Raw genomic sequence first — 111296 nt, 5'->3', positions numbered from 1 at the left:
ATGACCCCTTTGGCAGAAAAGGCGACATATTGGGCTTCATCTACGGTCAACCACTCAAATTAAATAACGGTGTTGCCGTGGCCAACGTAGATACTGGTAATTCTACTCACTACGAAGTGTTTTACCGCTATTTAGTTAACGATAACATCTCCATCACACCAGGCTTCTTTCTCGTTACCGACCCTGGACATATCTCTCGTAACAACGATATCTTCGTCGGTACTATCCGTACCACCTTTAGTTTTTAATACACAAAAACGCCTAGAACTTTACTTATCTAAGCGTTTTTGTATGGATTTATACCCATTCACTTGTTTCATGTTTATCAGGTGAAGTGGTATCACTCCTTGCACTTAATCCCAGAATATCTTTTTCCAGAGAAAAATCAATATTTAGTCAGTGACACTTTACATAGTGTCATAAATCCCCCAAGATACGTCAAATAAAGTATTAAAAGATACTTTATTTAAAAAACATCTGCCATTCCACTAGGCAGATATTCAACCAGCAACTCGCAAGCAAGTTTAGAATGAAAAGTAAAGAAATATTGCAGAAATTACGGTAATGAAACGCATCGTTCTGATTGCTGGATTTGAATCATTTAACGCTGAACTGTACAGAAAAGCCGCATTGCTGGCGAAATCTCGCTGTACAGACTTAGATATTCGAGTATTTAGCGATCGCGATATTACCAGCCAACCCCAAGAAGTAGAAACAGCATTACAAGGCGCGGACGTATTTTTGGTAGCCTCATCTTTGATTATGACCAAGTTTTGTGGTTACGCGATCGCATCAGTCAAATCCCCATCCGCCTAGTATTCGAGTCAGCCTTAGAACTGATGAGTTTAACTAAAATTGGTGCATTCGCCATTGGTGACAAACCCAAAGGAATGCCCAAACCTGTTAAATTTATCCTCGACAAATTCAGCAACGGACGCGAAGAAGACAAACTAGCCGGTTATATTAGCTTCTTAAAAATCGGCCCCAAACTCCTAAAATTCGTCCCAGTCCAGAAAGTCCAAGACTTACGCAACTGGTTAATCATCTACGGTTACTGGAACGCCGGCGGGACAGAAAACGTAGCATCATTATTTTGGACATTAGCAGAAAAATATTTAGACTTAAAAGTCGGCGAAATCCCCCCACCCATAGAAACCCCAACATAGGTTTACTACATCCCGACTATCCAGGATATTTCACATCACCCAAAGCCTACCTAGAATGGTATCAAAAGCAGGGCATAGCAAAAAATCCCCAGTCCCCAGTCACCGCCATCCTCCTCTACCGTAAACACGTCATCACCAAACAACCATACATTCCCCAACTCATTCGCCGCTTTGAACAAGCGGGTTTAATACCCTTACCCATCTTCATCAACGGCGTAGAGGGACACGTAGCAGTTAGAGACTGGATGACCACCGACTACGAACTTCAGCAACGCCAGCAAGGTAATATCGAAACCCCCTCCCTATCTCCAGAAGCCGTCAAAGTAGATGCAATTGTTTCTACAATAGGCTTTCCCCTCGTCGGTGGCCCAGCCGGTTCAATGGAAGCCGGTCGCCAAGTAGAAGTAGCCAAACGCATCCTTACCGCCAAAAACATCCCCTACATCGTCGCCGCACCACTGTTAATTCAAGACATCCACTCCTGGACACGTCAAGGCGTGGGTGGTTTGCAAAGCGTAGTCTTGTACGCCTTACCAGAATTAGACGGCGCAATTGATACCGTTCCCCTCGGTGGGTTAGTGGGTGAAGACATTTATTTAGTCCCCGAACGAGTACAGCGTCTCATTGGGAGAGTCAAAAACTGGGTGAAACTGCGACAAACACCACCCGCAGAACGTAAAATCGCCATCATTTTATATGGCTTCCCCCCTGGTTATGGTGCAGTGGGTACGGCTGCATTATTAAACGTACCCCGCAGTTTAATTAAATTACTCCACGCCCTCAAAGACCAAGGTTACAACGTCGGCGATATTCCCGAAGATGGCGAAGAATTAATTCGCAAAGTCAAAGAAATTGACGAAGAAATGGAAAGATGGGAAATGAATAAACCTTTCCCATCTTCAGCCATCACTGTTAACGCCCGAAAATTAGAAAAATGGTTAGGATATCTCCGCACATCCCGCATTGAAAAACAATGGAAATCCTTAACAGGAAGTGGAATTAAAACCTACGGTGATGAACTTCATGTGGGTGGTGTGCAGTTAGGAAATGTCTGGATAGGTATACAACCGCCACTAGGAATACAAGGCGACCCCATGCGGTTAATGTTTGAACGGGATTTAACACCACATCCGCAATATGCTGCTTTTTATAAATGGTTACAAAATGAACTGCAAGCCGATGCAGTTGTTCACTTTGGAATGCACGGGACTGTAGAATGGTTGCCAGGTTCACCGTTAGGAAATACAGGTTATTCTTGGTCAGATATTTTATTAGGAGATTTACCAAATCTATATATATATGCTGCTAATAATCCTTCCGAATCGATATTAGCTAAACGTCGCGGTTATGGCGTGTTAATTTCTCACAATGTCCCGCCCTATGGTCGGGCTGGGTTGTATAAGGAATTGGTGGCACTGCGAGATTTAATTGCTGAATATCGTGAAGACACGAAAAAGAATTATGTCCTCAAAGAAGGGATTTGTAAAAAGATTGTTGATACTGGGTTAGAAGTAGATTGCCCATTTGAGGATGCGAAAAAATTGGGTATTCCCTTCACTCCAGAAAATATCAGAATGTTTAGCAGTCATGCTTTTGATGATTATTTAGTGAAGTTATACGAATATCTCCAAGTTTTAGAAACTAGATTATTCTCTTCTGGGTTACATACATTAGGCGAACCACCCACTGAAAAAGAATTAGCATCATATCTCGAAGCATATTTTGGCAGTGAACAACCAACAAACCCAGAAACAGCACAGCAAATCACAGATTTGTTGATGCAAACCACAGATGAAATCACCAATTTATTAAGAGGATTAAACGGTGAATTTATCCCCCCCGCGCCTGGTGGCGACTTATTAAGAGATGGCGCAGGAGTATTACCCACAGGCAGAAATATCCACGCATTAGACCCCTACAGAATGCCTTCCCCCGCCGCCTATGAACGGGGACGAGAAATTGCTCAAAAAATCATCAGTCAGCATTTACAAGAACATGGCAAATATCCTGAAACAGTAGCGGTTTTATTGTGGGGATTAGATGCCATTAAAACCAAGGGTGAATCATTAGGAATCCTTTTAGAATTAGTCGGTGCTGAACCTGTGAAAGAAGGGACAGGGCGAATTGTGCGTTATGAATTAAAACCCTTGTCTGAAGTTGGACATCCCCGCATTGATGTGTTAGGAAACCTATCAGGAATCTTCCGCGATAGCTTTGTCAACATCATCGAATTATTAGATGATTTATTCCAAAGGGCGGCGGAAGCTGACGAACCAGAAGACCAGAATTTTATTAAAAAACACGCCTTAACTTTAAAAGCCCAAGGTGTAGAAAATACCTCCGCCAGATTATTTTCTAACCCAGCCGGTGATTTTGGTTCATTAGTAAATGATAGAGTAGTTGATGGTAACTGGGAATCAGGCGATGAATTAGGTAAAACTTGGCAAAGTCGCAACGTCTTTAGCTACGGGAGACAAGATAAAGGCCAAGCTAGACCAGAAGTATTAAATCAGTTATTGCAGACAAGCGATCGCATCGTCCAAGAAATCGATTCTGTAGAATATGGTTTAACCGACATTCAGGAATATTACGCCAACACCGGGGGATTAAAAAAAGCCGCCGAACAGCAAAGTGGGAAGAAAGTTACAGCTAGCTTTGTAGAAAGTTTCTCCAAAGACACCACACCCCGCAACCTAGATGATTTACTCAGAATGGAATACCGCACCAAACTGCTAAATCCTAAATGGGCTGAGGCGATGGCGAATCAAGGTTCAGGCGGTGCATTTGAAATTTCCCAACGTATGACAGCCTTAATTGGTTGGGGTGGTACAGCTGATTTTCAAGATAATTGGGTATACGACCAAGCCGCAGACACTTACGCTTTAGATCCCGAAATGGCAGAAAAATTACGCAAAGCTAACCCCGAAGCTTTTCGCAATATTCTGAGCCGAATGTTAGAAGCCCATGGGCGCGGTTTTTGGCAAGCTGATGCAGATAAATTAGATAAGTTGCGTCAATTGTATGAGTTAACAGATGAACAATTAGAAGGAGTGGCGGTTTAAAAAAGCAAAATTCATCTTACATTATCCTTCCTTGAACAAAAAGCGATCGCTCACATTTGCGACACATTCGAGATTAACCGAACGATTGTGAAGGCACTGTAAATTACATTGCCCCTATTAACATAGGGAGTTTACTATAACTAGTATGCAAGCACAAAAACACTACTCACGCGCCCCAATCACTGAAGCATTGATTGACATACAAGTTCAACTTCCACAAGAAGTTAAACTTGATGTTTTGGCGCAGGTGTACTCAAGCATTCAAGCTGAGTACCCAAAGCGTGAGGAAATACTTGTGTTTCAGGGACAAATGATTGCTGGTGCTAGTGTTGGGGCGACAGCGAGCCAATCTCAAATCGGTTATAGATTCTTCAGTGATGATCAAAAACAAATTATTCAAGTGCGTTTGGATGGATTAACATTCAGTAGACTTGCTCCCTACGACTGCTGGGAAAGATTCCGAGATGAAGCCAAGCGGCTGTGGAGTATCTATCAGTCGTTGACAAATCCAGTCGTAATTACTCGGTTAGCATTGAGGTATATTAACAGGCTAGATATTCCCTTACCTGTTAGCGATTTAAACAATTACTTAAGGACATTTCCCGAAGTTTCCTCTGACTTACCGCAAGGACTAAGTGGCTACTTTATGCAGCTACAAATTCCTCAAGAGCAACTACCAACAATACTTGTTCTCAATCAAGCACTAGTTCCTCCGCCTACACAAAATTTTATTTCTATACTGTTGGATTTAGACCTATTTCTAGAACAGGATATTCCACAAGATGAAATAGAATTTTGGGAAGTTTTGGAAAAAATGCACGAACAAAAGAACAAAGCATTTGAAGCTTGCATTACAGAACACACAAGGGAGTTGATTAACTGATGGCTACAATAACTCCTCTACGGAATAATCATTCCTCAACCCAACCCAAATTAATTGTACTTGAACCAAGAGCTACATCTCAGTTACAAAGTCCCGAAGGACGAAAAATAGCAGAAGTAACTGAAAATGCTTTACAAGTTTTGAGTCAGATTAAAGAATACCTAGAGTATATTAAAAATATTGGTGAAGTAGATTACAATCCAGTTCCACCAAAACGCTCAGAGCAGGTGTTTATGCGTGCCAAGTTCACAGGGCGTAAAAAACCTCTGCCTTATCTTTTAGACGAAGAATGACGATAGATCCTTTCTGGGTGCAGGTAAATGAACCGACTCTCAGGCAAGGTGATTACCTGCCTGGGTGTCTTGTACCAGTACCATTATTTGACCCCACAACTTTCGGAAACAAAGACAATGAAACTCAAGCCGTAGAAGTAGAAGTAAACGAATTAGATTTAATTGTTTTAACTCAAAGTTGTGATCTAGACAACAAAAAGGTTAGTCAAGTAGTTGTGTGTGCGATTTATCCGATTTCAGAATTTGAAGAAGCGAACCCAGCATTTCAAAAAAAGGGCAAATGGAATGAGGTTTTATCGGGGAGGATAGAGGGTTTACATCTACTAGCATCGCCAACTAACCCTGACAATAATAGGGAGGCTTTGGTTGTAAATTTTAGAGAGATATACAGCTTACCTTACGAATATATTTTGAAATACGCTACAAACATAGATTGTCGGTGGCGATTAAAATCTCCTTACTTAGAACACTTTTCTCAAGCATTCGCCAGATTATTTATGCGAGTCGGTTTGCCATCTTCAATTCCACGTTTTTCATAAACCTGAGTTCAGGTTAAATATACGTAGATAAAAGAAATTTCAGTTGACGACTGCATTTGTTAATTTAAGTTTCTTTCCTTAAACATTAAGCCTTTCCAAAAACTGTTTACCACAGTCTTTGCAGAGATAGCGTTGCTTTCCGTGACGATGCCCATTTTTCGATAACCTGGATGAATGACAGTGCGGACATATCATTACTTTCATTACCTGTTTCGCTGTTGGCTGTGCGTGCAGTGTCAAATATGCGACTAATAAAGCCTTAATTTCAGCATAACGAGCTTGTCTTTCGTGTTTATCTTGACGTAAAGCATTGAGAAGTAAAGCGTTGTAGCAAATGTGAACCGTCTCTGCTAAAAATTCGCTTTTTTCGACGGCTAACTCAGGATTCCACCCACAAAAAAAGGCCGCGAGTTGTTGAATTAACTGCTGATTAAAAGTTTCGTCAAATAGCTGAAACATCCCCGGCGCAACAAAATACTGGATGTACACAATACGGTACATGGGATTTTCAAAGTATTCTGCGTAGGTATTCACCATACGTTCAATAAACTCTGACAATGGCCTTTGCTTGTCTGCTGACTGCATCATTTCCGCATTAATCTTTGTCACCTGTTCCATGTGACGCGCTTCTAAAGCATGAAAAATTGCCAATTTATCCGGGAAAAACTGATATAGAGAACCGACAGCCGTTTTAGCCTTAGCTGCAATCATATGAGTAGTTGCAGCTTCATATCCCACCTCTACAAACACTTCTGCGGCTGCTTGCAAAATCTTCTCGACTCGTTCTTGAGAGCGTTTTTGCTGCGGTTGACGGCGCATTGGGGTAGTTTCTGGTTTATTCCTCACCATAGTTGACAAATATGAATAATGTGTCGTATTTTGAAATCAAATATGAAACTTTTGTCACAATTTTACTCTGCTGGTGGCGATATTTGAGCCACTTACATAATTCTTCGGAGAGTCCTATGGAAGCAATTTTGCCTGGCGCACCGTGGTTAATTGCCCATCGTTCCATGTTGGGTATTAACAAACCTTATAAAATTACCTTGAATGGAAAAGACTATGTACTTTGGCAAAATCAACAAGGTGAAGTGTTTGCACTGGATAACATTTGTCCGCATATGCAAGCACCGTTATCAGACGGCTGGATTTGTCAAAACGGAAATGCGATCGCCTGTCCCTTCCATGCACTAGAATTTGATGGGCAAGGAAGACTGCACAATGCAGATAAAGTGGGAAGTCAACCTCTGCTCAATACTTTAGAACTAGTCATTCAAGACGATTGTATTTGGACATACGGCGGTTATACTCCTAAAATTCCCGTTCCAGATTTAATCTCTCAAGTCAGCGCAGGTATGAGCTTTTTGGGAGTAGCCGGAGAAAAAAGTATTAACGGTACTTTTTTGGACAGTATCTCGATTAATTATGACTACAACCACCAAAGCGGTACACATCGCGACCTATTTGGCATTAAAGCTAATCGCATCCCCCTATTTGAGTATGATGGTTATTGGGCAAAGGTTGTGCAGGAATTAGACCGTGAGGATACAACCTGGAATGATATCCTTCGCAACCCCGTAATTTTAACTGCACCTAAGACTTACACAGGTGTATTAGAATATGCCTTCCCGTCCTTGACAACATTCCGTACAGATTTTTCCCTGGGAGAAATTTTGCAAATTCATGCACTGTACCCAGAAACCGCAACTAAAACTAAAACTTTCGTTTTAGTCTACAGCCAACCCAAACACCCAATTTTGCAACCATTAATGGGAAGGTTTGTATTAAGTGCAGTGGAAACAGTGATAGAGCAAGATACACACGCCATCGAAACATCTTACCCTCGTCAGCCAGCCAAGATTCGCCTACCCAACGAAGAAATTATGTTTCTTGCCCAGAAATTGTATCGTGATTGGTGATAGGCAACTCTAATACCAATTCGCAATTCGCAATTCGCAATTCGCAATTCGCAATTGATAAATCCTGATTTGACAAGGGTTTCTGGGTTTGGATCTGTATCAGAATTTTAGTGGATTGGTATAATAAGATGAGTTTTTAATGAATTGCTCAGTAATAACTATTAAGATAACGAGGTGATCAAGAACATAATTTCAGGAGTAGGACTCAGTGTCTTTGCAATATCTTTCCTTTCCACCAGCAAATTCTCAAACTCCCACAGGCTTAGTCGTCACATTGCATGGTTGGGGTGCTAATGCTGAAGATGTCGCATCTTTATTAGATTATTTCCAATTACCTAATTACCAATTTATCTTCCCCAACGCCCCATATCCATTTCCCAATTCTGCTATCGGTAGAGCATGGTACGACTTAAGGGCTGAGAATATGTATCAAGGATTAGAAGAAAGTCGGCAAATATTAACAGACTTTTTGTTGTCCTTAGAAGCTAGCACGGGCGTGTCTTTATCACGTACTGTCTTGAGTGGATTTTCTCAAGGAGGGGCGATGACTTTAGATGTTGGTTCTAAATTGCCCATAGCTGGATTAGTCGTGATGAGTGGGTATTTACATCCTGATGCCATTTCCACAAATAGCGATATCCCACCCACCTTAATTATGCACGGCACACGGGATGAAGTTGTACCATTACAAGCGGCTTTTAGGTCTAGGGAAACATTAAAATCCTTGGGGGTAGGTGTTGAATATCATGAGTTTGAGACAGGACATGAAATTAATTTGGAAATGTTAGATGTGGCACGGAATTTCATCATCAAGACAATTGCTTAGTCTGGGTTACAATCTTTTTACAAAATATGGTACAAATCCTGAAAAATTTTAGGAAATTCATGCCATCTAATGAGTAATATAGATTGGGTGGCACTATTTTGCGTCACTTGACCCGTGCTGGGTGCGAATGCTGCATAAGGGAGGGGCAAGCATGATGACGACTCTGAGCATTTCCAAGAAAGAAATCGCGGCCATGACCGCAGCAGAGGTAGAAGAACTAGCTACTCGTCTGGAAATGGATAATTACAGTAATGCTTTTGAGGGTTTAAATGACTGGCATCTACTGCGAGCGATCGCGTTTCAGCGTCCCGAATTAGTCGAACCCTACATCCATCTCCTAGACCTAGAACCCTATGATGAGGCATAAGTGCGGGGGTTATGTCTAATCTACAGCAATTCTCAACTATTTGCTATCTATCTTGATATAGAAAAAGTCAATAAAACTGGGGGCTAAAATTTAATAACTTCTATTCTACGTCAAGAGTCAGTAGCAATAAGTGAAGCTCAAGATTAGCCAACAACAACTCCCAAGCATATCCCCGTCCAGTACAGTACGCCGCAGTTTAGTGTATGGTCACTTGCTGCGGCTTTGTCATCAATACAGTGGTGAGTGGTGAGTGCTGAGTAATGAGTGCTGAGGATAACCCTGTAGTTAAGACTAGAGAATTGAAACAAGGACGCATTTTTTTCAAAGCTCTACGCGTCTCATCGCCGCAAGGCTTATCCTAGAGTAAAAAAGTATTTTTATTTCTTGGACTTTTACTTATTACTCATTACTCATTACTCATTACTCATTACTCACTACTTATTACTCATTACTCATTACTCATTACTCAGCACTCAGCACTCATTACTCATTACTCCTATGACTAATCCTCAAAATCCCCCACCCAAGGTTCTCATTGGTGTCGGTGGTGGTATTGCAGCTTACAAGGTTTGTGAGGTGGTTTCCACACTGTTTAAAGCAGGGGTAGAAGTGCGCGTTATCCTCACCGATTCTGCACAGGAATTTATTACACCCCTAACCTTATCCACCCTTTCCCGCCATCGCGCATACACAGATAGTGATTTTTGGCAAGCAACTCACGCCCGTCCATTGCATATTGAGTTGGGAGAGTGGGCTGATGTATTGCTGATTGCGCCACTCACAGCTAACACATTAGCTAAATTAACCTATGGGATGGCAGATAATTTACTGACTAATACCGTATTAGCTTCTACCTGTCCCGTATTGTTAGCACCTGCAATGAATACTGATATGTGGGAACAACTAACAGTACAGCGTAATTGGCAACAGTTATTAGGAGATAGTAGATATCATGGCATGAGTACCGCTTCGGGATTATTGGCGTGCGATCGCATCGGTGCTGGTAGAATGGCAGAACCTCCCGAAATTGTGACTTACATTCATTCTCTACTGCATACCCAAGGCCAACGCGATTTAGTCGGGAAGCAAGTTTTAATTAGTGCTGGTGGTACACGAGAATATCTAGACCCCGTCAGATTTATCGGCAACCCCTCGACGGGGAAAATGGGACTAGCATTAGCCCAAGCCGCCTTACATCGAGGCGCAAAAGTGACTTTAGTACATGGCGCAGCTAATTGGGATGTACCTTTAGGAGTACAAGCCATTCCCGTCATTAGTGCAGAAGAAATGCAGCAAGTAATGTTGGAGTATTTACCCACCGCAGATTTAATTGTCATGTCTGCGGCTGTCGCTGATGTCAAGCCCAAAGATTATAGCCCAGAAAAACTACCCAAGCGATCGCTCCCCCAAAGCCTACCGTTAGCACCCGTCCCTGATATTGTCGCCCAGTTAGCCCAACTCAAACAACCCCATCAGCGTTTAATTGGTTTTGCTGCTCAAACTGGCGATATCATTACCCCCGCAATGGAAAAATTACAGCGTAAACAATTAGATGCAATTGTCGCTAATCCTATTGATCAACCTGATAGTGGTTTTGGTAGTAATAACAATCAAGCAGTATTTTTAAATAGTCAAGGGCAGCAAATGAAAATTGCACCCTGTTCTAAATTAAAAATGGCGCATTATTTATTTGATTTTCTCCGTGACTTGGAGAAATAATAGACTGGTTTTTGATTCACCCTCCAGTCCCAAAGCAAAAGAGTTTGAAAGTTCAAATCAATCACTGCATCTGATAATAGTGCAGTAAAGAAATTTGAGTTTATATACCTTGAGCCATAATTAGTAATTATTCCATTGGCAAGAAGTAATAACTATATCAAGAATTTAGATTTAACAAAGATAAAAAGATAAATCTCTTGTTCAAAAAGATAATGTTTGCAGAATCAAAACAGTTCGTAGTCAGGACTTTAGTCCTTTTCTGAAAACTAAAGTTCTCTCTTTTCTACAAGACGCTACGCGTAGCTTGCTTCTTTGCAGGAGTACCCGTAGAGCATTTTGAATTTTGAATTTTGAATTCGGAGTGAAGCGACGTGACTACACAGGAGCAACTACACCAATGGCATGAACTAGCGCAACAATTGCGAATAGATAGTATTCGCGCCACAACCGTCGCTGGTTCAGGCCATCCTACTTCTTCCATGTCGCCAGCAGATATCATGGCGGTCTTGTTATCTAATTATCTCCACTACGATTTTAATAATCCCCACAACCCGAATAACGATCGCTTGATTTTCTCGAAGGGACACGCTGCACCGTTACTTTATTCCATGTATAAGGCGGCGGGAGTCATCACTGATGCAGAATTACTATCGTTACGGAAATTAGGAAGTCGCCTAGAAGGTCATCCCACACCGATTTTACCTTGGGTGGATGTCGCCACAGGTTCATTAGGTCAAGGATTACCCATCGGTGTAGGGTTAGCATTAGCAGGAAAGTATTTAGACCAGTTACCTTATAATGTCTGGGTGTTGCTGGGTGACAGTGAAACGGCAGAAGGTTCTATCTGGGAAGCGTTTGACCATGCGGCTCACTATACTTTAGATAATCTCATCGCCATTATCGATGTCAATCGTCTCGGTCAACGGGGTCAGACAGAATTAGGCTGGAACACCCAAGCCTACGCTAACCGCGCTAGAGCCTTTGGTTGGCAAGCAATTGAGATAGATGGTCATGATTTGACAGCGATTGATCAAGCCTTGAGTGCGGCTGTGAGTATTAACGATCGCCCAACTGTCATTATTGCCCGCACAAAGAAGGGTAGAGGTGTCACTGCTTTAGAAGATTTAGGCGGTTGGCATGGTAAAACCTTAAAACCGGATGCCGAAAAACAAGCGATCACGGAATTGGGTGGTGAACGCCACATTACTATTCATGTCAGTAACCCAGAATCCCAAGCGCAACCCGTCACCATTGCTACACCCCAACCCTTACACCTGCCTACCTATGAAAAAGGTTCAAAGGTCGCCACTCGGCGCGCCTATGGTGATGCCTTAAAAGCCTTGGGCGCAGCACAACCGCAAGTAGTCGCCCTTGATGCTGAAGTCAGCAATTCTACTTACGCTGAAGATTTCGCAGAAGCCTTCCCAGAACGCTACTTTGAGATGTACATTGCCGAACAGCAAATGGTAGCGGCGGCTGTAGGTTTGCAAGTACGCAATTACAAACCCTTTGCTTCTAGTTTTGCCGCTTTTTTAACTCGTGCCTATGATTTCGTGCGGATGGCTGCCGTCTCCCGTGCCAACATCAAATTAGTCGGTTCTCATGCAGGTGTCTCCATCGGTCAAGATGGGGCTTCCCAGATGGGATTAGAAGATTTAGCGGCTTTTCGGGCTGTTTGTGGTAGCACGGTACTTTATCCCAGCGATGCCAATCAGACTGCAAAATTAGTAGAACAAATGAGCGATCGCAATGGTATAGTTTACCTCCGCACCACACGAGAAAGTACACCAGTGATTTACGGTACAGAAGAAGAATTTCCCATTGGTGGGAGTAAAGTTATCCGTAGTTCCGACCAAGACCAAGCAACAGTCATTGGTGCTGGAATTACCCTCCACGAAGCCCTCAAGGCTTATGATCGTCTCAAAACCGAAGGGATCACAGTCCGCATCATCGATGCTTACTCCGTCAAACCGATTGATATCCCAACCCTACATCAAGCCGCCCACGATACCGAAGGTAATTTAATAGTGGTGGAAGACCATTGGAGTGAAGGCGGATTAGGTGCGGCTGTGTTGGATGCCTTTGTAGGTAGTAGTAATATTTCCAACTATGACGGGCCACAACTGCAAGTAATTAAGTTAGCAGTCTATGATCTGCCCACCTCCGGCACTCCCGCCGAGTTACTCCACGCCGCCAAAATCGATGCTGATGCCATTATCCAAGCAGTCAAAGCCCAAATCAGACAACCTGTAGGAATCACTTATTCTATGAATTTGGAGCAATTTTAGGAACCTATGCCAAACTGCTGTAAAGCATAAACTTAATAGCCGTGATAGGCGACGGCATCAATATGGGACAAATTCAATGTTTGGTAGTTTGGAGCCTGAGCATTGGACATTATTGTTAACTAATTTACAAATAGCACAGGCATATAACGGTAAAGAAACGTTCTCAGAATCAGCAACAAGAGTGATTTTTGTAGATCATCCAGAAAAACTTGGTTTGCCAACGACCGATGTTAAAGTCAACCACTCACAAGAACTACCATCTAGGTTAGAGCAAAAACCTCTTTTAATCGCTGCACCTGAGAATTTTAATCCTGGGTTACAAATACCCACACCATTACCAAAGCCCACACCAATTCTTCTTCCACCCCCAACTGCTTCTGAACCAGTGAAGCCATTTGCTGTTTTAGAAAGCATCGAAACTAACTTTCGTAATGATACAGATAACTTCGGTCAACATAATTTGTTCATTGAGCCAAAATTCCAATTTCGTTTACCTAATGGCAATAAAATACTTTTCAGTACAGGTTTTGACTTCTTTGAGCAACGCGGTGTAGAGTCAATTAGCAATATTCCTGTAACAATAGGTTGGCAAGGCAAACTTGAACAAGTAACACTGCAAACAGCAGCAGGTATTGATATCTTCAACCGTTTACCTACTGCTATAAATTTCCATGCTCAAGTTGAATCACCAATTGTCAAGCCGGAAGTTTCTGCTTCAGGAAAATTAGTTTCAGGTTTAATACTATCAGTCAACTTAGACAAAGAACCATATAAATCTAATGCTCAGACTTTAGAAAATCAGATTAGTGCTTGGCGTTTTGGCCCGAATTTATATTGGCAAATAGATGGTAATACTAGTTTGTTCTCATCACTGCGTTTAGGTAATTACAGCGATGGTAATTCTGAAATTCAATCTTTTAGTAGACTAGAACGCAAATTCGGACAATTTTCTGTGGCAGCTAACTTATTCACCTGGAGTTACGATCGCAATGTAGAACGCACAAGTGGCTATTTTTCCCCACCAGATTTTTTGGTATACAACGCTGAAGTGGCTTGGGAGGGAAATATGATCAATTTCCTGCGCTGTCGCCTATCGGCAAACTTGGGACAGCAAAGACTTAATGGAGAATTTGATCACGCTAATAGTTATCAAACTCGATGTACAGTCAAAGTTTCACCGGAAATAGAAGCTGACCTTGGCTATAACTTTAGTAATGTGCGTAAACAAGATACAGGAGGAAGTGCTTACGGTGGTGACTCTTTCACAGGACAGTTACGGGTCAAGTTTTAAGCACGGTTGTTTGTTAGTTAGCTTTGAAAGTTGGGAAAGATAAATTTGTTGAGGATTTTAAAATAAGGCTTTTACCACATGGATTCTGATTTTCAACCACCTCCAAAAAGCTTGTCCCTGTTAGCTTCTGTAGGAGGAGTGGTAACTGCAATCATTGCGATCGCTACTTTAAATTTTTGGTCTAATCAAATCTCTCAGAATCCCCAAACACCAGCAATATCAAAATCTGATTCCCCTAATGCAAAGGTGGAAACTCAAGCGCAGAAGGTAGCAAAACTTGATAATGAATCCGTAATTTTACCAGGGAAAGCCATTCCTGCGAGTGAACTGACAATTAGCAAAGCACCTTATGTTGCCCCTGGAGTCGGAAAACTGGACGCAGTAGAGATGGCAACTGCGCGTCAGGCTTGGTCATATTTCCAACGTAACTGGAATGATCAAACTGGCTTAGTTAATGCTGTTGATGGTTTTGCTTCTGTGACTATGTGGGATCAGGCAGCTGCGATCGCGGCTTTAGTCAGTGCTAGAGAGTTGAATATTATCTCAGAGGCAGAATTTGAAGCAAAGCTGACTAAGATGTTACAAACTCTAGCATCATTACCTTTATACAAAGGGGAACTACCCAACAAAGTCTACAACAGTAAAACCCTGATTCCTGTGAATTACGGACAATTAGATCAACGAGAAGAAATTGGTTGGTCAGCCATTGATTTAGGACGTATGGCATTATGGCTGAAGATTGTCGAGGCCAAGTATCCCAAAATGCGATCGCCTGTGCAGAAGGTTTGGCAGCGTTGGCAAGTCAAACGCCTCACCAAAAACGGACAGATGTACGGTACGGCTGTTGTGCAAGGAAAAGAACAACATAACCAGGAAGGCCGCTTGGGTTATGAGAATTATGCAGCCTACGGTTTAAAACTCTGGGGATTAGATGTCAAGCAAGCCTTAGACTATAAATCTAATACCGCCTTTGTCAATCTTTACGGACAGGGAGTTCCCTATGACCGCCGCGACGCTAAAAACTCAGGTGCAAATAACTACGTCCTCAGCGAACCTTATATTCTTGACGGCATCGAAACAGGGTTTCAGGCATTACCTAAAGCTTATGCAGATAGGATTTTAGCTGCTCAAGCGGCTCGTTATCAAGCAACAAAAGAATTAACTGCGCTAACAGAAGACAATTTAGACCGTCCGCCTTACTTTGTTTATAACAGCTTGTTTGTGAACGGCAAACCTTGGGCAACAATTACCGATACCCAAGAACAGCACAATAATTTACGCTTTCTCAGTGCTAAAGCTGCGGTTGGCTGGCACGTACTCTATAATACTGCTTACACTCGTCAATTATTTGATTTTGTGCAAACTAACCTCAAGTCTAAAGACGGTTGGTTCAACGGCTTTTATGAATCCCTGCGTCAGCCAAATAAGTCTCTGACCGCAAATAATAACGGTGTAATTTTAGAAAGCTTATTGTACAAGCAAGTCGGCAAACCCCTTACTGTTTGGGCAGGAGTTAAGAATTAGCAAATTGATGAAGCGATCGCTTATAAATTTAGTGTATTCGCAGTTAATTTTGTTTGTTATACCGCCTTAACTTTACATCAGTTTTGGCTCTCACAAAGGTAAATATAATACAACTTCCTTCCATTCTGCTTGTTCACTACCATCTATCAGCAATAATAACTCATCAATTGCCTGTCGAATGGGCATTCGATCATTGACTACAAATAATCCTGCCATAGATTCTCCTCTGACCAGGCGTTGGTAAGCAAAATCTGGCATGGTTGCACGATCATGAGTCAGCAAAATACGCTCATTGCTTGCTGCCCAAGCTAAAATTGCAGGGTCATCTACTTCTCTCAAGCCCACATCTTGAACTCGAATTAAGTCAAGATTGGGATGGCGCAAAAATAGCCCACGAATAATGTCACCGTTAAAATTTTCATCGCTTAACAAACTCAACATTACTTTTTTTACTGATTCTGTTGAGATAGTAAACGACTACGAATTAAGCTCATATCAGGTTGAATGCTAGACAAACGCTGTTGTACTAACTCAGCTATCTGCTCTCTCTGATTTAAGTATGCTTCTACAGCATTTTGGTGTCGAAGATAGTAACCAATGGTGTTGTAGACATCAGACAAGGATAGAGTTGAGTATCGATGAACAATAGACTCAGGAGATGCACCATCCTGGAATGCTCGAATTACAGTTTCTAGCAAAACCCTTGAATTTCCTACCCGAATTGCTCCGGTTTCATCTTTCCATAGAGGCGGGGTCTCACGTTCCAAAACAAGGCTCATCGATGAAGCTTCCTAGAGTATTACAAAATTATAATCATATTGTAGTAGCAGAGTAGTAAATATTTTTGTTATTTAAATCCAATACCTCTTGCTGTGACTGGGTTTAGGAGTTGCATGGTTGAGAGTTGATTTATAAGTATTATTATTTGATTTTATTTCTTCCCCCTACACCCCTACCCCCTTACACCCTAAAAGCCAAATATATTAAGGGTTTGTGCTTAACAAGCGTGCTATTTGAGTATATATCATTGTTTCAAAAAACATGAGACAAAATTTCCGTGTAATTCACCCTGATGTTAAGAGTTTTTTCGGATATCATGCACTAGCATCACTCATCTGTGCGATCGCCCAAAGACTTTCTTAACTCTTTCTTTTATGCTATTCAAGCACCATCAAAAAAAGCTGCTGAGATGGATTGCATTGTTCTTAATTGGGACATTACTGCAATTATTGTTTTACATTCCCACACCAGTCTTATCCCAATCTCCTAGTTGTAGTAATATTACTGCTCCTCTTACGCCTGAAGAACAAACTTATGCCCGTGCGGCTTGGCAGTATTTTGTCAAAAATTATCAGCCAGCAACAGGATTTACCAATTCTACCGGCGGTTATCCTTCGGGTACGCTTTGGGATATGGGTAACTACTTGATGGCGTTGAATGCAGCGCGATGGTTGAATCTGACGGATCAAGCAGACTTTGATGCTCGTCTCAATAAGTTCTTGACGACTCTAGGTAGCCTGAAATTGTTTGAGGATGCCTTACCAAATAAAGTCTATAACGCAGCGACCGCACAGATGGTTGATTATGGTAACAATCCGAGTGAAAGAGGGATTGGCTGGTCAGCTTTAGATATAGGGCGCATACTGGCGGCGTTTGATGTAATTCGCACTTGTCACCCACAGTATAATGATTGGCTCAAAGGAATTGTAGCTAAATGGCAGGTGGGGCGATCGCTCAAAGATGAACAGCTTTTTGGTGCTACAGTTCTTCCTGATAACAAAACATTGCTAGTGCAAGAAGGAAGACTCGGTTACGAAGAATATGGGGCTAGAGGTTATCAACTTTGGGGTTTTTCTGCACCAAAAGCTTTGGCTTTAGAACCATATAAAATGGTTGAGATTAACGGTGTGCAAATTCCCGTTGATACCCGCGATTTTCAAACTACTAATGCTAATAATTACATTGTTAGTGAGTCTTACATATTGGATGGTATCGAATTTGGTTTGCAAGGTGAATTAGCAGATTTCGCCTCTAGGGTATTGGATGTGCAGAAACGACGTTACGATACTACAGGTCAATTGACAGCAGTCACAGAAGATAATATTGACCAAGCACCCTATTTTCTCTACAACACTGTTTACGCTAACGGTAACAACTGGGCAACAATTACCGACGAAAACAAGCCTTACCCTCAGTTTCGCAGTATTAGTACAAAAGCGGCTTTTGGTTGGCGTTACCTATTTCCAGATAATGCTTATGCTCAAAAACTTGTTGATGCTGTCAAGGATCTGCGTAGTCCTAATGATGATGGTTACTATGCAGGCATTTATGAGGAATCAAAGCAACCAAATAAAGCTTTAACAGGTAATACCAATGGGCTAATTTTAGAGATTTTATACTACAAAGCGAGAGGAAATCACCCTTTAATTACTTCTGGTTTTCCACAACTAAACCAACTAAACCACCTACTAACAATACTCCGACTACAACACCCACAACTAAACCAACTAAACCACCCACTAACAATACTCCGACTACAACACCCACAACTCCACCAACTTCTAGCACTCCTACTAAAACCCCCACGGATACGGCTGAGGTAGCGATCGCGCCCATTCCCCCAGTTGCTAGTCCAGATTCATCTTCTCACCTCAAACTAACTCGACCCTTAACAGTAGTTGAACGACGTTATGCAGAAGCAGCATGGAGGTATTTTCAAGCGAATTATCATTCTCAGAGTGGACTGATAGACGATCGCAGTGACTTTCAAGGTGCTACTCTTTGGGGATTAGGAGATTATCTAGCAGCATTACACGCCGCGCGATCGCTTGATATTATTTCTGCTCAACAATTCGATCAACGCACTCGCCATTTGTTAGCAGCGTTAGGTAAACTACCGTTATTTGCTGGAGAATTGCCCAATCGGGGTTACAATACGCGATCGCTCCAAGCAATAGATTATGGTGGAAATCCTGTTCCTCAAGGTAACGGTTGGTCTGCCCTTGATTTAGGTAGGCTGCTGGCCGCCTTGTACAACTTAAAAAGCTATCATCCAGAGTACACCAAAGCAGTTGATCAAATTGTCCTAGATTGGTCATATCTGCGGGTAGTACGGGATGGGATTTTATCTAGTGCCACTGTTACCAAAGATCAAGCAGGGCGTACCCTTACCCGTGTAAACCCCGAAACTCGCTTAGGTTATGAAGAATATGCTGCGCGTGCTTTTCAACTGTGGGGCTTTGATGTTGAAGGTTCGGCTGTGGGGGGTGAATATCAAACTGCATTAGTAGAAGGGGTGAAAGTTCCTACCCAGCGTCAGAGAACTGATACCAATTCCCAGGTTAATCAATATACAGTCAGCAATCCTTTCTTACTTTATGGTTTGGAATTTGGCTTAGATCCAAAAATGCGATCGCTCTTTGAACCTGTTTTCCAAGCACAAGCCGAACGTTACCGACGTAGCGGCACTCTCACAGCCTCAGCTACTACCCTCATAGACCGCAAGCCTTACACTATCCACAGTGCCATTACTGGCAAAGGTGAGCCTTGGGTGGCTTTAGGTGATGATGGGCAAGCTGTACCTCAAGCGCGAATCGTCAGTACAGCCGTAGCTTTTGCTTATCATGCCTTGTATCCAGACAATCAATATAGCCAGAAGTTATTCCCAGCCACAACTGATTTATATAACCCCCTGACAGGTTTTTATGAAGGCTTTTATGAAACCACAGGTAAAACAGCCATTGGTTTCACAGGCAGCACCAACAGCATGATATTACAATCTTTGCTGTACACCGTGATGAATCGCCAACCCTTAATTCGTCCTACTGCAATGAAATCTCCTTGGTGGGAAGCTGTGGCACAAGGCGATTCTGGTCGCGGTTTACCAAGAATTCCTAAATCAACAGCCAAGTTAATTACTGACAGTAATGGTAGTTACTGGATTTCTAGTAACGAAAATTTGAGAGTTTCCCAACAATAGCACTTTCGCTGTTGAGGTTGTTAGTGAACAATTGCACTAGGGAATACTAAATTGGAAGTCAACGCCAAGAATGGCGATCGCGATGCCAAAAAATAGTGCAAGGAGGTAAGTAATAGTATCTGTTTACGTTTAATCAGTTAACTGCTCTAGATTTATTTTGATCAGACAATGGCATCTATATCTGTTGATAATTCCCTAAAATTTTCGGGCAATAGCCGTTCTAAATTAAAAAAAAGAACTTTATTATTTCGCTACCTAGCAGAAATCAATTTAATTTTCGGTCTTTGGTATTTGCAATGGCGAATTACTCATTCAATTAATTTTGATGTACTGTGGCTTTCAGTTCCATTATTATTAGCAGAAATATATAGCTATTTCGGTGGTTTAATGTTTGTCATTGGGTTGTGGCGGCCTTTAGTGAGGCAGATTAAGTCACTCGATCAAATGACTCCACCCTTACCTCAAGTTGACTGGCCTAGTGTAGATATATTTATTACTTGTTACAATGAGCCACCGGAAATTGTAGAAAAAACGGCTCAAGCGGCTTTAGCAATAGATTACCCGGCAAATAAATTGCGAGTTTATGTGCTGGATGATGGTAACTCGGCGGCCATGAGAAGCATGACAGAAAGGTTATGTATTGCAGATTTACAATCACCACTATTACAACAAGAAGCTAATAAAATAGATGCAGAACGCTCTGGTTTAGTAGAACGTCTGCAACAATTAGAAAATCTCACATCTCATACTCAAGCTGCTGAACAGTGGTTACAAGAATCAGAACAAGTTGACAATTGGGAAGATCAGACTGTTGGCTCGGTTTTGCGAAGTCTGCGAGAGTTGATTCTTTGGCTACCTCCCACTCATCAAAGTATTGCTGAACGTCTCAAAACTGAAAAACAAGCGTTAGAAGCAGCTATCGCTCACAAAGAACTAGAATTAGTTGAATTGGCTCGATTTCGTTACATTGCTCGACCAAAACCTGCTGGCGTACCTCACCATGCGAAAGCAGGCAATCTTAATTATGCGATTTTCTCTGGAGAAACTTCTGGAGAATTTATTTTAACTTTAGATGCCGACCATATACCCAAACCACAATTTCTGAGACGAGTTTTGCCATATTTTTACACCTATAATCTTTTCACAGGTAAATATGAGCAGAATCGCATTGCTTTTGTACAAACACCACAAGATTTTTATAACATTCCTACAGGCGATCCTTTTGGACATCGAGCAAGTTTATTTTATGGGCCGCTACAACAAGGCAAAGATGGCATGAATGCCGCTTTTTATACAGGGACAAATGCCATTCTGCGCCGGGAAGCATTGATTAATGTTGGACTACAATATTTTGCTGATGATTTTGTCAAAGATGAAAAACGGTTAGATGAATTTCAGTTAGTAGGTGGTGTATCCAGCAATAGTATTACAGAAGATATGAATACAGCCATGCGTCTACATGGTGCTGGGTGGAAATCTGTTTATCACAATGAGTTATTAGCAGAAGGTTTAGCACCAGATGACCTCAGTTCTACTCTGAAACAGCGTTTACGTTGGGCGCAAGGAACTATCCAAGTGCTACTCAGAGAAAATCCTCTAGCAAAGCCAGGGTTAACATTTTGGCAACGTCTGCAATATTTTAAGACGATGTATAGTTATTTTTCTGGTTTTGCGACTTTAATTTTTATTTCTTGCCCAATTATCTATTTTTTCACAGAGCTTGTTCCGGTTAAAAGTTATGGGGCTGATTTTGCTCTACACTTCTTCCCGGCATTTATAATCAATCGCTTGACGTTTTTAGCCGCTACTTGGGGTATTCCTGCTAGTGAGGTTTGGCGTTCTGAACAATATGCGATCGCACTATTTCCCCTGTTAATTCAAGCTGTTTGGAGTGTCTTTACAGGACAAAAAATTAATTTTCAAGTTACACCCAAGCAGAGACAAGCAGGTATCTATCTCCAGTTGGTTTGGCCGCAATTACTTGTATTTACCTTAACTATCTTAGGCATACTTTGGAGCATTTTCCGCTTCGCTACCGGACACCTTAACAATCCTTGGGTTCACGTACTTAATAGTGTGTGGGCTATTTACAACTTGCTACTTCTATGGGCGATTATACGCGCGTCTTTTTGGCAACCTACAAAAGAATAACAGCAAAGTATTTACTTTTAGGTAGAAGCAAAAACCAACTATGAACACATATTTAAACGGTAGTCCGCAAACTGTCTTAACTATTTACGCTCATGCTGATGATGAAGTTTTACCTGCGGCTGGGACTTTACGTTTAATGTCTCAAGCAGGATGGAACATTCGCTGTCTAATTTTAACTGAAGGTCATCTTTCTAGTTCGTCTATTAAAGGTACACGCCATCAAGAGGCAGAAGATGCGGGTAAAATCATCGGAGCAAATTATGAATTTTATGCTCTAGAAGAGTGTGTTTTTTCAACACAAGCGGTTATTAAAGTCACAGAAGATGCTATTAATCGTTGGCAACCTGATTTAATTATTACTCATGCACCACAACCGGAAAAATATGGACACAGAGATCATGAAGTGTGTGCGATCGCGGTTTCTAATGTAGCAACTCGCAGAAACATTCCTCTTTGGTATTCTGCGCCTCCCGTCTTTTTACGTGGATTTGAACCCAACTTTTTTGTAGATATTACTGAAGTTATTGAAGAAAAAATTGCTGCCATTGGTTGTTATGAATCAGAGAGTAGCAAAGCTTTTATGCAGCTTGACGCTATCCTTGTATTATCTAGATTCTGGGCGCGGGAGCTAGGGCAGAAAGATGGTTATTTTGAAGCATTTGAAATTGCTAGACAATGGGTTAATGCCAGCTTTTTCAATGCTCTATCAACTCAGAAAAAATATTTAGCCAATCAAATAAATTCAGATTGATGAGTTTTGATTTGGTTAATTATCTACTTGCCGTTCTAGTAGAATAATGCCAAAATAATGAAATACAAATATTAAATACTGGGTAAATCAAAAATGAGTTTAACAGTGAAAGTAATTGAACCTGCGGGAATTTTAGATGGTATCAGAGGTAATCAGTTACGTCGTGAAATTAGCGATATCTTAGATAGTGGCGTAGAAGTTTTATTGATTGACATGAAACAGGTGAAATTTATAGATAGTTCTGGTTTAGGCTCTTTAGTATCGGCAATGCAACTAGTACGCAATACTAATACTAAACTTTTTCTATGCTCTATTAATGACCAAGTGAGAATGTTATTTGAACTTACTAAAATGGATAGAATTTTTCGCGTTTTTTTAGATCAAGATGATTTTCATAGTCAATTTTTAGCGGTGACAGAATAAGACAGATATTTTAGAATTTGTCTTAACCAAATAAAAATTTTAACAGAGAAAAATCATCCTCCAATTTCTCTTGATGATTTAAATTCATAATGTGTTCTAAAACTTGTTTTAGATAACATTTATTGACATTACTATATTCTATTAGTAGGTTGAGAAAATCATCAAAGCTCCAAATTCTGCCATCTGGTTGATTAATTTCATAAACTCCATCACTAAAGATGTATAAGGTACTATTTTCTGCGACCTCAAACACAGCATCTTCAAAGTGAACATCAGGCAAAAAGCCTATTGGTAAATCGAAAGAGCTGAGTTTTTGAACTTGATGGGTAGTTTTTGATGTACCGGATATGAGTAGAGCTGGAGGATGTCCAGCATTAGCATAAATCAATTGACGTTTGACACGGTGATAAACTCCATACCAAATTGTGAAGTATTTATCACCGTGGTTATTCATTTGAAAAGCTTGATTGAGAGCTTTAAGAACTTCTTTAGGTTGGTAAAAATTAGTATTGCTTAGGGATTGCGATCGCAATATATTCAATACAGACACGGATAATAAGGCAGAACCCACGCCATGTCCTGATACATCCAACAAATAAATTGCTAAATGCTCATCATCAAGCCAATAGTAATCGAAACAATCACCCCCTAACTGGGCTGAAGGGACAAACAATGTTTCTGTAGTTACTGCACCTTCAAGTGGAGATGGTAAGAGCGAACGTACATAATCAGCCGCCTCAGCTAATTCTGTTTCTAAAATTTGCTTTTGGGTTTGTAAATCTTGGTTGAGTATTTCTAGGGCTTGTTTTTGGCTTTGTAAATCTTGATTTAATTGATATAGTCTCAATCCTGCTCTTACCCGCGCCTTTAATTCGCTCATTTCTATTGGTTTAGAAATAAACTCATCGGCTCCAGCATCTAATCCTCTAACTCTATCTTCTTCTTCCCCTGGAGCTGCACCTTTAGCTGTGAGCAAAATAAAAAAAGTAGTAGCTAGTTCTGGATTGGCTTTAATTTGGCGACACACTTCTAAACCATCTAACTGTGACATCATCCAATCACAGATAATTAAGGCTGGGCGCAATAATTTAGCTTGAGCAATTCCTTCCTCTCCGTTACTCGCAACAGTAGTTTCATAACCCTGTTTTTGTAGCGTTCTGTTTAAGGCTGCTCTAACAATTGGGTCATCATCAATAATTAAAATTTTTATCATAAATCAAGAACATTCAACACTACTATAATTAAATATTCCTTTAATTTCAAAGTACATATAATTTGCAGATAAATGTATAGTATATATACGTAAATTAAATTAAATGATTTCAATTATGATGAAAATAAATATTTGAATACATAACCAGTGGATCATAAAATATTCCTAACAATAAATACAGATATTACAGCTTTGTCGTCTGTATTGTCTTGGTTTGAGCAACTTAATCAACCACCCGTAATCACACAAGAAATTTGGTGGCAATGTCAAACTTTACTAATAGAAGGCTTTACTAATATTGTTGAACACGCCCACCAAGGTTTATCCGTAGAAACTCTGATTAATATAGAAGCTTATCGTTCTGAAAAATCTATACAAATACGTATACTATCTCAGGGTCAACCTTTTGATTTAGAACGTCAATTACAAGAGTTATCGGAATTTGAGGAAAATCATCAAGAACGGGGACGTGGGTTAAAAATCATGTCAATTCTGGCTGACAGTTTAGATTATAAACAAATAGCAGAAAATTGCTATTGTTTATCAATAAATAAGTCTTACTAAATTTAATTAATTGCATATTTTAAAGATAATTTCCACTATAAAAATATATTAAAAATGACGGCACCATTACCTGACAACGAAGCGCAAAGAATTGAAGCACTTTTAGAGTATAAAATTCTTGATACTCCATCGGAAGCGGCATTTGATGACCTCACAAGTTTAGCATCATATATTTGTGGAACACCCGTTGCTTTGGTCAGTTTAGTTGATCAAAATCGTCAATGGTTTAAATCAAAAGTTGGAATAGATGCACTAGAAACACCAAGAGATATTGCCTTTTGCGCCCATGCTATTCTCCAATCTGATGTTTTTACTATACCTGATGCTACAGCCGACGAAAGATTTGCCGAAAATCCATTTGTGACTTCTGATCCTCATATTCGCTTTTATGCTGGTGTACCGCTAACCAATCCTGAAGGCTATGCTTTAGGAACACTTTGCGTTGTTGACTATGTACCGAGAAATTTAACTCCGCAACAGGTGGAAGCTTTAAAAATTATCGGTCGCCAAGTCATTAAACAAATGGAGATGCGGCGTAATTTAGCGAATTTAGCACTTGTAAATAATGGACGTAAACAGGTAGAAAAGATACGTAAGCATTTTTTTCAAAGAGTTGCAGGTGGCTTTGGTTTAGCATCGATAATTTTAATTCTGATTGGCTTAGTTCATTATCAGAATACAATAGCTTTAATTAATAGTAGTAACCAAGTTATCACAACTCAAGAGACAATCAATACCTTAGAGGAATTACTATCTAAAATCAAAGATGCTGAAACTGGGCAACGAGGTTATATTCTCACTGGCAAAGAAAGTTATCTGCAATCCTATCAGGAAGCACTTACAGAAGTGCAACCAGAAATGGAAAATCTGAGAAATTTAATATCTGATCAATCGCAACAACAAAACCTCAACTTACTCAGAACCTTAGTATTAGCCAAGCTGAATGAACTCAAACACACTACAGAATTACGCCAAAACAAGGGATTTGATGCTGCATTACAATTTACTTTGACCGATCATGGAAAAAACCTTATGGATGATATTCGTAAGGTTATCCATGATATGAAACAAAAGGAAAAAGCAGAACTACAACGTCAATCACAGATTGTCCAAGATAGTGCATATCAGAAAATATTGCAAATAGCGATCGCCATCGGTGCCAGTTTTTTGATTTTGGCGATCATTTACTATTTGATTTATTGTGAATTTACCCAGCGCAAGACTGTAGAAGATACACTGCATGAAGAGCGAAATTTCATTTCAGCAGTCTTAGATACAGTCAGTGCCTTAGTCATAGTCGTCAATTCACAAGGAAAAATTGTTCGATTTAATCAAGCTTGTGAGCAAATAACTGGTTACTCATTCGATGAAGTTAGGGATAGATATTTCTGGAATTTATTTTTAATTCCTGAAGAAGTAGAGCCAATCAAAGCAATTTTTGAGCAGTTAAGAGTCGGTCATCTTACGCCCAACTATGAAAACTATTGGAGAACTAAAGATGGTAGCCTACGCCTGATTTCTTGGTCGAATACGATTCTTCAAGACAGCGAAGGATCAGTAGAATACATTATTGCTACAGGCATTGATATTACAGAACGTAAGCGCGCAGAACAGCATTTAACCGCACAATACGTCATCAATCGCATCCTAGCAGAGTCTCCTACAGTTGCCGAGGCCACTCCCCAAATTCTGCAAGCTATTGGCCAGAGTTTGGTATGGGATGTGAGTGAAATGTGGCTAGTAAATGAGCAGACTAATATACTGGCCTTTTCCCAGATGTGGCATCAACCAACTTTGGATATCGAAGAGTTCAAAACACTAACTCAGAAAATCACATTTGCCTCCGAGATGGGACTACCCGGCCGAGTTTGGAGTAGTAGGGAACCTATTTGGCTAGTGGATGTTGTTGATGATGACAGCTTTTTGCGACATGAGATGGCGGCACAAGTTGGACTACATGGTGCTTTTGGTTTTCCCATTCGTAATGGGCAGAAGGTTTTGGGTGTGATTACTTGCTTTAGTCACAAAATTCAGCAATATGACCCAGATTTAGTGAAAATCATGAACTCCATCGGTCAACAGGTGGGTCAGTTTATTCAACGTAAGCAATCAGAACAAGAATTACAAAGGCAAGACAGGCGATTGCAATTACTAGGTAATGTAGCACTAAAAATTCGTGAGTCTCTACAAATTGAAGAAATTCTCGAAATTAGCGTTAAAGAGGTGCAACAGGTACTTCAAGCAGACCGAATATTAATTTTGCGTTTAGAAATAGATGGTTCTGTAATTGCAGTTCAAGAAGCCGTACTGCCAGGCTTTCCCATAATTAAAGGACAAAGAATTATTGATTCTTGTTTTGCTGAGAATTATCTCCAAAAATATCGCCAAGGACAAATAAGCACTATTGAAAACATTGAGCAGGCTAATATACGAGCTTGTCACGTTGAATTACTACAAAGATTCGCTGTCAAAGCTAATCTTGTTGTTCCTATTATTTATAAACATGAACTCTGGGGACTGCTAGTTGCTCATCAATGTAGTCAACCACGTCAATGGACTCACTGGGAAATAGAACTTTTGCGAGAGTTAGCCAATCAAATAGGCATAGCCTTGGCTCAAGCTAAACTGCTAGAAGCAGAAGTTATGCAGCGCAAAGAACTAGAACTGGCTCGTAGTCAAGCAGAATTAGCATCGCAAGCTAAAAGTGCATTTTTAGCTAATATGAGTCATGAAATTCGGACTCCCATGAATGCTGTCTTAGGGATGACTGGCCTGATGTTAGAAACGCCTCTCAACCAAATGCAGCAAGATTTCATGGAGACAATTCGGATTAGCGGTGATGCTCTTTTAAGCCTAATTAACGAAATTTTAGATTTATCTAAACTTGAATCAGGAGAAATGGTTTTAGAAAATCTTAATTTTGATGTATCTGTTTGTCTAGAAGAAGTGTTAAATTTATTAGCTCCTCAAGCTCATAAAAAAGGGTTAGAAATTGCTGCTCTGATTGAATCTAACGTTCCTATTTACCTACAAGGAGATGCGGGTCGTCTGCGACAAATTTTAATGAACTTAGTTGGTAACGCGATTAAATTTACTAGCACAGGAGAGGTAATAATCCGCGCACAATTGCGCTCACCTATGGTGCATGAAACTCCATTACAAACAGCTACTAAAGCTAATATTTACTTTACGATTACAGATACTGGTATTGGCATCACCGAAGAAAACCAACGAAAATTGTTTACTCCATTTACTCAAGTTGATGCTTCTAATACTCGTCAGTATGGTGGCACCGGTTTGGGATTAGCTATCTGCAAGCAATTAGTAAACCTGATGGGAGGAGAAATTGGAGTAGAGAGTCAGTTAGGTGAGGGTTCTAAATTTTGGTTTGAGATTCCTTTCACTCAGCAACAAGAGCCTGTTATTAGTATTGATGAATACCCTGTATTGAGCGATCGCTGCTTATTAGTCGTTGATGATAATGCCACCAATCGTAAGATTATTTGCCATCAAGCTATCCGATGGGGAATGCAGGTAGATCAAGCTGAGAGTGCTGATGCTGCCATCAAGGCTATGATAGCAGCTTGTCAACAAAACAAACCTTATGATGTGGTCTTAATTGATATGCAGATGCCATGTATAGATGGTCTGGATTTGGGGAAACAAATTAAGGCCAACTTAGCTATTGCTGAAATACCTTTAATTATGCTCACTTCTACTAATCAACGAGAAGAAGTAAATCAGGCATTAAACATAGGTTTTGCTGCTTATTTAGTTAAACCGGTGAAAGCGTCTCGGCTCTTTGACATCATTATGAAGGTTTTAGGGAATAAAGATGGAGTTTTACGACAAGATTTGAAAGTTATCAACCAGCAGCCAGAAATAAACAACACAGACCAAAAAAACAATCATTGTGCTACAAGTTCCTTGAAAGTGAAAATTTTACTAGCTGAGGATAACTTAGTTAATCAGAAAGTAGCATTAAAACAACTTCAAAGTCTCGGTTACAATGCTGATGTGGCGGCGAATGGGCAAGAAGTTTTACAATTATTAGAAATAATGCCTTATGATTTGATTTTAATGGATTGTCAAATGCCAGTCCTCGACGGTTTAGAAACAACCAGAGAAATTCATCGTCGTCCAGAGAGTGCCTTTGCTAATCATCGTCGTCCTGTAATCATTGCCATGACTGCTAATGCTATGAAAGAAGATAGACAAATGTGTCTAGATGCTGGCATGGATGATTATTTAAGTAAGCCCGTCATGAAAGAAAATTTGGCTTTAGTATTAGAACATTGGAGTCAGGTTGTATTATCCAACACCAAGAAAGAAATATTAGAGCCTACAGATGAAAAAACACCCAAAATTGAGATTGAAAACATCCCAATTGATTGGCAGCAATTGCAGCAAATTTCTGAAAATGATCATGACTTTTCCATGAATCTTCTACAGTTATTTGTTGAAGATACCGAGTCCCGTTTAGAGTTAATAAAACTAGCGATTACTACTAATGATTTTCATCAATTAGCTCAACAAGCTCATCATATTAAAGGTGCCAGTGCCAATGTAGGTGCTACAACTATGTATGCAGCTGTTGACCAAATAGAACAACTAGCTCAAAAGCAAGAACATAGAGGTATTACTGAGTTAATTCTAGAGATAGAAGAGATTTTTCATCGTATTCAGAGTTTTGTAATAGCCAATTAGCAGCTTGAGAGACTAAATGAGTGATGAGTGCTGAGTAATGAGTGCTGAGTGCTGTTAGCGGTAGCGGGGCGTTTAGCCCGTGCTGAGTGCTGAGTGCTGAGTGCTGAGTAATGACTAATGACTAATGACTAATGACTATTGACTATTGACTATTGACTATTGACTAAGACTTGGTCTTACGGACATTTTGTTGTATCTTTGGCAAAAGACTCTAGTAGCATGATGTATCAATGTCCCCAACATTTACAGTATCAGGGTTGACTCTAAGTATCTTGGCATTACTTAGCGGTGTGGATTTACCTGTGATGAAGGCGCAAGCTGTTGAAAATGTACCATCAGCTACGATTCTCCAAAATCATCAGGAAAACAATCTACCTTTGGGACTTCCGCAATCTTTTAGTTATCCGGTTGGGGATGAGTTACTTTTGTCACAGCAGTTACCACCACCACAGGATGTTCAACCACCTGTGTCTCCTAATTTACCTCCTACCCAACCTATACAGCCTTTACCATCACCAGATCAACTACTCCAACCTACCCCCGACACGCAACCACAGCAACCCCCACCAGTAAATACTGTTCAAACCATTACAGTAGAAAGGTTTGAGGTGGTTGGTAGCACTGTGTTTAGTCCAGAAGAGTTAGCCAAGGTGACGGCTGAATTTACCAATAGACCTATTACTTTAGCCGAATTATTTCAGGCACGGACGAAAATCACGGAATTATATGTCAACAACGGTTACATTACCTCTGGTGCTTACATTCCACCCCAAGCCATTAAATCTGGTGTGATTAAAATTCAGGTGGTGGAAGGCAGATTAGAAGATATTCAGGTGACTGGAACCAGACGACTCAATCCTAATTATGTCCGCAGTCGGTTAGCGATCGCCACTCAACCCCCCCTCAATCGAGACAAGTTACTGGAAGCACTGCAAATCCTACAACTCAATCCCTTAATTGCCAATTTGTCGGCAGATTTATCAGCTGGTGCGCGTCCAGGGACGAGTTTATTGCAAGTGCAAATCAAGGAAGCCAGAACTTTTAATACTCAAATCGCCCTAGATAATGGTCGTTCCCCCAGTGTGGGTAGTTTTCGCCGTCGCTTGCAAGTTAACGAAGCGAATCTATTGGGTTTAGGAGATGGTTTAAGTTTAGCTTATGCCAATACCGATGGTAGTGACACTTTTGATTTCAACTACACTTTACCAATCAATCCCCGCAACGGCACTATCAGTTTCAGTGTGGGGACTTCCGCTAGTAATGTGATTGAAGAACCCTTCAATATTCTCGATATTGAATCGGCTTCTCGTTACTATGAATTGACATTCCGTCAGCCCCTGATACAAACTCCTACCCAAGAATTAGCTGTGGGACTGACAGCTTCACGCCGGGAAAGTGAAGCTACCTATATAGATGGTGCTAGAATACCCTTCCCTTCCTTGGGTGCTGATGATAACGGCAGTACGCGCATATCTGCGTTACGCTTTTTCCAAGAATGGACGACTCGCAATAATCGCCAAGTCATTGCTTTGCGATCGCAGTTTAATCTCGGTATAGGTGCATTTAATGCCACCGTTAATCAAGATGCCCCTGATAGCCGATTTTTCTCTTGGCAGGGACAAGCACAATGGGCAAGGTTACTAGCACCAGACACCTTATTAATAGTACGCGCCAATACACAGTTAGCATCTCGCACCTTGTTACCCTTAGAACAGTTTGGTGTCGGTGGACTTGATAGTGTGCGGGGTTATCGTCAAGATTTTCTGCTGTCTGATAATGGTGCTTTTGCCTCCGCAGAAGTGCAAATACCTATTTTACGTTTCTCTCAATCTCGTGGTGGGTTGCAAATCGTACCTTTTGCTGATTTGGGGGTAGCCTGGAATAATTCCCGCAGCAATCCTGACCCTAATACCTTAGCATCAGTTGGGTTGGGCTTGCGTTGGTTTCAAGGCGATCGCTTCACTGCACGTCTAGACTGGGGCATCCCTCTTGTATCCGTTGACTCTCAAACCAACACTTGGCAGGAAAATGGGTTATATTTTTCTGTCCTTTATAGTCCTTTTTAATCGCCAACACAACTGTGCCTATACGTCTACTTACTAATTGCAATTACAGTATTTTTTACTGCATTAATTCTTCATGAACTTCTCAATAAATCTTGCAGTTTTCGCGTCTAAATTAGACAATGACTACTCCAGTTTATGATCTGTTGAAAACTCATGTTTCAGGTTTAATAAGTTAACAGTCAATCAATTTTAGATTTTGGATTTTAGATTGACTGCACCCATAAATGACGGTCTTAGTAGCGGACGCAGCGCAGCGAGTATTTTAGATTTGTTCCATCCACGGTGGGGCTTGTGCCAAAAATAATCCAAAATCCGTCGTGGAAAGTTCTAATCGCAGGAAACCTCCGCACCTTGGGGGAAGCAAGCTACAGACTTTCCGCAAAATTTAAAATCTAAAATTCTGAGGGTCAATATCATCAATACTCAAGTGATATAGGACTTATTCACTCCTTCAGGGTTGATTGTACTCTTTCCCAAAGGATAACGTGGGAGTTTGAATAGTATGAATACGGTTGAGGTGAGGTTACTTACAAATAAACTTTACATTGCAGCTAAAAATAAGGACAAACTACTTAAGTGATAAACTAGTCTAATTGCATTTATCTCAAATGAGATTAATCTGTATATTCATCTGTTTTGAGCTTCTGAAATCTATCTCCAGTAGTATTTACAATAGGCATATTTTATTTATTGTATAGTTGCTATTTAGAGAGCATTTTATCCTAGCAATCATAAGTCGTGAATTATGAAACATTGTCGAAAAATAAAATTCCGTAAAGTTACCATGTATAATTTCAATCTTTTATTTTTATAGTGTATAATCAGGCAAGAATCAAAAAACTAAAGATTATTCAACTGCTAAAGGTAGAGAATTGGTTTGTTCAAGAGTAAGAGATTGACAAAACTAATGATGATAAAACTAGCTAGCCAATGAGTAAATTACTGATACATAATGTCCCATTAGTAAAAACAGCAGTTTCCTCACAGACTGTTGTAACTTCAGGCTGATAGCTTTTCCGATAAGTTGCAGCTAAATACCGATTGAAATCTATATAAGTAATCTATAGAATTCATTTACTTGTTGAATAAAACTCCGTACTGTTCCCTGTTGCCTACTAAAGTCAGTATATTCAGTAGTCAAATAAGATTTATATATAGTTTTGTAATTTAAAAATTTAAAGACATGAGCGTGTGAGGCAGGGTGATGTCTGGTAACGAGAGAGAAAAAATACGTCATCTATTAGTTGTCCAAGACTTACAAGGGCAACGTACCATTATCCTGCACGAAGCTACATACTCTATAGGAAGGCATAGCAGTAACGCCATTATCCTTTACTCTCGTTCAGTTTCTAGGCAACACGCAATTTTACTGCGCGTCACCGTACCAGGAACTGAACAATATGGTTTCCGAATTATTGATGGTAACTTCAAAGGACAAGGCAGTACCAATGGTTTAATCGTCAATGGGGAAAGATGCGTCTCTCATAATCTTAGACACGGAGACATTATCCACTTTGGCAGTAATCAGGCTCAAGCTAAGTATTATGCGATTTCTAATCTTTCCGAAGAAGCCTTAAATGAATCAGTTAATGCAGACAATTTATCTGATTTCCTCACCGAACAGTCCCAACCCGTCACACCTTTTCATACCCTAGTAGTAGATCCAAACTTTGAAGGGGCGAGTGATGCAGCGTTGGCGCGTTTGGCTTCTTTTCCAGAGATGATTCCCAATCCCATTATTGAAACTGATTTAGAAGGGAACCTAACCTATCTAAATCCGGCGGCGACAGTTAAATTTCCGCGACTCCGGGAGATGGGAAAAGAACACCCCATTCTGGAAGGGATATTAACGGAGGTACAGAACCGCAAAGTTAACTCCTTTGTGCGAGAAGTGCAATTTGGACAGGAAGTATTTGAACAATCAGTACATTTTTTGGCGGAAAGTGATTTAATTAGAACTTACATTATTAGAGATATTACAGAGCAGAAACAAGCCGAACTGGAACTTTACCAACGCGATCGCTTGTTAGAAGCTGTCGCTAGGGCAGCTAATTACTTGCTGGGAGAAATGGATTATGAAACTGGGGTAGACAAAGCCTTAGCTGTCTTAGGTGAAGCAGCAAAAGTGGATCGGGCTTATCTGTTTAAAAACCATTTTCATCCCCTCACTGGGGAAATAGCCGTCAGCCTGCAATGTGAATGGACGCGTTTCCCTCTGCCCACTTCCCGACACCACTGGCAAAATCAACTTTATGAGTTACCTGCCCTATCACGTTGGTATACAGTCCTATCTAACGGACAACTAATTAACGGGATTACCAAAAACTTCCCCGCTAACGAACAGGAAATACTGCTGCGAGACGGAATTCAATCCTTATTGTTAGTACCCCTGCGCCTAGATGAGCAGTTTTGTGGTTTCTTGGGATTAGCAGATTGTACCCAAGAAAGAATTTGGTCTCAACATGAAGAATCTGCACTGTTAACAATGGCAGCTAGTATTAGCGGTGCATGGCAACGTCAGCAGGTAGAAGAAAAAATCCGCTATCAAGCCCTCCATGACTTATTGACTGGATTACCCAACCGCTTGCTATTTGATGAACTACTAGGAAAAGCCCTTGCCAATGCCACACGCTCTAACGAAAGTTTAGCCGTAATTTTCTTAGACTTAGACCGCTTTAAAATTATTAATGATACTTTAGGACATACTTTAGGCGATCGCTTGTTGCAAAGTGTCGCCCAAAGATTACAAACCTCCCTCAGAAGTGGCGACACCGTTGCCCGTTGGGGAGGAGATGAATTTACGATTCTGCTGCCTCGAATTCACTTTTTAGAAGAAGTCACCCAGGTAGCCTGGAGAATTTTAAAAGCCTTTGAGAATGTATTTTATTTAGAAGGCCATGAACTTTACGTCAGTGCTAGCTTGGGCATTGCTTTATTAGATGAACATAGCCCTGATGCAGAAACTTTAATTCAGCACGCCGATACCGCCTTATATCATGCCAAAGATGAAGGGCGAAATAACTATCAGTTTTACACCACATCCCTCAGTGCCAAAACTCCCGATATTTTAAATCTGGATAAAAATTTACGCTATGCCCTAGAACGAGGAGAATTCACAGTTTACTATCAACCCCAAATTAATCTCCGCAGCGAACGAATTACCGGCATGGAAGCACTGTTACGCTGGCAACATTCAGAAATGGGCATAGTAGCACCCAGTGTCTTTATTCCCCTAGCAGAAGAAAGCGGATTAATTGTCACGATTGGGGAATGGGTACTGAGAACAGCTTGCCAACAAAATCGCGCTTGGCAAGATGCCGGATTTAATCCTTTAATTATTGCTGTTAACCTATCGCCTAAACAGTTTCGCCAACCCAACTTAGTGGAAACAGTCGCCCAAATCTTAGCAGAAACAGGACTAGAACCACAATATCTAGAGTTGGAAATCACTGAATCAACCGCAATTGAGGATATAGAATTTACCAAAAAGGTACTCTACGATTTAGAAGCAATGGGGGTACATCTATCAATTGATGATTTTGGTACTGGTCATTCTTCCCTCTCCAGACTACAACTATTACCACTGCATAACCTCAAAATTGACAGTTCTTTTATTCGCGAGTTAACAACAGATACTAGAGTTGCCCATATTGTCAAAGCTATTGTGACTTTGGGTAGAAGTTTGGGCTTAAAACTCACCGCCGAAGGAGTGGAAAAACAAGAGGAAATAGACTTTTTAAAATCTATTCATTGTGAAGATGTCCAAGGTTTCTATTTTCATAGGCCACTATCTGCGGAGAAAGCAACAGAAGTTCTCCAGCGTAAAAGCGGAATGAGTACATAAATTGTTGACTGTACCGATTTTGGATTTTGGATTATTTTCTTGTTCAATCTTCGTCTCTAATGGGTGGAAAAAGGTGAAACCCAACATGGATATCGGTGTTGGGTTTCCTTAAGTCAACCCAGCCTTGTAGATTGAGGGCTTGACACGCCACTAGGCTTTTAATTCAAAATCCAGAATTAGTAATACCATTTCACGAAAAACCTGATACAGATGTAAACCCTGAAAGTTTTGCTGCATCTAAGTTTTTTAATTGCGAATTGCGAATGGCGAATTGCGAATTGTGAATTGGTATAAGACTTCTACCTATTCTTCCGTCCTCTTCCTACCTCCTGTTTTACCGACGGTAAAATTTCAAATTCAAAATTACCCACAAGACGGTTATCAACATATACGTGTATTGTATGTTTACCTGGGGGATCTCCAGGTGCGATCGTCCAAAAATTTTCAATCACTCCGTTTTTAGCTAACTGGGTACGATGGGAAATCGCCTCAGTACCATCAGGTGATAATTTAAAGTTTTCGCCGTTATCTGTAGCCCAAGTTTCTGGCGGTTTGGGTAATCGGATAACTTCTCGCCATGTGACTTCACCCTGAACATTTTGCAATTGAATTCGCCAGCCATATTTACTACCTTCCTCTAGCACCACTTTTGTGGTAGGAGTAAAGTGAAATGTGCCTTGGGAGTCAATTTTGGCAACGCCAAATTCAGCTTTACTAACTTCAATCTGTGGAATTTTGTTTAACTGCGACTGAGAAGGTGTTTTGGTGTTGTTGGCGAAAACTGAGGGATGATCAACTATCCCAGACATCAGCAAAGAAGAAGTAAATAAAAATGTTGCAGCCCAAATTCTCATGAGCAAAATTTTTTTTGGTGAGTTACTGGTACTTATTCAACTACTTTTTGTCCCCTTCCGGTAGGGCATTTATTGATTTTGATCATTCTTTGCTTATCCGAAAATTAAGTGAGTGTGCTTGATGTTAATAGATAATACTTACGTGCTTGAATTATATGAGTCAACGCATAGCCTTAATTGTGGCGATCGCTACTTTAGTGATTTTAGGATTACTGTCATTATTTCCTTACATTGCCTGGTCTTGGCCACTAGAGTTAATTAGCCATTTTCGCTACCAATATTTTATTTTATCATTGTTAGCCAGTATTATTTTATTTATTTTGTGGCGAATTAGATATCTGAAGCACAAAATATTATTTCTGACTGCCATATTATTACTAGGCATTAATTTAGTTGAAGTATTGCCTTGGTATTTACCCCACAATCAACAAATCACTACTCATACAGCTAAACCGTTACGGATTTTATCTTTTAATTTAAATATTCAAAATCAAGCCCAAGATAAAATTGTCGATTTAGTTACAGATAGCCAAGCTGACATAGCCTTATTGTTAGAGATTGATCAACAAGCTTTTACCATAATTCAGCCCCAGTTAAAGCCCAGTTTTCCCTATAGTTTTAGAAGTCCAGGCGGCGGGTTGGCTCTTTTTAGTAAGTTTCCGATTCAAGATGCTAGGGCTGATAACTTCAATAAAAAAGCCAAACATAATTTAGTAGCAAACTTAGCAATAGATAACAAATTAATTACATTTATTGGTACTCATCCATTAGTTCCAGTCAAACCGGCAACTTTTCATAGTCGCAATCTCCAATTAGCTGCTATCGCTGAATATATTCAAAATATAAATCAGCCCTTGATTTTAGCAGGAGATTTTAATTTAACACCTTGGTCGCCTTATTACCGTAGATTTGTCCATAAAACTAAGTTACATAACACTCGCTTAGGTTTTGGTATTTTACCTAGCTGGCCTAGACCGGCAACTCATGTTAATTTACCCTATTGGTTAATTCCATTAATGAATATTCCAATTGACCACTGCTTTGTGAGTAAACACTTTCAGGTGGTAAGAACATATACAGGAGGTAATGCCAATTCTGATCATGCAGCTTTAATTACAGAATTAGTTTTACCTTAGAAAAGGCTGACATATTTGCTTGGGAATTCTCAGGAAAATTATATGTAGTTGCGTTAAGTTAATAATGGAGACTATCACAAATATTTCTGTTATAACTATACTGAATCAAAGTTGGGAATTTGGGTTTTGTAATTTTTGGTAGCTGAGGTTATTTATGAAATACTTTTATATCAGCTTAGTCTGTCTTGTAAGTGCGATCGCAGTTAGCCCCAGTGCCTATGCTAATGAAGAAAATCCCCAAGAAGTTGTGAGCGAACGTCATGAAGCCGCGACTTTGTTAACAGAACCAGTCAGCATCAATAGTCAGTGGAATCATGGCAATAATCTGCAAAATACTGCCACTTCCATTTCAGTCGCACAAGACCCACAATGTCAATCCTTAAACCCCTTGGAATTTCTCGAAAATCCTGATGCGATTGTGAAAAAATGCCAAGAATTACGCAACAATCAAATTCCACAACGAACTGAACCTGTTGACTATCTTAAGGTTCCTCGTTTAGATTCTGGCTTAAAACTGACTGTGACTAAATTTTAAATATCAGGTAGACAAAATAAAAATAGGTTTCACGGATTAAAAAAGGTATTTGACTTTGTAAACTACGATAACGGGTAGTAGGTGTAGGTGATGGATAGGCATCTATACCTAAATCTCTAGCCATTAAGACAGCTCGCTTGAGATGTAAAGGGTCACTCACAATGAGACACTTAGTAAATTGATGATGGGAGACTATTTCCCCTGCATTTTTGAGATTTTGGTAAGTTGTGCGTGAGAGTGTTTCTGTGAAAATATCTTTTACTTTTACACCTTGTTTAACAGCGTAGTTTCTACCAACTACCGCTTCAGGAAGTTCATTTTTATCTCCCACTCCTCCCGTGAAAATAATCTTACTAACATCACCTTTGTTATATAGATTAGTGGCGTGATGAATACGTTCTCGAAACACTGGTGAAGGTGCTGTTTGCCAAACCGCCGCACCCAAAACAATTGCTGTATCTGCCTTCAGATTTGGAGTATGATTGCCATACAAATAAATGCTCATGGCTGTAGATGCGATCGCCACCAATAACGCAGACAGTAAAGATAGTAAAATAAAAATTAACTTTCTTTTCGTCATTGCTTAATTGCTGACTATTTTAGCCTTCCACTAAATTCCAGAAATAACCATCGGGCGCGACAAAGGAAAAACTTTTCTCCCTAAACTCATTTTCCACAATACTAGTAAATTTTGGCACAGGACTAGCTTTGATGCGATCGCAATAGGTTTCAATTCCACGCACCCGATAGGTATAGAGTGACATCCCCAAACTACCAGGCTGTGCGGCTTCAAAGCGTGATTGTAAATTCATGGCATTGGGAAATCGAATCACATATAACCTGCCACTCCGCGCCGCCATTAAGTCAGATTTAGAGGAACGAGGATCATCAAAGGCGGTGACAATAAACTTTTCCCCTGGCTGTAAATCAAAAAGATCCCTCCCAGCTAAAGAAGATTCATAGCTAGTTTCCACATCATCACGCACCCGCAGTAACCCCAAAACATCTTCGTAAAATTTTAGGCTTTCCTTGCTGTCATCTTGAATAATCATCCCCATGTGGGTAAACTGGCTAGTCTGAAAAGCACAAGCGGGGTGAATTGTGCCGTAATTGGGTACGTTGTAACCAAACCTTTGAAACAATACCTGTCTTGTCAATGGTTGCAATAACAACATTTCTCGCACCCCAACCGCAGGATCAATAAAAGGACGGCTTTTTCTCTCTTTCTGGTAAATTACTTCCCAGTATGGAGGAGTGTAGCGGATAGCCCGACCTGCGGCTTTAGCTTCCTCAGCATGATTTAAAATAGTTAATACATCAGCCGTTAAACTAGTAGCCCAACGATTCCCTTTAATTTTCATTGAGGCTAACCCCAAACCTGGATTTGTGGGGTTTTGCCACACCATCAAGCGAATCAAACCATGATCTGCATTCTGATGGTACAGGCGAATTGAGCGTAAAGCCGAATTTACCCCATATAATTGATACGCTGCACCAGGGGATAGTTCACCCATTTGCCCAATGCGATAGCCAAACTGTTCCCAGTATTGAATAGCAAAAATCGCATCGGGAACGCCAATACAGACTTCATAGATTCCTTCAATCGCAGTTGTTTGCCCCTGAATCATGCCAAAATTTGAGTTGTAACTGACATATTTTAGAATATTTCCCAGAGATTTTTTACCGTTCTTTATAGACCAATACAGTTCAGTTAAGAAAACAGTTTGTAGTGAGGACTTTAGTCCTCATCTAAGGACTGAAGTCCTTACTACGAACTTTTCCTTACTTCACAAACCCCAAATTTTAGGTTTAACTAAACCGTATTGCTTTATAGACTAGCTTTATTAGCAGTTTTTGTGGTGTTTGAAGATTATCTGCTGTAATTGAGCCAGATTCTATGAAGAAAATATGGCTGAAACCATCAGGTATTTCTGTAATTTTTGAACTATTGATAAATTGGTATTTAGTATCTGCCTTAAGTCGATACTCTTGTTGTGTGAAGCAGCATTAAATGTACAATTTTTTCCCGCCAAGCTATACGCAGAGATTTTTCTCGGATAATTTGCTATGTCCGAAAAATAATTAGGCTCATTTTTAGTGAGAATAGGCTGAGGTAGAGATTAAATTAGCAATGTGATTTAAATCTTGGAGAACAGCATGGGCTGATTGATAGCGATCGCCAAAATGATAACACACCATTTTATCTAAAATTGCTGCTAACTCTGCGCTTACTTGTGCAGACTCTCTCCACATCACATTACCTGTATCGGGGTCTAGTTGGAGTTCTTGGGGAGATATCCCTGTTAAAGCTTGAATCCCCATCATCCCCACAGCATAGATATCACTAGCTAAACGGGGATGTCCGGCCAATTGTTCTGGTGGTGCATATCCCTTCGTCCCGATGGCGACTGTTGCTAATTCTGTTTCTTCACTGCTTGGTGGCTGCATTAATTTCACTGCACCAAAATCAATTAACACTAATTTATTATCATTGGCGGATCTAATAATATTGGCTGGTTTGATATCTCGATGAATTACCCGATGCTCATGTACAAAAGCCAAAACTTCTAAAACTTCTTTGAGCATTGCAATTACAAATGCTTCACTTTTGAGATTCTCTGTGGGTGGTAATTCTTCATGTAAAGTATGTCCAGGAATATATTCTTCAATTAAATAGAATTCCTCATCTGTTTCAAAGTAAGCAAACAATGTGGGAATTTGTTGATGTTTACCCAACACTTCTAAAATTTCTGCTTCCGTATTAAATAAGCGACGTGCAACTTGCAAAAATTTAGTGTCTCGACGGGCGGGCATTAATTTTTTCACAACGCAACTAGGGTTTCCTGGTCTTTGAGTATCTTGTGCTAAATAAGTGCGCCCAAATCCACCCGCCGCAATTACAGAAGTAATTTGATAGCGACCACCTAATAAAAAATCACCAGTATTTTTTTCGGCATTACTAATAGCTGAATTACTATGAGAATGGAGGTCATAAAGGGCTGTGGTTGCTGTGGTTGCTTGGGTTTCTTGTAATAGAATATTTAATTGTTCAATAGCTTCTTGTTGTTTTTCTACTTGCAGCATCATTACCTTAGTTTGCTGCTGTGTTTTGTAGGTTGTGTAAGCCATGACACTCACACTACTCATAATTAAAGCTAAAGCCGGAGGAATTAAAGGCAGCCATCCAGCTTGGAGAAACAATCCTGCACATATCCCTACTAAACCCGCTAAGGTCGCACCACCTACAACTACTAACAATAAAGGATGTCGCAGCCGCCAGCCTAAAACACTCCCGACACCTGACCAAGTAGCAATCCAAATTAATTCCACCCAGTCAGGCCAATACCAAATTAATGGTCTTTTATCTAAAACTGTACTGAGGAGTTGACTAGCTATTTGTGCATGAATAAAAACAGCAGGTGTTCTAGTGGGTTGCTGTGAAGCAGCACTGTAGGGTGTATATAATCCAGGGTGAACACTGCTAGCTGTTGTCCCAATAATTACTAGTTTATCTTTGACCCAATTGGGATTAACTTGATTTTTGAGGACTTGTGTTAAGGTGACAGTCTGCGCTAAGTGGTCGGGGTGGCGATAATTTAGTAAAATTTGATATCCACGAGCATTAATATCTTGGTAACTACCAGCATTGGCGGAGAGAATAGGGAAGATGGTTTTGCCGAGGTGAAAGTTGTGTTTGGCAAAATCGACATGAATATCCGCTTGTTCGAGATAGTTAATTGCGACTAAAGCAGCAAAGGAATAGGGTGTGGCACATTTTTGGTCTGTTGGTTCAGCAAATACCAACGCCCGACGAATAATTTGATCTGCTTCACTGTCGGGAACTAAATCACTGTAACCAATATTTTCTGGTGGAAAGTTGGGAGGGGGTGGAATTTCCGACCTTCCCATACTGCTTAATACACAAGTGCTAATAATATTAGAGGGATTTTCTAACCCTTGAGCTAAATTTTGCTGTTGTGGTCGGTAAATATTTAGACCAATGACACGGGGTTGATAGGTTTCTAATTTAGCTAAGAGTTGGTTAATAGTGGTATCAGGAAGCGGCCATTTTGTTTGAGCTAAGTCTTCCTCGGTAATGGTTACTACTAAAATGCGCGGATCTGGTGATTCTACAGGACGCGATCGCAACATCTGATCATAGGCTTTTAACTCCCAAGATTGCAACCATTTCAACTCCCGACTACCCCAAACTACAGCCGTTACCCCCAAACTTGTCACTAAAATTATCCGCCACCAGTGCTGACGAAAACTGCTGTCTCGGTAACTTCTATCCTTAATCAAGACACTTTGGAGTCTGTTAAAAATGCGACTAATCACAGCGTTGAAAAAGTAGCCTGAATTGGGAATGGGGCATAGGGCATTGGGCATTGGGTATGAATTTCTTGCCTATGCTAGCTGTATTTAATTTAGCAAGTTATGGGACGTGAGGGATTGGGGATTGGGGATTGGGGACTGGGGACTGGGGACAAAGTAGACAAGGTAGAGTTTATTTCTCAACCCACCACTGACTACTCATTACTCATTACTCATTACTCACCACTCAGCACTCACCACTCTCCTCTTGTTGAGAATCTTTCACCTGATTGACTACCGTAGGAGGAAGTTCACTAGAAGGTGTAAATGAGTTTATCTGAGACTGTTCACCACCATCACTAAAATATGTACCAATCATCTTGTCGTAGTTGGAAGCAACCGCAAGAAAAGCCCCACCCAATATATAGATAGGTAAGGGGAAAGAAAATCCCTTTAACCAGTCAAACAATTCTGCTAGGGCGAACAACACCAAAAAGCAAGCTAACCAAACCCTCATATTTTTATCCCCTCTGTTTTCGTCACTTCATTTCTAGGGTAAACAGCTTGCATAATACCTGATGTATAGTCTAACTACAATTTAGACATTAAGTATTCGTCAACGATTCAACTAAAGTTATTCTCTTCGAGCCTGTTCTCTCAAAAACGATCAACTAACTCTAGTAATCCCAAAACCTTACCCCTTCTTACATTTGTTTGCTAAATTATTCACGGTACTGGAGCTACAAGCAACCGGGTAAGTCATTAATTTCAAGTAAATATTCGCAATTATGACTATGATGATGTATATTTGTTTAATGTAATAGCTTTTCCTTCTGGAAAGCAAGCCACCGATCTAATTCATCGGTATTGGTCGCTGGTCATCTTATGAAACACGACCGTGCAATTTTTATATCATCAGGCGCATCTGACGTATTCGACACACCATTTGCTATTTTAATCATCAAGGACAAGATATCATTCTTGTCCTTTATTTTTGATGGTGGTTTTTAGTCATCAACAGGAGATTTTTAGTAAATTTACTCACTGAGACTAGTTGAGGTTTTGTTGTTAGATATTCCAATAATACACTAATTTTGTCGATTTAGTGTATTATTAATTTATGTCTGCCTCTTAAACTGTAGTTATTATAGAATTAATCATATAAATTAATTACTCACGATTCAAAACATATTGAGCCAGTAAACACTAAATAAACTATAGAAATCATATGTGATTTCTGAAATATACGTAGTGGACTGTCTAGCCTTAAATGTTGTATTAAAATTCTCTTGTGGGATGGGCATCTTGCCTGCACTGGACGGGCAAGATGCCCATCCCACAAGAACTATATCTTTGCACTACTTTCGGCTTGCCACGCCACTACATATAATAAAATATGTGCTTTCATAATACAGATAGTTGAGTTAGTAATTTCCTGTCTTTTGCTGTTTATATAATTAAATAATTTATGGCAAGTCAAGAGGATTGCTATATTAATGCTATAAAGACAATAGTAAACTAGTTATACAAATAATAACTTTCTTTTTTTGTATTCTGTTTAGCAAAATTAATGCTATTTTGGTAATATTCTTGCTGCACAGTAAATTAACTAAATATTAAAATTTTTTGTAATTATGATCACAATTTGTAGAAAAAGTTCATCATTATTTCTTCATGGAGATTATACCTATGTTCTTTGGACAAATTGAAAGAGAAATGTTATCCGCAGAAATATATTCCCTGTGGCATAATCCGCAATTATCAGATAATTTACATTTACACATCAATCAAGAACTAGGAAAGCAAGATATCTGGGAATTACATACCCCCGATAGTCAAATCACACCACAGACCTCTAAAAAATTAATAAACGGTAAAAGAAATTCAGGCGTAGAGTTTTGAGTTGTTGATCCCTTACCCCTCTTCATCTTTAGTGTTTCTTAACGCCAATTTTATTCCTAATTTTTTACTAAACCAGATAAGGAATTAGTATTAATGGCACACCTATTTGAACCGTTCAAGCTTCGTGAAGTCACCTTTCGTAACCGTATTGCCATGTCGCCCATGTGCCAATATTCCAGCACTAATGGATTTGCTAACGACTGGCACTTGGTTCATTTAGCCTCTCGTGCAGTAGGTGGTGCGGGTTTAATTATTACAGAGGCGGCGGCTGTAGAACCTCGCGGCCGAATCACCCCCCAAGATTTGGGAATATGGTCAGATGACCACATTGAATATTTAGCAAAAATTGTCGGATTAATACATAACTTTGGGGCTGTAGCTGGAATTCAATTAGCTCATGCGGGGAGAAAAGCCAGCACAGCTAAACCTAGTCGTGGTGGTAAGGTATTAGATGAATCTCAAGAAGGTTGGCGGCCGATTGTTTCTAGTAGTGCGATCGCCTTTAGTAAAGATAGTCCCATACCAGAAGCCCTGAGTCTAGCAGGCATTCAACAAGTTATTCAAGCCTTTGTCGAAGCCACGCAACGTTCCCTACAAGCAGGCTTCAAAGTCATAGAAATTCATGCAGCCCACGGCTATTTATTACATCAGTTCCTTTCACCCCTAGTCAACCAACGCCAAGATAATTACGGCGGTAGTTTTGAAAATCGTACTCGCCTCCTGCGTGAAGTCGTCACCGCCGTGCGAGAAGTATGGCCGCAGACACATCCCCTATTTGTTCGCATTTCCGCTACAGACTGGATAGATAAAGGGTGGGATATTGAACAGAGTGTGATTTTGAGTCGAGAATTAAAATCTTTGGGTGTGGATTTAATAGATTGTTCCTCTGGTGCAATTATCCCTGGGATTAATATTCCCGTTAAACCTGGATATCAAACCCAATTTGCTCAACGCATTCGTCAAGACAGCGATATCGCCACGGGTGCAGTCGGCTTAATTACTTCCCCTGAACAAGCAGATAAAATCATTCGCAATGGTGTAGCAGACATAGTGCTTTTAGGAAGGGAACTCCTCCGCAATCCCTACTGGCCTCATGTAGCCGCTAAACAGCTAGGCTATGAAAAACATTGGCCAGTGCAGTATGACCGAGCCTGGTTATGATTTTCTACCGACTTTTAGAGACGCGATTTATCGCGTCTCCCAGAGCAAGTGTTGCGGCAATTAGCTAGATGTTAGGATAAGAGAAAACATTGTAGATATCTCAATAGTATGGATAATGCACTTTTACAACGTATTACTCTGAATCCTTATATCTGTCATGGAAAACCCTGCATTAGAGGACTGCGTTATCCAGTTGAGTTTATTTTAGAATTGCTCAGTTCTGGTATGACTACAGAGCAAATATTAGCAGATTATGATGATTTAGAATCTGAAGATATACTAGCTGTTTTGTTATTTGCAGCTCGACTTAGTCAAGTCAAAAGTATTCATAAAATCGCCTCATGAAATTTCTTGTTGATGCTCAATTACCAGTGCGGCTGGCAAATTTTCTTAAATCATTAAATATGAGTTAGCAAAAAGATAGAGCGATCGCCTACACTGAAGTATCATCGCACGCCAGTAGTTTAGTAGGGTGCGTCAGTATGAATAATTTTTCAAGGGCTAAACTACAATGGATGCGATCGCACACAACACAAGAAACACAGACAGGTATGGCTAATTGCGATCTTACCCCCAACCAATATTTATAGTCTATTAGGGTGCGTCAGCACTGGCGCACCTTAGATTTTGAAAGGCGATCGCACTAATTAAGAGACAGCGATCTCACCTACCAAACGAAACCCGATAGTATAATAGCGATATTGAGGAACATTGCTAAATCTACACGCGGAACGACAATACCAAGAATATCCATTCCATGATCCACCACGCAGAACTTTATATTGATTATTACTTGCCCACACATTACCATTGACTGGTGCTTGATTATAATTTTCGTGCCATTCATCTTGACACCATTCCCATGTGTTACCACACATATCGAATAAGCCAAAATTGTTCGCTGGGAATGTTCCTACATCTGTTGTTTGGTTGAAATTCCCATTGTAATTAGCTACATCAGTGGCGATAGTGTCGCCAACATAAAACGGTGTTTTTGTCCCTGCTCGACAAGCATATTCCCATTCTGCTTCACTGGGTAAGCGATATATTTTTCCGGTCTTCTGGGATAGTCTAGTGCAAAATTCAACCGCATCATCCCAAGAAACAGTTTCTACTGGTCGGTTAGCACCTTTAAAATGGGATGGATCAGGATTTAAATCAATCTTTACCTTACTAAGAGAGGCAACAGCCTTCCATTGAGCCTGGGTGACGGGAAATTTACCCATAAAGAAGGGTTTTACAGTAACATTATGCTGTGGACTTTCAGACTTAGATCGTTCTGGCTCATCTTCTGGCGAACCCATCAAGAACTTACCGCCAGGAATCGCCACCATATCTAAAACAACGCCATTAACTAAGGTTTCTCTATAAAACAGGTTCTGTTTTCTAATACGTTGAATTTCATGTTCTTTTGTTCTTGAACCTAAAAATCCTATCGATTTTAAGGTAACGATAGCGGTATCAAATTCAAAAGTCTGAGTTGGAATACCAAGGTTAGATATAGGCTGAGAAGCTTTCTTTTGTTGCTGTTGTTGTTGACGTAACCTTTCTGCTTCTCGTTGCTGACGCTGTAATTCGGCTTGTCGTTGTTGTTCCTGACGTAACCTTTCCGCTTCCTGCTGCTGACGCTGTAATTCTGATTGCTGAGGCGGAAACACCCGTGCTTCTATTGCTGCAATATCCTCATCCTTGAGTCCCAAATATTGTTTATAGTCTTGTAAATCCTTTTGCGTTCCCTGACTAAAAGGATATTGTTGTGTTACCGCATCAATTAACGCCTGTTCATACTCTTGTAACTTCCGTTCATATTCCCGATAGGGTTGCAGAACTTGTGCTTGAATTTCTCTCGCTTCTTCCTCCGATAACCCCAACTCAACGCGCCTTGATTCTAATATTCTCAAAGCAAACACAGAAAAATTACCTTGACTTTGCTGGGCGCGACTCCTAGCTTCTTGCAGATATAATTCCTTATTAACCTCAGATACAACCGTCGGTGGTAATGACGCTGAGACTGAGATTAACGCTTGCAGTGCTTCTGTGGCGTTAGCGTAACGCATACTGAAGTGATGACGCACCATTTTAGTTAACACTTCAGCCAAATGATTACTCACCTGGACTCGATTTTGCCAGATAATCTCACCTGTTTGGCTATCTTCTTCTAATTCTGAAGGCAAAACACCAGTTAAAGCCTGAATAGCCGTCATCCCTAACGCGTAAATATCACTACCACAACAAGGCTTACCCCGATACTGTTCATAGGACATATAACCAGGCGTGCCAATCACTACGCTAGAATTGACTTCACCTTGGCTATTAATCATTAACGTTCCCAGTTCTTTGACTGCGCCAAAGTCAATCAAGATAATTTTGCCATCCTGTTGGCGCATCAAGTTTTGGGGTTTGATATCTCGATGAATCACTCCTTGTTGATGAACAAAAGACAAGACTTCTAAAGCATCTTGCAAAAGTCTAGTCACATAACTTTCACTCAGTCGCTTACCAGGGACAATTTCTCGACTTAAATCTTGTCCTTCGACAAACTCCTGCACTATATATAAATTTTGGTCTTGGTTAAAGTGCGCTAAGAGTTGGGGAATTTGAGGATGTTTTCCCAACCTTTCGAGGATGGCGGCCTCTTTCTCAAAGAATTCTATAACACGAGTTGCAGTTTGGTTAGGACGTAGTTGTTTAACAACACACAAAGGTTTGCTGGGTTGGAAGTTATCCCTAGCCAGATATGTGACGGCGAAACCACCGCCGCCCAATAACCTAATGATTTCGTAGCGTCCCGCCAGTGTGTTCAAGATGAGTGTAAACCCTGAGAAGCTGAATAAAGTTTAGTGTAATTGTTTAGGGTTTAATCTGGCAAGATTGGGGACTGGGGACTGGGGATTGGGCATAATTTATTGTCTACCTTGTCCCCCAGGGTTAAAATTGCAAGATTCAAAGAGGTAAAAATTGAGGGTAAGCGCACAACTTTAGTCAAAAATCTTTGCGCCTTTGCGCCTTTGCGTGAGATTTCCTCTTGAAAAATCTCCGACACCAGCGAATGAAACAGCCCTACCTTGTCTCCCTAAATTAAATTCCTGAACTCAAACCCACCCGAAAAGTAAACCCAGGGCTATAAATGCGGTTCACCCGTTCGTATTGTTCGCCGAGTAAATTTTCTAAATAAAATGTCAATCCCAAACCTTGAGTTAAAGGGATGCGTCCACTTAAATCAAAGTTGACGTAAGAAGGTGAAAAATCCGTATTCTTATCACCTGGATTATTAAACAAAGACCGGCGAGAACCACTATTATAATTAGCGTATAAATTGGCTTGCCAACCATTCTTTTGATAACCAATGCCAGCTTGCAAATTAGAATAGGGAATCAAACCTAACTGTAAACCCCTCTCTGTTCCCGTTTTAATTTGGGCATCGGTGTAAGTATAGTTAAAAAACGTTGACCAATTTTTAGTCATCCGCCAACGCAACGCCGCTTCAAAGCCATTAGTGTCAACTAAACCAATGTTTTGCCACTGTCCTTGAATAATTCCCAGACGATTATCTAAACTGCTACCAAAGTAGGTAAATTGTCCGCTTAAATCCTCAGAAAAATTTACATCTACACCCGCAGTCCAAGACGAACCTGTTTCTGGTTCTAAGTCTGGATTAGATAACCAACCATGCACCGTATCATATAAATAAAGTTGGTCTAATCCTGGGTTACGTTGTCCCCCCGCCCAGCTACCACGTAAAGCTAAATTCGGAGACATCGCATAACGCATACCCACGCTGGGATTGAGATAATTACCAAATTGGGAATCAAAGCTTTGTCTTAAACCTAAATCAACTTGAAAACTATTGGTAATATCCCAAGTGTTGACTGCAAATAAAGCTGTATTTAAAACACTGCGGTTTTCTACTTCATTCAAGGCGATACGGTTGGGACTGGTACTATTAGTAATCCCTTCTAAATCAGTGTTCTTTAAATCTAAACCCCAGCGTAACCGATTATTAGCTGTTAATTGCCATTCATGATCTACTCTGGCGGTGAGGTTTTGTGTGTCTAACGTACCGGTGCGGTAGAATGTGTTGCCTTGAAAGGCTGTAGGCCCGTAGGTATTAAAATAGTCTTGGTTATAACCCAGTGTAGTAGTCAGTTTAGAACCTTGGGCAAATTGCGATCGCCACGATAAACCAATATTTAATCCATCATGGTCTAGTCTATCCCTTTGCAACGGAAAACCAAAATAAATTAACCCCCGCCGACTACTCAGCGTTTTAATATCTAAACTCAAAGTATTCTGCGGATTTAAATCTACAGCCAAGCTACCAAAATAAGTGCTAGTCGCCGTATCTGCATTGAATAAATTACCGCTAGCATCGCGGTTAGCTGCACCTTGCGGAACTTTATAGCGGTTATCAATAAACAGTCTTTCAAAACTCAAATTATATCTGACATTATCAAACCCACCACTAAAACTGGTTTGTTGATTATTTAAATTCAAAGAACCAAATTCGGCTGAACCATGAAACTTTGGTGTCGTGCTACCTTGTTTAGTGATAATATTCACCACGCCACCAAAAGCCGAAGAACCATATAAAGCCGTAGATGCACCACTAGACAACTCAATTCTTTCAATCGATTCCACTGGAATACTGTTTAAATCCGTCGCCCCATGATAAGTATTGACATCATTATTAATCGGTCTACCATTAATCAAAAATACCGACTGATTGATTGAATGTCCCCGATAATATGTACCTGTATGAATATCTGCACCATGTCCAACATCATTGATAGCAAATCCTGGCATTCTTTTTAAAACATCAGCAACACTAGTTGCACCTTGTTTTTCAATCTCTTCTTTTTCAATAATGTAAGTTGGTGTAGACTGAGGCAGAGAATTCTGCTCACCGACCACTTCTAAATTAATATCAGATTCCTGTTCAGGAACATTATTATTATCATCAACCTCATCTTCTACTGGAATATCTGTTTGGGCAATTTCTTTTGTATTTAAGGACTGGATTTCTAATGGCTGAGTTAATAATTTAGCTTCTCTTAAAGGTGTACTGATTTCACTTAATTGCAGAATGTTTGTATTTGAATTTGAGTTAATATCTGATTGTTTAACAGTAATTTCTGATGCTAAGACACGCGAACTTAAGAATGCACCCAATAAACTAAAAGGTAGCACCCATAACTCATACTTCATTGAGTTACTCCAAAAATTAAAATGATTATTTTTATTTGTTATTCTTAAGAAGAGACTATCGATAAAGTCTAATAGATGTCAAGTATTTTTGTCTGACTTTTGATTTTAGATATGAATTTATTCGTGTATATTTATTTTTTAAAAGTTCGACATTTTGTCATATATAAATATCCTGACAAATCAAGTTTAATTGAACTTGATATTATTCAGCCAACTGCAAATTAAGTTAGTTATAAAAGCCTTAAAATTCAGTTCGTAGTAAGGACTTTAGTCCTGATCAAGTCTCTTCCAAAGGACTGTTCGCGGAGCGTTCGCGTAGCGTCCCGCAGGGAAGGAGAAGGGTAGTCCTTACTACTAACCTTGCAATAATTTTCCATAACTTGCTTTGCAAGCATGAAACTCAAATGCTCAAAGATGCTACAAACATAAAAAAGTCCGCGTATATAATCTACGCGAACCTTGTACTGTTTCAAACTTCTAATTTGAAAAAAACTATCTATTTACGGTAAGAAGTGTAATAAACTTTACCACCAGTATCTGGTACAAAGTGACAGCTAACGCAAGAACGCCATAAAGCTTTCCAAATGGGTTCTTCAGACTTGTGGTAATATTCACCCATTACAGGTTTAATCGCTTCAGTCGCCTTGATTAAATTGTAGTGAGGGATATTCAAGAAAATGTGGTGAGCCACATGAGTACCGATATCGTGATGAATATGATTGACCAAACCATAATTGCGATCAATACTAGAGATTGCACCCTTGAGGAATGTCCAATCATCGCCACGATACCAAGGAAGATCCGGTTCGGTATGATGCAGGAATGTCACCAAATCCAACCAAATCACAAACACAATATAAGGTGCAGCATAGTATTTTAACAGCCACATCCAACCCCATTGATAGGTTAAAAAGCCTAATAAACCTACCATACCAATCCACAGGACAGTGCTAGTAATTACGTCCCATTTTTCCGAAGGTTTAAATAGGGGACTGTTAGGGGAAAAGTGAGAGCCTTCTTTATTAGGAGAACGCTTAAACAAATACACCGGATAAGCCAATAAAAATACATAATATCGGCCTATTTTTTGCAATAAAGGCATCTCCTTATACTGCGATTCCGTCACAGGATACCAGCTTTCATCATTATCGATGTTGCCAGTATTTTTATGATGGGTTCTGTGACTAATCCGCCAACCATGATAGGGAACTAAGATTGGTGTGTGAGACAAATGACCAATTAAATCATTTAGCCATTTGTGTTTAGAAAAAGATTGATGTCCGCAATCATGTCCGACTACAAATAAAGCCCAAAACATTGTTCCTTGCATTAGCCAAAAAATCGGCCAGAAAAACCAAGAATCAAGATAATGAGCTACAGCATACAGTAATCCAATAATCAGGATGTCACGGAAAAAATAAAACAGTGACTTACTAACATTAGGTTGAAAGCATTCTGCGGGAATAGCAGCTTTCAAATCTTGGAGAGTAAAGGGAAGCGAATTTTGATTCTGAGATGCTTCCTGAATATGGGAATTATCGAAGTTAACAGTCGTTGATTGCACTCTTTTTTTCGGTGGTGATGTAAATGCGGACTAGATTTGAGGAAGAATTAAAATTCACCTCGTTGATGTTTGCAATGTCAATGTACACGCAAAAAATAATTCTGGCAATTCATTGAGCAATCATATAATCAGAAAATTGCCAGAATATTGACTACCTTATAGCATCATAATCGCACTATATACAGCAGTAAATAGCGCAATTTATTTTCCTGCGTAATGTTCATCAAAAGTCTGATAACCAACATCGGTGACATAAAGTTGACATTGGTTAGTAATTTGCTTCATTAATGGCCAAGAAAATTTAAATTCCTCATGTAAATAAGCACCCCAATTTTCTTTAATGCTGCTGTAAGCTAGCCGCAAATTGTATGAGGGAATGGCTGTAGAGATATGATGAGGAACGTGGACATTAATGTCATGACAGAGGAATTCTACCCAACGAGGGTAATCACAATGAATGGTACCAAATAACTGTGCCATTGCCTCATTCCACTTGTGGGCGACCTTAAAAGGTACATCTGCATAGGTGTGGTGAACAATGGTGAAGGTACTCATCCAAAAATGATAAACCAACCAAGGGATGAACCAGAATTTAATAAAGCCCCAAACACCAGTAGTAGCAATCAGAGTGGGGAAAACCACTGCTGCAAAGATGACGACTACCGCAACGGAAAGTTTAACACCTGCGCGCTCTTGAGGTTTAAAATTTTGCGGATTAAAATGCACAACCGCCCAATGTCCAATTGAACCAACCCACCAGAGTTTTTTCCGCATAAAAAACTCAAAAGCAAATTGTCTATTTTTATCCCAACTACTAAATACTTCTGGTCTTATAGGATGCCAAGCATTATCTTCGTCTAATTTGTTGGTGTGTTTATGATGATGATTATGTTTAATGCGCCAACTGTGAAAAGGATATATTAAAGGCATCATGAATATATGCCCCACCAGGTCATTTACCCAACGACGTTTAGCAAATGAACGGTGTCCACAATCATGACCGATAACAAAAAAACCTGTTAAAGCTGTTCCTGTAAAAATCCAAGCGAATGGTAATAAAAACCAGGGAGAAATTGTCAAAAAGTAGTAGCCTAAACCCACCATCAAAACATTGATGATTACTTGTGTCCAAGCCTTGCGACTATTTAACTGGAAACACTCCTTGGGTAAGGTTTTGATAATGTCTCTTAGCCTTAGTTCGGAATTACCAAGGTCATTCCCTATTTCTTGTGTCTTGATGATTGATGTAGTCATGAAAACCTGAAAAACGAACAGAACCCTCTACAAAGTTACTGAAAATGTAACTGGCCGCAAAGTTTCTTTACACTAGTCGTTCTGGATTATAGCAATCTCAGTTACGCGATCGCAGCTGGAATTGCATTTTGTTAACTATTTCTGAAGCAATTCCCAAAATTACTAGTCATTAGTTTATAGATAAAAACTAATGACTAATAATCAATGACTATTGTTTTTTGTCTGCAAGTTTGATATTGGTAGCTAAACCAAACACTTGCAACAATTGAATTGTCATCCAAGTTAAGTCAATTTCCCACCATTCCAAACCATGACGAGCTGAATATTGGAAAGCATGGTGATTATTGTGCCAACCTTCACCGAAGACTAACACGGCTACCCACCAACAATTAGTAGAGTTATCGCCAGAATCATGAGTGCGATAACCAAATTTGTGAGTAGCACTGTTCACCAACCAAGTGCAGTGGTAAACCCAAACAATGCGAACAAAAATCCCCCAAACCACGAAAGACCAGCCGCCCAGATACAACAGCAATAAGCCCAGAGCCACCTGAATAAGAATAAAATATTTCTGTAAAAACTGATAAACTGGGTCTTCGGCAATATCTTTGGTAAAACGAGGAACATCAACGTGGGCAGGACAGTGATAAATCAGCCAACCAATATGACTCCACCAGAAACCTTTGTTGGAATCATGGGGATCTGGGTCAGTATCGGAATGTAAGTGATGAATACGATGTGTCCCCACCCACTCGATAGGCCCTCCTTGACAGGCAAGAGTTCCAAACAACACCAGGATGTATTCCAACCACTTGGGAGTCTGGAAACTGCGGTGAGTAACAAGGCGATGAAAGCCTAAAGTAATACCCAAACCACCAGTAATCCAGTACAGCAAGAAAGCTACACCAACAGCCGCCCAGTTAGTGTTACCAGGGACAAAGGCAAACAACGCGCCGATGTGTAGCCCAAGGAAAAATAGGGTATTTACCCAATTGATTTGAGGTTTAGTTGAAGTAGCAATTGTCATGCAATAACCTGTATTGAAATTGTTCAGCCTAATCTGCGCGAACCCAAAATCCGCAATCTATAAATTTTTTGTTAACGAGGAAGCAATGAACAGCTTAGAACAGCTGCGGCAAGCAGAACACGCACTGTTAGAGATTTTTTCTGGTATTGACGCTCAGGTCAAGCATAATTTGAAAAGAGTGCTAGAGGCCTTTCGGAATCAGCGTGTAGGGGCGCACCATTTTGCAGGTGTGAGTGGTTACGGTCACGATGATTTAGGTAGAGAAACTTTAGATAAAGTTTTTGCGGAGGTAATGGGGGCTGAGGCGGCAGCTGTGCGAGTGCAGTTTGTTTCGGGAACTCATGCGATCGCTTGCGCTTTATTTGGTGTCCTCCGTCCTGGGGATGAAATGCTAGCAGTGGTCGGTTCTCCCTACGATACGCTTGAAGAAGTCATTGGTTTACGTGGCCAAGGTCAAGGCTCTCTTATTGAGTTTGGCATAAAATATCGCCAACTGGAGCTAACACAACAAGGAACTGTAGATTGGGAAGCTTTAAGCACTAGCGTTACTGATAACACGCGTTTAGTGTTAATTCAGCGTTCCTGTGGCTATTCTTGGCGACCAAGTTTATTAATTAACGATATAGAAAAGATTGTACATCTAGTTAAGCAACAAAATCCTCACACCGTTTGTTTTGTCGATAACTGTTATGGGGAATTTATCGACATCCAAGAACCCACCCATGTCGGGGCTGATTTAATGGCGGGGTCATTAATTAAAAATCCTGGTGGTACTATCGTCACGGCTGGGGGTTATGTTGCTGGGCGTGCCGATTTAGTAGAAGCCGCCGCCTGTCGCCTAACTGCACCAGGGATTGGCAGTTATGGCGGTGCGACCTTCGACCAAAATCGGCTACTGTTCCAAGGGTTATTTTTATCGCCGCAGATGGTAGGGGAGGCGATGAAAGGGACGTATCTGACTGGTTATGTATTTGACAAGTTGGGATATCCAGTGAATCCTGCCCCCCTTGCGCCCCGTGGGGATGTGATTCAGGCAATTAAATTGGGTTCAGCGAAAAAATTAATTGCTTTTTGCAAGGCGATCCAACAGCATTCTCCCGTTGGTTCTTACCTTGACCCTGTACCCGATGCCATGCCGGGGTATGAGAGTCAGGTGGTGATGGCTGGGGGAACGTTTATTGAGGGGAGTACGTTGGAGTTTTCGGCGGATGGGCCTTTGCGTGAACCTTATGTGGTGTATTGCCAGGGTGGGACTCACTGGACTCATGTGGCGATCGCACTTGAGGCGGCGATTGACGCGGTGGGGGGTGCTTGAGTACATGAGTTAAGATTGTCTCACGCAGAGGCGCAGAGGCAAGCCAGTGCGTTGGGCGGCTCTGCCGACTTGAAGCAACTGGCGCGCAGAGAGTGAGGTGCAAGAGGTTTTATGGTTGAGAATGAGATTTCGGGTGTGGTGGTGGATGCTGCTTACAAGGTTCTCACAAAGTTGGGGCCTGGTTTGTTGGAGTCGGTTTATGAATCGGTGATGGATTTTGAGTTACGGAGGCGGAAGTTAAAGGTTGATAGACAGGTAGTGATTCCTGTGTTTTATGAAGGTATACGTTTGGATGAAGGTTTCCGTGCTGATTTAGTCGTCGAAAATCAAGTAATTATCGAACTCAAATCAGTGGAAACTATTCATCCAGTACATAAAAAGCAACTACTAACCTACCTCCGCCTTGCTGATAAACGAGTCGGATTACTCATCAACTTCAACGTCACACTCATCAAAGACGGCATCTCCCGCGTAGTCAATAACCTCTAAAAACTCTCCGCGCCTCTGCGTCTCTGCGTGATCACTCCGGCAACCTATACTGCCCAATGATCCGCTTGGCAAACTCCGGCACATGATCTTCCAACTTCTCAGGATGATTCCGCTTCACATACAAATAATTTCGTGTGAAGTGCGAATCCATCGAGAACCGCGCATACTCCAAACCTTTAGGGCCAATTTTATCAATCACCACCCCCATCAGTTTTGCTACCCACATCGGCAAAGTTACAGCTTTGTCATAAGCAGTTATCCCCTGCTGTACAGCCTCTTTCCGATTCCCTTCAGACATCACAGGCTGAGTGTCTAACTGGTCTTTGACTAACTCCAGCATTTCTTTCCCTGTATCATTGCGTACAAGAATCCATTGCCAGCCAAAGGGCGCGCCCATATAACCGACGACTAAATCCGCTAAAGAGTTGACGTAATCAAAACAACTCATGCAGGAAGGCGCAAAGATATCTTTAAGTTGGTTAGTTTTTAAGCCAAAGAAGGGGACTTTCTCAATTGAGCCGTCTTCATGCTTGAAGTGAATGCGGAAGTCTTGCATGAATTCGTAATGTACTACTGTCTGTGGCGATCGGCTGGTGGTTTCTAAGAATTTTTGCAGTCCGGCACGGGTAACGTTATCTACGCACGGTGTACCTAAAACATAGAGTTTCTCTAAACCTAGTTTTTTTTCTACCGCCCTGAGTGCTTGGATTTGGCAACCCACACCAATTACCAATAATCGCTTCATCCCCGATTGTTCTACCTGTTCCAATATGGAAAGGTTGGGGGAAAGGGTAGGTTTATTTACCCTCGCTGCTAGTATTTCTTCTGGGGTACGGGCAATTACAGGTACGGGTTGGAAGCGGTCTTCTTTACTGTTTTGGACACAGACAACACCTTCGACTAGTCCACGGTTGAGCATTTCTATGGCTATGCTGCTAACAATCCCTGTCCATTGTGCGCCTTCGATGGGTTGTTGTTTTCGCGCCGCCATCATCTCTTGATGTACGCCAAAGTATAGTTCATCGGGGTTATCGAGATGGCGAGAACGGGTGTGTGCTTGTGCTTCTAAGGTATCTATCTGTTGGGTGATAAAAGCACAGGCTTCCTTGACATAGTGAATGTAATATGTATCGCACAGTCCGCACTCGCTGCATAGTTCTTTAGCAGGACGACGGCTACCAGGTTTGAGGGCTTTAGCTTTTTTGTGCTTCTGAGAATCAACCAAGGTCATATATATGTTTGTCTTATCAAGGCTTCGCTTTTATCTAGCATAAGCCAGAAGACTCCCCCTAACTGCAAGGCAGTGTAGCGGGAGATGAATGTCGATTAAAAACGAGACACCCCTAAAACGGAATCGAGCATAGCGAGATAAGTGTGAGTGGTAGTTGAGTTTTTAATCGTAAATATGGTAATCTAATTGATAGTAATTCCGTCAATACATGATAGTCTACGAAGCCAAAGCAGAGGCAACAAAAGAGCAGTTACTTAAGATAAATGAACTCTTAAGAACTGCTCTTTTTGTGCGTAATTCTTGCTTGCGCCATTGGTTAGATGGTCATGCAAAGAACGGTTACGACTTAAACAAATACACAAAAGTTCTATCAGATAATCCTGCCTTTCCTTGGGTGTCAAAGCTAAACTCAACGGCAAGACAGGCAATGGCAGAACGAGCATGGGCAGCAATTGCAAGATTTTTTGACAATTGCCAGAAAAAGATTCCGGGCAAGAAAGGATTTCCAAAATTTCGGAGATTTCAAACTAGATTATCTGTTGAGTATAAGCAATCAGGCTGGACTCTTTCAGAGTGTCGTCAATTCATTACATTCACAGATAAATTTGGTGTCGGAACAATGAAGTTAATGGGAACCCGTGACCTTAATTACTATCAAATAAGTCAGATAAAACGGGTCAGAATAGTTCGTCGTGTCGATGGAATATATATTCAATTCTGCGTTGACCACGACAGGAAAGAAGAATTAGAACCCACAGGTAAATTTTTGGGTATTGATTTAGGCTTATCCAGTTTTTACACCGATTCTGATGGTAATAAGGTAGAAAATCCTCGGTATCTGAGAAAATCCGAAAAAGCATTAAAAAAAGCACAACGAAAGCTATCTCGTTGTGCCAAAGGGTCGAAAAATCGTGTCAAAGCACGAAATCGACTGGGAATCAAACATCTGAAAGTTACTCGCCAGCGCAAGGATTGGGCAGTGAAATTAGCTCAATGCGTAGTGAAGTCGGCAGACATCGTGGCATATGAGAACTTGCAGGTAAGGAATATGATGAAAAATCACCACCTTGCAAAAAGTATTTCCGATGCAAGTTGGTCAATTTTTACACATTGGTTGGAATATTTTGGCAAAGTGTATGGGCGAATTGTCATAGCTGTGCCTCCCCACAATACGACCATTAATTGTAGTAATTGTGGGCATCCGGTACACAAAACTTTGAGTACAAGAACCCATCAGTGTCCACATTGTCTCTATACTGATTGTCGCGACAAAAACGCTGCAATTAATATCCTCAATAAAGGATTAGAACTGATTAAAAATACCGATGGACTGTCGGGAATTCACGCTTCTGGAGAGTTTGCTCCCTGCTCAAAGAAGGTAACTTCTGTGAGTAAATCATCTCGTGGAAAGAGGAAGATTCAACAGTAATGTTGGAATCTCCCGCTAATTGCAAGCAATGTAGCGGGAGAGGAGGTCAATACCATACCTTTAGACGTTGTGAACTTGGCGATGGAGATGGAAAAAGCAATGCTACAGAAACGCTCTATATGAAGTAATTAACTGAATCTATTGTTTTGTCTAATGATGAGATTAAGGAATATCTTATAAATCAAGTTAAAGTTGTTGCTTGGTGTGTGCTAAGAGATCATCTCTGAAAAATGTTGATGTTGCAGAGGCGATCGCCTACATTCCTTCTATCGTGTTAACCCCATACTAGCTTGATTGTCTATGACAAGCTAGTGGCTGCACTCCAGTAATCACACTAGTTTATATTCCTATTGGGTAAAATATATAATCCCTTATAGGTATTGACATCTGCCAAATTGTAATTAATCTTATTGCCAATTTTCACAAAAAGTTATAAGTTATTAATTTGTAGGGGAAAAATAATCTTGAAAAATAGATCCTAACTGAGTAAAGATTACCCGAAGTCACAAAGACTTCACTTCATACAACCCTTATACAGTTTGAGAGATATGTTTTTGTTTGGTAAAGGAAAGCTCTACACACACACAAGAGCATTGGTTAAGCTAAAAATATATCTGTCATGACTGTATCTATTAATCATGATGATTACTTGTGTATGGAATCACAGCTAGTTGTAGACTACCACAAGGATAATTGATTAGTAGTGAATTAATTCACCATCAAACATTATACACACACACTATGAACAGCTTGAGATATTCAGCTTAAGCTGCTTATTTTGGGAGATTTTTGCAATAGCAAAACCTGCTCTCTGTTATGCTGAACCCAAGTAAAAACCCTCACAAAAGTAAGCGCATCTACCATCAATTTACACCCTCAATGGAGTTAGTCTGGCGATGCAAAAGGTAAATGAATTACTAACAGAAGAAAGTATAGAAGCCTCGGCGTGGGAAGCAATAGAGAAATCCATCATATATTATAAAGGTCGTCCCGTCGGTACAGTCGCCGCTTATGATGTTTCTGTAGAAGCATTGAATTACGACCAATGTTTTGTGCGAGATTTTGTTTCGTCAGCTTTACTTTTTCTCATCAAGGGTAGGACAGAGATTGTTCGCAACTTTTTAGAAGAAACTTTAAAGTTACAACCCAAAGAAAGACAATTAGACGCGTATAAGCCTGGTAGGGGTTTAATCCCAGCCAGTTTTAAAGTAGTATCAGATAACGGCGAAGAGTATTTAGAAGCTGATTTTGGTGAACACGCGATCGCTAGAGTCACACCTGTAGACTCCTGTTTATGGTGGATTATTTTATTGCACTCCTATGTAGTCGCCACCAAAGATTTTTCTTTAGCCTATCAGCCTGAATTCCAAACAGGTATTAGGCTAATTATGGAAATCTGTCTGGCGAATCGCTTTGATATGTATCCCACGCTGTTAGTTCCAGATGGTGCTTGTATGATTGACCGCCGTTTGGGGATTTATGGTCATCCTCTGGAATTGCAAGTTCTATTTTATGCGGCTTTGCGTGCGGCGCGGGAGATGTTAATCTGTCAAGGTAATCAAGATGTTGTCGAAGCCATTGATAACCGTCTTCCACTTTTATGCGCCCATATTCGCCAACATTATTGGATAGATATCAATCGCCTCAATGCTATTTATCGCTTTAAAAGTGAGGAATACGGTAAAACAGCCGTCAATCTTTTTAACATCTATGTAGACTCTATTCCCTATTATGAATTAGATAAATGGCTACCCAAAAAAGGTGGTTATTTAGCTGGAAATGTGGGGCCATCCCAGTTAGATACAAGATTTTTCGCACTAGGTAATTTGATGGCGGTCATTTCTGACCTCGCTACAGAAGAACAAGCCCAATCAATTATGAGTTTGATTGAAGAAAGATGGGAAGATTTAGTGGGAGATATGCCCATGAAAATCTGTTACCCAGCTTTAGAAGATGAAGAGTATAGAATCGTCACAGGATGCGACCCGAAAAATATACCTTGGTCATATCATAATGCAGGTAGCTGGCCTGTTTTGATGTGGATGTTAACAGCAGCAGCAATTAAAACTAATAAACCTTATCTAGCAAGTAAAGCAATTGAAATTGCCCAAGCTAGACTATTAGAAGATGAATGGCCAGAATATTATGATGGCAAGAAAGGCAGATTGATTGGTAAGCAATCGAGAAAATATCAAACCTGGACGATCGCAGGTTTTTTACTTGCTAAAGAATTGATGAAAGACCAATCTTATTTATCCTTGGTGAGATTTGATCAATTACCGTCAGAATTAGTCTCTAGAGCCTGTGAATTTGAAATTAACAGCGTAGATACTTCTATATCTATCTAATTAGATTTCTCATACAAATTAAAAACCCCGCTTTTTTGAAGAAAGTGGGGTTTTTAATCAAATATGCATTTGACCTAATACAATAGTTCAGATAAGTGGATTTTGGCTGCTGCTGTTCCCTTACCTCCACAGAAGAACAATTGAGCAAATTGATCACCCAGTTGCGCCGCACGGTGATACAAATCTACAGCCTGTGCGGCATCTTACTCAACCCCTTCTCCCTGTTCGTAACAATATCCCAGCAAGCGCGTAGCTTCTGGGTGTTCTTGGGCGGTGGCGAGTTGTAGCCAATTTATCGCCTGTGGGTAGTTACCATACATGGTATAGTAGATTGCTCCTAACAAAGCTTGAGCTTCAGCCGCACCCCCGCGCCCTAATTCTTCCAAGGTGGGTAATAAATTATTTAAGTAGATTTCTGCTTGATCATGACCTGCATTCCAAGCTTTCAGATACCAGTAGGCGGCGGTGGCTGGGTTGCGTTCCCTTCCATCGCCATTGTTATACAAATGACCGATGTAGAAGGAGGCGATCGCATGATTTTGGGCGGCGGCTTTTAGCCACCACTTTTGGGCTGTCTCAAAATCTTGTTTGACACCTTCACCATTGGCGTACATTGTCCCCATCACAAACATTGCTTCTAAAACCCCTGCCTCCGCCGCCCGACGATACCAAGACAAAGATGTTGTATAATTTTGCTCAACGCCACGACCAAGGGCTGCTAAATCATAGGCGGCTTGGGGATGTCCGGCTGTGTCCGCAGTGTGATCATAGTTAGCGGCTGCGGTTGGATCAGGAGCGTCAGCATTGCGATTGAGGGTAGCCAATCTGGTAAAAATCTTTTTAGCTGTGTGGTAGTCTCCCTTTTTATAGGCAATTAAACCCTGCTCAAGATAAATCATAGAATTTAGCTCTATTTTTATGACATTATTGCGGTTTTTTCTAGTCTAAATACCCTTGCTATTTAAATAATTACCGGTTTTCCATGACCAATTCCCGTCAAATCGCCTTCATTGCGCTCAAAGATGTCCATAAGGGGGCTTATACTGATGTTGCGCTAGATAGAGTGTTACGAAAATCTCATTTATCTGATCTTGACCGTCGCTTAGTCACAGAATTAGTTTATGGCAGTGTCAGAAGACAACGTACCCTAGACGCAATCATTGACCAACTAGCTACTAAAAAATCTCATCAACAGCCTAGCGAACTCCGCAGCATTTTACATTTAGGCTTTTATCAACTGCGTTATCAAGAACGCATTCCTGTATCGGCGGCTGTCAATACTACAGTTCAACTAGCAAAGGAAAATGGTTTTGCGGGACTAGCAGGGTTTGTTAACGGTTTATTACGTCAGTATGTACGTTTAGCCGAAAACCAGTCAGAACCATTGAAATTACCAGAAAATCCCAGAGAAAGATTAGGAATTTTGCACAGTTTTCCTGACTGGATCATCGAAGTTTGGTTAGAACAGTTGGGTGTGGAGGAGACGGAAAGACTCTGTGAATGGATGAACCAAACACCCACCATCGATTTCAGAATTAATCCGCTACGGACTACGATCGCAGAAGTGGAAACAGCGTTAAACTCGGCCGGGATTTTAGCCAGACGCATACCCAATTTACCCCAAGCTTTAAGGTTAATCGGCAACACGGGAGCAATTCAAAATCTCCCAGGCTTTGAGCAAGGCTGGTGGGTGGTTCAAGACGCTAGCGCGCAATTAGTCAGCCATATCCTTGACCCCCAACCAGGGGAGACGATTATTGATGCTTGTGCTGCGCCTGGGGGTAAAACAACTCACATTGCTGAGTTAATGGGAGACAAAGGCAAAATTTGGGCAGGCGATCGCACTGCTTCCCGTTTGCGTAAACTCAAGGAAAATGCCCAACGCTTGGGTCTAAAATCAATTGAGATTTGCACTGGTGACAGTCGGAATTTACCCCAGTTTCACAATATAGCTGACCGCGTTTTGTTAGATGCGCCTTGCTCCGGTTTAGGGACTTTACACCGTCATGCAGATGCGCGTTGGCGACAAACACCCGCATCTGTAGCAGAACTGGCGACACTGCAAAAAGAACTCATATCACAAACATCGAAATTTGTCAAAGTCGGTGGTGTGCTAGTTTACGCAACTTGCACGTTACATCCCGCCGAAAATGAAGGTGTCATTGCAGAGTTTCTGGGAGAACATCCTGAATGGCGAATTGAGGCTTTAAACAGTGATTTACCTTACTTGATTGACACTACATCCCCTGGTTGGTTAAAAGTCTGGCCTCATCGTCAGGATATGGACGGGTTTTTCATGGTGCGCTTAAGAAAAACCAACGATTCGGGGTGAATACGATCAAGGATTGTACCATTTGATGGAAGCCTGAATCTCTCAGAGGAGGCAGCAATGATAACAGATGCCAACGTTAAGAATTTAGTTAAGATTCTGATTGGAGCTGCATGGATTGATGGCAGAATTCAACCAGAAGAACGGCAATATTTACGTGAAATCGCGCAAGCAAAAGGTTTAGCCACAGATCCAGAGATTAAGCCTTGGCTGTATGAATTAGTTCCTGTGCAACCGAATGAATGTTACACATGGGTGAAAGAATATTTAGGCGATCGCCCAACTGCTGAAGACTGCGAAAATTTGATTGAGGCAATTAGTGGTTTAATTTACAGTGATGGCGAAGTAGCGATCGAAGAAGCCAGACTCTTGACCAAATTACAGGAGTTAAGCCAAAACCCTGAATCCCATCACTTAGAACACACAACACTACTCAAACAAATTCAACAACTTTATCGTCGTTGGGTTGAAGTTCAAAATTAACTATAGTCAAACTATGCCAAGGTTTTAGAGAAAACAATTTCAGATTGACTACACCCAAAAGTGGATGCAAATAAAATATGTGATATTTGTTCCACTCATTAGAGTTTAGGGCTTGTACCGCAAGACTAATCCCAAATCTAAAATTGGTACTGTCAAAAGTCTTTAGTCTAGGTTTTATGGACTAATGACTAATGACCCTTCGGGTTCGCTAGTTGCTCATGAGGGAAACCCTCAAAACCGCCCTAGCTCACTAATGACTAATGACTAATGACTAATTATGACTTCGGTTCACCCAGACCCGGAGTTTCTTCTTTTTCAACTTTGGGGACAAAATCTGGGCGTTCTTTGCTTTCCCAACCCACAGGACGTTTAGAGTTGTACCAAGCAATAGAACCAATGGTCACAGCTGCAATAAAACCTACTACGTACACTAAAGTAAACGCTAAGGGAAAATGATTTCCACCTGTAGCTACAGCATCTGGTACTTGCAACAATAATTGCATAAGTTATAGACTCCTGGTTTACGCAACACTTCTTAATACAGTATAGAAATAGAGTATCATTTACATCTACTATCAGTGGGAAATATCTGATACGGCATAGGAGAGAGCAGCAATCAGCCTCAAGTCTGAGATATATCGCCGGAGGTGGTGTATTTTCTAAAACCGTCCATTACCTTGAATGATATGCTTGACGGTAGTCAGGGTTTCTAAACTAATAAATCCCCGGCGATGGCCTTTTTGATTGGACATCCCTAAAAATACCGTGTCTCCCCGTGACGGGTTACGAGAAAAGCGGGGGGATGTATTAATGTAAGTAGAAGCACTGTTCACACCTAAAGCAAACTGACGGCTTTCTTGATAGGATTCCGTGGCTATCGAGTCAGCATGACCGCTACTGTATTGATTAATCCAAGCGATCGCTCCCTCTAGACTATCGACTAATTTAAATGCTACCGTCTTAGTTAAATAGGCACATCCCCATTCACCGTCTTTTGCTAGTTGTAACTGGGGAAAGGCTTCTACTAATTCTGCGTCGCCTTTGAGTTCAAAGCCTTTTTCTTTTAAACTATTCCACAATACAGCCAAAGATGAAGGCATAGCTTGACGATGAATTAGCACCTTTTCTATGGCATTGACGGGGTCTGGTTCGCTTTCGTGGCTATCAATAATCATCCAGCGTACCATTTCTAAACTGCCATTCAGTGACCAATAAAGGTAACAGTTACCCATTGCTGACTTTAACACTGGACAAGTAGCTTGTCGCATCACCTGCTGTACCAAGCTAGAACGTCCGTAGGGAATGGCTAGATTGACATATTGGTCTTGGGTGACTAAATCGCGGACGGAAGCACCGTGTTCTGCGGTAATCAGTTCTATACAACCTGATGGTAAGCCAACTTCCGCAATGGCGTGTTGTAACACTTCTGTAATGGCGGCGTTGGAGTGACTAGCTTCTGTGCCGCCTTTGAGAATAATACTATTACCTGTTTTAATACATAAACCTGCGGCGATCGCACCAATATCAGGGAAGGCTTCATAAATAAATCCTATAACGCCCAAAGGCATTAATTGGGAGTAACTTTGCGAGTCTTCCGGTTGATAGTCGGCGTTTCTTACCCGCCGCAAAGGGTCTGAAAGTTCTCCTAACCTTTGCAGAATTTCTACTGTGGTTTCTAATCTGGTAGGAGTTAGTTTCAGCCAATCTAAAATCACTTCTGGCACTGCCATTTCCCGACTAGCTTCTAAATCCAAGGTGTTAGCTTCTAGAATGTCGTCAAATGCGTTTTCCAGTGCTTGTGCCATTGCCAAAACAGCCCGACTGCGGTCTGTTCCCTTGGTAGTGCTTAACTTCAGGGAAGCTTGATAAGCGCGTTTGGCAATGTTAATGGGTTCGGGGAATTCGTCCACAGCTGCAACGGTCATTGAATTATCGTCGGTAGGTAAGCCAGACCATGAGTGCTGGCAAAATTGCCAACAATACTGCCACCATAGCCCATTTAATCAGGCCAGAACCATTGGCGAATTTGAGTGCTAATGGTAGCCATATAATCACTAGCACGAAAATAATCCCTAGTGCTATGGGTAAATAGCTTTCTCCTAATTTGGGGTGAACAACTCGCCAACTTCCCCCTGTCCACAGCCAAGCACGTTTGTAGGGGTAGGTGGTGGAAAGCTGTTCTAGTACATGGCCATTCTCTTCCACAACAAAGATTTGTTGACAGCGATCGCATCCAAATGCTTCTGTCAGAGTAATCGGGACTAACCGTCCCTTGCGGCGACAGGGACAGGGATATTCGGTATTAAAGTCTATTTTTTCTGGTTTTTGGGATTGCACAAGCGTTATCAGCAATTCAAAATTCAAAATTCAAAGTTCAAAATGAACAATCCAGTATTTATCAGTATCCTAGCTATCAAATCAGGAATTTCTTTATCTGTATTCTTAAACATTGCATTGATAGTTTTAATATATCTGGTACTTTTTTAAGCTTACGTGGCGAACACTCTCAAGACAACCCATTAACTAAACCTGCACTTAAGAATAAATTATTTATTCAGCTTTCGGCTGTATCGTCGGTAGCTTCTTCTGATTTTTTAGGCAGTTTTATCAAGATAGTAAGTTCTATGGGTTCAGGATTAAAGCAAATTACATCGCTGAAAAAGTGTTACACTTAATCTTAAGCCTGAGCAACCACTCTGCTTTGTATCGCATATTTTAAAAGCGGGTAACGCGATTCGAACGCGCGACATTCACCTTGGCAAGGTGACGCTCTACCACTGAGCTATACCCGCAAACCTTACTTTATTAATATGACAGGTTTATTTTGATTTGTCAACTAGTTTTGTGAAAATGGGGATTGGGGACTAGGGATTGGGCATTGGGCATTGGGCATTGTATTTTTCTTCCCATGCTTCCCCTGCTTCCCCTGCTTCCCCTGCCCCCTGCCTCCTTCACCCCACGCCTTCAGATTCGGCGGTGAGGTTGCCGATGGTGTGACCAGAAATAGAGGCTGGTAAGGATTGGGGATTGTGAGCGTAAGCATCTTTTAAGTTAGAGCGTAACTGCCGCATGAGGCTGGCCATTTCCAGCGCGTTCATTGCATAGTCCCAACCATGATTACTCTTAATCCCCGCCCTTTCTAGGGCTTGCTGCATGGTATCTACTGTCAAAATGCCAAAAATCACTGGTACTCCTGTTTGAAAGCTAGCAGCAGCAATTCCCTTGGCTACTTCTGAAGATACATAGTCAAAATGGGGGGTTTGACCGCGAATGACTGCACCTAGACAAATTACTGCGTCATAGCGGTGCGAAAGAGCTAACTGACGCGCTACCAGTGGTACTTCAAAACTACCAGGAACCCAAATATAATCTACTTGATCGCCTTCTGGGTCAGGATCAACACCGTGGCGTTTTAAACAATCTTGACATCCTGCTAGCAGTTTTGTGGTTACAAGGTCATTGAATCGAGCAATCACCAATGCTAAACGCAAAGGTTCTGTTTGAGCGAAAGTTCCCTCAAAAACTGCCATGACTGCCTCTTACTTTCACTATACTTTTGTCAATATACATTTCTTCTGTAAATGTGGAAGAGCAGGAAAGCACAATTAGGTGTGAAGAACAGAGTCAATTTGTTCTTTTACCTTGGGTGTTGGCTTTCCTGCTCCTTGAGTTTTGTTGCTATTTAACTGTATTCTGTGGCTTAGACTACGAAAAAGTTTAATAGCCCAACTAAAAGCACTAAAGCGATCCAAACTCCTGAACCAAGCCATAGTAGCTTTTTAGATTCAACCCAACTTTGGGGTGTAGCATAGGCTACAGGCACACCAACTACAAGCACAAAAGACAACAACACTAGGGAAACTAGAGCAAATTGGAATATTATGGTCATTTTGACTTCTCCCAAGACAGCGAAATACTAAAGTTAGAATATCGTAAAGGGCGACACTGACACTTTCCGTTTCTTACCCCTATTTGTAACCTAGCAGAAATTGTCACAATTTAGTTAATAGTCCAAAGTCAATAGTTGATTGTTGACTGTTGACTATTGACCATTGACTTTTGACTCTCGACTATGGACTTAATTCTTTGTCATACTACGGCGGATTTTGACGCTTTAGGCGCAGCAGTCGGATTAACTTGCTTGATGCCTGGCAGTAAAATTGTGTTGACTGGCGGCGCACATCCGCCTGTACGGGATTTTTTAGCACTGCATCGCGATGAGTATGCACTGATTGAAAGGCGTTCGGTCAATCCTGAGAAAATTCGGTCTGTAACGGTGGTGGATACACAACAGCGCGATCGCTTGGGTAAGGCTGCTGAGTGGTTAAATTTACCACAACTTCATCATATTACAGTCTACGATCATCACTTGGGGCAAGATTCAGATATTCCGGCGACGCAATTTCACATTTCTTCAGTCGGGGCTACCACAACTTTAATTGTGGAACAATTGCAACAACAAAATATCTCTCTCACTTCGTCCCAAGCTACAGCAATGGCTTTAGGAATTCATGTAGATACTGGTTCTCTGACTTACGACCAATCTACACCACGGGATGCCCTAGCGTTGGCTTGGTTAATGCAACAGGGTGCTAGTTTAAGTATAATTGCTAACTATCGTGAGCCTGGTTTATCACCGCAATTACAACGGTTACTCAAAGAAGCTTTAGAAAACTTAGAATATTTGTGTTTACGGGGTTATACTATCGCCTGGGTAATTTTAAATACAGAAAGCTTTGTACCTGGGTTGTCTAGTTTAGCATCGCAATTAATTGAGTTAACAGAAATCGATGCTTTGTTATTAGCTGGTGAGTATCCCCTCAATAAAGATGAATCTCGATTGACAATTATCGGGCGATCGCAAATTCCGGGTGTGCATCTTGACCAATTATTTCAAACTTTGGGCGGTGGTGGTCATTCTCAAGCGGCATCTTTGAATTTACGCGGTGTCGATGCCCAAAATACCTTGCAACAACTCCTCAATGGGATTAAAACCTCAATTCCCCATCCCCCACCGCCAGAGATTTAATGTCCTCCCCAGTCCGCACCATTCGCCCAGAAACCACAATTGCAGAAGCCCAGCGCATCTTATTACGCTATGGACACTCTGGTTTATCTGTGGTGGATACTGAAGGGCAATTAGTGGGAATTATTTCTCGTCGGGATTTAGATATTGCTTTTCACCACGGCTTTAGTCATGCACCAGTCAAGGGTTACATGACGATTAATTTAAAAACGATTACCCCAGAAACGACATTGCCTCAAATCGAGTCGTTAATGGTGACGTATGATATTGGTCGTTTACCTGTATTAGATAATGGACAATTAGTTGGGATTGTCACCCGTACTGATGTTTTGAGGGAATTACATCAAAGTTCTGAGTACCAAATCATCAATGCTGATTCCCAACCCGCACTCAGCACCCAGCACCCAGCACCAGGCACTCAATTACAGTCCCGTCTCACTCCCCAACTCTGGGAATTACTGACTAAAGCGTCTCAAGCCGCAGAACAACGGGGTTGGCATCTTTATTTAGTCGGCGGTGCAGTGCGGGACTTGCTACTAGCGGAAGCTGCATCTGGAACTTTGATGATTACAGATATTGACCTAGTGGTTGACGGCTTCCATAAAACTACCGATGTGGGTGCAGGGGTAGAATTAGCCAAAGCACTGCAAGAAATTTATCCCGCCGCTAGGTTAGAAATTCATGGTGCTTTTCAAACTGCGGCTTTGTTATGGCACAAAGACCCCGAATTAGATTCTTTATGGGTGGATATCGCCACCGCTAGAACAGAATTTTATCCTTACCCCGCCGCCAATCCTGAAGTTGAAGCGAGTTCTATACGTCAAGACTTATACCGCCGCGACTTTACTATTAATGCCTTGGCTTTGCGTTTAACTTCTCCCCGTGAAGGCGAATTACTGGATTTCTTCGGTGGGTTACTAGATTTAGCCGCCAAACAAATTCGCGTGTTACACGCCAATAGCTTTATTGAAGACCCTACCCGCATTTATCGCGGTGTCCGTTTTGCAGTGCGGTTTGGATTTGCCATTGAACCACGCACAGAAGAATATATCCGCTATGCCATTAATAGTGGCGTGTATGACCGCACAGCCCAAACTAACAGCAAAACTCCCGCTTTGCAAACTCGACTCAAAGCCGAATTAAAATATATCCTCTCCGCCCCCTACTGGGAATCAGCTTTAGAGTTACTCAACGATTTAGGGGCGTTACAGTGCATCCATCCTACTCTGAAATTAGATCATGAACTTCTACGCCAATTACGTTTATTAGAACGCTGTTGGCGCAGATTTGATACCCAACAAAAATTAATTCCTTGGCAAATGCGCCTAGAAGTTTTAATTGCTCATCTTGCGCCCAAATATCGGCATAAAGTCGCGAAAAATCTGCAATTGCCAGAAGATATGTTGGCAAGATTACATAAACTAGCCACTGCCAAATCTGAGGTTACAGACTTTTTAGCTACATCAAAACAACCTAGTCAAATAGTGCAATTTCTACGTAAATATGATGTAGAAATGTTAATTTTAATTGCTATAGCTAGTCATAGAATTATTAGACAAAAAATTTGGCATTATTTAACAGTTTTATCTCATATTCAACCAATATTAAATGGTAACGATTTAAAAAAAATAGGCTATAAACCTAGTCCACAGTTTCGCCAAATACTAGATGAAATACTTGCTGCAACTATAGATGGAGTGATTAAGAATAAAGTAGAAGCAGAAGATTTTCTAGCTAAAAATTATTCTGTGTAACTGAAGAGGAAGAATAATGATTGTCTAAATAAGAGGCGATCGCATATTTTTAAGTGAGCGATCGCCTCTTATCTATTATCGAACAAATATCAATTCAAATTGCATCTGGATCGATATTTAATTCCCGCAATTTTGCGGCTAACCGTGCTACTTGTTGTTGTGCTTGTTCAGCTTGTTGTTGTGCCTGTTCAGCTTGTTGTTGTGCTTGTTCAGCCGTTTCTTCAGGTGTGGGAACTAGTTCTCCATCTTGCGTAAAAAACCGCAATAGACCATCATAAACTCCCAAATACAACCCTAACTGATGACTCCATAAATATCCTTGTGCATTTGCTTGTAGAGGGTGATATTCTCCATCTACTAAATGAAATCCTGCAAACTCTAATGTATGGGGGTCGAACCAAAAATAATCAGGGGTACGGAAGGTATCTTGATATATTTCTTTTTTTAACCCTTTGTCTGTTTTTGCTGTTGAGTCCGAGAGAATTTCTAAGATAACATTGGGATATTTACCTTCTTCTTCCCAAACCACCCAACTCTTTCGGGTTTTGCGTTCAGTTCCCAACACCACAAAAAAATCTGGGCCTCGGAAATATTCTGATTTTTTCTGGCGGGGACTGTAGTAAATTGTCAGGTTTCCCACCGCATAAAAATCATTTCTATCTCGCCATAACCATTCGAGACATTGTAAAAGTAGGATGATTTGTCTTAGATGTAGTTCTGTTTCCAAGGGAGGCTCATCACTATATAAGTCACCAGGGGGAAATATGACATCTTGCGAGATGTCTGCTTGCAATTCTAATTCTTGGGCAATGGTCATAGAATCAATACTGCATCAATTATTTCTGCATTCATTTTATCATTGAGAATATTGCAATAAATGAAGGGATTGAAAAAGGTGATCTGAATTCTTACACCCATGATCAGAGGAGCGACTTCTTTAAGAAGTCGCTCCTCTGTTTTGACTATGGTTCAATTAAAGATTTTTCAGACTGGCGATATTGAGCTATTAATCTGCGTCTTTTGAAGGCGGGATAAAGCAACATACTTATCAAGGGCAATCCTGTTCCTGCTAGTGCTAATAGAATGTAGGGATTGAAAAAGTTAATTATACAAATAATTCCGAAGCTTGTTCCTAATATTGCTGTAAGGAAAGACAGCAATATATCAATCCATTTATTATAGAGGTATCTAGGATTTGTATGATCGTAGTGTCTATCTTTGCCAACAATACTAGCCCATAATACAGCCCAAAATATAAATAGAATCCAAATTCCAATTCCAATGCCAATTCCAATTTTAATTCCAATTCCAATGCCAATTCCAATGCTATTGTAACTACTTAATAATGCCTGAACAGAACCGAGTGGTAGCCCAAGAACAGTTCCAATCGCAGTTATAATCAGTGTTCTTGGTATTCCCTGGAAATCAAGGAAATAGAGTATGCAATCAATTATCGCCCCAATGGTCATCCCTACCAAACCACCAATTACTGCACCAAACATAGCAGCTATAATTGCCTCCTTGACTGCCGATAAACCGACAACAGTTATAAACCAAGTCATAGATGCTGATGCAATAATACAAATTAGCAACACACCAACAAGCCAAGCATAAGGTATTGCTAGCTTTTCAATGGGTAAAGTAGCAGTTTGCACCTTCACTGTTAAAGTGTGATTCTCTGGGTAAGCATTACTGTGCAGTATTAGTTGACGTTTATACTGCTTATCTGCCATTAATTTACTCGTATCTACCTGAACCTGACAGCGAGTATGATTCCCTTTAAACTCAGCAGGTGTCACCAAAATCCAAGCATGGGAATCTGGTGTATGTGGTGGATCATGAGGATGGGGTGCAACTTCCCATCTACCTTGTAATAAAGTCTCTGGAATTGTATTTTCAACTGTGAAGCTTTGCGTTAGCTTTTCTCCTAATCGGTTAGCTTTAAATTTCAGCACTGTTTCACTGAAATCAACTCCTGGTACGCGCATCACATCCAGTGCTTGGAGTGCTGCTAAAGCTGCTTGTGCATTAGCAAAGCGTTTGTCCTGTTCTGGTTGTACCATGTTTTCCAACCAACTCAGAAACCGTAGACTTAATTTAGGTAGAAGATGACTAAATTTAATTAAATATGGATTATTGCGATCGCACAACTCCCTTATTTCTGGTGACTTGATTTGTGTCAACAAGCAAATCAAAGTTGTACCCAAAGCATACAAATCCGTAGCTTTTGTTGGTTTAAACATTTGTTCTGGTGGAATAAAACCGGGAGTACCCTTAAATACACTACTCCCCGCAACTTCCCCGCTATCTATACGCGCAAAGCCAAAGTCAATTAAATAAACGTTGAGTGCTTCATCTACCAAAATATTTTCCGGTTTAATATCCCGATGAATAACTGGCGGTTGTAGATTTTGCAGATATACGAGAATTTTTAAAGCATTAATAGCAATTTGTTTGATTTCTGCTGGTGTAAATTTCCGAGCTTCTGCCAAAGATGGCGCGTTAATATATTCTTGCACCAAACAAAAACCATCGGATGTGGCGAAAGAACCCATGTATTTGGGAATACCAGGATGAGCAAGTCCTTGTAGTATCTGAATTTCCCGTTGATGCGCCTCAAACCCAGACCAACTAGAACCAAATTGAGCAAAGCAAAACTGCTTTAATACTACTTGTTGTGTTGTCTTTACATCTGATGCTAGCCAAGTAATCCTTCCTCCTTCTCGGTTGCGTCCCAATTCTTGCAAAATTTGATAGCCATGTTGATCGAAATCAGGATAGATAGTCATAATTCCAGCACGATAAGTGTAATAGGGTAGGTTTGTTGTGTATTGCGTAAATACACTTAAGCTAGTAAAGGCGGTTGCATTTGAATCACATTGTTGACAATGTTGATGATCCACCAAGACGCAAAAAAGTAAGTTTAGACTTCTCTTCCTACATTTTCGAGATGTTTTTGTGTTACACTGTAGTCCGTACTCAAACCTCCAGTGAAATAGCTGCAATGAAGTAGTAACTAATTACTGTTGCTTATCGCCAACAAGCGTCAAAAACTAATCAACACGACATAATTTGACAAGTTACTTCACAATAATCATGAGCTAACAAGATTTTTTGCCGTTCGTAGTAAGGACTTTAGTCCTGATTTTGCAGATGACTAAAGTCCTTACTACAAACTTGATGCAATTCTAGATTCAGTCGCATGGTAAGTTTTTGCGGCTCGGTTTTTTGTTCGTATTATCTGCCCGTGATTACTTGCACAAACGGGTGGAAGCTTGCATATTGAGGTTTGATCAGAATGCAGAAAAAATCAATATTATTAGCTGAGAATTTAGCTTATGAACTCAGCTTAGAGAGGACTTTGTTTGCAGGTATTCATCTCAGCATTGAACAAGGTCAACGCATTGCTTTAGTTGGTAAAAATGGTGTTGGTAAGTCTACTCTCCTCAAAATCATGGCTGGTCAAATTTATCCCAGCTTAGGTTCAGTAGTAAGAAGTGGTTCTATATATTATTTGCCCCAAATCAGCACTATTAAACCAGAAATCAACAAAGATACAGTCCTAGATTTCTTAAGTTATATCGCTGATGAATGGTGGATAATTACGGAAATTATCCAGACACAATTACACACAGCTATTGATTTGAATTTACCCATCAATAATTTGAGTGGTGGTGAATTGACGAAGCTCTTTTTAGCCATTGGTTTATCTCAACAGCCAGATTTACTCTTGCTGGATGAACCGACAAATCATCTAGACTTACACACTTTAGAAAGCTTAAGACAGTTTCTTTTAGATTTTTCTGGTGCGTTTGTGATTGTCTCCCACAAACCATTTTTCTTAGATCAAGTAACAGATGTAACTTGGGAACTTACACCTATTGGTTTAAAAGTCTATGGCGGAAATTTTTCGTATTATCGGGAGCAAAAACAAATAGAATTAGATGCAGCAGTGCGATCGCACGAAGTAGCCAGAAAAGAACTCAAGCGTGTCCAAACTGCGGCGATGCAAGAACAGCAACGCGCGGCGCAGGCTCAACGCAATGGGAGAAATAAGTTTTTAAGTGGTAGTGTTGATAGAATGTCAGCTGGACTGATTAAAACCAAAGCTGAATCCTCTACTGGGAATACGAAAAAGAAACATGATTTAGCTGTAGCAAAAGCTACCCAAAACTTTGTTGATACTAAGGTCAAGACTTCAAAAGTTACCAGTATTCAGCTAGAAGAGAAAAGCCACAAGCACAAAAATCTGATCAATATCGAGGGTGCAAATCTTTGGGTATCGGAACGGTTGCTGATTCAAAATATTCAACTGCACATATCATCTGGTGATCGCTTTTCTATTATCGGTGCAAATGGCTCTGGTAAATCTAGTCTAGTCAAAGCAATTCTAGAACCGGAAGCAGCAACAGCAGTTTTTCAGTCTGGTGAGGTTTCCCTAGCAATGGGAATGAAAGCTGTATATCTCGACCAAACATATCAAATAGTCAATCGACAACAGACGATTTTAGAAAATATGCAGACTGCTAACCCTAGTCTGAACTATCAGCAATTACGTCAGCAACTAGGACATTTCTTGTTTAAATATGATGATGTCAATAAATCTGCTTCTGTGTTGAGTGGAGGTGAATTAGCGAGGTTGGCGATCGCAATTATCAGTATCTCAGAAATTGACCTCTTAATTCTGGATGAACCAACCAATAATTTAGATATTGAAACTGTCGAACAAATGATTTCAGCTATCAATGAATATCACGGTGCGCTTTGGGTAATTTCCCACGATATCGATTTTCTCAGTCAGATTAATATTACTCACAGTTTCCTACTGCAAAACCAAACATTACACAGGACAGTTTCTCTACCTAGTACACCAGAACAATATTATCAAGAATTACTGTCTAATTCTTGAGCAATGGTCATAGAATCAATGACACCATTAGTATAGGTTCTGAGTTTATCTTAACAATCATGTGATTGGCTAATGAGCGATCGCCTCTCATACAAATTTTGGATTTTGGATTTTGGATTTTGGATTTTGGATTGAAAATCCCAATTCAGTATCACTCAATGTAATCAATCACCCACAGAAGTCGCTGACTTTAATCCCCAATCCCCAATCCCCAATCCCCAGTCCCCAGTCCCCAATCCCCAGTCCCCAGTCCCCAATCCCCAATCCCCAGTCCCCAATCCCCAAATTAACCAACAGCAAACGCTCAGAGAGAAGCCGTAAAGCATACGGGCAAGTTATAATCTTCTTGCGGACGAGCGTAACAAAAATTTATGAGTAATCCACTTGTACAAGCCTTTTTTGTTGGTAGAGCCTTAGCTGAGGTCGTTAATGAACGCCTAGAAGTTGCCTTTACCGACGCTTTGAGTGAAATCGGTAAATTCGATGCTGAAGCCAGAGAACAACTACGCCAATTTACAGAAGAAGTAATTGAACGTGCCAATCGTGCGGCGGCGGCTGCTGAAACTGGTCAAACAACTACTGGTACTACCCCAAGTGGTACTGATGGCGTTGACTTGCAAGCCACAATTGATGAACTGCGTGCCGAAATTGCCTTACTGCGAAATGAGTTACAACGTTATCGCAGCAGTTCTGTCTAAATTAATCATTAGTCAAGAATTATTGACAACTAAACTTTTCGTGACAACTGTTTAGAAATCAGAGTGTCTTTTCTTCCAGGTGATTCAGTAACAAAACAACGGTACGCACAACCTATGGAAAATAGCTATTCAGACAAAGCATACCGTTGGAATCGGGAAAACTACTCTAGTAAGCGGCGATTCGTGGACATTTGGGGTTTTGTCTTGACCCTCATGTTCAAAATTTGGCGGTACAACAAAGCTTGGAGTTATCCTGGCGGTGTGACGGAAGCGAAACAAGCAGCACGGCGAAAAGCTCAGGCTATTTGGATTCGCAACACCCTGCTAGATTTAGGGCCTACCTTTATTAAAGTCGGTCAGTTATTTTCCACTCGTGCTGACATATTCCCTGGTGAATATGTCGAAGAGTTGGCAAAACTCCAAGATAGGGTACCCGCTTTTAGCTACGAGCAAGTAGAAAAAATTGTTGAGCAAGAACTAGGTAAAAAAATTCCTGAACTTTTTCAAAGTTTTGAACCGATTCCTTTAGCAGCTGCTAGTTTAGGGCAGGTACACAAAGCTGTACTCCATAGCGGTGAAGCAGTTGTTGTCAAGGTGCAGCGTCCAGGATTAAAAACATTATTTGAGATTGATTTACAAATTCTCAAGGGTATTGCTCGTTATTTCCAAAACCATCCTAAATGGGGACGGGGACGGGATTGGATGGGTATTTACGAAGAATGTTGTCGCATTCTGTGGGAGGAAATTGATTACCTCAATGAAGGTAGAAATGCTGATGCTTTTCGGCGGAACTTTCGCGGTTACGACTGGGTAAAGGTGCCGAAGGTCTATTGGCGTTACACTTCCCCAAGGGTGGTAACTTTGGAGTATTTACCTGGAATTAAAATTAGCCAATATGAAGCTTTAGAAGCCGCAGGTATAGACAGAAAATCTGTCGCGCGTCAAGGCGCACAAGCGTATTTGATGCAACTACTCAATGATGGCTTTTTCCATGCTGATCCCCACCCTGGTAACATTGCTGTCAGTCCTGATGGTGCGCTGATTTTCTACGACTTTGGCATGATGGGGCGAATTAAATCCAATGTCCGGGAAGGACTGATGGAAACCCTATTCGGTATTGCCCAAAAAGATGGCGATCGCGTCGTCCAGTCTCTCGTAAATTTAGGTGCGATCGCTCCCGTAGATGACATGGGGCCAGTGCGGCGTTCTGTGCAGTATATGCTAGATAACTTCATGGATAAGCCCTTTGAAGCTCAATCTGTGTCCGCGATCAGTGATGATTTATACGAAATAGCATATAATCAGCCATTTAGATTCCCAGCAACTTTTACTTTCGTGATGCGGGCTTTTTCCACCCTCGAAGGCGTAGGCAAAGGCTTAGATCCAGAGTTTAACTTTATGGAAGTTGCCCAACCATACGCAATGCAGCTTATGACCAACATGAATGGTGCAGATAGCAATAGTTTCTTGAATGAATTAAGCCGCCAGGCTGTGCAAGTTAGTACCACCGCATTTGGATTACCACGTAGATTAGAAGATACATTAGAAAAACTAGAGCGCGGAGATATGCGCCTGCGGGTACGCTCCATAGAAACAGAGCGACTTTTACGGCGGCAAAGTAGTATTCAACTAGGGATGAGCTATGCTTTGATAATCAGTGGATTTACCCTTTCAGCCACAATCTTATTAGTTAATCATTATGTATGGTTAGCACTGCTGGCTGGTTTAATTGCCGCAGCAGTCTCGGTAATACTGATCCGACTGCTTCTCCGCCTCGACCGTTATGACCGTATGTATTAATTGGTGCAGTGAAACGCTATGAAACTTAACTTCACGGGTCTTAGCGATCCGGGACTTGTTCGTTCTAACAATCAGGATCATTACCACATCGACCAAGAAGGGCGATTTTTTATTGTTGCTGATGGTATGGGTGGCCATGCAGGCGGGGAAGAAGCAAGTCGTATCGCTACGAAGGAAATTCAAGAATATTTAACTAGCAATTGGGACTCGCCTGAACCATCTACCCGTTTGTTAGAGCAGTCCTTATGGCAAGCTAATGAGGCGATTCTTCAGGATCAGCAAAATCATCCTGAACGGGCTGACATGGGTACAACTGTAGTAGTCGTCATCTTTCGGGACGCGCCTTGGTACACCCATGTTGGGGATTCTCGGCTGTATCGTCTCCGGGAATCTCAACTAGAACAAGTGACAGAGGATCATACCTGGGTAGCTAGAGCCATCAAAGTGGGCGATATCACCGCCGATGAAGCGCGTATTCATCCCTTTCGTCATGTACTATCCCGTTGTTTGGGTAGAGAAGACCTACACCAAGTTGATGTGCAACCATTGGACGTGAAACCAAGCGATCGCTTGCTACTATGCAGTGATGGTCTCACCGAAGAACTGGTTGATGAAAAAATAGCGGATTGCCTCCACGATATCAGCGATTTAGATAAAGCTGCCAAATCTCTAGTAGAAGCCGCTAAAGAACAAGGTGGACACGATAATATTACTGTCGTGATTGTAGCAAGTAGTTGAAGGTGACAGGTGACAGGTGACAGGTGACAGGTAGCAAGTAATAACTCTTTTACTCACTACTCACCACTCACCACTCATTACTCATTACTCATTACTCAGCACGGGCTAAACGCCCCGCTTCCGCTAACAGCACTCATTACTCAGCACTTTTTGAAGATTTCCAGACTTTTGCAGTACATATACTCAGCATTTTGTTCAGTCTGAGCATTTTTCCTATTTACAACTTGATACAAATACTCTTAGCCAGCAAACTGTCTTGATTGGAGACCGAAATTACACAATTTAGTTGATTGACATGTTGCACATCATAATGTAAGCAGCATATAATGCGATCTTAATACCCTTCATTTTTTTACTGCTGCAAAAATCTGCCCTTGAGGCATATTTATTGCTCAAAAATAGGAAATGCAAGGGTAAATTACTACCTATAGCGATTGTTCTCAAATCTGCAAATGCAGACTTGAGTTATATTTCCGTAGGTTCTTATCCCAAAAAACCAAAGCAGAAATTTATCCTCTAAGGATATGGGCAAACTTTTAAATAGTTGTTATCTTTCTTAATACAGAGAATTGATAGCAAATGCAAAGCTAGCCCTATATTTATAGGGGTTCTGTTAACTAAACCCAAATTTTCGCGTTGTCTTTTAGGAGTTTATTATGAGCCAACCCATCCAACTTTCCTTGGAACAACAATTCAGCATCCGTTCTTTTGCCACTCAAGTACAAAACATGAGCCATGATCAGGCTAAAGACTTCTTAGTCAAGCTTTATGAACAAATGATTGTACGTGAAGCAACATACCAAGAACTCCTCAAGCATCAGTGGGGACTAGATTCTGGTTCCACTCTGGCATAGAAGTAGGTTTTTGTGTCGCAGTGGGCGACCTCCTTCTCTTGCTCAGTTCCAGGGAGGAAAAGAGCTGGGGATGCTGGGGCGTCAACTTTAAACTCAGCTAACTCAAATAGCTAACTCAAAGACCCAAAGCACGTTGTTCAAAATCGGCACATATTATTTTTTCCTGGTTCTTTGCTTACTGCATAAAGTTTCGGCTGACTTGTCAAGCCAAAAAACCATATTTTCGTAAACACACTCTGTAGCTAGATTACCTATTTAACTTTACCTATCTAAAACTACATTGCTCATGTAACAGGCGAAGTACCAAACTTACTTACATTTAACTAAGCACTCGCTTGTTTGGTATCCAGCACTGAGGATTATTATATTGATTCCCAATACCAGTTACAACTAAGATATATATATTCTTTATAAAAGTTTACATATTTTGATATAAGTGAGATTAAATTTGTAGAAACTCACTCTAGCCAGAGATATCAAATGCAGAATCAGTATCAATTGTGTCTAACTTGGCTAAAATCTGAGGTTTAATCTTTTCATATTCTTGTTTAAGCAGATTTTTGCTAATTTGGGGATCAGTTACGGACACAAAGCTTTTCGCGGACATCATCCACTGTTGTAGCCTTTGACATTGAGCAGAGGCAATACTAGCAACTAGAACATGAGAACAGCTATTTGGTGATTCTCGTGCAAATAATAGCAGACGATAGTAACCTGTTTTGACCATTAAGTTAACCATGTCTTGACCCAGATTGGTTTTGAGGTCAAGGTAGTAAGGCAACCATTTCGCCCCATATTTACGGTTATAGAGAACGGTAATCCATAACATCATAGGATGGGGAGCAGTAATGAACAGAAATTGATTGTAACGGCTACAAACTAGACGCTGCATAATTTCCCGTTGTGGTAACATCACCCACAAAGCTGGTACTACCTCATGATTGATAGAGACAGGTTGAGGAAAAACAATGTCAGCTATGGGTTTATTTTTGGGCCAAGAAGTGGAGAAAGTAATTTCATTCTTAATGGGGGCTAATTGTAAAGGACTATTGCTGTTGGTTTTCTGTTCAGTTGTCGTTTTTGACGTGACAGTTTTGTTGTGAGATTGAGTAGGTGGTTCAGGTTCTGGTGGAGTGGCGAGGCGTGCATTTTGATGCTGTTCGATGGACTCTAAAGATTGGAGTATTTCACCGATATTTTGTGGACGATCCTTGACAATTTTGGCTAAACAACTCATTACTAAATTTTCTAATTCTTTAGGAATGAGCAAATTAGGTGCAACTTGAGCAAAAGTGCGTGGTGCGAGATGGTGATGTGCTTTATACCATGCGCCAAAGGAATGACTTGATGCGATCACAGGCATTTTGCCTGTTAACATTTCAAACATCATCACACCCAAACTATAAATATCCGAACGATTATCAAGTTCTTTACCTTCCATTTGTTCGGGAGACGAATAGGCGAGTGTGCCTAAATAATATTTAGTGTGATCACCATTACCTTGTAGTAGTTTAGCTATGCCAAAATCTAAAATTTTTACTAACTCTCCAAAACTAGCGTCTTGAATCACCAGAACATTGCTAGGTTTAATATCACGATGAATGATTGGGTAGATCGCACCATCTACCGGAATACCATCATGAGCGCATTTTAACCCCAGACAAATTTGACGCGTCATGCTCAAAAAGCGAGGTAAAGTTAGATGCTGTTGGCGAATAATTTGGTTGAGGCTTTGTCCTTGTAGATATTCCATAACATAGTAAGGAGTGTTATGTTCATCTACGCCATAATCCATAACTCTGACAACATGAATACTTTTTTGTCCTAATAAAGCACAGGTTTTCGCTTCTCGCTCAAATCTGTCTTGTAGTCGCATCTTTTCGTTGTGCATTGACAACGAAAGAAACTTTACAGCAATGGGTACGCCTCCCAACAAAACATCCTTAGCACGATATACTCTACCCATTGCGCCAGTACCAATTAGTTCTTGTAATTGGTAGCGTTTACCAAGAAAACGGCCAATGTTGGGGTCTGACATAGAAATTTCGACTCCAATTTTTAACAATTGTGGATAACACCAGACTCATAATCAATTCAAAATTCACACATACCCTGTGGGAAGATTTGCACCTATAAGATTTAAAGTTAAGAAGGCTTGATTTTACAAGACTTTGAGGGCGTTAATCTATGGCTAAATTTTGATAACTGGTATGAGTGCTGGGTTGTAAAGTGTAATCTAATCACGAAATGGGTAGATGTATCCTAACTGGGTTTTGATGTAGTGTTAGTTTGCCCAGTTTTAATCAGCTAGATAACTCTAACAACTAAAACTCAGACATTAAATCAGTGTTGTGTAATTATATTGAATAAAAAAACAACTTTTTATACGATGATGCTAGTTAGCTAAGGATTCGTGGGTTGGAGTTCTAATTTAGCTTCCATTGTATTGATGAGAAAATGACCAGCCATAATCCCACTGCTGAGATAGTATGTACTCTCAGAAAGGCGATGTATGGTTTCAAAGCCACTGCGACGCTGCCGATCGCTAATCGCCCAATAACGCTGTACAATTCCCTCTAGTCCGATCCAGCCTTCACCTTCTACCTGACCGAGTACACTGTGCTGGAGTAAAAAAGTATATTGACGTTCTCCATCATGCAAACGCCCCTTGTATTGTAAAGATATGTCAGGGCGATCGCTACCGGGAAAGATCAATTTGGTCGCCATTGTAAACCAATTATCTCGATTCCATGCTACCAAAGTCATACCCTTAATACTGATGGGCATTCCATCCCGTTCTAACCAACTACCTTGAATGAGCCAGCGTCCTGGTTCTAATAAAAAAGAGTGAGCCACCTGTGTTTTCCTTGTGTTAATTGAGTAGTCCTCAGATTACAAAGATATATTTGGATTTTTCAAAACGTCAGGTGGAAAATAGGGATAATATCAATTTTGGATTTTGGATTTGGGATTTTGGATTAAAAGCCTAGATTCTTAGCCTATTCCAGAATCTCGACACAATACTACCTATCCCAATTCGGTATAATATCAGTCCAAAATGTAAAATTCACGCATACCTTACGTGTTCGTGTAGCGTCTTCCAAAGAAGAACTGCACCTACAAAATTCAAATTTAGGCTGACTGTCGGCTTGGGGGTTGATGAACCTCTCCTAATGGGACTTCGTAGGGTGCGCCTGTAGCAGTCGGTAAGTTACCGGGGAGATGTAATTGTTTCCAGTAGGCTAAGACAGCAAAAGCGATCGCTTCTTTAAAATTGGCATTCAAACCGACATCATCAGTGGTTAAAACTGGTATATCTCCCAATAATACTTGTAATCTCTGCCGTAAATAAAAATTTCGACTACCGCCGCCACATAAAAAGACGCGGTTGGGCATTTCTGGTAAAAAGGTACGATAACTATGAGCAATGGAAGCGGCTGTGAGTTCTGTGAGTGTTGCTAACATATCAGCCGGAGTCAGTTGATATGGTTGAGCATCTTGGAAACATTGATTTAGGTAATCTACACCAAATAACTCTCGCCCAGTGGATTTGGGGGGATGAAGATGGAAATATTCTTGAGTTAGCCATTGTTCCACTAGGGGATAGCAGGGATGACCACTAGCAGCCCATGCACCACCATCATCGTAGGTTTTAGCCCCATCTGTTAATCGCTCTACTGCTAAATCAAGCAAACTATTACCGGGGCCTGTATCCCAACCACGAATTTTCTGTAACCAATCATGGTGACGGGGAGGAATATACGCAACGTTACCAATTCCCCCCACATTTTGAATGCAACGCCCTTCTTGGGGATGACTGAGTAAAAAAGCATCAACTCTGGGTACTAGGGGCGCACCGTGGCCACCAATAGCAATATCAGCAACACGAAAATTGCTCACAGTAGTGATGTTTGTGAGGTGAGCAATTAAATCACCGCGTCCGAGTTGTAGAGTATACCCCAGTCTCTTGTTCTCAGGCGGTCTATGATATACAGTTTGACCGTGAGAACCGATTAAAGTCGCTGGCTGGTGGCTTTGTTGAATATTTTGGGCTGCTTGGGCAAAATTTTTAGCGATCGCATCATCTAACTCTGCTAATTCTGCCATTGAAATAGCTGCACCGGCACAAACTGCCAAGATTTTTTCTCTCAGTTCTCTGGGGTAGGGATAGGTTTCTCCTGCTAGTAACTCAAATTGCAAATCTAAATCTGTACCAGAAATTTCTACTAAAGCGGCATCTATACCATCTACAGATGTACCACTGATGAGACCAATCACTCGCTGAGGTGCAGTAGTTTCCATAAAGAACCACAAGATAAAATACTGAGACTGTGGACTCGGTGCTGATTGAACCAGTTACCCTGTGCCATCGTGTAGTAGTTTAGTTGATGCTATTGCCCATGTCAAAAAGCAGGTTGGCAAGAATTTTTATTTGTTCTTCATTTTATTGCTATCTAAAACACAAGACTTTAATCACTGCTGGGGATTTCATCGGGACTTTACAATTGTCTCCAAAATGAAGATTAATTTCATATTATTTTTAAGTAATCACACTATTCTATTTTTTTGACTTAGGTATAATAAATTACAAAAATAGAAGTTTGAGAAATTGCAGAAAATTTAGTAATTGCATCCTGTGTTTTGCTGAGTTTTAGTCACAGAATTGACTTAACAAACACCAGTGATGGAAAACAAAAGAAATGTCCTTCAAAAAACTCGCTTGTCTCGCTGCTCTTTCTGCTTCTGCGATCGCTTCTATTGCATATGCAGGTTCTGCTCAAGCTATTAGCTTTAAGATTACCACAGGTGTTAACGGCCCCAACGGTGTAACTAATCAAGGTGCTTATTCTGACTTTTGGCAAGATCCTACTGTCACCACCATTGATTTTAACAACGGTGTAGCACCTACTACTGGTTTTGCTAAGTACTCATTTCAAAAAAATGATGGTAGCAGCAGCGTTCGCTCTGATACCTGGGCCCCAGCAGGTGCAGCAGGTCAAGTCAATAATTCTAAATATTTAGCAGTTTTCCAAGGTAACGCGGTTACGATTAATCTTGCTAGCACTTTGAATTATTTCGGTATTGACTGGGGTGCGATTAGCCCAGGTAACGTCTTCTCTTTCTACAAAGACAACACATTGATTAAATCATTCACCACCGCAGATGTTAATCCTGTTGCACCTATTAAAGCCTCTCAGCATGGTGGTGAAGGGAATGGTTATCTTCACTTTTACTCAGATAGCTTACTAGATAACTTCAACAAGATTGTGATCACTCAAACAGGTGGCGGTGGTTTTGAAAGTGATAACCACTCTTTCAATGCTGGAACTGGTAGATTTACAGGCTTTGATCCTAAAACTACTCCTGAACCCGGCATGATCTTGGGAATGCTGGCTGTTGGTGGTATGTTCGTGAACCAACGTCGTAAACAAAAGCTACAAGATGCTAAATAATCTGCACTTGAGTTGGGTAAAATGAGGCTCAGACTTTGACTGAGAGATTCGTTAATTCACCATAATTATTTATCTCTCCATGATACGGTTGATGTATCTGGAGATAATTTTTATTTTTACGGATAGGTATTGGGGACTAGGAATTTTAGATTTTAGATTTTAGATTTTAGATTGAATCCAATCCAAAAGACGCTCCTGCGTCGCTAACGCTACGCTATCATCAATCCAAAATCCAAAATTGAAAGGCTGGGGATTGGGAAAGAAACACCAATCCCCATAAATCTTGCCCTAATTATTGTTTCTTTTGGCGGGTAATATCTTGTAGGTCGAGGTTGTAATTCAACCTTAAAATATTAACTCCTGGTTCACCAAAAATTCCGAGAAATCTGCCTTCGGTGTATTGATTAATCAGAGGTAGAATCTCATCTTCTTGAATATCACGTGCGCGGGCTACTCTTTCTACTTGTTGTCTAGCAGCATTAATCGAAATATGGGGATCTAATCCAGAACCAGAGGTATAAATTAAATCAGCTATGGGTTGAATATTTTCGTCTCGGAGTTCATTGGCTTTTTCGACGATGCGGCTGATTAATTCTGGATTTCCTGGAGCGAGATTGCTAGCACCAGAGATACCTGTGGGCTTGGCTCTTCTTCCTTGAGAGTATCTGACGGCACTAGGACGACCGTGAAAGTATTTATCAGAAGCAAATACCTGACCAATTAATTCTGAGCCGATAGCTTGAGCCTCAAGATTTTGTCTGATGCTACCGTTAGCTTGAAAGGGAAATAAACCTTGACCAATAACTAAAATAGCGAGGGGATAAATAATACCTGTGACTAACCATAAAACCAGGGTAATCCGAATTATTTTGATGATTTCTCGAATAAAAGGCATATATAGGGATTAGGGATTAGGGATTGGGGATTGGGATTAATCTAAGATGCTGTAATTACTGCTGAATTTTCAGGGCAAAGATTCACTTTGTTATAGTTAATTTTCTTATTCATACTTTCTGACTGTATAACCGCCTAACCAAATAAAAATTATTTTTTCTTTTACCTTGTGAAGTTTGAATTTCGCCTTTTTAAGCTAGCCCTACTAAAGTAATCACTACATCTAGTAGTTTAATGGCGATAAATGGGGCAATTACTCCACCTAAGCCATAAATTAATATATTGCGTTGCAAGAGTTGATTAGCTGTCAAAGGTCTAAATTTGACACCTGTTAGAGCTAAGGGAATTAAAGCAGGAATGATCAAGGCGTTATAAATTAGGGCTGATAGAATCGCTGATTTAGTGCTAGTTAAATTCATCACATTGAGGCTTTGCAAATTAGCTCCCGCAAAGATGACAGGGAGAATGGCAAAGTATTTAGCAATATCATTGGCAATGGAAAAGGTGGTTAATGCTCCCCGTGTAATGAGCAGTTGTTTACCAATACTGACGATATCAATTAATTTGGTGGGGTCGGAGTCCAAATCTACCATGTTGGCGGCTTCTTTGGCGGCTTGTGTACCTGTATTCATAGCTACACCGACATTAGCTTGAGCTAGGGCTGGTGCGTCGTTCGTACCGTCCCCTGTCATGGCGACGAGTTTACCTTTGGCTTGTTCTCGTTGAATGACGTTGATTTTATCTTCTGGTGTGGCTTCAGCAATATATTCATCTACCCCTGCTTCTTGGGCTATGACGGAGGCGGTGATGTGGTTATCACCTGTGAGCATGATGGTACGTACACCCATGCGGCGTAACTGGTCAAAGCGATCGCGGATACCTGGTTTTACAATATCTTTGAGATAGACCACGCCATAAATTTCACCATCTAAGCACACTGCTAAAGGTGTCCCTCCCTGCTGGGAAACTCTTTCATAAGCAGTATCTAGTTCTGGGGAAATTTGACCGTTGCGAGAACGGACAAAGCCTTTAATCGCTCCTACTGCACCTTTACGCGCTTCTCTTCCCCCTGGTAAGTTCGTCCCACTCATGCGGGTTTTCGCGGAAAATTCTACTCCTTGGGCTTGGTTGAAGTCGAAGTCAAATCTGGCACCCAATTTTTCAGCTAGGCGAACAATAGATTTACCTTCGGGGGTGTCATCAAAAACGCTAGTTACCCAGGCGACACTAGCTATTTCCTCCATTGTGTGATTGTTAATGGGGATAAACTCTTCCGCCAAGCGATTTCCTAAAGTAATTGTGCCGGTTTTATCGAGGACTAGGGTATTAATATCACCGCAAGCTTCCACAGCTTTACCTGATGTGGCGATGACGTTAAATTGGGCGACTCTATCCATCCCAGCGATCCCAATGGCACTGAGTAAACCACCAATGGTGGTAGGAATTAAAGCGACAAATAAGGCGACTAAAATCGGCACACTCACGGGACTATCGGCATAGTAAGCAAAGGCGGGTAAGGTAGCGATGACGAATAAAAACACCAAACTCAAAACAGCTAGTAATACTGTCAGAGCGATTTCATTGGGGGTTTTGCTGCGTTCTGCCCCTTCTACTAGGGCAATCATGCGGTCAATAAAGCCTTTACCTGGGTCGGCAGTAACGCGGACAATTAATTCATCAGAAAGGATACGAGTCCCCCCAGTTACGGAACTGGCGATATCTGAGCCGGATTCTTTGAGGACTGGTGCAGATTCCCCAGTAATGGCAGACTCATCTACAGAAGCCACCCCCATCATTACTTCCCCATCGACGGGAATGATATCTCCAGCTACTAGATAAATCGTGTCCCCTTGTCTGAGGCTAGTAGATGGAACTTCGCTAATTGTGCCATCGGGGGAGAGTTTTTTGGCTGGGGTTTCGGATTTTGTGGAGCGCAAAGCATCAGCTTGAGCTTTCCCACGCCCTTCCGCTATGGCTTCAGCGAAGTTAGCAAACCAAACTGTAAAGAATAAGATCCCCGTTAAGATGCCGTTAAAGAGTTGGGGGTTTTGTAGTTGGGTTTGTCCAAATAGATTGGGATCAATGGTGCTAGCCAAGGTGATGAGGGTTCCCACCCAAACCAAAAACATCACCGGATTTCGGATAGCGGATTTGGGATTGAGCTTAATAAAAGCATCCGCAATGGCTCTAAGGTAAATCCCTCTAGTTTTAACTTTGCCTTTCTTGCGGGCTTGACGACGAGATTTAGTTTTAGGGGTAGGTGCAGCTGGAATCATAATCAGGGATTGGGGATTGGGGATTGGGTATGGGGCATGGGGCATGGGGCATTGGCGAAAATTCTACCTTGTCTACCTTGTCTCCCCTGCCCCCCTGCCTGTCTTTTAACTGCCGGATGCAAGTTTAATGCCTTCGGCGATGGGGCCTAGTGCTAAGACTGGGAAGAATGTTAACACTCCTAAAATCAAGACGATGCCGGCTGTAACTGTTGTAAATATTAAGGAGTCTGTTTTGAGTGTGCCAGGGGTTTCGGGTACTGTTTGTTTGCGAGACATACTATCGGCTAATAGTAAGACGGCAACTATGGGAATATATCTGCCGGCGACGATGCTGACGCTGGTGGTTAAGTTCCACCATAGGGTGTTATCGGCGAGTCCTTCTAAGCCAGAACCGTTGTTAGCACTGGCTGAGGCGTATTCGTACACTACTTGGGAAATGCCATGAAAACCGGTGTTGGTGATGCCGGAGAGGGTGAAGGGATAGGCGAGGGCGATCGCACTGGGAATTAGGACTAAGATGGGATGAATTAGTAAAATGACGCTGGCGAGGACGATTTCGCGTTTTTCGATTTTGCGCCCAAAAATTTCTGGGGTACGTCCCACCATTAAGCCCGTTAAAAAGACGGTGAGAATGAGATAAATAAAGAGATATGTTGTACCTGTGCCTTGTCCACCCCAGATAATTTGCAGGAATAAGCTAAATAATGTCACTAATATTCCTGATGGCATGAGAGAATCGTGCATTCCGTTGACTGCACCTGTCATGGTGGTGGTGGTTGTGACTGCCCATAGGGCTGTCTGTGCTGCACCAAATCTGACTTCTTTTCCTTCTAAGTTGGGTTGTTCTACACCCAAGGCGTTGTTCACTAGGGGATTGCCTTGTAGTTCGCCACCGACGGCTACCCAAATCAAGATGACAAATACAATAAATATCATCCAAAACAGTAGCCAGGCCTGTTTCATGTTTTTGGCAAATATGCCATAGGCATAAATCATGGCGGCGGGGATCGCCAGCATAGCGATGAGTTCAATGAAATTTGAGGCTCCGTTGGGATTTTCAAAGGGATGGGCGGAGTTAGCAGTAAAGAAACCACCACCGTTTTCACCCAACATTTTGATCATTTCCCAGGAAGCTACAGGGCCTCTGGCGATGTATTGCGTTCCCCCTTCTAGGGTGGTGACAGTTACAGGTGGAGCTATTGTTTGTGGTACACCTGAGCGTACTAAGGCGATCGCACCAATCACGGACAGAGGCAATAATATTCTGGTAATGGCACGGATGAGATCAACGTAAAAGTTGCCTAATGTTTTACCCGTGAGTCCCCGAATGAAAGCGATACTCACCGCTATTCCTGTACCTGCTGAGGTAAACATCAAAAATCCTAAAGCAGCAACTTGGGAAAAGTAACTCAGGGTTGTTTCTGGTGTATAGTGTTGCTGGTCAGTATTAGTGACAAATGAAACTACTGTATGTAGTAAAATATCCCAGTTGGGTGCGGCGAAGCCATTGGGATTCCAAGGCAATAATCTTTGATAATATATAAGTAAGTATACGAAAATACCCATGCACAGGTTAGTGTAGAGAATGGCTCTAGCGTACTGCCAACCAGTCATTTCATCTTTGGGGCGAATACCTGTAATCACGTAGAAACTGCGTTCTATCGGATTCATTAACCTATCTAATAATGTCCTTTCACCAAGAAACACACGGGCTATGTATCTTCCTAACAGGGGTGTGATTGCTATCACAATACATAGCGTTAAGCCAATTTGTAATAAACTTTGTCCCATTTATTTTGTACTCAATTTTCGGCTACTACTGTTTAGCTAATTCTTAAAGATAAAAAATAACTTACCTATTGACGGTGGTGTGAGCAATTTGGCAATCTTTCACACCATTAAGAGGAAGGCAAAAGTAAAAAGAAAGAACGCTTATTTTGTAAGCTTTCTGTCTATTGATGTCATTTGGTACTAGTTCATTTAGCTGTATTTACGGTTTGCTGTCTTGATAATTTTCTACCTGATGTGTAAAGTTTGCATCAAGAACAATTAAATTTTAGGGCAGGGGTAATCAATTCAAAATTCAAAATACCCTACGGGTAGACTTACGCCATCGTAAGAGAAGCAAGCTACAAAATTCAAAATTAAATGCCCTATGCCCCATGCCCCATGCCCAATTCCCAATGCCCCATGCCCAATTACATGATATTTAAGGGATCTACATCTATTGTCAAGCTAACGCTATCACAACAGAGCGATCGCACTGCATCCCAGTCTGGTAATTGTGGCAGGGTTTCTGACTCAAATTTCAGCAATATCTGCCATCGGTAACGGTTGGCGACTCGCATCACACTAGCTGGTGCTGGCCCTAATATTTCAAATTCCTCATTGGTACTTAAAGCTGTAGCAATAATTTGGGCTGTATTTTGTACTTGGATGGGGTCAAGACTACTCAAGCGTAATAAAATTAACCTGCCTGTGGGCGGATAATTGAGGGCTTGTCTTTGTTCTAATTCAGTCTGTACGAAGGAGTGATAATCGTGATTTCTCACTCCTTCGATAACTGGATGTTCTGGGGTATAAGTTTGCATAATGACTCTACCAGGATCATCACCTCTGCCTGCACGTCCGGCTACTTGGGTGAGGGTTTGAAAGGCGCGTTCATTGGCGCGATAATCTGACAAATGCAGTAAGCCGTCAGCCGCCACTACTCCCACGAGTGTGACTTGGGGTAAGTCTAACCCTTTGGTAAGCATTTGTGTACCTACTAGTAAATTTGCTTCGCCGTTGGCAAATTTAGTGAGTAAGGTACGATGCGCGCCTTTGTTGCGGGTGGTATCGCTATCAAAGCGGATATAGGTTAATTCTGGAAACTCTCGGCTTAATTCTTGGGCGACTCGCTGAGTCCCGCTACCAAAAAATTTCAGGTAAGGGGACATACATTCAGGGCAGTTTTGGGGATGCGATCGCACATAATTACAATAATGACAGCGCAGTAGTTGGGGCGCGCCGACTTCGGTTTGATGATAAGACAAGGAAACATCACAGTGGGGACATTCCAAGACATAACCACAGCTACGACAAGAGACAAAGGTGCTGTGTCCCCGACGATGGATAAATAAAATCCCCTGTTGCTTTTTCTCTTGTAGCTGTATTAAAGCTTGTTGCAGTGATCTACTAAATATAGACCGATTCCCGTCTTGCAGTTCTTGCCGCATATCCACGATTTCTATCGGTGGTAAGGGGCGGGAATTAATGCGTTCGGGGAGGGAGAGGTAATAACTGGGAATTGGGCATTGGGCATTGGGAATTGGGCATTGGGCATTGGGGAAAAACTCTCCCCCTGCCCCCTGCCCCCTGCCCTCTACCTCTTGCCCTGCCACATTCACCCAAGTCTCCAATGAGGGTGTCGCGGAACCCAGAAGTAGGGGACAGTTTTCTAATTCGGCGCGCCACTGGGCGACTGTGCGGGCGTGGTAGGTGGGAATGGGGGTGTCTTGTTTAAAACTGGAGTCGTGTTCTTCGTCGAGGATGATTAACCCTATGTTGGGTAAGGGGGCGAAGATGGCACTACGTGTGCCGATGATGATTTGGGGATCGCCTGTGAGCATTTGTCGCCAGGTGTCGTAGCGTTCGCCTTCGGATAGTGCGCTGTGATAGACGCTGATTTTATTACCAAAGCGGGCGCGAAATCTATCTGTGAGTTGGGGTGTGAGTCCAATTTCTGGGACTAAAACTAAGGCTGATTTACCTTGGGCAATGATGGGAGCGATCGCTTGTAAATATACTTCTGTTTTTCCCGAACCTGTAATGCCATGCAACAATATTTGATGAAATCCATCTAACTTTTGAATGTTTTCTAAAGCATGAGCTTGGGCTGAATTTAATAATTTCGGTTTGTCTAAATCAATGGCTTGACCTTGTTCTGTACGTAATATTTCTCGTTCTTCTATGGCTATGTAACCTTTCTGCTCTATTGTCTTGAGAATAGAAGCACTAGCATTAGTTATTTGCAGTAATTCACTTTGCCATAATTCACCACCACGTCTGCGTAATACTTCGATAATTTCTCTTTGACGTGTGGTTAAATCTCTCTCTATGGCATCTATTAATATGACTGCTTTTTGTCTTTTTGGTTTTGTGGTGCGGGGCGGTTCTAAGTAACTTTCTACTAAGCCCATTCGCAATAACTCCCGCACTCCCCGATAAGCAGATTTGACTTTTTGTTGTAAATACGCGAAACTATAGTCCCCTGCTGTTTGATTTTGCAAAAGATGCAGAATTTGCTGTGCTGTCGGACTTAAAAAAGTGGTTACGGTTGATAACTCTTTTTGGGTCATGATTAACCGGATACGACGTTGCGATCGCCCTAATAATCCTGGTGGTAAAGCTACTCGTATCACTTGTATGAGAGGCGTATAGTAATATGATGCAACTCTATTTAACAATTCCCAATAAGCACTACTAAAAAAGCCAGAACTAACTACATCTTCTACTGCTCGAATTTTCTCTGCTGGTAAGTCAATGCTGGGCTGACTCAACAGCCGCACAGCTATTCCTCCTACTTGTTGTGCGCCAAAAGGTACACTTAATATGTCTCCTGGTTGTATTTCTAATTGTGGAGGTAAACGGTAAGTAAATAGTCCTGAATTGCCTGGAAAGTCTACCAAAACCTCAACGTAGCGATTCCCATTTGTCGATGATTTATAAATTTCTGTATCCTCATTAACCACTAAATTCTGTGATTTCACGTTAGTAATATACATAGCAACTCAATTCTCAAGATAAATATACTGCTGCATCTAAACTTAGTCGGCAAAATCTGCCAAAATCTCTAAATTTAAAATTTTTCCTCCTGTGGAAGTAAATTGTATTTCACAATACTTTTATCACTTATAATACTTGATAAGTTTCCTCTTATGTAATCCACTAGACAAATTGATTTCACCCATGCGTGCAATAAATATTTGAGTCTACCATCATCAATCAAACTATCTTCCTGAAGTTTTCTGAAAGTAGTTATCCATTTACTAAATAGGGTATAGGCTTTTTCACTCTCTTGATAGATATTCAATCCTTTATGTATATGAGATGCTTTTATACAAACATTTTTTTTGGAATAGTAAATTGCCTGATTATTAACATTAATAATTTTTATAAACACTTGATCACTCCAGTCCGATAAATAGACAAATTCCTTTCACAAATCTCAACCAATTAACTCAAAAATTTACAAAACCACCTGTCTGGTTTTAGATTCTGGGAGATGCCACCATATTTGATCTACGTGTTGAGTATGAAAAAAATAGAAAGGATTTGACAGATTTAAGAATTAGCCAAACAATAAACATAATATCTGTTGTGACTGGAAAAATAAAATTTGGGTGCCAAAACCAATATTGTAGAGAAGTTTAAGTTATTGGCAAGTAATAATTGTCAAGCAAAAAGCAATTTCAACTTCTATAAGTTAATTCAAACAAATTGAACAGGTGCATTCTTGCTTAGGGAAACTGTCAATTATTAGTAGCGAACAGATGCCATTAAATTATGTACCAAACCAAGCAACAATCCATCCAGGAAAACATGAATATTGCTGAATTGGGAACGATGGAAATACTGGAACATGAAGAAGAATCTTTCGACAGTTTAGAAATAGTGATAGAAGAAGCCCCTCATGTAGATCATTTAGAAACAGATGAACGTGATGGGGATCAAATGGCTGCGGCTCGTCCTTCTGGGTATAACAAAACCGAGCATGATGATGCTGTTGGGGCATTTTTTAAGGAAATGGCACGTTATCCACTACTCAAACCTGATGAAGAGGTAGAGTTAGCAAAACGCGTCAGATTTTTAGAAGATGTCAAAGATTTACAAGAGGCTTTGCAAGCAGAACTCGGAAAGCAACCAACTAAAGCTCAAATCGCAGCCCGCTTAGAAGTCACAGAAAAGCAACTAGAAAATCGCTTATATCAAGGTAGAGTAGCCAAGCGCAAAATGATTCGCTCTAACTTGAGATTAGTAGTGTCAATTGCCAAAAGATATTTAAATCGTGGAGTGCCTTTTCTAGATTTAATTCAGGAAGGGGCGATGGGTTTAAACCGCGCCACAGAAAAATTTGATCCCGATAAAGGATATAAGTTTTCTACCTACGCTTATTGGTGGATCAGACAGGCAATTACCAGAGCGATCGCAAATGATGCCAGAACTATCCGCCTACCCATTCACATTGTCGAAAAACTTAACAAACTCAAAAAAGCCCAAAGAGAACTCAAGCAAAAACTCCGCCGCAACCCCTCAGAAGCAGAAATGGCGGAAGCTTTAGAAGTTAGTGTGCAGCAACTGCGCCAACTGCAACAACTCAGAAGACAAGCCCTATCTCTTAACCATCGTGTCGGTAAAGAAGAAGATACCGAACTGATGGACTTATTAGAAGATGAAGATAACCTGTCTCCTGAAGCCAAAATGAACGAAAACATGATGCGTCAGGAGATTTGGGAAGTTTTAGGCGATGTCCTCACCCCACGGGAAAAAGACGTAATTTCGCTGCGCTATGGCTTGACAACCAGCGAACCCTGCACCCTAGAAGAAGTGGGTAATATGTTTAATCTCTCCCGTGAACGAGTCAGACAAATTCAAAGTAAAGCCATGCGAAAACTACGCCGTCCCCATATAGCGAAACGGCTCAAAGGGTGGTTGGTTTAGGAGGGGTGTAAGGGTGTGAGGGTATAAGTGAGAAGAACTAAAAAACTCTTGACTATGGACTAATGACTATGGACTATGGACTATGGACTAATGACTAATGACTAAGTGACTAATAACTAATGACTAATAATTTAATCGTGCGTTGTGCTGAACCTGATGATAGTCAAGCATTATTTGAGTTAATTCAGGGGTTAGCAGAGTATGAAAAACTCTCTCATGCTGTCACCGGCAACGCTTTGGCTTTACATGAGCATTTATTTGGCTCAAAAAGATATATAGAGGCTCTATTGGCAGAATACTCAGGTAAAGCCGTGGGTTTTGCCTTATTTTTCCATAATTATTCAACCTTTCTCACCAAACCTGGGCTTTATCTCGAAGATTTATTTGTTTTACCGGAGTATCGACGGCAAGGTATCGGTAAAGCACTCCTCATTAAATTGGCTCAAATTGCCGTTGAAAGGGAATGTGGGCGGTTAGAGTGGACTGTTCTCGACTGGAATGAGTCAGCACAGGCATTTTACCGTAGTATGGGCGCGTCAATTTTAGATGACTGGCGCATTTGTAGAGTGACAGAAGAGGCAATTGGCCAGTTAGCAGCTAAAGAATCATGAAGTTTGACAGCCTGTCGTTTGACTCAAGGAATTTAGTCCCCTGACAATTGTAAAGGAAGATATTGGGCTGAATGAGCCTTTGTTGCAGAGAGAACACAAAATGAAGAAAATCTTTTCAATTCTACTGGTAGGCATTGCAATCTTCACTTTTGCCTTCAGTAATTCCGCCTTGGCTGCTGACAGCGCAAATGGAGCAACAATCTTTAATGCTAACTGTGCGGCTTGTCATGCAGGTGGTAAAAATTTAGTGCAAGCTAACAAAACCCTGAAGATAGATGCCTTGAAAGAGTACGGTATGGACTCGGCAGAGGCTATTATCACTCAAGTTACAAATGGTAAAAATGCTATGCCTGCTTTTAAAGGTCGTTTAAACGATGCTCAAATTGAAGATGTAGCAGCTTACGTCCTCGACCAAGCAGATAAATGGTAATCAATTAGGCAGGAATTTTCTCATCTTTTTAAACTGAGAAGTTGTTTCTGCTGACCTGTGCTAACTACGATTTTAATCTACAAGAATCTCTCTATATTAAGATAGAGGGATTCTTTTTTATATCTAAACTGATATCTTAATCCGAACTTTAGTGTAAGAGGATGTTTGAAAAGTCCTTAATAATGTATCAAATCAGTTTAGATCCCCCTAAATCCCCCTTAAAAAGGGGAGCCACTACGTTGGGTGGCTCTGCCGACTTGTAGCAAGTGACGTTCCCACTACAAAACTCTAATGATTTACCTTGTTTTACTTAGTTAAGTTGATTTGCTTCTTCCTATTTACAAACTCAAGACTTAAGTTAGATATTTTCGTCTAATTATTTGATTTTTGATATTAGATTCATTAGATAAAATCAGAATTAGCTTAGACAAAACATCACACATATTGCTCAGATATTTGTCAACTATAAAAATGGCTTCACAAGTTTATTTTTAGCGGATTGATTCGCGCCTACCATCATTTATATACATTTTATTCAGCCATTGCCAGATATTGATGCAATTAATCTCCACATTCAATTATTGTCTAACTAATTTTGTTGTCAAACATTACTTAGGAGCAAATTAAATGGCTAATATCACAATTGATGAAATCTATTCTACAGGTCATGATTTATTTCAAGACACTGAAAGTTTTCTAAATGAATTAACTCATCAGACAATAGAATTTATCAGAGGCAGTGGTTATAGTGGCTTCTGGGGATTTGGTTCTTACGGTAATTCCTATTCCCAATACTCCTACAATTCTTTTCCTAGAAGTGGGTATTCAGGAGGGTATGGTTATGATTATGGCTATGGTTATGGGAAATGGTGTTAATTGATAGCTGATAAATATTATGCTGTAAATCGGAAAAGTAAGTTAATGTACTTTTCCGATTTTGGTGTGATCATATTTTACTTTCTGCATCAAGTCGGGACTAATTCGCCTGGGCGTAATTTCGACCATTTACCTGTTTCTTGCTTAAAGCTGAGACAACCGACTACATCCCATTCCATTTCAATCACATCTTCTTGGGTACGGATGTTAACGTTAATAGATGGTTCGTTGGGATCAAAAGTGGGATTTTCTGTTAAATGGGGCTGTTGGTGCTGCGTTTCGACGGCGTGATAGGTCACACAGCGATCTACATAGTGGCAGTTTACGCAAATACACATAATAGAACCAACTCCAGAAGGCCTTGATTATTGTTAATCTAACTTAAGCCCAAGCTTTATTCACCAGTTGTTGGGTTGATTTTTATTACAATGTCCTCTGATGTATTTTTGCGTCTAGCTCCTGAAAATTGGCCTTTTAGTCTGGAATGCTTGCCACAACCAGCTTACATGGTGGGTGGTGCAGTGCGGGATGCGCTTTTGGGGAGGAGTCGGGAGTATTGGGATCTTGACTTTATTATCCCATCGGATGCGGTGAAGGTAGCTAGAGCGATCGCTCGTCGTTACCAAGCTGGTTTTGTGTTACTAGACTCAGAACGGCAAATTGCGCGGGTGGTATTTCCCAATGCGACGGCTGATTTTGCCCAACAGGAAGGCGAAAGTTTAGAGACTGACTTACACAGGAGAGATTTTACTGTAAATGCGATCGCCTATAATCCCCATAGCCAATCTATCATTGACCCTTTAGGCGGCTGTGATGATATAAAGTTGGGTCTAATGCGGATGATATCACCCCGCAATTTAACAGATGATCCTCTACGCCTGTTGCGTGCTTATCGTCAAGCTGCTCAACTAGGCTTTACGATTGAAACCAATACCCAAAATACTATCCGTAATTTAGCATCGCATATATCCCAGATCGCCGCCGAACGAGTCCGCGTCGAAATTGGTTATTTGTTAGCAAGTCCCCAAGGAACACCTTGGATAACCAAAGCTGGGGAAGATGGGTTACTTGCACCGTTCTTTAAAAATGCTAGTCACAACAGCTTTACTAAACTCGCAGCCGTTGACACTGTGGCGACGAAATTAACAGAACATTGGCCACAACTGGGTGTAGAACTACAAAATTGTGTGCGTGATACCGTCAAAACTACATGGCTGGGCATTGCTAAACTCGCTTGTCTTGTACAGCAACAACCAGCCATAGCCGAATTAGAACTACAGGAACTTACCTATAGCCGCGCAGAAGTTCGCGCTGTTGCCACTGCCTTGAAATTGTTCCCTCAGCTAAAATTTGCTGATTCCGTGCGAGAACAGTATTTTCTCTTCCAAGAAGCAGGAATTGTATTTACGGCTACAATTTTGTTAGCCTTAGTGGACGATAATCTGGTAGAGCCGATGTCTGGCACTCATCCATTGCAGGTATACGCACCATTGATCAGCCGCTACCTTAACCCTGATGATCTGGTCGCTCATCCCACTCAGCTAGTAAGTGGTAAAAATCTAATGATAGCACTAAATATTCCCGCATCGCCACTGGTAGGAGAACTGCTGACGGAAATAGCTGTGGCACAAGCTGAAGGGAAGATTTCTACTCAGCAAGAGGCGATAGAGTTGGCGAAAAGAATTATTCAGCAATGAGGTTGGGATTGGGGATTGGGGATTGGGAAGTTATTCTTCCTCTGTCTCCCCTGCCCCCTGCCCCCCTGCCTTTCTACCTCGGCGGATCTTGGTGCATCAGGGGACGTAACCCATTTAAGCCGGCAGCAATGGCTGAACCGTTGTGAACGACGGTGGCGGCTAGGGGATGTATGCCTACGGTGGTGGCTAGTCCTAAAGCGGCTAGGTTGGGGACTACGGCTAGGCTGATGTTTTGTTTAATGACGGCTTGGGTTTGGTGGGCGATCGCGATCGCATCTAAAAAGCTGCTGAGGTTATCATCCATCAGGACGATATCGGCTGTTTCTCTAGCGACTTCGGAACCGCCACCAAAGGAAATGGATACATCTGCATAGGCGAGGGCAATGGAATCATTTAAGCCATCACCAGTAAAGGCAACTGTTTTACCGGAATTATGTAATTTTTGGATGATTTCGGCTTTTTGTTCAGGAAAGGCTTCCGCGTGGACTTGGGACAGAGGTAAATTTAGTTCTGCTGCTACAGCTACAGCCCGTTGGTGATTATCCCCTGTCAATAGATGTACTTCCATGCCGTATTCTGTTTGTAATTTCTCGATGATGCTGGCACTTTCTGGGCGCAGGGGGTCTGTGTAATAAATCACGCCTTGAAATTCCTGATTGACGCTGATATACAGTAAGGAATCATGGGCGGAAATGCGGCAATTGAGGTGATGGGGACAATCTGCATGGTTGCAGTGATGGGGTTCATAGAGACAATCAAGGGGAACGCCACACTGACGCAAAAAGCGATCGCTACCTACAATCACTTGTTCTCCGTCAATTTCAGCACGGACTCCTAAACCAATTTCATAGGTAAATTCTTGGCGGGGGAGAATCTCAATCCCCTGTTTTTCGGCATAGCGGACTACGGCTTGGGCGACTGGGTGAGTCAGGCGTTGTTCGGCGGCGGCGGCTAGGCTTAAGAGTCTGCGGCTAGACATTCTGCCATTGACAGTTTCCACTTCCATGACTTCAATATCACCCTTGGTGAGAGTGCCTGTTTTATCAAAAACTAATGTGTCCACCTGTGCCAATTTTTCTAAAGCGCGACCACTACGGATAAGTACACCGTGTCTGGTAGCGTGGTGTAAGGCAGCTAGAAAGCTTGTAGGGAGGGAAACACGAATCCCGGTTACAAAATCTAAGGTAAGAATAGATGCTGCCCTCGCTGGGTTACGAGTAGCGGCTAATACTAGCCCAGCAAAAATTAAGGCTGGTAGTACCGCTTTGTCAGCGATCGCAGCTGCATAGTTACCCATGCGGGTATCATGTACGGGGGCTTGTTGGACTAATTCTATACTTGCACCAGCACGGGTGGCACTGCCTACCCGTTCCGTTTGGATGTAAATTTCACCTTCTCGTACCAAGGTGGAGGCGTAAACAGTCTGCCCTACTTGACGCAAAACGGGCATTGATTCCCCTGTCAATTTTTGCGGGTCAATTAACGCTTGACCACGCAAGATTTGCCCATCAACGGGGATTTGTTCGCCTGGATAGACGATTACTGTGTCTTGTGGCTGGACTTGGGTGGCGAGGATATGTTTTCTTTCGCCGTCTGGTTGGATCACCCAAGCATAATGTCCCAGAGAATCGAGTAAATCGGCGGCGTGATGTTCGGTAACTCTGGCGGTGCGATCGCGAATTAAATCACCAATTTCGTGGAGTGTCATCACCAAAGCGGGAGTAAGGAGATTTCCTTGGGCAGAAGTTAAGGCGATCGCCAGCAAATCCAGACAATCTATATTTAATTTTCGGCTTTGGGTAATACTGGTATAGGCACGTTTGGCAATGGGTAAAGCCGCTAGTGCTACAGTTGTGCCAATGATGACTCTAGGAATGGGAAATCCTAACCCCAGTAAAGCTAAAACTGTAGCTAAAGCCGGTAACTTCACCCCAGCCTCATCACTGGCTAAGACTGTTTCTTGTGGCTTGTGAGTTTTGCGAATTTGGGCTTCTTGTAGCAAATCTATTAAGTAATGGGGCAATAAATCATGTTTGCTATCAGCTAATTGGTAGCTAATGGCAATAGAACTCGCCCAAATATTAATGCGAAATTCTAAAACTCGACTATCAGATTTTAGTAACTCCCTGAGAGTTTGAGTGTAATCAGGATCATGGGCTAAAAGAGGGATGCGAAATCTAATTCTACCGGGAATTTTATGTACTACATGATAGTCAATTCCAGGGACGATTTTTGACTCTTCAATCAATCGCTGATTAATGTTTGGTTTAGTGGCGATCGTCATGATTTCCCCCTCATGATGTTGTGGCGAAATAATGGGTGGGAACTCATTCTGATAGTGATTTCAGCATCCCACAGAAAATATATGTCCTGTTTTAACACGTAATTTAACTATGGACATAAGTCTATTTAATACTGTTGTTGATGATTTTCCGAACAATGCAATTATTTTTAAAGATTAATATGTGAAAGCCAAGGCTATACCTGCGAACATATTTTTAGTATTTACTGGCAATTTTAATAACTACTTAATATACGATTTATCTTAAGGAAAAATTTATGTTTTTCTATATGTTATTCAATTGTATTTTTTCTCAAAACTAGGATGGAGTTTGTAGTAAGGACTTTAGTCCTTATTTGAGAACTAAAGTTCTCACTACAAACATTTAACTGTTTACCCTGTATTACCGATGTTATTCTTTACACTGTGTCCAGAAAAACGGATTTAATTTAGGGTGTGGGTGATCAAGGTGTAATGTCATAACATTCTCAGAACTTATGAATAAACAGAATCTAAATCCATTGTTCATTCGTCAGAGTATGTGATGTAAATTGAAAAATAGCTAATATATTTAACCTGCATGAGTAAAAACGCAAAGGACAGAAGCACATAAACAGATTTAAGAGGTTTTTGTTATTTATTTGGAATTTTTGTAGATACAAGCCTTCCCGTAGGCTATTTTGAATTCGGAGCGAAGTGAAGTGACATCCATTCTGCTAAACAATCGCTATCAGGTTATTCAGGTACTCGGTGCTGGTGGGTTTGGGGAAACCTTTTTGGCAGAAGATACTCATATGCCTTCTCGTCGTCGTTGCGTAATTAAGCAACTCAAACCCATTACTAACGATCCTCAAGCCTACCAAATAACGCAACAGCGATTTGAGAGGGAAGCGGCGACTTTAGAGTATTTAGGTGAACACAGTGACCAAATACCTAAACTCTATGCTTATTTTTTAGAGAATGGCCAGTTTTACTTAGTCCAAGAATGGATTCATGGTCAAACTCTCAGGAATTTGTTGGAAACACAAGGATGTCAGAATGAAACTACTGTCCGAGCGATTGTCTTGAGTCTGCTAGCAATTTTAAATTATGTGCATAGCAGAGGGATTATCCATCGAGACATTAAGCCAGATAATATTATTCTGCGTGCTGTTGACCAAAAACCATTTTTAATTGATTTTGGTGCAGTCAAAGAAACAATTCGTTCTGTAGGGGGTTCTCATCCTACACGTTCGATGGTCATAGGTACACCAGGATATATGCCTAGTGAACAGGCGGTGGGTAGACCAGTTTACGCTACTGATATTTATAGTTTAGGTTTGACAGCGATTTATTTATTAACTGGCAAAAGTCCCGAAGAATTGCCGACAAATCCCCAAACGGGTGAAATTCTTTGGCAACAATACGCGCCGCAGATTTCCCCAGATTTGGCGGCGGTGTTAAATCAGGCAATTAAACCACAGGCGAGCGATCGCTTCACCACTGCTAGTAAAATGCTCTATGCTTTATCTGCGGTGAATAATATACCTGTACAGTCTGTTGTCCAAACGGCTCAAACTCAACAAACTCAAGCTATACCCATAGTCAAACCCATCCCTTCCCCCAAAAAACAACAGCCTGTTTGGATATTAGGCGGTTTGATTATAGGCGGTTTACTTAGTGGCGTAGCACTATCTACACTAACTCGTCCATCCCCAACGGACACCATTTCTAGTGATCCCATACCCTCATCATCGTCGCCCAGTCCCGATACTGTAGTTTCTACCCCTCCTATCCCTGAAACTTCCTCTCCACCTCCAGAAATTTCCCCATCTACTCCTGCACCATTCATTCCTGCACCAATTACACCCAAAGCTGAAATACCTCCTACGATAGTTAACACTCCGCCTGCACCTGAAGTTACAGCCATACCAACACCAACCATCGAGAATAATGATCCTGTTATAGAACCACAACCCACAGAATCATTACCCCCAAGTCCACCCCCCAAGAGAAGAAAGCAAAATACTACTAGACAAAGCATCCCAGCTTTCCCCACAGGGACAGCCAGAAGCACCGTAGAAGCCAAACTCGGAAAACCCAATAGAGATTTAAAAGGTGCTTGGGGTAGAACCCGTGCTGTTGTGTACAATTTAATACCCAATCAAGTTGACTTGGGTTATTTATTTGACCGCGAAACCGGAGAACTCAGGCAAACTGAAGTAGCTTTCGCCCAATCTGTAGATCCTCAAGTGATGCAAAATACCCTCAACGGAATGCTGAACGGTCAAACTACAGCCAAAATTCAACAGGGATTAGAAAAAGTTCAACAACGCCAGAAAGATGACTTTAGTTTTTCAGTCGGTGCAGTCAAAGGTCAAATCATCCGCCAGAACTGCGATTTAATTTACATTAGTGTCTGGGATGCAGATTTACATGACTTTGTGAATCCTGCATCAGCGAAACAGTGCTAATAACAATTCAAAATTCAAAATTAAGAAAGCGAGACTCAGCAAACCTTTTGTCTCCCTTGTCTCCCTTCCCTCCTTTGTCCTGAAACAATGGATATGTTTTGAATAACTACCATTAACAATACTCAGCACTCAAGACTCATTTTTGACTTTATGCCACAATGGGCGAAAGATAGGAATCTTTAAGACCCATTTCTAAATCTGAAAAACTAGACAGTAGATTTGAGGGGAATCTGATGAAAGCAGGTATAAAACGCATTGAAGCAACTTTACATGATTTGGGAAGTCGTGACAATACTGTTACGGAAACGAGTGAAAATATCAAGCGTCCTGTATCTTTTAGAATTAGTGTAGGAGCTAAGGAAAGTACAGAACCCCAAACACAAGAAGCCATAGAAGAAATAAATACAGAATCCCCTAACGTAAATACTATTAACGAAAATTTATTTCCTCATCACAGTTCTGTACAAACTTTCCCCACGCAAGAAGATGGGGTGAATGCACCCAGTCTACCTAAATTCAAAACCCAAAGTTTCAGTAATCATCGTCATGTTGCTAACCCAGCATTAGCCGCGAATATCCTGCAAGAAATTCAAGCACACGTAGCAGGTTGGCAAAAAGAGCTACACAGCATTGTGCAGCAAATTCAAGATTTATATTTAGAAGGGCCGATTGTTAACGGTTGGTTAGAATCAAACCCTTGGGAAACAGAACATGGCGGAAAAGCTACACTCCGTCACGGCGAAGTAGAACGTCTCATGGACTACGTGGAAGAAATTTGCGCTCCCGACGGAACTAAAATACCCCATCCCGCCCTCAAAACTGGTTATCGGCTTTGTGGTGTCGATGCGTCAGGTAAAGTTTGGTCACGTCCTTGTCCACCCAATCAACTAGCAGAGGTGAGCATGGCGATCGCACGTTATCAAAAACTACGCCAATTACTAGGCCGCAAGCAATACCTAGAAACCCGTCTCAGCCAACTAGCAGAAACCTTAATAGTATTACACAGCCACATTCAGCAAGTTTAAATTCTAATGACTAATGACTAATGACTAACAACTAATTATGCAAATCTCTGCAATTATCTGTACTCACAATCGGGATAATTATCTCGGTGCGGCGATTGATAGCCTTTTGGGACAGGATTTCCCTGGGGAATTTGAGGTCATAGTGGTGGATAATGGGTCAAGCGATCGCACCCGTGAAGTTACGGAAGAAAGAGCCAATGACCCCAGATTAAAGTATGTTTTTGAACCAATTCTTGGTTTATCTGTCGCCCGAAATACTGGGGCAAAAACGGCAAAAGCCGAAATTATAGCCTACTTAGATGATGATGCTGTAGCTAGTCCTGGTTGGTTACGAGTATTATATGATGCTTATCAAAATAATCATCAATTAGCGATCGCTGGTGGGAAAGTTACTCTGCTTTGGCCTCCCAATATAGAACCCCCGAAATGGCTATCTCCTGGTTTAGCAGGTAATTTAGGAGCTTATGATTTGGGTGATAGTGTAGTTTACATCGATCAACCAGGTTTAACACCCAGGGGTTTAAATTATTCCATCCGCCGCCAATTTCTCACAGAAATCGGTGGTTTTGACCCCCAATTAGGTAGAGTCGGCAAAAACCTCCTCTCCAACGAGGAACTACAAATGACAGAACTGGCTCTAAAAAAGGGTTGGCAAGTCGCCTACCTTCCCGCCGCCTTAGTGGCTCATAACGTTGCACCAGAACGCATTAATCGTTCTTGGTTTCTCAATCGCGGTTGGTGGCAAGGGATTAGTGAATGTTATCGCGAACAACTAGCAGGTAAAGCCGGAGTCGCACAGTTTGGCCGAGGCGGGGAAAGATTTGTGAGAGGATTGTATAAAACAGTACAATACTCCGTCAATGATCCAGCCCAAAGCTTTGATAATTTAGTTTATACTTACGGACAAATAGGTTATTTAAACGCCGTCATTCAAGGAATTTTATTTAAAAAGTGATGAGTGCTGAGTGCTGAGTGCTGAGTGCTGAGTGCTGAGTGCTGAGTAGTGACTAATGACTAATGACTAATGACTAATGACTAATGACTATTGACTATTGACTAATAACTAATGACTAATGACTAATGACTCCTTTGTAGATTTACGCAAATATGACCAATCATGGTTTGATCGCGGACGGCCTAGTTGGTACATTTTACTGTGGTGGCTAGTGCAGGCGATCGCTTTTCCTCTGACACTGCATCCTTTTAATGGTTTGCGCTGTGCTTTGCTACGCTTGTTTGGTGCGCGTATTGGCCAAAGCGTAATTATTCGTCCTACTGCCCGCTTTACCTATCCTTGGAAAGTGGAGATTGGTGACTATACTTGGATTGGTGATGATGTGGTTTTGTATAGCTTAGATGCGATTCAGATTGGTCAACACTGCGTCATTTCTCAAAAAAGTTATTTATGCACTGGTAGTCATGATATCAAAGACCCCACCTTTGGCTTGAAAACCGCAAGTATTACCATTGGTGATGGAGTCTGGGTAGCTACAGATTGTTTTGTTGCGCCAGGAGTGCAAATTGGTGCTAACGCTGTCATTGGCGCACGTAGCAGCGTTTTTGCTGATATACCCTCTGGACAAGTATGCTGGGGTAGTCCTTGCCGTCCCCAATATCCGAGAGTTATGGGTGAATCATAGGGTGGGGAATGGGGAATGGGGAATAGGGAATGGGGAATAGGGAACAGAATTCTGAATTGTTATTTTAAATATTGAAATCTCCCATTTAAACCATTAGCATCCATCTTTAACTGAGCTACGTAAAACTGTTTTTGGATGACATCTCCTACTGGTGTAAAAGCAATTTCACCAAGGGGAGTATCATATTTTTTTGCTAGTAGTTCTTGGTTTAAGGCTGTCCTTAATTCTGATAAATTCAATTGCTCGATGGGACGCTTTTGATTTAAAGATTGTAAAGCTTCTACATATACCTGAACTGCGGTAAATGCTTGAGCAGTCACTTGTGATGGTTGTTTTTTATATTGTTGAAGATAAGCTTGACGAAATGCAGTATTAATTTTATTGGAATGTTCAGGACTGTAAGCTTGAGCAATAATTATACCATCACATAAAGCCTGACATACAGAAAATATATGTGATGTATTAAAACCGTTACCACCAATAATTAATCCTTGATAACCTAATTCTCTTAATTGTTTAACTAAATTACCACCATCCACAGCTAAACCAGAAATAATCACTAAATCTGATTTTAAGTTAATAGCATTAGTAGCTTGGGTTTGGAAGTCGGTATCAGTAGTTTGAAATTTTTGGACTGTGACTAAATCTAAACCTTTCGCCTTGACGGTATTCTGAAATATTTCCGTTTCTGATTTATTAAAGGCATCATTTTGAGCATAGAAGACTGCTACACGTTTAATTTTTGGGTTTAGTTTGAGAGCAGCTTGCACAGCATTAGGTGCAACTATTGCCACAGAAGAAGATACACGCGCTATATAATCTCCAATTTCTGGAATTCCTTTAGCAGTATTAGAAGCCCCAATCACAGGAACTTTAGCGCGTTCAGCGATGGGATTAGCACTAAAGGCTTGTTGTGATAATGTAGGCCCAACAATACCAACTACCTTATCTTTATTAATTAAATTTTGGAAAGCGTTAATTGCTCCGACTTCATCACCACCAGCATCTTGAAACACCAATTTAATTGGTTTACCGTTGATACCGCCTTGACTATTAAAATACTGCTGGGCAATTTTTACGCCGTCAATTCCTTCTTGACCGAGTAAGGCAATGTTGCTAGTCTGGGCAAAAGCCACACCTATCGGAATAGTATTACTATTATTGGTATTATCGGAAGATTCACTACGAAGATTACTAATTTTGTTGTGATTATCACTATTACTACAGGCAAATAAGAGCAAATTAAAAGTAATTAATAGGATAAATTTATTCATAATTGATGATAAAAATAATATGCGATCGCCTCGTTAACCACAGAACAGGGAAAAGGGAAACAATCCCTATTCATTCCCTTTAACCCAATACAGTTCAGTTAAGAAAATAGTTTGTAGTAAGGACTACCCTTCTCCTTTGGAGACGCTAACGCGAACGGGAACGCTCCGCGAACAGTCCTTATTAGAGGACTAAAGTCCTCACTACAAACCTTGAATTATCTACACCGTTCTACTTATCCGAAAATTAAGGTTGATTGGGACGTAAAGATTGAGATGCAATGTCATCTAAGCGCACACTAGCAAGCAAACTTTGCCATTTTTCGGCAATCACTAGGTCTTTAGGGTTTTCTTGACGTAATTGCGATATGGTTTTTAATGCCTCATGCCAAATACCATTTTGAAGATATATCTCAAAACGTTGCAATGGTGTGGCTTTTGCTAATTTTTGGGTAACTTTGACATCGAGAGTGACTCGTTTCATCACACCTTCTACATAAGTCGGGGATGACTCTTTTTGGGGGTCACAGTCTACAGTCAAAAACCAACGATATCGTTTGTTAACTTCCAAGGTAATGTTATCAGGTACAGAGATGCTGATAATTCCTGGTTTTTCTGGGAGAGCGATCGCTTTTTGATAAATTGTATTTGATTGCTGATCTTGCAAGACAAATTCTGTGGGATAAGTAGCAGGTCGAGAGTAAGGTACATAAAACATTAGCGTGGGATGGGCTTCTGTGGTTAATCCCCAGACATTCATCACTGTGGGAGGGCCTTCTGTATAAGGAGCTAAAGCTGTAAGTGGTGGTTTTACTGAAGGACACAAACCGCGTCTCGCCCCTCCACGGACACGACCCCCAGGCGCAGGTTCACCTGCGGGGGGTTGTGGTGGGTTAAAGCTGACTTTCTTGGACTGGTTGGCGGTGGTGTTCGCGGGTACTGGTTTAGCTTGTACTAAACTTTGACCAGCCAGAAAACTAATGTAGCCTAGAAGTAATGAAAGCAGTATTTTCATAGATTTTATGTTAATTAACTCAAGTTACTGATACTAGTGACTTTGCGGGGATTCGGTGTGTTTCTGGCGAGAGTAAAATTAACGTATACCCTACGGGAAGCTAAAAAGCTCACCAGTAAATTATTTCAAAATCCGAAATAGTATAAGGACTAATACCATTTCATGACAATCCTGATCCAGATGTAAATCCTGAAAGCTTTGCTAATCCTCGTTTTTTAATTGCGTAAAGCCTGCGGCATAGCTGCGCTTAGAGCGTAGCAGGACGTTAGCCCATTGCGAATTGCGAATTGCGAATTGTATAAAGTCCTAACTACAAACTATTTAGTGTACTTAGAATTCTGTATTGATACTACAGTTACCGTCGCTACCAACGAAATCGCTGACGGGACAAAGGGGAGCCAAACACCAGCAATCAATAGAGTTAGGCAAACAGCGTATAAAATACCGGAACTAATGCCAACTGCTAAGGCTAACTTAGGTAATACACGCCATTGCCAAGCTAATACACCTCCAGTCACAGCCCAACCCCAAATCCAAATTACTTCTAACCAAGGCGGCAAAGCCGACAATAGGGGACGACCATCTAAAACCGCGCTGATAATTTGGCTAACCATATGGGCTTGTACCATCACTCCAGGCATTGGTTCATTGACTAGGCTGCCATAGGGGGTACCCCAATAGTCAGCGATATCTCCCCTAGTGACGACACCAATCAAAACAATCCGGTCTTTGATGGCATTGGGATTAATCGGATTAGATAACAATTGGGTAAGTGTCACTTGTTCTGCGATTTGCTTAGAAGCGCGGTAGTTGAGTAATATTTGACCACCGTTGGCATCAATGCCTTGATAACCGCCAGTGCGAGATGAAAGACGGCGCAAAACTGTTTTTCCTAATTGCAAAGAAGGGGAAGGGTCAGATGTAAATTTTGGTTGAATGCCAGAGGCTGAGAGATAGAGAAATGCTAGTTGGGTACTAAAAGCGTAGGGAGTAGAACATAGAGAAGTAGTTTCTTGGGTCATGAATAGAAGATGGCGACGTACCACACGATCTTGATCATCTATGAAGTCGCTAAAACCTAATCTTTCCTTGGGAATTTCTGGTGGTGGTGCAGTTGATTTGATCTTGACTGTAGCGTCACTGCCTTTACAGACCCCGATTAAATTATCAGTTTGTTGGAGTTGTGATTTTAAGTTTAATTGTTCTGCTGGGAAGTCGCGGTAGACATCTAAACCAATAGCTTTCGGTTGGTATTGATTGAGTTTTGTGAGTAACTGGTTGAGGTATTTGTCGGAGATGGAAGTCCCTTTCAACACTTGGCCATCACGACGCTGATTTTCTATGTCTTCATCATCAATAGTCACTATTAGTAATCGCCGATCTGGCCCCTCCTCTGGACGCGATCGCATCATTTGGTCAAAGGCTTGCAGTTCAAAATTCTGTAATCCTCCCAGCAAACGCAAACCACAAACTACGGCTGTCACCGCCAAGGTAGATAAAGCTAACTTTTTCCAGCCCCGTTTTTTGTTAACAATGGGAGTAAAAGGTATTTCCTGTGTGGGAGACTGAATTAATTCATCCCAAGTTAAGGGTATCTGGGCAGGATTTTGACAGATAACAGGAAGCCAAGTGGCACAGGGAAATCTATCTTCTAAGCCCTGTAGTCGTTCTCGTGCGTGTCGGACTGCTTGGTATAAAGATTTACCGTTAGCAAAACTTTGCAGAAAATATTTTAAGAACTCCTGCGCCACTTGGTCGGGAACAGGTTCACGCATCACAATAATTTGGGGAATGTGTAAATCAGCCAGTTCCCGTGCTAAACCCAAGCCATCACAGGAGTTAAAAATTGCCAGTTGTAGACCCCGTTCTATAGCTTGTTTAAGCGCATATTTAAATTCCCCAATGGTGAGACTATCGGTTTTATTTAGGTAAATTCTGCCGATATTGCCATTTCCCTGACTAGAACTGTGTCCCGCGAAAAATAAGATATCCCAGTTTTTCCCCCATAGATAATCGTTCAATTCCTTACGTTGTGGTTCTACTAAAAAACTCACATCGGCATAGGGCAATGTTTGTAAAACAGCTTGATCTGACTGGGTATCAATGCCTTGACTATTGCCGACGATCGCTAAAATATTTACTTGGGAATTGGGAGTGGGTGGTTTATAAACCCGGTCATAACTAGGTGAAGAAAGAGCAATTTCTGCTGTGGGATAGCGTTCGAGTAAGTCCCAGACGTGCCAAGGGAGTCTTTGCAATTGACTATTTTCTGATTGCAGGATGACTCTAATTTCGTCTGAAGGCATTAATTTTTCTAGCCATTTTTCCCGCAGGGGTCGAAAATCTTCCGCCTGTAGCCAAGCATTAAAGCGGGCGCGTAAAATATGGGCTAGTTCGTGACAATCTTCAGTCACAGACACATTTGTCACTTGGATTTTATCGGCATCTAAGCGATAAGCGTTACCTAACTGGAGATAGCTAGCTTGCCAACGTGTGTAGTAAAGGGTGATTTCAGGACATGGTGGTAGTTTACCTGTAATTTCCGTAGCTGGGCGATCGCGTTCTTCCCCTATTTGCAAAGTGACGGTAAAACCTTGTTCAAAACCGCCGTCACTAAATTTCAGCACCACTAACTTAGCCATGATGTCAGCCCTTTCGGGAAATTCAAAATAGCCTACCGCAAGGCTTACGCCTTAACAATTCAAAATTCAAAATCAACAAATTACTGACTTAGAAATCTAT

Annotated in this window: 84 protein-coding genes, 1 tRNA gene and 2 pseudogenes; 50 read left to right on the top strand and 37 right to left on the bottom strand. The window is 41.1% G+C overall.

What is annotated here, in order from left to right; all coding sequences use genetic code 11:
• The 6 genes and pseudogenes from CV014_RS05580 to CV014_RS05560 form a co-directional block, all read left to right on the top strand.
• On the top strand, positions 1–248 hold a 248-nt coding region (locus CV014_RS05580; protein WP_236141117.1), incomplete at its 5' end, for a carbohydrate porin.
• Positions 249–564: 316 nt separating this feature from the next.
• Positions 565–1166, top strand: a pseudogene (locus tag CV014_RS30570) (DUF3479 domain-containing protein).
• The gene (locus tag CV014_RS05575; protein WP_442946886.1) at positions 1094–4228 is read left to right on the top strand and encodes a cobaltochelatase subunit CobN; all 3135 of its coding nucleotides are present in this window, start codon (positions 1094–1096) and stop codon (positions 4226–4228) included. The pseudogene CV014_RS30570 and the gene CV014_RS05575 overlap by 73 nt, the downstream one beginning before the upstream one ends.
• Positions 4229–4373: 145 nt before the next feature.
• A complete protein-coding gene (locus CV014_RS05570) occupies positions 4374–5111 on the top strand; it encodes a TIGR04255 family protein (RefSeq protein WP_236141116.1) in 738 nt (245 codons plus the stop codon).
• Positions 5111–5404, top strand: a complete 294-nt coding sequence (locus tag CV014_RS05565) for a hypothetical protein (protein WP_236141115.1) — start codon at positions 5111–5113, stop codon at positions 5402–5404. The genes CV014_RS05570 and CV014_RS05565 overlap by 1 nt, the downstream gene beginning before the upstream one ends.
• Entirely contained in the window at positions 5401–5943 is a 543-nt protein-coding gene (locus CV014_RS05560) for a hypothetical protein (RefSeq protein WP_236141114.1), read from the top strand. Before CV014_RS05565 ends, CV014_RS05560 begins: the two co-directional genes overlap by 4 nt.
• Before the next feature lie 78 nt (positions 5944–6021).
• On the opposite strand, the gene CV014_RS05550 is transcribed toward CV014_RS05560, so the two are convergent.
• Positions 6022–6792, bottom strand: coding sequence for an IS1/IS1595 family N-terminal zinc-binding domain-containing protein (locus tag CV014_RS05550; RefSeq protein WP_442946885.1), 771 nt, complete (start codon positions 6790–6792; stop codon positions 6022–6024).
• Positions 6793–6908: 116 nt separating this feature from the next.
• Here CV014_RS05550 and CV014_RS05545 point away from each other — a divergent pair, with 116 nt between their 5' ends.
• The 7 genes from CV014_RS05545 (at position 6909) to CV014_RS05515 (ending at position 15877) form a co-directional block, all read left to right on the top strand.
• Positions 6909–7862 carry a Rieske (2Fe-2S) protein gene (locus CV014_RS05545; protein WP_236141113.1) on the top strand — a complete coding sequence of 318 codons (954 nt, stop codon included), beginning with the start codon at positions 6909–6911 and terminating at the stop codon, positions 7860–7862.
• Positions 7863–8070: 208 nt separating this feature from the next.
• Positions 8071–8688: an alpha/beta hydrolase gene (locus CV014_RS05540; protein WP_236141112.1), complete on the top strand. Its 618-nt coding sequence runs from the start codon at positions 8071–8073 to the stop codon at positions 8686–8688.
• Positions 8689–8842: 154 nt separating this feature from the next.
• A complete protein-coding gene (isiD, locus tag CV014_RS05535; protein WP_103136895.1) occupies positions 8843–9055 on the top strand; it encodes a protein IsiD in 213 nt (70 codons plus the stop codon).
• 498 nt (positions 9056–9553) lie between these two features.
• A complete protein-coding gene (gene coaBC / locus CV014_RS05530; RefSeq protein WP_236141121.1) occupies positions 9554–10774 on the top strand; it encodes a bifunctional phosphopantothenoylcysteine decarboxylase/phosphopantothenate--cysteine ligase CoaBC in 1221 nt (406 codons plus the stop codon).
• Between the two features lie 371 nt (positions 10775–11145).
• The gene (locus tag CV014_RS05525) at positions 11146–13062 is read left to right on the top strand and encodes a transketolase (protein WP_236141111.1); all 1917 of its coding nucleotides are present in this window, start codon (positions 11146–11148) and stop codon (positions 13060–13062) included.
• A 76-nt stretch (positions 13063–13138) separates the two neighbouring features.
• On the top strand, positions 13139–14353 hold the full coding sequence (locus CV014_RS05520) for a hypothetical protein (RefSeq protein WP_236141110.1): 1215 nt from the start codon (positions 13139–13141) through the stop codon (positions 14351–14353).
• Positions 14354–14431: 78 nt separating this feature from the next.
• Positions 14432–15877: a DUF3131 domain-containing protein gene (locus CV014_RS05515; RefSeq protein ID WP_236141109.1), complete on the top strand. Its 1446-nt coding sequence runs from the start codon at positions 14432–14434 to the stop codon at positions 15875–15877.
• Between the two features lie 90 nt (positions 15878–15967).
• Here the strand turns inward: CV014_RS05515 and CV014_RS05510 are convergent, their stop codons facing one another.
• Together CV014_RS05510 and CV014_RS05505 are read right to left on the bottom strand one after the other, a co-directional pair.
• Positions 15968–16318 carry a DUF5615 family PIN-like protein gene (locus CV014_RS05510; protein ID WP_236141108.1) on the bottom strand — a complete coding sequence of 117 codons (351 nt, stop codon included), beginning with the start codon at positions 16316–16318 and terminating at the stop codon, positions 15968–15970.
• 8 nt (positions 16319–16326) lie between these two features.
• A complete protein-coding gene (locus CV014_RS05505; protein ID WP_236141107.1) occupies positions 16327–16644 on the bottom strand; it encodes a DUF433 domain-containing protein in 318 nt (105 codons plus the stop codon).
• A gap of 432 nt (positions 16645–17076) precedes the next feature.
• Here CV014_RS05505 and CV014_RS05500 point away from each other — a divergent pair, with 432 nt between their 5' ends.
• The 5 genes from CV014_RS05500 to CV014_RS05480 all read left to right on the top strand — a co-directional run bounded on the left by CV014_RS05500 (position 17077) and on the right by CV014_RS05480 (position 23181).
• Entirely contained in the window at positions 17077–18480 is a 1404-nt protein-coding gene (locus tag CV014_RS05500; RefSeq protein WP_236141106.1) for a DUF3131 domain-containing protein, read from the top strand.
• Positions 18481–18482: 2 nt separating this feature from the next.
• On the top strand, positions 18483–19856 hold the full coding sequence (locus CV014_RS05495; RefSeq protein ID WP_329608335.1) for a DUF3131 domain-containing protein: 1374 nt from the start codon (positions 18483–18485) through the stop codon (positions 19854–19856).
• A gap of 168 nt (positions 19857–20024) precedes the next feature.
• Positions 20025–22007, top strand: coding sequence for a glycosyltransferase family 2 protein (locus CV014_RS05490; protein WP_236141105.1), 1983 nt, complete (start codon positions 20025–20027; stop codon positions 22005–22007).
• Positions 22008–22047: 40 nt separating this feature from the next.
• The gene (locus tag CV014_RS05485) at positions 22048–22758 is read left to right on the top strand and encodes a PIG-L deacetylase family protein (protein ID WP_236141104.1); all 711 of its coding nucleotides are present in this window, start codon (positions 22048–22050) and stop codon (positions 22756–22758) included.
• Positions 22759–22851: 93 nt separating this feature from the next.
• A complete protein-coding gene (locus CV014_RS05480) occupies positions 22852–23181 on the top strand; it encodes an STAS domain-containing protein (RefSeq protein ID WP_236141103.1) in 330 nt (109 codons plus the stop codon).
• Between the two features lie 22 nt (positions 23182–23203).
• Here the strand turns inward: CV014_RS05480 and CV014_RS05475 are convergent, their stop codons facing one another.
• On the bottom strand, positions 23204–24394 hold the full coding sequence (locus tag CV014_RS05475; protein ID WP_236141102.1) for a PP2C family protein-serine/threonine phosphatase: 1191 nt from the start codon (positions 24392–24394) through the stop codon (positions 23204–23206).
• A 147-nt stretch (positions 24395–24541) separates the two neighbouring features.
• Between CV014_RS05475 and CV014_RS05470 the strand changes: the two genes are divergently transcribed.
• The 4 genes from CV014_RS05470 to CV014_RS05455 all read left to right on the top strand — a co-directional run bounded on the left by CV014_RS05470 (position 24542) and on the right by CV014_RS05455 (position 35575).
• Positions 24542–24958 (top strand): ATP-binding protein, encoded by a 417-nt coding sequence (locus CV014_RS05470; protein ID WP_236141101.1) that lies wholly within the window; start codon positions 24542–24544, stop codon positions 24956–24958.
• 54 nt (positions 24959–25012) lie between these two features.
• On the top strand, positions 25013–29665 hold the full coding sequence (locus CV014_RS05465; protein WP_236141100.1) for a GAF domain-containing protein: 4653 nt from the start codon (positions 25013–25015) through the stop codon (positions 29663–29665).
• A gap of 230 nt (positions 29666–29895) precedes the next feature.
• Complete coding sequence (locus CV014_RS05460) at positions 29896–31731, top strand: ShlB/FhaC/HecB family hemolysin secretion/activation protein (RefSeq protein ID WP_236141099.1); 1836 nt, start codon at positions 29896–29898, stop codon at positions 31729–31731.
• A 1204-nt stretch (positions 31732–32935) separates the two neighbouring features.
• On the top strand, positions 32936–35575 hold the full coding sequence (locus tag CV014_RS05455) for an EAL domain-containing protein (RefSeq protein WP_236141098.1): 2640 nt from the start codon (positions 32936–32938) through the stop codon (positions 35573–35575).
• A gap of 299 nt (positions 35576–35874) precedes the next feature.
• Here the strand turns inward: CV014_RS05455 and CV014_RS05450 are convergent, their stop codons facing one another.
• Entirely contained in the window at positions 35875–36429 is a 555-nt protein-coding gene (locus CV014_RS05450) for a hypothetical protein (RefSeq protein ID WP_236141097.1), read from the bottom strand.
• Positions 36430–36584: 155 nt separating this feature from the next.
• Between CV014_RS05450 and CV014_RS05445 the strand changes: the two genes are divergently transcribed.
• Positions 36585–37565 (top strand): endonuclease/exonuclease/phosphatase family protein, encoded by a 981-nt coding sequence (locus CV014_RS05445; protein ID WP_236141096.1) that lies wholly within the window; start codon positions 36585–36587, stop codon positions 37563–37565.
• A 154-nt stretch (positions 37566–37719) separates the two neighbouring features.
• Positions 37720–38100 (top strand): hypothetical protein, encoded by a 381-nt coding sequence (locus CV014_RS05440; RefSeq protein WP_236141095.1) that lies wholly within the window; start codon positions 37720–37722, stop codon positions 38098–38100.
• On the opposite strand, the gene CV014_RS05435 is transcribed toward CV014_RS05440, so the two are convergent.
• The 3 genes from CV014_RS05435 to CV014_RS05425 form a co-directional block, all read right to left on the bottom strand.
• Positions 38090–38680, bottom strand: coding sequence for a YdcF family protein (locus CV014_RS05435; RefSeq protein ID WP_236141094.1), 591 nt, complete (start codon positions 38678–38680; stop codon positions 38090–38092). The genes CV014_RS05440 and CV014_RS05435 overlap by 11 nt on opposite strands.
• A gap of 19 nt (positions 38681–38699) precedes the next feature.
• Positions 38700–39728, bottom strand: a complete 1029-nt coding sequence (locus tag CV014_RS05430; RefSeq protein WP_236141093.1) for a VOC family protein — start codon at positions 39726–39728, stop codon at positions 38700–38702.
• Positions 39729–40194: 466 nt separating this feature from the next.
• Positions 40195–42438 (bottom strand): CHASE2 domain-containing serine/threonine-protein kinase, encoded by a 2244-nt coding sequence (locus CV014_RS05425; RefSeq protein WP_236141119.1) that lies wholly within the window; start codon positions 42436–42438, stop codon positions 40195–40197.
• Between the two features lie 114 nt (positions 42439–42552).
• On the opposite strand from CV014_RS05425, the gene CV014_RS05420 reads away from it, so the two are divergent.
• Positions 42553–42708 carry a hypothetical protein gene (locus CV014_RS05420; RefSeq protein ID WP_236141092.1) on the top strand — a complete coding sequence of 52 codons (156 nt, stop codon included), beginning with the start codon at positions 42553–42555 and terminating at the stop codon, positions 42706–42708.
• Here the strand turns inward: CV014_RS05420 and CV014_RS05415 are convergent.
• Entirely contained in the window at positions 42662–42931 is a 270-nt protein-coding gene (locus tag CV014_RS05415; RefSeq protein WP_236141091.1) for a hypothetical protein, read from the bottom strand. The genes CV014_RS05420 and CV014_RS05415 overlap by 47 nt on opposite strands.
• Before the next feature lie 1172 nt (positions 42932–44103).
• Between CV014_RS05415 and CV014_RS05410 the strand changes: the two genes are divergently transcribed.
• From CV014_RS05410 to CV014_RS05400, 3 genes are all read left to right on the top strand, one after another.
• Positions 44104–44316 carry a hypothetical protein gene (locus tag CV014_RS05410; RefSeq protein WP_236141090.1) on the top strand — a complete coding sequence of 71 codons (213 nt, stop codon included), beginning with the start codon at positions 44104–44106 and terminating at the stop codon, positions 44314–44316.
• 93 nt (positions 44317–44409) lie between these two features.
• Positions 44410–45477, top strand: coding sequence for an NADPH dehydrogenase NamA (gene namA / locus CV014_RS05405; RefSeq protein ID WP_236141089.1), 1068 nt, complete (start codon positions 44410–44412; stop codon positions 45475–45477).
• A gap of 108 nt (positions 45478–45585) precedes the next feature.
• Entirely contained in the window at positions 45586–45822 is a 237-nt protein-coding gene (locus CV014_RS05400; protein WP_103136763.1) for a DUF433 domain-containing protein, read from the top strand.
• Positions 45823–46124: 302 nt separating this feature from the next.
• Here CV014_RS05400 and CV014_RS05395 read toward each other — a convergent pair whose 3' ends face one another.
• From CV014_RS05395 to CV014_RS05375, 5 genes are all read right to left on the bottom strand, one after another.
• Positions 46125–48281, bottom strand: coding sequence for a bifunctional serine/threonine-protein kinase/formylglycine-generating enzyme family protein (locus CV014_RS05395; protein ID WP_236141088.1), 2157 nt, complete (start codon positions 48279–48281; stop codon positions 46125–46127).
• A 274-nt stretch (positions 48282–48555) separates the two neighbouring features.
• On the bottom strand, positions 48556–50682 hold the full coding sequence (locus tag CV014_RS05390; RefSeq protein ID WP_236141087.1) for a TonB-dependent receptor plug domain-containing protein: 2127 nt from the start codon (positions 50680–50682) through the stop codon (positions 48556–48558).
• A 496-nt stretch (positions 50683–51178) separates the two neighbouring features.
• Positions 51179–52246, bottom strand: a complete 1068-nt coding sequence (locus CV014_RS05385) for a fatty acid desaturase (protein WP_236141086.1) — start codon at positions 52244–52246, stop codon at positions 51179–51181.
• Positions 52247–52447: 201 nt separating this feature from the next.
• Positions 52448–53500: a fatty acid desaturase gene (locus CV014_RS05380; RefSeq protein WP_236141085.1), complete on the bottom strand. Its 1053-nt coding sequence runs from the start codon at positions 53498–53500 to the stop codon at positions 52448–52450.
• Between the two features lie 208 nt (positions 53501–53708).
• Positions 53709–54527 carry an acyl-CoA desaturase gene (locus CV014_RS05375; RefSeq protein WP_236141084.1) on the bottom strand — a complete coding sequence of 273 codons (819 nt, stop codon included), beginning with the start codon at positions 54525–54527 and terminating at the stop codon, positions 53709–53711.
• Positions 54528–54612: 85 nt separating this feature from the next.
• On the opposite strand from CV014_RS05375, the gene CV014_RS05370 reads away from it, so the two are divergent.
• Both CV014_RS05370 and CV014_RS05365 read left to right on the top strand, forming a co-directional pair.
• Entirely contained in the window at positions 54613–55842 is a 1230-nt protein-coding gene (locus tag CV014_RS05370; RefSeq protein ID WP_236141083.1) for a methionine gamma-lyase family protein, read from the top strand.
• Between the two features lie 111 nt (positions 55843–55953).
• Positions 55954–56331, top strand: coding sequence for a GxxExxY protein (locus CV014_RS05365; protein ID WP_236141082.1), 378 nt, complete (start codon positions 55954–55956; stop codon positions 56329–56331).
• A 31-nt stretch (positions 56332–56362) separates the two neighbouring features.
• On the opposite strand, the gene CV014_RS05360 is transcribed toward CV014_RS05365, so the two are convergent.
• Positions 56363–57562, bottom strand: coding sequence for a Coenzyme F420 hydrogenase/dehydrogenase, beta subunit C-terminal domain (locus tag CV014_RS05360; protein WP_236141081.1), 1200 nt, complete (start codon positions 57560–57562; stop codon positions 56363–56365).
• Positions 57563–57770: 208 nt separating this feature from the next.
• Between CV014_RS05360 and CV014_RS05355 the strand changes: the two genes are divergently transcribed.
• Positions 57771–58991 carry an RNA-guided endonuclease InsQ/TnpB family protein gene (locus tag CV014_RS05355; protein WP_236141080.1) on the top strand — a complete coding sequence of 407 codons (1221 nt, stop codon included), beginning with the start codon at positions 57771–57773 and terminating at the stop codon, positions 58989–58991.
• A gap of 896 nt (positions 58992–59887) precedes the next feature.
• Positions 59888–61339 carry a glycoside hydrolase 100 family protein gene (locus CV014_RS05350; RefSeq protein ID WP_236141079.1) on the top strand — a complete coding sequence of 484 codons (1452 nt, stop codon included), beginning with the start codon at positions 59888–59890 and terminating at the stop codon, positions 61337–61339.
• Between the two features lie 203 nt (positions 61340–61542).
• On the opposite strand, the gene CV014_RS05345 is transcribed toward CV014_RS05350, so the two are convergent.
• Positions 61543–62238 (bottom strand): tetratricopeptide repeat protein, encoded by a 696-nt coding sequence (locus CV014_RS05345; RefSeq protein ID WP_236141078.1) that lies wholly within the window; start codon positions 62236–62238, stop codon positions 61543–61545.
• Positions 62239–62321: 83 nt separating this feature from the next.
• Between CV014_RS05345 and CV014_RS05340 the strand changes: the two genes are divergently transcribed.
• Positions 62322–63671: a 16S rRNA (cytosine(967)-C(5))-methyltransferase gene (locus CV014_RS05340; protein WP_236141077.1), complete on the top strand. Its 1350-nt coding sequence runs from the start codon at positions 62322–62324 to the stop codon at positions 63669–63671.
• 57 nt (positions 63672–63728) lie between these two features.
• On the top strand, positions 63729–64151 hold the full coding sequence (locus tag CV014_RS05335) for a tellurite resistance TerB family protein (RefSeq protein ID WP_236141076.1): 423 nt from the start codon (positions 63729–63731) through the stop codon (positions 64149–64151).
• Between the two features lie 275 nt (positions 64152–64426).
• Here the strand turns inward: CV014_RS05335 and psb35 are convergent, their stop codons facing one another.
• The 6 genes from psb35 to psbZ form a co-directional block, all read right to left on the bottom strand.
• Complete coding sequence (gene psb35, locus CV014_RS05330) at positions 64427–64654, bottom strand: photosystem II assembly protein Psb35 (RefSeq protein WP_236141075.1); 228 nt, start codon at positions 64652–64654, stop codon at positions 64427–64429.
• A gap of 156 nt (positions 64655–64810) precedes the next feature.
• Positions 64811–66076: a glutamate-5-semialdehyde dehydrogenase gene (locus CV014_RS05325; protein WP_236141074.1), complete on the bottom strand. Its 1266-nt coding sequence runs from the start codon at positions 66074–66076 to the stop codon at positions 64811–64813.
• Positions 66077–66080: 4 nt separating this feature from the next.
• A complete protein-coding gene (locus CV014_RS05320; protein ID WP_236141073.1) occupies positions 66081–66488 on the bottom strand; it encodes a hypothetical protein in 408 nt (135 codons plus the stop codon).
• Positions 66489–66871: 383 nt separating this feature from the next.
• A tRNA-Gly gene (locus CV014_RS05315) sits at positions 66872–66943 on the bottom strand.
• Between the two features lie 159 nt (positions 66944–67102).
• Entirely contained in the window at positions 67103–67681 is a 579-nt protein-coding gene (gene ribH, locus CV014_RS05310) for a 6,7-dimethyl-8-ribityllumazine synthase (RefSeq protein ID WP_236141072.1), read from the bottom strand.
• 170 nt (positions 67682–67851) lie between these two features.
• A complete protein-coding gene (psbZ, locus tag CV014_RS05305; RefSeq protein WP_236141071.1) occupies positions 67852–68040 on the bottom strand; it encodes a photosystem II reaction center protein PsbZ in 189 nt (62 codons plus the stop codon).
• Between the two features lie 183 nt (positions 68041–68223).
• Between psbZ and CV014_RS05300 the strand changes: the two are divergent.
• Positions 68224–70931, top strand: a pseudogene (locus CV014_RS05300) (CBS domain-containing protein).
• A 94-nt stretch (positions 70932–71025) separates the two neighbouring features.
• On the opposite strand, the gene CV014_RS05295 reads toward CV014_RS05300, so the two are convergent.
• Positions 71026–71748 (bottom strand): Uma2 family endonuclease, encoded by a 723-nt coding sequence (locus tag CV014_RS05295; protein WP_236141070.1) that lies wholly within the window; start codon positions 71746–71748, stop codon positions 71026–71028.
• A 145-nt stretch (positions 71749–71893) separates the two neighbouring features.
• A complete protein-coding gene (locus tag CV014_RS05290; RefSeq protein ID WP_236141069.1) occupies positions 71894–73720 on the bottom strand; it encodes a serine/threonine protein kinase in 1827 nt (608 codons plus the stop codon).
• Positions 73721–74229: 509 nt separating this feature from the next.
• Between CV014_RS05290 and abc-f the strand changes: the two genes are divergently transcribed.
• The gene (gene abc-f / locus CV014_RS05285) at positions 74230–75840 is read left to right on the top strand and encodes a ribosomal protection-like ABC-F family protein (protein ID WP_236141068.1); all 1611 of its coding nucleotides are present in this window, start codon (positions 74230–74232) and stop codon (positions 75838–75840) included.
• A gap of 164 nt (positions 75841–76004) precedes the next feature.
• Here abc-f and CV014_RS05280 read toward each other — a convergent pair whose 3' ends face one another.
• Complete coding sequence (locus tag CV014_RS05280; protein WP_236141067.1) at positions 76005–76166, bottom strand: hypothetical protein; 162 nt, start codon at positions 76164–76166, stop codon at positions 76005–76007.
• Between the two features lie 45 nt (positions 76167–76211).
• Between CV014_RS05280 and CV014_RS05275 the strand changes: the two genes are divergently transcribed.
• From CV014_RS05275 to CV014_RS05260, 4 genes are all read left to right on the top strand, one after another.
• Positions 76212–76538 carry a DUF6825 family protein gene (locus CV014_RS05275; RefSeq protein ID WP_236141066.1) on the top strand — a complete coding sequence of 109 codons (327 nt, stop codon included), beginning with the start codon at positions 76212–76214 and terminating at the stop codon, positions 76536–76538.
• A 114-nt stretch (positions 76539–76652) separates the two neighbouring features.
• The gene (locus tag CV014_RS05270) at positions 76653–78338 is read left to right on the top strand and encodes an ABC1 kinase family protein (RefSeq protein ID WP_236141065.1); all 1686 of its coding nucleotides are present in this window, start codon (positions 76653–76655) and stop codon (positions 78336–78338) included.
• 18 nt (positions 78339–78356) lie between these two features.
• On the top strand, positions 78357–79076 hold the full coding sequence (locus tag CV014_RS05265; protein ID WP_236141064.1) for a Stp1/IreP family PP2C-type Ser/Thr phosphatase: 720 nt from the start codon (positions 78357–78359) through the stop codon (positions 79074–79076).
• Positions 79077–79732: 656 nt separating this feature from the next.
• Entirely contained in the window at positions 79733–79930 is a 198-nt protein-coding gene (locus CV014_RS05260) for an NblA/ycf18 family protein (RefSeq protein WP_103136790.1), read from the top strand.
• Between the two features lie 463 nt (positions 79931–80393).
• Here CV014_RS05260 and CV014_RS05255 read toward each other — a convergent pair whose 3' ends face one another.
• The 3 genes from CV014_RS05255 to CV014_RS05245 form a co-directional block, all read right to left on the bottom strand.
• Positions 80394–81968, bottom strand: coding sequence for a serine/threonine-protein kinase (locus CV014_RS05255; RefSeq protein ID WP_236141063.1), 1575 nt, complete (start codon positions 81966–81968; stop codon positions 80394–80396).
• A 365-nt stretch (positions 81969–82333) separates the two neighbouring features.
• Entirely contained in the window at positions 82334–82786 is a 453-nt protein-coding gene (locus CV014_RS05250) for a hypothetical protein (RefSeq protein WP_236141062.1), read from the bottom strand.
• A gap of 276 nt (positions 82787–83062) precedes the next feature.
• Positions 83063–84232, bottom strand: a complete 1170-nt coding sequence (locus CV014_RS05245) for an anhydro-N-acetylmuramic acid kinase (protein WP_236141061.1) — start codon at positions 84230–84232, stop codon at positions 83063–83065.
• 398 nt (positions 84233–84630) lie between these two features.
• Here CV014_RS05245 and CV014_RS05240 point away from each other — a divergent pair, with 398 nt between their 5' ends.
• Entirely contained in the window at positions 84631–85383 is a 753-nt protein-coding gene (locus CV014_RS05240) for an Npun_F0296 family exosortase-dependent surface protein (RefSeq protein ID WP_236141060.1), read from the top strand.
• Between the two features lie 292 nt (positions 85384–85675).
• Here the strand turns inward: CV014_RS05240 and kdpC are convergent, their stop codons facing one another.
• The 4 genes from kdpC to priA all read right to left on the bottom strand — a co-directional run bounded on the left by kdpC (position 85676) and on the right by priA (position 93319).
• On the bottom strand, positions 85676–86278 hold the full coding sequence (gene kdpC / locus CV014_RS05235; RefSeq protein ID WP_236141059.1) for a K(+)-transporting ATPase subunit C: 603 nt from the start codon (positions 86276–86278) through the stop codon (positions 85676–85678).
• A gap of 190 nt (positions 86279–86468) precedes the next feature.
• Positions 86469–88553, bottom strand: coding sequence for a potassium-transporting ATPase subunit KdpB (gene kdpB, locus CV014_RS05230; RefSeq protein ID WP_236141118.1), 2085 nt, complete (start codon positions 88551–88553; stop codon positions 86469–86471).
• A gap of 105 nt (positions 88554–88658) precedes the next feature.
• Positions 88659–90344 carry a potassium-transporting ATPase subunit KdpA gene (gene kdpA, locus CV014_RS05225; protein ID WP_236141058.1) on the bottom strand — a complete coding sequence of 562 codons (1686 nt, stop codon included), beginning with the start codon at positions 90342–90344 and terminating at the stop codon, positions 88659–88661.
• Between the two features lie 407 nt (positions 90345–90751).
• Positions 90752–93319 (bottom strand): primosomal protein N', encoded by a 2568-nt coding sequence (gene priA / locus CV014_RS05220; RefSeq protein WP_236141057.1) that lies wholly within the window; start codon positions 93317–93319, stop codon positions 90752–90754.
• Between the two features lie 781 nt (positions 93320–94100).
• On the opposite strand from priA, the gene CV014_RS05215 reads away from it, so the two are divergent.
• From CV014_RS05215 to CV014_RS05200, 4 genes are all read left to right on the top strand, one after another.
• Positions 94101–95255 (top strand): RpoD/SigA family RNA polymerase sigma factor, encoded by a 1155-nt coding sequence (locus CV014_RS05215; RefSeq protein ID WP_236141056.1) that lies wholly within the window; start codon positions 94101–94103, stop codon positions 95253–95255.
• A 119-nt stretch (positions 95256–95374) separates the two neighbouring features.
• A complete protein-coding gene (locus tag CV014_RS05210) occupies positions 95375–95866 on the top strand; it encodes a GNAT family N-acetyltransferase (RefSeq protein ID WP_236141055.1) in 492 nt (163 codons plus the stop codon).
• 100 nt (positions 95867–95966) lie between these two features.
• Entirely contained in the window at positions 95967–96296 is a 330-nt protein-coding gene (gene petJ / locus CV014_RS05205) for a cytochrome c6 PetJ (protein WP_236141054.1), read from the top strand.
• A 627-nt stretch (positions 96297–96923) separates the two neighbouring features.
• The gene (locus tag CV014_RS05200; protein WP_236141053.1) at positions 96924–97172 is read left to right on the top strand and encodes a hypothetical protein; all 249 of its coding nucleotides are present in this window, start codon (positions 96924–96926) and stop codon (positions 97170–97172) included.
• Between the two features lie 89 nt (positions 97173–97261).
• Here CV014_RS05200 and CV014_RS05195 read toward each other — a convergent pair whose 3' ends face one another.
• Positions 97262–97510: a Ycf34 family protein gene (locus CV014_RS05195; protein ID WP_236141052.1), complete on the bottom strand. Its 249-nt coding sequence runs from the start codon at positions 97508–97510 to the stop codon at positions 97262–97264.
• 90 nt (positions 97511–97600) lie between these two features.
• Here CV014_RS05195 and CV014_RS05190 point away from each other — a divergent pair, with 90 nt between their 5' ends.
• Positions 97601–98869, top strand: a complete 1269-nt coding sequence (locus CV014_RS05190) for a CCA tRNA nucleotidyltransferase (protein ID WP_236141051.1) — start codon at positions 97601–97603, stop codon at positions 98867–98869.
• 73 nt (positions 98870–98942) lie between these two features.
• On the opposite strand, the gene CV014_RS05185 is transcribed toward CV014_RS05190, so the two are convergent.
• Positions 98943–101153: a heavy metal translocating P-type ATPase gene (locus tag CV014_RS05185; RefSeq protein WP_236141050.1), complete on the bottom strand. Its 2211-nt coding sequence runs from the start codon at positions 101151–101153 to the stop codon at positions 98943–98945.
• A 698-nt stretch (positions 101154–101851) separates the two neighbouring features.
• Here CV014_RS05185 and CV014_RS05180 point away from each other — a divergent pair.
• The 4 genes from CV014_RS05180 to hpsU all read left to right on the top strand — a co-directional run bounded on the left by CV014_RS05180 (position 101852) and on the right by hpsU (position 106268).
• Positions 101852–103603: a serine/threonine-protein kinase gene (locus tag CV014_RS05180; protein WP_236141049.1), complete on the top strand. Its 1752-nt coding sequence runs from the start codon at positions 101852–101854 to the stop codon at positions 103601–103603.
• A 233-nt stretch (positions 103604–103836) separates the two neighbouring features.
• Positions 103837–104628: a hypothetical protein gene (locus CV014_RS05175; protein WP_236141048.1), complete on the top strand. Its 792-nt coding sequence runs from the start codon at positions 103837–103839 to the stop codon at positions 104626–104628.
• Between the two features lie 37 nt (positions 104629–104665).
• Positions 104666–105583 carry a glycosyltransferase gene (locus CV014_RS05170; RefSeq protein ID WP_236141047.1) on the top strand — a complete coding sequence of 306 codons (918 nt, stop codon included), beginning with the start codon at positions 104666–104668 and terminating at the stop codon, positions 105581–105583.
• Between the two features lie 118 nt (positions 105584–105701).
• Complete coding sequence (hpsU, locus tag CV014_RS05165) at positions 105702–106268, top strand: hormogonium polysaccharide biosynthesis acetyltransferase HpsU (RefSeq protein ID WP_236141046.1); 567 nt, start codon at positions 105702–105704, stop codon at positions 106266–106268.
• A gap of 59 nt (positions 106269–106327) precedes the next feature.
• Here the strand turns inward: hpsU and CV014_RS05160 are convergent, their stop codons facing one another.
• From CV014_RS05160 to CV014_RS05150, 3 genes are all read right to left on the bottom strand, one after another.
• Entirely contained in the window at positions 106328–107542 is a 1215-nt protein-coding gene (locus CV014_RS05160; protein ID WP_236141045.1) for an ABC transporter substrate-binding protein, read from the bottom strand.
• Between the two features lie 244 nt (positions 107543–107786).
• Positions 107787–108554 (bottom strand): DUF928 domain-containing protein, encoded by a 768-nt coding sequence (locus CV014_RS05155; RefSeq protein WP_236141044.1) that lies wholly within the window; start codon positions 108552–108554, stop codon positions 107787–107789.
• A 317-nt stretch (positions 108555–108871) separates the two neighbouring features.
• Positions 108872–111196, bottom strand: coding sequence for a CHASE2 domain-containing protein (locus CV014_RS05150; protein ID WP_236141043.1), 2325 nt, complete (start codon positions 111194–111196; stop codon positions 108872–108874).
• Positions 111197–111296: the final 100 nt, after the last annotated feature.

This window comes from Nostoc sp. CMAA1605 (assembly GCF_021596505.1).
Lineage (GTDB): Bacteria > Cyanobacteriota > Cyanobacteriia > Cyanobacteriales > Nostocaceae > Trichormus.
The sequence above is the reverse complement of the archived record's forward strand: the minus strand, read 5'-3'. Positions and strand labels throughout refer to the sequence as shown.

Excerpts from the sequence above, each read along its gene's own strand:
- CV014_RS05570 (WP_236141116.1), top strand. The coding sequence starts at position 4,374 with ATGCAAGCACAAAAACACTACTCACGCGCCCCAATCACTGAAGCATTG.
- CV014_RS05565 (WP_236141115.1), top strand. The coding sequence starts at position 5,111 with ATGGCTACAATAACTCCTCTACGGAATAATCATTCCTCAACCCAACCC.
- CV014_RS05560 (WP_236141114.1), top strand. The coding sequence starts at position 5,401 with ATGACGATAGATCCTTTCTGGGTGCAGGTAAATGAACCGACTCTCAGG.
- CV014_RS05550 (WP_442946885.1), bottom strand. The coding sequence starts at position 6,792 with ATGGTGAGGAATAAACCAGAAACTACCCCAATGCGCCGTCAACCGCAG.
- CV014_RS05545 (WP_236141113.1), top strand. The coding sequence starts at position 6,909 with ATGGAAGCAATTTTGCCTGGCGCACCGTGGTTAATTGCCCATCGTTCC.
- isiD (WP_103136895.1), top strand. The coding sequence starts at position 8,843 with ATGACGACTCTGAGCATTTCCAAGAAAGAAATCGCGGCCATGACCGCA.
- coaBC (WP_236141121.1), top strand. The coding sequence starts at position 9,554 with ATGACTAATCCTCAAAATCCCCCACCCAAGGTTCTCATTGGTGTCGGT.
- CV014_RS05520 (WP_236141110.1), top strand. The coding sequence starts at position 13,139 with ATGTTTGGTAGTTTGGAGCCTGAGCATTGGACATTATTGTTAACTAAT.
- CV014_RS05515 (WP_236141109.1), top strand. The coding sequence starts at position 14,432 with ATGGATTCTGATTTTCAACCACCTCCAAAAAGCTTGTCCCTGTTAGCT.
- CV014_RS05510 (WP_236141108.1), bottom strand. The coding sequence starts at position 16,318 with ATGTTGAGTTTGTTAAGCGATGAAAATTTTAACGGTGACATTATTCGT.
- CV014_RS05490 (WP_236141105.1), top strand. The coding sequence starts at position 20,025 with ATGGCATCTATATCTGTTGATAATTCCCTAAAATTTTCGGGCAATAGC.
- CV014_RS05485 (WP_236141104.1), top strand. The coding sequence starts at position 22,048 with ATGAACACATATTTAAACGGTAGTCCGCAAACTGTCTTAACTATTTAC.
- CV014_RS05480 (WP_236141103.1), top strand. The coding sequence starts at position 22,852 with ATGAGTTTAACAGTGAAAGTAATTGAACCTGCGGGAATTTTAGATGGT.
- CV014_RS05475 (WP_236141102.1), bottom strand. The coding sequence starts at position 24,394 with ATGATAAAAATTTTAATTATTGATGATGACCCAATTGTTAGAGCAGCC.
- CV014_RS05465 (WP_236141100.1), top strand. The coding sequence starts at position 25,013 with ATGACGGCACCATTACCTGACAACGAAGCGCAAAGAATTGAAGCACTT.
- CV014_RS05460 (WP_236141099.1), top strand. The coding sequence starts at position 29,896 with ATGTCCCCAACATTTACAGTATCAGGGTTGACTCTAAGTATCTTGGCA.
- CV014_RS05455 (WP_236141098.1), top strand. The coding sequence starts at position 32,936 with ATGTCTGGTAACGAGAGAGAAAAAATACGTCATCTATTAGTTGTCCAA.
- CV014_RS05450 (WP_236141097.1), bottom strand. The coding sequence starts at position 36,429 with ATGAGAATTTGGGCTGCAACATTTTTATTTACTTCTTCTTTGCTGATG.
- CV014_RS05445 (WP_236141096.1), top strand. The coding sequence starts at position 36,585 with ATGAGTCAACGCATAGCCTTAATTGTGGCGATCGCTACTTTAGTGATT.
- CV014_RS05440 (WP_236141095.1), top strand. The coding sequence starts at position 37,720 with ATGAAATACTTTTATATCAGCTTAGTCTGTCTTGTAAGTGCGATCGCA.
- CV014_RS05435 (WP_236141094.1), bottom strand. The coding sequence starts at position 38,680 with ATGACGAAAAGAAAGTTAATTTTTATTTTACTATCTTTACTGTCTGCG.
- CV014_RS05430 (WP_236141093.1), bottom strand. The coding sequence starts at position 39,728 with ATGATTCAGGGGCAAACAACTGCGATTGAAGGAATCTATGAAGTCTGT.
- CV014_RS05415 (WP_236141091.1), bottom strand. The coding sequence starts at position 42,931 with ATGAGGGTTTGGTTAGCTTGCTTTTTGGTGTTGTTCGCCCTAGCAGAA.
- CV014_RS05410 (WP_236141090.1), top strand. The coding sequence starts at position 44,104 with ATGTTCTTTGGACAAATTGAAAGAGAAATGTTATCCGCAGAAATATAT.
- namA (WP_236141089.1), top strand. The coding sequence starts at position 44,410 with ATGGCACACCTATTTGAACCGTTCAAGCTTCGTGAAGTCACCTTTCGT.
- CV014_RS05400 (WP_103136763.1), top strand. The coding sequence starts at position 45,586 with ATGGATAATGCACTTTTACAACGTATTACTCTGAATCCTTATATCTGT.
- CV014_RS05390 (WP_236141087.1), bottom strand. The coding sequence starts at position 50,682 with ATGAAGTATGAGTTATGGGTGCTACCTTTTAGTTTATTGGGTGCATTC.
- CV014_RS05380 (WP_236141085.1), bottom strand. The coding sequence starts at position 53,500 with ATGACTACATCAATCATCAAGACACAAGAAATAGGGAATGACCTTGGT.
- CV014_RS05375 (WP_236141084.1), bottom strand. The coding sequence starts at position 54,527 with ATGACAATTGCTACTTCAACTAAACCTCAAATCAATTGGGTAAATACC.
- CV014_RS05370 (WP_236141083.1), top strand. The coding sequence starts at position 54,613 with ATGAACAGCTTAGAACAGCTGCGGCAAGCAGAACACGCACTGTTAGAG.
- CV014_RS05365 (WP_236141082.1), top strand. The coding sequence starts at position 55,954 with ATGGTTGAGAATGAGATTTCGGGTGTGGTGGTGGATGCTGCTTACAAG.
- CV014_RS05360 (WP_236141081.1), bottom strand. The coding sequence starts at position 57,562 with ATGACCTTGGTTGATTCTCAGAAGCACAAAAAAGCTAAAGCCCTCAAA.
- CV014_RS05355 (WP_236141080.1), top strand. The coding sequence starts at position 57,771 with ATGATAGTCTACGAAGCCAAAGCAGAGGCAACAAAAGAGCAGTTACTT.
- CV014_RS05350 (WP_236141079.1), top strand. The coding sequence starts at position 59,888 with ATGCAAAAGGTAAATGAATTACTAACAGAAGAAAGTATAGAAGCCTCG.
- CV014_RS05345 (WP_236141078.1), bottom strand. The coding sequence starts at position 62,238 with ATGATTTATCTTGAGCAGGGTTTAATTGCCTATAAAAAGGGAGACTAC.
- CV014_RS05340 (WP_236141077.1), top strand. The coding sequence starts at position 62,322 with ATGACCAATTCCCGTCAAATCGCCTTCATTGCGCTCAAAGATGTCCAT.
- CV014_RS05335 (WP_236141076.1), top strand. The coding sequence starts at position 63,729 with ATGATAACAGATGCCAACGTTAAGAATTTAGTTAAGATTCTGATTGGA.
- psb35 (WP_236141075.1), bottom strand. The coding sequence starts at position 64,654 with ATGCAATTATTGTTGCAAGTACCAGATGCTGTAGCTACAGGTGGAAAT.
- CV014_RS05325 (WP_236141074.1), bottom strand. The coding sequence starts at position 66,076 with ATGACCGTTGCAGCTGTGGACGAATTCCCCGAACCCATTAACATTGCC.
- ribH (WP_236141072.1), bottom strand. The coding sequence starts at position 67,681 with ATGGCAGTTTTTGAGGGAACTTTCGCTCAAACAGAACCTTTGCGTTTA.
- psbZ (WP_236141071.1), bottom strand. The coding sequence starts at position 68,040 with ATGACCATAATATTCCAATTTGCTCTAGTTTCCCTAGTGTTGTTGTCT.
- CV014_RS05295 (WP_236141070.1), bottom strand. The coding sequence starts at position 71,748 with ATGACCATTGCCCAAGAATTAGAATTGCAAGCAGACATCTCGCAAGAT.
- CV014_RS05290 (WP_236141069.1), bottom strand. The coding sequence starts at position 73,720 with ATGACTATCTATCCTGATTTCGATCAACATGGCTATCAAATTTTGCAA.
- abc-f (WP_236141068.1), top strand. The coding sequence starts at position 74,230 with ATGCAGAAAAAATCAATATTATTAGCTGAGAATTTAGCTTATGAACTC.
- CV014_RS05280 (WP_236141067.1), bottom strand. The coding sequence starts at position 76,166 with ATGCTTTACGGCTTCTCTCTGAGCGTTTGCTGTTGGTTAATTTGGGGA.
- CV014_RS05275 (WP_236141066.1), top strand. The coding sequence starts at position 76,212 with ATGAGTAATCCACTTGTACAAGCCTTTTTTGTTGGTAGAGCCTTAGCT.
- CV014_RS05270 (WP_236141065.1), top strand. The coding sequence starts at position 76,653 with ATGGAAAATAGCTATTCAGACAAAGCATACCGTTGGAATCGGGAAAAC.
- CV014_RS05265 (WP_236141064.1), top strand. The coding sequence starts at position 78,357 with ATGAAACTTAACTTCACGGGTCTTAGCGATCCGGGACTTGTTCGTTCT.
- CV014_RS05260 (WP_103136790.1), top strand. The coding sequence starts at position 79,733 with ATGAGCCAACCCATCCAACTTTCCTTGGAACAACAATTCAGCATCCGT.
- CV014_RS05255 (WP_236141063.1), bottom strand. The coding sequence starts at position 81,968 with ATGTCAGACCCCAACATTGGCCGTTTTCTTGGTAAACGCTACCAATTA.
- CV014_RS05245 (WP_236141061.1), bottom strand. The coding sequence starts at position 84,232 with ATGGAAACTACTGCACCTCAGCGAGTGATTGGTCTCATCAGTGGTACA.
- CV014_RS05240 (WP_236141060.1), top strand. The coding sequence starts at position 84,631 with ATGTCCTTCAAAAAACTCGCTTGTCTCGCTGCTCTTTCTGCTTCTGCG.
- kdpC (WP_236141059.1), bottom strand. The coding sequence starts at position 86,278 with ATGCCTTTTATTCGAGAAATCATCAAAATAATTCGGATTACCCTGGTT.
- kdpB (WP_236141118.1), bottom strand. The coding sequence starts at position 88,553 with ATGATTCCAGCTGCACCTACCCCTAAAACTAAATCTCGTCGTCAAGCC.
- kdpA (WP_236141058.1), bottom strand. The coding sequence starts at position 90,344 with ATGGGACAAAGTTTATTACAAATTGGCTTAACGCTATGTATTGTGATA.
- priA (WP_236141057.1), bottom strand. The coding sequence starts at position 93,319 with ATGTATATTACTAACGTGAAATCACAGAATTTAGTGGTTAATGAGGAT.
- CV014_RS05215 (WP_236141056.1), top strand. The coding sequence starts at position 94,101 with ATGTACCAAACCAAGCAACAATCCATCCAGGAAAACATGAATATTGCT.
- CV014_RS05210 (WP_236141055.1), top strand. The coding sequence starts at position 95,375 with ATGACTAATAATTTAATCGTGCGTTGTGCTGAACCTGATGATAGTCAA.
- petJ (WP_236141054.1), top strand. The coding sequence starts at position 95,967 with ATGAAGAAAATCTTTTCAATTCTACTGGTAGGCATTGCAATCTTCACT.
- CV014_RS05200 (WP_236141053.1), top strand. The coding sequence starts at position 96,924 with ATGGCTAATATCACAATTGATGAAATCTATTCTACAGGTCATGATTTA.
- CV014_RS05195 (WP_236141052.1), bottom strand. The coding sequence starts at position 97,510 with ATGTGTATTTGCGTAAACTGCCACTATGTAGATCGCTGTGTGACCTAT.
- CV014_RS05190 (WP_236141051.1), top strand. The coding sequence starts at position 97,601 with ATGTCCTCTGATGTATTTTTGCGTCTAGCTCCTGAAAATTGGCCTTTT.
- CV014_RS05185 (WP_236141050.1), bottom strand. The coding sequence starts at position 101,153 with ATGACGATCGCCACTAAACCAAACATTAATCAGCGATTGATTGAAGAG.
- CV014_RS05175 (WP_236141048.1), top strand. The coding sequence starts at position 103,837 with ATGAAAGCAGGTATAAAACGCATTGAAGCAACTTTACATGATTTGGGA.
- CV014_RS05170 (WP_236141047.1), top strand. The coding sequence starts at position 104,666 with ATGCAAATCTCTGCAATTATCTGTACTCACAATCGGGATAATTATCTC.
- hpsU (WP_236141046.1), top strand. The coding sequence starts at position 105,702 with ATGACTAATGACTCCTTTGTAGATTTACGCAAATATGACCAATCATGG.
- CV014_RS05160 (WP_236141045.1), bottom strand. The coding sequence starts at position 107,542 with ATGAATAAATTTATCCTATTAATTACTTTTAATTTGCTCTTATTTGCC.
- CV014_RS05155 (WP_236141044.1), bottom strand. The coding sequence starts at position 108,554 with ATGAAAATACTGCTTTCATTACTTCTAGGCTACATTAGTTTTCTGGCT.
- CV014_RS05150 (WP_236141043.1), bottom strand. The coding sequence starts at position 111,196 with ATGGCTAAGTTAGTGGTGCTGAAATTTAGTGACGGCGGTTTTGAACAA.